The organism is Streptomyces sp. NPDC031670, assembly GCF_055580545.1.
Genome location: NZ_JBVILC010000010.1, coordinates 1 through 109568, shown reverse-complemented (window position 1 = coordinate 109568; position 109568 = coordinate 1). Strand labels below are relative to the sequence as shown.

Here is a 109568-nt window from a genome sequence, read left to right as displayed (position 1 = left end):
CCAGCCTCCACCTCCTGGCGGCGGACACCCGGGCGGCCTGCTCCTCCTTGAGGTGGCCGGAGTAGCCGGCGAGGGCGCGGGCGGCGTCGCTGTCGTAGGCCTGCGGCCCGGCGGCGGCCTTGCTGCCGCGCCCGCCGCCGTGGACGTTCCCGGTGGCGCACCCGCCGGCGAGCGCGGCGACGAGGAGTCCGGCGAGAACGAAGGGGGCTTTCGTCAGGGCGCGCCCATTTTCTTCCTTTTGTCGTACAAGCTGCATGCCGCCGCATCCTGTCAGTGCGGGGCGGTATACCGCAGACGACACCCGCCACCGGGCGCACGCCGTCCCCCGCCTGGCCCACAATGGGGCGGATGAACGACCTCGACGCCTTCCGCGCCCTGCTCACCCCCGAGGGCACGGGCCTGCTGGACTCGCTGCGCGACCACGACCCGGCCCAGGAGCTGGCGGTGGCGACCCGGCTGCGCCGCAGCCATGCCCCGGAGCTGGTCTCGGCCGCCCTCGGCCAGGCGCGGCTGCGGCAGCGCGCGGTGGCGAAGTTCGGCGCGGACGACGCGTACCGGATGTTCTTCACGCCCAACGGCGTCGAGCAGTCCACGCGTGCGTCGGTGGCCGCCTACCGGGCCCGTGTCTTCGCCGCCCAGGGGGTCCGCGGCGTGGCCGACCTGTGCTGCGGCATCGGCGGGGACGCGCTGGCCCTCGCCCGCGCGGGCATCTCCGTCCTCGCGGTGGACCGCGACGAGCTGACGGCCGAGGTGGCCCGCGCGAACGCGGCGGCGCTGGGCCTGACGGAGCTGATCGAGGTGCGGTGCGCGGATGTGACGGAGGTGGACACCTCGGGGTGGGACGCGGTGTTCGTGGACCCGGCGCGGCGCGGCGGACGCGGGCGCGTCTTCGACCCGGAGGCCTACTCGCCGCCGCTGTCCTGGGCGGTCGGCGCGGCCCTGAAGGCACCGCTCGCCGCCCTGAAGATCGCCCCCGGCATCCCGCACGAGTCGCTCCCGCCGCAGGCCGAGGCGGAGTGGATCTCGGACGGGGGCGATGTGAAGGAGGCGGTGCTCTGGTTCGGGCAGGCGCACGCCCCCCAGCACACCCGCACCCCGGGCGCGGTCCGCGCCACGCTCCTGCCCGCCGAGGCCACGCTCCGGGCCTCCGCCCCGCTCCCGCCGCCCCCGGTCGGCCCCGTGGGGCGCTACCTCCACGAGCCGGACGGCGCCGTCATCCGGGCCCATCTGGTGGCCGACATCGTGGCGGCGTGCGACGGCCGCCTCATCGACGAGACCATCGCGTACGTGACGAGCGACGAGCCGTACGAGTCCCCGTTCACCACCGCGTACGAGATCACCGACGAGCTGCCCTTCAACATGAAGAAGCTGAAGGCCCTGCTGCGGGAGCGCGAGGTGGGTGTCCTGACGGTCAAGAAGCGCGGCTCGGCGGTCGAACCGGAGGAGCTGCGCCGCAAGATGAAGCTACGGGGGCGCGCCTTCGCGACGGTGTTCCTGACGCGGGTGGCGGGGGCGCCGACGATGCTGATCGGGCATCCGGCCGCCCGGTGAAAACCCGGACCGAGCCGCTGCGCGACCCTCGTCACGTCACCTGCCCACGCAACTGCCGAGCTGTGGGACGTCGTTGTTAAGGTCAAGATCAGGGAAACAGGGGGGGTGGGAGAGATGGGCGGACCGGGAGGGCCGCGGCCCGATCTGGGCGTGCCCGAGGACGACGGTCTGACGAAGCTGGCGAACGACCTCGACGAGATGCGGCGCCACCTCGACGGACAGGTGCGGCGGATGGACGGGATCGTCGACCGGATCGAGGCGCGCTGGCGCGGCCCGGCCGGCTCGGCCTACCGCGATCTCCACCGGGGCGCCGCCAAGGACGCGGTGCGCATCCGCGAGGTGCTCGGGGTCATCGAGGAGGCGGTCCGCCTCAGCCGGGACGGCTTCAGCGAGCAGGACATGGAGGTCCTCGCCCGGATGCGGGAGATCCAGGACCACGTCGATGTCGCCCGCGAGGCCGACGCGCTCCAGGCGCCCGGGCCGGGCCCCCGCAGCAGCATCAGCGATCTCTGACAGCACGCCGCACCGCCGGCCATTCGGGGGAATGGATACCAGATGCCCGACGACGACCTCATAGCCGTCGACTTCGCCGCCCTACGCGAACTCGCGGGCGAGCTCGAGGACATCCTCAAGCAGCTCAACGAGAAGCTGGGCGCGCTCTACGACCGTACCGAGAAGACCGTACTGACCTGGGACGGCAAGGCCCGCGAGGCGTTCGTGGACGAACTCGACCGCTGGGACCGCGACATGCGGGACCTCCAGGCCCGCCAGGCCTGGCTCCACGAGGTCGTCACCACCGGCCATGCCAACTACGCGGCGGCCCACCGGGCCGTGCTGCGCGGCTGGGGAGCCGCCTGATGTCGACCCCCGCCCCGCCGCCCGCGAACGGCGCCATCGACGTCAAGCCCATGGACCTGCACCGGGTCTCGGGCGGAGTGGCGAGCCAGCAGGCCCCGTTCGACCGGGCCGCCAAGGACCTGCTGCCCGCGCTGGGCAAGTACCCCGACGCGGGCGGGTACGGCACCGCGCCCCAGGCCTTCGCGGCGGCGTACGTCAAGGTGGGCAACCGCTTCCTGGAGGTATGGGCCAAGGCCGTGGAGAGCGTGGGTGGCGTCGCCGTCGGCCTCACCACGACCGCCAACAACTACGCGAAGGCCGACGCCGCCGCCCACCCCGGCGGCCCGCCCGCCGTGACGCAGCCACTGCCGCACGTCATCGACAAGGCGCCCGACTACGGCCGGGTGCCCGATCTGAAGTGGGGGGACGACGACGGGGGCGACGACTTCATCCGTTCGCTGCTGGAGGGGGTGCCGGGGCCCATCCGCGATGTGCTGCGCCCGATCGTCAAGCACGCCTACCGGATGGGCAAGGTCGCGGACGTCTATCCGTTCCCGCAGCAGCACTACCTCAACGCGCTCTCCAAGTCCTGGATGTCGATGACCATGAGCCTCTCCGTCACGGAGAGCGCGCTTACCGGCCTGATCGGGTCGATCACCCAGCAGAGCAACAGCGAGTGGCACGACGCCATGCGGCAGTTCTGCAGCTCGTTGTGGGGGACCAAGGCCTGGGGCCAGTCCACGGCCGGGTACGAGTGGAAGCACGATTCGGCGGCGTCGCAGACCGCCACGCACCCCGTGATGACGGTGCTCTTCGACACCGCGCAGAAGGTCAGCGATCTGCTGTACCACTTCGCCGAGGCCGCCGTGTACGTGAACCACGAGGTGCACGAGGTCTATATGCAGGCGGTGCGCGACGCGATCCCGAAGATCGACGTCAATCTCAAGGACGGTGTCGACGTCAAGGACGTCGTGGGCGTGTTCAAGGGGGCCGTCAAGGGGATCGCCAAGGGAGCGGTGCAGCTCGGCGAGGGCATCGTCCTGGAGATGGACACGGGCAAGCTCAATTCCATCGTCGACACCTACAACAGCAAGGTCAACGCGCTGACGCCGCAGCTCAACGCGCTGATGGCGGCGTTGGACGAGGCGCATCTGAGCGCACCGACCTTCCGCGCCGAAGAGGCCCGGGCCGAGGCCTTCGGCGCCCGCGCCCTGAAGTCGTTCAAGGACGAACACCACTTCACCGTTCCGGGCGAGGACCCGAAGAACATCTACTACCCGGTCGATCTGGCGAGCCAGGAGGGCATCCGCGGCAGCCATCCGATCGACCGCCACGTCGGCATGACCGACGACCAGCTCGCCCAGCGGCTGCGGGACCAGGGCAACGCGCCCGCCGCGTCCTCCTTCAAGGATCTGGCGTCGGCACAGAAATTCACCCAGGCCGCGCTGAACGACCACGACAACGCGATCCGGATCGACCAATGGCTCCAGGGCATCGAAAGAAGGAAGAGAAACAACCCGAATTGGGATCCCAGCAACTCGTCGATCCAACCGGCCATCAAGTACACGTTCACCGAGGAAACCGGACGCACCATTACCCGCGCCGACTATGATGCCCACGGCATGGGCGCCGCCGCCTCCGGGACGAAGTCGGTGCAGGTGGCGCTGAAGTACAAGGAGGGGATTGACCCTCCGTTCGTCGTCATCACCTCCATGCCCATCCCCTAGCAGCGAAGGCAGCAGTCACGTGCAGTCGTACACGGCGGGCCTGTTCACCGCCGGCCCGGTCGCGCACCTCCTCGACCTGGCCCTCCGGGTGCAGGCGTCGCGGGGCACCCTGTCCCTGGACGACGAGGTCCGGCGCTATGGCCGGCTGGTCGCCGTCCCGGGCGCGCCGCACCGCGAGTGCCCCCTGCGCACCGGGGCGGCGCTGCTCGACCTCCTCGGGGACCTGCTGGAGCGAAAGGCGCTCGACGGCGCTCCGCAGGAGTTCCTGGAAAAGCTCTCGACGGCCGCCGAAGGCACCGATCCCGCGGAATACCTGCATACGCTCGCGGGAATCGTCCGCATTCTGGACCGGGACCTCCCACCGGAGTACGGGGAACTTCCCATGAACTCCTGGGAAGCCGGCCTCGCGTTCCCGTATCTCGCCGGATTCACCGCGTTGCTGACCGACGACCTGGAATCCGCCACGGTCGCGGACGCGGTACGGACGTTCATCGCGACGGAACACCCCTTCTGCCCGGAATCCCTGGCGCCGTGGGCCGCCGAGGCACATCGCGCCCTGGTGCTCTTCCCCGACGCCGACGCCATGCGGCACAACCTGTCGCACACCATCCCGTGGATCTCCGCGGACGCGCTGCGCGAGCTGCTTGCGACCGTGGACGACCACATGGCACGGGAGCACCGATGAGTACCGGGAAGAGCGTGCCGGTCCGGAACCGTTCCGCCACCTACCCCGACCGGGAGACCGCCCAATGGGCGACCCAGCACGTGGTCACCGCCAATGAACAGGTCGTCCACCGCTGGCTGGCCCGCTCCACCCGGCAGCGGCTCACCATCGAGGCCGCCTGGCCCTCCCGGGCCGAGCCCGTGGGGCGCGTACTGCTCCAGGCGATGATGCTCGCCGGCCGCGAGCCGGTGGACGTCCGCGCCGCCCGGGTGATCCTCAAGCGCAGCGAGGCGAGCCCGCACGGGTTCGCCGTCCACGCAACCTTTCCCGTCTACCTCTGACCCCCTCCCGTTCGACCGACGAAGGCGCGCCGATGTCCCTCAAGCCGCTCGACCACGACCGCCGGTACGGCGAGCTGGACCAGGTCGTCCGCGCCTACCTCGGGCAGCGCGCCGACGACACCGCCGACCGCCCGAGCCAGGCCCTGGAGGCCTATCTTCGCCACACCTGGCACACCAGGCCCTGGGCGCTGGCCACCGCCGAGGCGCAGCTGCGCGAGTACGCCGCGAACCCGCCGGGACGGCTCCGGCAGCGCCTGGGCGAGTTCTACCCCGTGCCGGACGTCGGCCTGGCCGACTCCGAGATCCAGCAGTGGCTGCTCACCCTCGCCGACCACATCCGGGCCGGCGTCGAGTCCGGCGAGGTCCCGCCCCCCGACGCGCCGCGCACCCACTGGGAGTGGCATGCCCGCTTCCCCGAGCTGGGCCAGCTCCTGGGCGGCTGGTTCTCCCAGGACATGCCCGACGAGTTCGCCGACCACGAAGCCGCCCTCCGGGACTACGAGGCCACCACCGACCCCTCGGTGGTCGCCCGGGTGGCCGGTGAGGCCGCCGAACTCCTCGCCCTGCGCCTGGACGACGGCGACTACGCCCGAGCGCTGGCCGAACTCGGCATGGAGGTCGACCCGCCCGCCCCGTACGGCCCCGCGGCCTGGCTCGCCGCGCTCGCGGGCCGGGCGGCTACGCCAGGTCCGTGAGCTCCTCCGCGAACACCTGCGACAGCGGCTGCGGGCCCACGTACTGCTGGCAGTTGCAGCGGCCCGACTCGAAGCGGACCGGGTGCTTGGTCTCGTCCCAGGCGACCGGGACCTCGACGCGCTCGTGGCACAGGCCCTGTTTGTCGTGCTTGGCGAGGTGGTGGGTGCAGCCGCAGACGGGCTCCGGGGGACGGTTGGCCGCCTCCAGGGCGAGCCGCTCCTGGCGGGCCGCCTCCAGGCGTTCCAGCCGGCGCTCGTGGCGGGTGCGCAGCGCCGTGCGGCCCGTGTCGGCGGCCCAGCCGAAGCCTCCCATCCAGAAGACTATGAGGACCCACCAGTACCATTCCATCGTTGCCGCCTTCCCCCTGAAACCGTGCGACGTGCGTACGCGCGTTCAGGATAGGTGCGCGGGGGGCGAGAGCCGTAGAGCCCAGCGGCGGTGGGACAGCGCCTTGTTGACCGCGATCAGTCCGGTGAGCCAGCACACCAGGCCCAGCCCCATCCCCAGCACCACCACGCCGTAGGTGTCGTCGCCCGGCCGGGCCCCCGCCGGGACCGCGACGCACACGAACAGGCCGACCGCGCACATCAGCCCGCCCGGCAGCAGCCACGCCAGGCTCAGTCCGGGCGCGCGCAGCCCGGCGTCGGTCGCGGGCCGGCGGTCCAACGCGGCCCACTGCTCCAGCAGTCGGCGGATCCGGATGTCCTTGCGCAGGCCCGCCACGAGCGCCACGCCCGTCGGCACCAGCGCGCCGAGCCCGATCACCAGGCAGACCGCCCCGTACAGCACCGACAGCACGTCCAGCGTCTCGGTGAACGCGATGACCGCCGTCCCCACGAACGTCCAGCCGGTGGCGAGCAGCACCGCCCAGCCCCAGTGGGCCGCGATCCGCCCCGGCCCCAAGTGCCGTGCCACCAGGTCGTCGAGGACGGCCGCCCGATCCCTGAGCAGCGCGTCCCGGTCGGGCCAGGTACGTATCCCCACCGGGGGCGGGGGCGGCGGCAAGGGCGTACGGAACGGCATGGACATGAGGTTACCGGCGCCTCCAAGGGGCCCTGCGGCCCGCTCGGTTGCCCCGCCGGGCCGGGCCCGCCCCGGGAGGCCCGCCCACTCGGCGCGGCGCTCAGTCGCCCTCGTACGCCCGTCGCAGCCCGGCCACGTCCAGTTTCTTCATCTTCATCATGGCCCCGATCGCCCGGTCCACGGCCTGCCGGTCCTCGCCCGACAGGATCTCGCGCAGGGCGCGCGGCACGATCTGCCAGGACAGGCCGTACTTGTCCTTCAGCCAGCCGCAGGGGCCCTCCTCGCCGCCGTCGGCGGTCAGCCTGGTCCAGAGCTCGTCGACCTCCTCCTGGGACGCGCAGTCGACGGAGAGCGAGATGGACTCGTTGAAGGAGAAGTCCTGCTTGCCGCCGTTGAGCGCGGTGTACTGCTGGCCGGCCAGTTCGAACACGACGGTCATCACCTTGCCGGCCTGGCCGGGAAAGGCCTCCGTGTAGCGCGTGGTCTCGACGACGCGGGAGGTGCCGCCGAAGACGGAGACGTAGAACCGCGCGGCCTCCTCGGCCTGGTCGTCGAACCACAGGAACGTCGTGATCTTCTGTACGGACTGCTCGGAGTGCGCGGAGTGCTCGGACATGGCTGCTGCCTCCCTCTCGGCCGGACCGGCCGGCGGATACCGGCGGCTCGGGAAGGTAGACCGGCCCCCTCCGCGAAACTCATCGGCCGCCATGAGAGCCCCGGCCTCAGCCCTCCGCGCGCGCCCGCAGCAGCTCCCGCTCGCGCGCGTTGCGCGTCAGCTCCGCGGCGCGCGCGAACTCCGCGCGCGCCTCCTGGGTACGCCCGAGGCGCTCCAGCAGATCGCCCCGGACGCTCGGCAGCAGGTGGTAGCCGCGCAGCGCCGGACCGGCGGCGAGCGCGTCCACGAGCGCCAGGCCCGCCTCGGGACCCTCGGCCATGGAGACCGCGACCGCCCGGTTCAGCTCCACCACCGGCGAGGGGGCGATCGCCGCGAGCGCGCGGTAGAGCGCGGCGATCGCCGCCCAGTCGGTCTCCTCGTACGAGGCGGCCTGCGCGTGGCAGGCGGCGATGGCGGCCTGGAGGGCGTACGGGCCGGGGGCGCCGCCGAGTTCACCCGCGCGGGTCAGCGCCGCGAAGCCGCGCCGGATCAGCAGCCGGTTCCAGCGGGAGCGGTTCTGGTCGGCGAGCAGTACCGGCGCACCCGTGGCGTCGGTGCGGGTGCCCGTCCGCGAGGCCTGGATCTCCAGGAGCGCGGCCAGCGCGTGCACCTCGGGCTCCTCCGGCACGAGAGCGGCCAGCACCCGTACGAGCCGCAGCGCGTCCTCGCACAGCGCCGGGCGCACCAGGTCGTCACCGGCCGTCGCCGCGTACCCCTCGTTGAAGACGAGGTAGATCACCTCCAGTACGGAGGCGAGCCGCTGGGCGCGCTCGGGGCCGTGCGGCACCTCGAACGGCACCCCCGCCTTCGCCAGCGTCCGCTTGGCCCGGGAGATCCGCTGGGCGACGGTCGCCTCCTGGGCGAGGAAGGCGCGGGCGATCTCGTCGGTGGTCAGCCCGCCGAGCAGGCGCAGCGTCAGGGCGATGCGCGCCTCGGTGGAGAGCACCGGATGACAGGCGGTGAAGATCAGCCGGAGCAGGTCGTCGTCGATCGTGTCCGGCTCCTCGGCCGCCGCGAACTCCGGCTGGGCGACCGCCTCGTCGAGGTCCCGGCCCATCTCGGCGAGCTTGCGCGCGTAACTCTCGCGGCGGCGCACCAGGTCGACGGCCCGGTGCCTGGCGGTGGCCGTGAGCCAGGCGCCCGGGTTGTCCGGGACTCCTGTCTCCGGCCACCGCTCCAGGGCGGCGACCAGCGCGTCCTGCGCCAGCTCCTCGGCGATGCCGACATCGCGCACGATCCGTGTGACGGCGGCGATGACGCGCGGGGCCTCGATCCGGAAGACGGCCTCGACGGCGTCCTTTTCTGTGCTCACGGGCAGTCATGAGAACACCCGCGCGGCCCGGCGGCAATCGCCGTCCGCGAGCACGCCGGCGCCGGTCGGGCGGTCAGCCCTCGAAGATCTCGCGGATCTCGGAGGTGACCGTCCAGTGCTCCTCGTGGATCGTCAGGAACCGCTTGGCCCACTCGATCGCCTCGGCCATGTCCTTGCACTGCATGAGCGCGTAGCCGCCGACGACCTCCTTGGACTCGGTGAACGGCCCGTCGGTCGTCGAGAGCTTCCCGCCCGACCAGGTGACCCTGGTGCCCTGGGCGGTCGGGGTGAGCCCGGCGGTGTCGAGCAGGACGCCCGCCTTGGTCATCTCCTCGATCAGGGCGCCCATCCGCTGCATGAGCTCGGCGCTGGGGCCCTCGGCGGGGGCGTCGGCCTCGTTGATACGGACCATCGACAGGTAGCGCGGCACGGTGTGCTCCTCGGTACGTCCGGACCGGGGTCCGGAGGGTGGCTGCGGGGTTGTTCCCCGCCTCTCACCCTTACGTCGAACGGCCCGGCCCCGATTCGACACGGCCCGACGGATTTCTCGGAACTTTTCTTCGGACTGTCCTCAGACGTAGTCCTCCAGGCGCGCCACCGCGAAGCCCTGCTCCTGGATGTGGCGCAGCATGTTCGCCGTCATCTCGGTCATCGTGTGGCCCTTGAGCTCACTCTTCCCCCGGAAGTGGGCCAGGATGATGTCACCGGGATGCAGCTTCTTGTCGCCGCGCTGGTACTGCATGTTCTGTATCTGCATCGACTCGCGCCACAGCACGATCGACTGGATGCCGCACGCCTTGGCCGCCGTCCGCGTCGCCTCGTTCCAGTTGCCGTAGGGCGGCCGGAAGAGCCGGGGCGCTCGGCCGTACTCCTTGCCCAGCTTCTCCTGCTGCCCGCATATCTGGTGCTGCTGCTGGGCGGCGGACTCGGTCCGCATGTTGGGGTGGGTGAGCGTGTGGTTCTGGATCGCGTTGCCGAGCTGCTGGAGCGGCTTGAAGTAGCCCTTGTCGGCGCTGATGGCCGCGTCGGTGAGGAACATCGTGAAGGGGATCTTCAGCTCCCGCATCATCTCGACGAACTTGGGGTCCTTCTCGGCCCCGTCGTCGAACGTCACGAAGACGATCTTCTCCTTGGTGGGGATGTCGCTGATCACCGGGACCTCGCCGGGCTTCGCCCGCACCGGCTTGCGCGCGGGCGGCGCGGGCGCCTCGGGCAGCGGCTTCAGACCCCACTTGCGGTACGCCGTCACGCTCGCGGCCCCGTCCTGGGCGCCGCCCGGGGCCGGGGGCGAGGCCGACGCGGAGGGCTCGGCGGGCGTGCCGCCGCTCTGGTGCGGGCCGCCCCCGGAGCCGCCGTCCGAGGAGGAGCAGCCGGTGGCCAGCAGCACCCCGGACAGAACCAGACCCGCCGCCGCCACGCTCTTCTTACCCACTGTGAACCAACCGTCCGAACTGCCGACCGATACGCCCTCTGCGTACTGGTCGATGCAGATTTCAGGCCGGAGGTTCCACGCCGAGTGACTCGAAGCGCCAGCGGTGGACCGCCCTGGTCACCAACTCCCCGTCCGGCTCCGGCAGTTCGGGCAGCTCCGCGTCGTACGCCGCGTCCCACCAGGTGATCACCAGAACCCGGTCCCCGGGCGCCGCGAAGACCTCGCGGCGCACCGGCGCGTACGGCAGCGGCTGGGCCCGGGCCCAGGCGAGGAGCTCCCCGCCCCGGCCCTCGGCGGCCCGCGCCTCCCACATCAGCGCGACCGTCACGGGTACAGGTTCTCCTTGCTGACCTCGTGCACATGGTCGTGGTCGTGCGCGTGGCCCTGGGTGCCCGGCACATGAGGGTCCGTCACCGGAAGCGAGGAGTCCGCCGACAGGTCGAGGTCCGAGGCGGGCCGGTTGCGCGCCACCATCTCGGCGCCGAGCGCCGCCACCATGGCGCCGTTGTCCGTGCACAGCCCCGGGCGCGGCACCCGCAGCCGGATGCCGGCCTTCTCGCACCGCTCCTGGGCGAGCGCGCGCAGCCGCGAGTTGGCCGCGACGCCGCCGCCGATCATCAGATGGTCCACGCCCTCGTCCTTGCAGGCCCGGACGGCCTTGCGGGTCAGGACGTCGACCACGGCCTCCTGGAAGGAGGCGGCCACGTCCCGGACCGGCACCTCCTCGCCCGCGTTGCGCTTGGCCTCGATCCAGCGGGCCACAGCCGTCTTCAGCCCCGAGAAGGAGAAGTCGTACGCCGGGTCGCGCGAACCGCTCAGACCGCGCGGGAACGCGATCGCCCGCGGGTCGCCCTCCTTGGCGAGCCGGTCGATCACCGGGCCGCCGGGAAAGCCCAGGTCGAGCACGCGCGCGATCTTGTCGAAGGCCTCGCCCGCGGCATCGTCGATCGTCGCGCCCATGGGGCGTACGTCCGCGGTGATGTCGGGCGCCAGCAGCAGCGAGGAGTGGCCGCCGCTGACCAGCAGCGCCATCGTGGGTTCGGGCAGCGGCCCGTGCTCCAGCTGGTCCACGCAGATGTGCGAGGCCAGATGGTTCACCCCGTACAGCGGCTTGTTCAGCGCGTACGCGTACGCCTTGGCGGCCGAGACGCCCACGAGCAGCGCGCCCGCCAGGCCCGGCCCGGCCGTCACCGCGATGCCGTCGAGGTCCCGGGCGGAGATCCCGGCCGTCTTCAGGGCGCGCTCGATGGTGGGGACCATCGCCTCCAGGTGCGCGCGCGAGGCGATCTCGGGCACCACACCGCCGTACCGGGCGTGGGTGTCCACGCTGGACGCGACGGCGTCGGCGAGCAGCGTCGTGCCGCGCACGATGCCGACGCCCGTCTCGTCGCAGGAGGTCTCGATGCCGAGTACCAGCGGTTCGTCAGCCATCAGTCAGTCTCTTCTGTTTCTCGGTCGTGTTCCTGGACGATCAGGCGCATCACGAGCGCGTCCACGTTGCCCGGCTGGTAGTAGCCCCGCCGGAATCCGATGGGTTCGAAGCCGAAGCGCTCGTAGAGCTTCTGGGCCCGTGTGTTGTCGACCCGCACTTCGAGCAGGACCTCGTCGCACTCGAAGGCGGTGGCGTGCTTGAGCAGGTCGGTCAGGAGCCGGGCGCCCAGGCCCGTGCCCCACTGGTCGCGGGCCGCGGCGATGGTCTGGACGTCACCGAGGCCGCCGGCGGCTGCGAGGCCCGCGTAGCCGACGAGCCGGCCCGAACCGTCCTCGGCGACCACATAGCGGCGGGTGGCGCCCGGTCCCCTGGCGTGCGCGAGCTCCGACCAGAACATCCCCGCCGACCAGGCGTCCTCGGGGAACAGGTCGTGTTCGAGCGCGAGCACCGGTTCTATGTCCCACCAGCGCATCTCGCGGAGCACCACGCTCACCGCGGGGTGACCACCTTGTAGTTCTTGGGCACCTGGGCGTCCGGGCGGCGCAGATACAGCGGCGTGGGCGGCAGGAACCCGGCGCCCGCCGCGAGCCGCTCGGCCGCCAGCGCCGCGAGCGCCGCCGCCGACTGGTGCTCGGGCCCGCGCGCGTCGGCGAACACCTCGGGGTAGAGCAGCGCGCCCGCGCCGACCGCCGGCACCCCGGCGACCTGCTCGGCGATGTCGGCGGGCCGGTCCACGGACGGCTCGCCCGCACGGGTGCGGAAGTCGTCGTAGCGGGCCCAGTAGACCTCCTTGCGGCGCGCGTCGGTGGCCACCACGAACGGCTCCTCGATACCGGAGGCGTAGGCGAGGCCGTCGAGCGTGCACAGGCCGTGGACCGGGACGCCGAGCACGGAGCCGAAGGTGGCGGCCGTCACCAGACCGACGCGCAGTCCGGTGTACGGGCCGGGGCCGGTCCCGACGACCAGGTCCGTGACGGCGTCGAGCTTGAGTCCGGCGTCCGCGAGCACCTGGTGGACGGCGGGCAGCAGCAGCTCCCCGTGGCGGCGGGCGTCCACCCGGCTGGTCTCGGCGACGACGTCGGTGCCGTCGTGCAGGGCGACGGTCACGGCGGGAGTGGCGGTATCAACGGCGAGCAAGAGCACGCGAACAGCCTACGGCCACGGCGCCGGAGGCACGGCGTCCCGTCCCTGCCGCCACCGGCTGCTACCGTCAGCCGCAGATATGACCGCAGGCTTGTACGCCTTGCGGCCGGTACGGACGAAAGGGGCGAGCCAGGTGGCAAGGAGCAGCTCGGGATTTGTGGCCGGGCTCACCGCGGCGGCGCTCGCGGTGGTCGGCTTCCTCGCCTATCAGGCGTCGGCCAACGCCCCGGCCAAGGCCGATCTGGCGGCCCCCGGGACCACCGTCTCGCCGGCCCCGAGCTCCTCGGCGGCGGTGCCGCCCGCGGGGAGGACGCCCGCGAAGAACCCGGCGGCGCTGCCGCCGAACTCGGGCGTCGGCCCGCGTGTCGTCTACTCGCTGGGTGCCAAGCGCGTCTGGCTGGTGGGCACCAAGACCCTCAAGGGCCTGCCGCCCAAGTCCTTCGAGGTCATGCCGTCGGCGGTCAGCCCGAAGCCCGGCAACTACGCGGTGACCTCGCGCGCGGCCTCCGTCCCGGGCTCGGACGGCGTGCCGATCGAGCACGTGGTGCGGTTCGCCACCGTCGACTCCGTGACCATCGGCTTCAGCGCGGCGGTCGACGGGAAGCTGACCAGCCCCGCCCCGGGCAAACGCACCGGCGGCATCCGGATGAAGCGCGAGGACGGCAACGCGCTGTGGACCTTCGCCACGATCGGCTCGAAGATCGTCGTGGTGCCGTAACCGCAGCTACGGGGCCCGCCGACGTACCGCGAGAAACACCCGAACGAGTGATACGGGTACGGGTCAGGCGGCGTCGCGGCGCTCGCCGCTCTCCTCGGTCGGCTCCGGCGGACCGTCGTCCGGCCCGGCCGCGTCCGTCCCGGTCCGCTCCGGCGGCGTGGAGACGGCGTTCGCCGCCGCGCAGGAGGCCAGCAGATCGTTCATGGACACACCCTGCGTGCGCCGCGGCTGCGCTGCGCGCTCCGACACGGTCATGGCGGCCTCCCGGCTTCTGGAGAAGGCGTGGTTAGGTAGACCTAACCAGGTCTCTCCTCCCATGTGACCACGGGCGGCGGGACCCGCGCAACATTTTGCCGACGGCTTGTCGGAACGTACGTCCGCCACGCGCCCCGCCACACCCCCGGCGACTACAGGGCGTCGATCCCGGCGCCCGACCACCGGGTACCCAGACCCGTCACGGTCACCACCCTCCGGTCGTCGTCGGTCTCGCCGACCACCCGGTCGATGACCACGTGCAGCCGGTCGTCGGAGAGCTCCTCCACCTTGCCGTCGCCCCACTCCACGACCACCACGGAGTCGGGCAGCGAGACATCGAGGTCGAGGTCCTCCATCTCGTCCAGACCGCCCCCGAGCCGGTACGCGTCCACGTGCACCAGGGCCGGGCCGCCGGTCGGCGAGGGGTGGACACGGGCGATCACGAAGGTCGGGGAGGTCACCGCGCCGCGCACGCCCAGGCCCTCGCCCAGGCCGCGCGCCAGCGTCGTCTTGCCCGCGCCGAGCTCACCGGTGAGCAGGACGAGATCGCCGGGGCGGAGCAGTTTGGCGATACGGCGGCCCAACTCCTGCATCTCGGCGGGCGAGTCGAGGGTGAGCCGGGTCATGGCCTCAGTGGCCTGGGTGTGCGGTGCTTCCATACGTGCCAACGTTAGTCGCCTCCGGCACCGCGCCGATGCGCACCAGGAGGTCCGCCAGCCGGTCGGTGACCGTCTCGGGGTGCTCCAGCATCACCAGATGCCCGCCGTCGGGCACGATGACCAGCTCGGCGTCGGGCAGCAGGTCCGCGATGGACTCGCTGTGCGAGCTGGGCGTGACCAGGTCGCGGTCGCCCGCCAGGACGAGCGCGGGCACCTCGGCGAAGACCTGGAGCGCCGCCTCCTTGTCGTGGTCGTCGAAGGCCGGGTAGAACTCCGCCACCACGTCGATCGGCGTCCCCTCGATCATCCGCTCGGCGAACCGGGCCACCGCCGGGTCCACGTCCCGGGAGGAGAACGAGTACCGCTTGATCATCCCGGCGAAGAGGTCGGCCGTGGCCCGCCGCCCCCGCTCCACCAGCTCCGCCTGCGAGCCGAGCGCCCTGAGCACCCCGGGCAGGACGCGGCGCACCACGTTGACCCCGGCCACCGGCAGGCCGTAGCTGACCTCGCCCATCCGGCCGGAGGAGGTGCCGACGAAGGCGACGCCGACGACCCGGTCGCGGATCAGCTCCGGGTACTGGTCGGCGAGCGCCATCACCGTCATCCCGCCCATCGAGTGCCCCACGAGCACCAGCGGCCCCTCGGGAGCCGCCGCGTCCAGGACCGCCTTGAGGTCGCGGCCCAGCTGGTCGATGGTGACGGGCCTGCCCTGCGCCTGGCCCTCGCCGCGCGCCGAGCGGCCGTGGCTGCGCTGGTCCCAGTACACGGTCCGCACGACCCCGCGCAGCGCCGCCCGCTGGAAGTGCCAGGCGTCCTGGCTCAGACAGAAGCCGTGCGAGAAGACCACGGTGACGGGCGCGGGCGCCTTGCGGCCGAACAGCCGCCGCTTGCGCGCCCCGTTGGCCTTGGCGGACGGCTCGGCCTCGTCGAGCTCGTAGTAGAGCGCGGTGCCGTCGTCGGCGTAGGCGCGCCCCGGTGTGCCGCGCAGCGCGCCGTACGGGCCCGTCGCGTCCAGCGCCAGCCGTGCCTTCTTGCGCATCCCGCGCCCGACGGTGAGCCGCTCGACCGCGACCCCGGCGGCGGCGCCCGCCGCCACCACGCCTATCGCGGCGCCGGCCAGACCCGCCCGGCGCCAGCTGCCCGCAGCCGCCCGCACCGCGTCCCCCGTGCTGGTCTCGCTCACCGTGCCGCTCCTTGTGGTCCAGGTCCCTGTCGTCGCCCCCCGCGGATCCGGCCGCCGGGGGTTCAGCCGTGCGAACTCTCGTTCAGATAGACGCGGGGTACCCGCGAACCGATCCGGGTGACGATCTCGTACGCGATGGTGTCCGCCGCCCGCGCCCAGTCCTCGGCGCTGGGCTCGCCCCGGTCCCCGGGCCCGAACAGCACCGCCTCCGCGCCCGCCTCCACGGTGTCCCCGTCGAGGTCGACCACGAACTGGTCCATGGCGACCCGTCCCGCCACCGTCCGCACCTTTCCGCCGAGCAGCACGGGCCCGCGGCCGGAGGCGTGCCGGGGGATGCCGTCCGCGTACCCGAGCGGAACCAGCGCGAGGCTGGTCTCCTCCCTGGTGACGTAGTGGTGTCCGTAGCTGACGCCGTGCCCCGCCGGGACCTGCTTGGCCAGCGCGACGGACGCGGCGAGCGTCATCACCGGCCGCAGCCCGAAGTCGCCCGGGGCACCGAGCTCGGGCGCGGGGCTGACGCCGTACATGGCGATACCGGTCCGTACCAGGTCGAAGTGGGACTCCGGGAGGGTGAGGGTCGCCGGGGAGTTGGCGATGTGCCGCACCTCGGGCTCGATACCCGCCTTCTCGGCGTACCCGACCAGTTCGCGGAAGAGGGTGAGCTGGGCGGCGATGGAGGGGTGGCCGGGCTCGTCGGCGCAGGCGAAGTGCGACCAGAGGCCGGTGACGCGGACCTCCGGGGCGGCCAGAGCCGCCTGGACCAGCTCGGGCCAGTCGGCGGGCTGGCAGCCGTTGCGTCCGAGCCCGGTGTCGGCCTTGAGCTGGATCCGGGCGACCCGGCCGGCCGCGCGGGCGGCCTCGGTGACCTCCCGCAGCGCCCACATCCCGCTCACCGACACATCGATGTCGGCCTCGACCGCCTCGCGCCAGGGGCCGCCGGGCGTCCACAGCCAGCACAGCATGCGCCCGTCGATCCCGGCCGCCCGCAGCGCCAGCGCCTCCTGCGGGGTGGCGGTGCCGACCCAGGCGGCGCCCGCCTCGATCGCGGCGCGGGCGCAGGGCAGCGCGCCGTGCCCGTACGCGTCCGCCTTCACGACGGCCATGAGCTGCGCGCCGGGGGTACGGGCGCGCAGCGCACGGACGTTGGCGCGCAGGGCGGCCAGATCGATCTCGGCGCGGGCTCGGGTGTGCACGGTCTGCGTCATCGCGGTCATCGCGCCAAGTCTCTCAGAGCTCCGCCCCCGCCTCAGGCGCCGGGCCGGTGCCCCCAGATGTGGACCGGGTCACCCTTGCGCAGCACGCCCCACAGCCGCTTGGCGTCCGAGTACGTCAGATTGACGCATCCGCGTGAGCCGACGGTGGAGTAGATGTTGTCGTAGATCGCGTGGAACGCCTGTCCCCCGCTGAAGAACTGGGCGTACGGCATGGGCGCGTTGTAGATGGTGGACCAGTGGTTCTTGTGTCGCCAGTAGACGGGGTAGGTGCCGGTACGGGTGGCGAGACCGGGCCGTCCGCTGCGGATCGCCACGGGCCCGAAGACGACTTTCGCGCTCCCCGTGCCCGTGCCCTTGCCCTTGCCCTTGCCCTTGCCCTGCACCCACATGATCTGCCGGTCGAGGTCGACGCAGGCGGTCCGGGCCGCGCGGGCCGGGCAGCGGCCGGCGGCGTCGGGGCGGGCCCGGGCGGTGAGCAGCCGCATGGTGCCCCAGGTGGCGGGCCCGGCGAAGCCGGTGTCGGGACGGATGCCGTGGGTGGTCTGGAAGCCGCGGATCGCGGCGCAGTCGGCGGCGGACTGCTTCCCGTCGACGGCCAGCCCCAGCCACCGCTCGACCTGGCGCTGATACGGCCCGGCCTGCCGGCTGCACGCGGTGGAGCCGACCTCGTCGCGGGGCACGTACTCGACGAGCCGCTCCACCCCGACGCCCGGCGCGACTGGCTCGACGGCGTCCTCGGCGGCGGTGGGCTGGTACACGAGCGGCGGCAGCGCCTGGTCCGGGGTGTCCATGGGGTACTCGGGCTGCCCCGGGGCCCGCGGCTCACCGGGCACGAGGGACCCGAGGGCGACGGTCTCGGGGGCGGGAGCGGCCTCGGGGGCAGGGGCCTCCGGGGCGGCCGGACCGACGGGGCCGGCGGCGGGCCCCGGGCGCGGGGGGATGGGGTAGGTGGCGGCGCAGAGGGTGAAGGTGAGGGCGGCGGTGAGGGCGAGGGTGAGGTGCAGGGGGAGGCGTTTGGGGCGACGGGTGGGGGTGAGGGGGTGGGGGTGGCGTTGGGGGGTCATGGGGTTCATGGGGTCAGGGAAGCGGGGGGAGGTGGGGGTTGGGGGGTGGCGCGCGGGCGGACGGGGCGTGTTTCCCCCACCCCGCCCCTTCCCGGGGCCTGTGAACGGAGGACCCGGCGGGACCCACGCACCCCCCTCAGGGGCGCGGGGAACTGCGCGACCGGCCCACGTCAGCCCGCAGACAACCACCGGCCTCCCAGCGGGCCCACTCGACACCGAGCGGCACGCAACCCCCTCAGGGGCGCGGGGAACTGCGCGAGCAACCCCCACCGGCCCGCACACAAAAACCCACCACCACTCCCAGTGGCACCGCACAGCCGGATTCGGAAGGGTGTAACCCATGCGTATTGCCTACCGCGTCGAGACCGTACGGGCCGCCGAGCAGGAGCTCATGGCCCGGCTGCCCCCCGGCACCCTCATGCAGCGCGCCGCCGCCGGCCTGGCCGCCGCCTGCGCGGGGATGCTCGGGCGGGTGTACGGCTCCCGCGTCGTCGTCCTCGCCGGCAGCGGCGCCAACGGCGGGGACGCCCTGTACGCCGGAGCCCGTCTGGCCCGGCGCGGCGCGGGCGTCACCGCCGTGCTGCTCGCCCCCGACCGCGCCCACCCCGACGGGCTCGCCGCGTTCCTGCGCGCCGGAGGCCGCGTCACCGACGACCCGTACGACGTACTGGCCGGCGCCGACCTCGTCCTCGACGGGATCACCGGCATCGGCGGCCACGGCGGGCTGCGCCCCGACGCCGTCCCGATCGCCCGCGCCGCCCGCGGCTCCGACGCCCTCGTCGTCGCGGTCGACCTGCCCAGCGGGATCGAGGCGGACACCGGGGAGGTCCTGGGGGAGGCCCTGCGCGCGGACGCGACGGTCACGTTCGGCGCGTACAAACCGGGGATGCTGATCGACCCGGCGTACGCGTACACCGGCGCCGTCCGCCTCGTCGACATCGGCCTCGGCCCCCACCTCCCCTCCGTCCCGGACTGCGAGGCGCTGCAACACGCCGATGTGGCGCAGCTGCTGCCCGCGCCGACGGGTGAGAGCGACAAGTACCGGCGCGGGGTCGTCGGCGTGGTCGCCGGGTCCGCGCGCTACCCCGGCGCGGCCGTGCTCGCGGTGGCGGGCGCGCTGCACGGCGGTGCGGGGGCCGTACGGTACGTCGGGCACGCCGCCGACGCCGTCATCGCCCGCTTCCCCGAGACGCTGGTCTCGGCGGGGCCCCCGGCCAAGGCGGGCCGCGTCCAGGCCTGGGTGGTCGGCCCCGGCCTCGGGGACGGCCCCGGGGTGGAGGAAGTGCTGGCCTCCGATGTTCCGGTCCTGGTGGACGCGGACGGGCTGCGGGGTCTGGACGCGGGAGCGGTACGGGCGAGGTCCGCGCCGACGCTGCTCACCCCGCACGCCGGGGAGGCGGCGGCGCTGCTCGGGGTGGGCCGGGCGGAGGTGGAGGGGGCGCGGCTGCGCTCCGTACGCGCACTGGCGGACCGGTACGGCGCGACCGTCCTCCTCAAGGGCTCGACCACGCTCGTCGCGGACCCGGACGGCCGCGCCCCGGTCCGCGTCAACCCGACGGGCACACCCTGGCTCGCCACGGCGGGCAGCGGCGACGTCCTCTCCGGCCTGGCGGGCTCGCTGCTGGCCGCGGGCCTGGAGACCCGGGACGCGGCATCGGTGGCGGCCTACCTCCACGGCCTGGCGGCGCGCCGCGCGGCAGAGGGGGCACCGGTGCGGGCGTCCGAGGTGGCGGAGGCCCTGACGGAGGCGTGGGGGGACGTACAGGGCTGAATCCGGCCCGGTCTTTGTCTGCGGGTGTGGTGGGGGCCGGTCGCGCAGTTCCCCGCGCCCCTGAGGGGGTTGCCTGCGGCCCGGCATCGAGTGGGCCTCCTCGGGGCCCGGTGCCTGTCCGCAGGCCGACGAGGGCTGAGCGCGCAGTTCCCCGCGCCCCTGAGGGGTTTGCCTGGGCCCGGGGCGAAACGGCATCCCCAGCGCCCGTGTCCGTCCGCAGGCCCCCGCGCCCCTGAGTAGCCGCCCCCTCCGCGCCGGAGGAGCACAGCCGCCTTCAGGGGCGCGGGGAACTGCGCGACCAGCCCCCACCCACCCGCAGACAAAGGGGGACAGCGCTGCCCGCACCCCAGGGGCGCGGGGAACTGCGCGACCAGCCCACGTCGGCCCGCAGACAAAGAACCACCCAGGGCCGCAGGGAACCGCGCGAGCAGCCGCACCGGGCCGCAGGGCCGCACGGCCGCAGACCCCCGACCGCCCGGGACGGCCCCGCACCCTCACCCCTCCGCGATCACCACCGCCGACGCCACCCCCGCGTCATGGCTCAACGACACATGCCACCCCCGCACCCCCAGCGCCTCCGCCCGGGCCGCCACGCTCCCCCGTACCCGCAGCCGCGGCTGGCCGCTCTCCTCCACGTACACCTCCGCGTCCGTCCAGCTCAGGCCGGCCGGGGCGCCCAGGGCCTTCGCCAGGGCCTCCTTCGCCGCGAAGCGGACCGCCAGGGACGCCGTGCCCCGGCGCTCCCCGCTCGGCAGCAGCAGCTCCTCCTCCACGAACAGGCGGTCGAGCAGCCCCGGCGTGCGCCGCAGCGACTCGCCGAAACGTTCGACCTCGGCCACGTCGATCCCCACCCCGATGATCATTCGACCGTTACCGACTTCGCGAGGTTGCGCGGCTGGTCCACCTCGTTGCCGCGCGCCGTGGCCAGCTCGCAGGCGAAGACCTGGAGCGGGACCGTGGCGACCAGCGGCTGGAGCAGCGTGGGCGTGGCGGGGATGCGGATCAGATGGTCCGCGTACGGCACCACCGTCTCGTCGCCGACCTCCGCGATCACGATCGTCCGCGCCCCCCGCGCCCTGATCTCCTGGATGTTCGACACGATCTTGTCGTGCAGCACCGAACGGCCCCGCGGCGACGGCACGACCACCACCACCGGCAGATCCGGCTCGATCAGCGCGATCGGCCCGTGTTTCAGCTCGCCCGCCGCGAACCCCTCCGCGTGCATATAGGCGAGCTCCTTGAGCTTGAGCGCGCCCTCCAGCGCCACCGGATAGCCCACATGGCGGCCCAGGAACAGCACGGTGTTCTTCGCCGCCAGCGACCGCGCCAGCTCCCGCACCGGCTCCATCGTCTCCAGCACCTGGTCGACGTCGCGCGCGATCGACGCCAGGTCCCGGATCACCGCCCGGATCTCGTCGCCCCACTTCGTCCCGCGCACCTGCCCCAGGTACAGGGCGACCAGGTAGCAGGCGACCAGCTGGGTCAGGAACGCCTTCGTGGACGCGACGGCGACCTCCGGGCCCGCGTGCGTGTACAGCACCGCGTCGGACTCGCGCGGGATCGTCGACCCGTTGGTGTTGCAGATGGCCAGCACCTTCGCGCCCTGCTCGCGCGCGTGCCGCAGCGCCATCAGGGTGTCCATGGTCTCGCCGGACTGCGAGATCGCGATCACCAGCGTGCGCCGGTCGAGGATCGGGTCGCGGTAGCGGAACTCGCTGGCGAGCTCCGTCTCGCAGGGGATCCGCGTCCAGTGCTCGATCGCCAGCTTGGCGATCATCCCCGCGTGGTACGCCGTACCGCACGCGACGATCACGACCTTGTCGACCTCGCGCAGCTCCGCCGCCGGGATACGGACCTCGTCCAGCGTCAGCGAACCCGCGGCGTCGATCCGGCCGAGCAGCGTATCGGCCACGGCCTTGGGCTGCTCGGCGATCTCCTTGAGCATGAAGTAGTCATAGCCCCCCTTCTCCGCGGCCGACGCGTCCCAGTCCACGTGGTACGACCGCACCTGTGCGGGAGCCCCGTCGAAGTCGGTGACCGACACACCGTCCCGCCGCAGCTCCACGACCTGGTCCTGGCCCAGCTCGATCGCGGACCGCGTGTGGGCGATGAACGCGGCCACGTCCGAGGCGAGGAAGGACTCGCCCTCTCCAACGCCCACCACCAGCGGGGAGTTCCGCCGCGCCCCGACCACCACGTCCGGCTCGTCGGCGTGCACCGCGACCAGCGTGAACGCCCCGTCGAGCCGCCTGCACACCTGCCGCATCGCCTCGGCCAGGTCCTCCGTGGAGGAGTACGCCTCGGCCAGCAGATGCGCGACGACCTCGGTGTCCGTCTCGGAGGCCAGCGCGTGGCCGCGCTCCTCCAGCTCCGCCCGCAGCGCCGCGAAGTTCTCGATGATCCCGTTGTGGACGACCGCGACCCGGCCCGCGTTGTCGAGGTGCGGGTGGGCGTTGGCGTCGGTCGGCCCGCCGTGGGTGGCCCAGCGGGTGTGCCCGATACCGGTGGAGCCGCTCGGCAGCGGCCGGTCCACCAGGGCTTTCTCCAGGTTGACGAGCTTGCCGGCCTTCTTGGCCGCGGCCAGCCCGCCGTCGGCGAGGACGGCGACCCCGGCCGAGTCGTAGCCCCGGTATTCGAGCCGCTTCAGCCCGGCGATGACAACATCGAGCGCTGACTGCGCTCCCACGTACCCGACGATTCCGCACATGGCGGCAGCCTACGACCGCACGGCCGCGAATCGGGCCCACTCCCGCGGCCCGCCCCGGCGGTGCGCCGCGTGACCCACCCCACCCCCCACATCGAGCCGCCAGCCACGACAATGGGCCTGTGATCACTTCGCCGCCACGCAGCGCCCAACGCCGGGCGGACTCGACTCCCTACGTCGACCTGACCCGCAGCGAGTGGAGCGCGCTGCGGGACAAGTCGCCCCTTCCGCTGACCGCCGAGGAGCTGGAACGACTGCGCGGCCTCGGTGACGTCATCGACCTCGACGAGGTACGGGACGTCTATCTGCCGCTGTCCCAGCTGCTCAACCTCTACGTGCAGGCCACCTCCGAGCTGCGCGGCGCCCTCAACACCTTCCTGGGCGGGTCCGGCAACGGCCACAGCGCCCAGCGCGGCACCCCGTTCGTCATAGGAGTGGCCGGGTCGGTCGCCGTCGGCAAGTCCACGGTGGCCCGCCTGCTCCAGGCGATGCTGGCCCGCTGGCCGGAGCACCCGCGCGTGGAGCGGGTCACCACCGACGGCTTCCTCTATCCGATGGCCGAGCTCCAGCGGCGCGGCCTGATGTCGCGCAAGGGGTTCCCCGAGTCGTACGACCGGCGCGCGCTGACCCGCTTCGTCGCCGACATCAAGGCGGGCAAGGACGAGGTCACCGCGCCCGTCTACTCCCACCTGATCTACGACCGGGTGCCCGGCGAGCTGCTCACCGTGCGCCGCCCGGACATCCTCATCGTGGAGGGCCTCAACGTCCTCCAGCCGGCCCTGCCCGGCCAGGACGGCCGCACCCGGGTCGGTCTCGCCGACTACTTCGACTTCAGCGTCTACGTGGACGCCCGGGCCGAGGACATCGAGACCTGGTACCTGAACCGTTTCCGCAAGCTGCGCGAGACGGCGTTCCAGGACCCGTCCTCGTACTTCCGCAAGTACACGCAGGTCTCCGAGGAGGAGGCGCTCGACTACGCGCGCACCGCCTGGCGGACCATCAACCGGCCCAACCTGGTGGAGAACGTGGCCCCGACCCGCGGGCGCGCCACCCTGGTCGTGCGCAAGGGTCCCGACCACAAGGTCCAGAAGCTGTCCCTGCGCAAGCTCTGACGCCCGGACGGCTGGCAGAAGAACGAGCGGGCCCGCCGGGAACTTCCCCGGCGGGCCCGCTCGTTGAGCGCGTGTGCGTACGAAGGTACGCGTCCGGTCCTAGCCCAGGGCCGACTTCACGACGTCCGCCAGGCGGCCCGCCACCGACCGCGCCTGGTCGATGTCGGCGGCCTCGACCATCACGCGCACCAGCGGCTCGGTGCCCGAGGGGCGCAGCAGCACCCGGCCGGTGGAGCCCAGCTCGCGCTCGGCCTCGGTGACCGCGGCGGTCAGCTCGGCCGAGGTGGCGACCCGGGACTTGTCGACGTCCGGCACGTTGACCAGGACCTGCGGCAGTCGCTCCATGACGCCCGCGAGGTCGGCCAGGGTGCGGCCGGTCGCGGCGACGCGGGCCGCCAGCATCAGACCGGTGAGGGTGCCGTCGCCGGTGGTCGCGTGGTCGAGGATGATCACGTGGCCGGACTGCTCGCCGCCCAGCGCGTAGCCGTGCTCCTTCATCGACTCCAGCACATAGCGGTCGCCGACGCCCGTCTGGACCAGCTGGAGGCCCTCGCGCTCCATGGCGATCTTGAAGCCGAGGTTGGACATCACCGTGCCCACGACCGCGTCGCCGCGCAGGGTGCCCGCCTCGCGCATGGCGAGCGCGAGCACGGCGAGGATCTGGTCGCCGTCGACCTCGTTGCCCTGCGCGTCCACCGCCAGGCAGCGGTCCGCGTCACCGTCGTGCGCGATGCCGAGGTCGGCGCCGTGCTCGACGACCGCCGCCTTCAGCAGGTCGAGGTGGGTCGAGCCGCAGCCGTCGTTGATGTTGAGCCCGTCCGGCTCGGCACCGATCGTGACGACCTCGGCCCCGGCCCGGGTGAACGCCTCGGGCGAGACCCGGGCGGCGGCGCCGTGCGCCTCGTCCAGGACGACCTTCAGACCGTCGAGGCGGTTGGGCAGCACGCCGATGAGGTGGGCGACGTACTTGTCGAAGCCCTCCTTGTACGCGCGGACGCGGCCGACGCCGGCGCCGGTCGGGCGCTGCCACGGCTCGCCCGTGCGGTGCTGGTCGTAGACGCGCTCGATCCGGTCCTCCAGCTCGTCGGCGAGCTTGTGGCCGCCGCGCGCGAAGAACTTGATGCCGTTGTCGGGCATGGCGTTGTGGCTGGCGGAGAGCATCACACCGAGGTCCGCGCCGAGCGCGCCGGTGAGATATGCCACGGCCGGGGTCGGCAGCACGCCGACGCGCAGCACGTCGACGCCGGCGCTGGCGAGGCCTGCGACGACCGCGGCCTCCAGGAACTCCCCGGAAGCGCGGGGGTCGCGCCCGACCACCGCGGTGGGCCGGTGGCCCGCGAAGGTACCCGCCTCGGCCAGTACGTGAGCCGCCGCGACCGAGAGCCCGAGCGCGAGCTCAGCCGTCAGATCGGCGTTGGCCACGCCGCGTACACCGTCCGTGCCGAAGAGTCGTCCCACTGCTGTCCTCCATTGAGATCCACCGGCGCCGCACCCGGGCGCCCCACCACTGGTGTCAAAAACAACGCCGCCCCGGCAGCACCAGGAGTGCTGCCGGGGCGGACGAGAGCCGTACAGGCGGCAGGCGCGATTTAGCGCTTGCTGTACTGCGGGGCCTTGCGGGCCTTCTTGAGACCGGCCTTCTTGCGCTCGACCGCGCGGTCGTCGCGGGAGAGGAAGCCGGCCTTCTTCAGCGCCGGGCGGTTGTTCTCGACGTCCGCCTCGTTCAGCGCACGGGCCACGCCGAGGCGCAGGGCGCCGGCCTGGCCGGACACGCCGCCACCCGAGATACGGGCGATGACGTCGTAGCGGTTGTCGAGCTCGAGCACCTTGAAGGGCTCGTTGACTTCCTGCTGGTGGACCTTGTTCGGGAAGTAGTCCTCGAGCGTACGCCCGTTGATCTTCCACTTGCCGGTGCCCGGGACGATCCGGACGCGGGCGATGGCGTTCTTGCGACGGCCCAGGCCGGCGGCCGGCTGCGGGTCGCCGAAGCGGGACGCCAGGGACTCGGTGGTGTACTCGCCCTCGACGGGGACCTCGGACTCGAAGGTGGTGACCTCCGCGTAGGTCTCTTCGCCCTCGACGGGGGTCTCGACAGTGGTCTCGGCCACGATGCTCCTCAGATTCTTTTCTGTCTTAGGGGGTGTGGTGGCCGGAACTACTGCGCGACCTGGGTGATCTCGAACGGCACCGGCTGCTGGGCAGCGTGGGGGTGCTGGTCGCCCGAGTAGACCTTCAGCTTCGAGAGCATCTGACGGCCCAGGGAGTTCTTGGGGATCATGCCCCGGATGGCCTTCTCGACGGCCTTCTCCGGGTTGTTCGCCAGGAGGTCGTCGTAGCGCACGGAGCGGAGACCGCCCGGGTAGCCGGAGTGGCGGTAGGCCAGCTTCTGCTCGCGCTTGTTGCCGGACAGGTGAACCTTGTCGGCGTTGATGATGATGACGAAGTCACCCATGTCCATGTGGGGCGCATAGACGGGCTTGTGCTTGCCCCGGAGGAGGTTCGCAGCGGTCGTCGCGAGACGGCCCAGGACGACGTCCTGGGCGTCAATGACGTGCCACTGGCGAGTGATGTCGCCGGGCTTGGGGCTGTACGTACGCACGGTCGTAGCCTTCGCTTCTTCAGTGGATGGGGTCCAGACACATTGCACCCTGAAGCGATCATGCAGCTTGGGCTCACAGTGCCGGGGACGCTGCCCGTATGCGAGCCACTGGTAACTGCTCCAGAGAACCTACGTAATGGCCCCTCGCGTGAGAACGACCAAGCCAATACGCATAACGAACCAGAAGGATACCCACGGCCCCCCTCACGGGTCAAAACCGCCCCGGTCCGGCGACGGCGAAGCCGAGCCTTCAAGGGGCGCGGGGAACTGCGCGACCGGCCCACCACGGCCCGCGGGCGAAAGAGGCGCACCGCGGGGGGCCCGGGGGCGCAGCACCCCGGAAAACCCCTACCGCACCCGCTCCACCCGCCGCTCGTCCCACACCGGCTCCGCCGTCTCCCGCACCACCCCGTCCGACCCGAACACCAGGTACCGGTCGAAGGCCCGGGCGAACCAGCGGTCGTGGGTGACGGCCACCACCGTCCCCTCGTACGCCTCCAGCCCGTCCTGGAGCGCCTCCGCCGACTCCAGGTCGAGGTTGTCCGTCGGCTCGTCCAGGAGCAGCGCGGTCGTCCCGGCCAACTCCAGCAGGAGGATCTGGAAGCGTGCCTGCTGCCCGCCGGAGAGCCTCTCGAAGGCCTGGTCCCCCTGGCGCTCCAGCTCGTACCGGCGCAGCACCGACATCGCCCCGCCCCGGTCCTTGGCGTGCTCCGTCCACAGGATGTCGACGAGGGTGCGGCCGAGCAGCTCGGGATGCGCGTGCGTCTGCGCGAAGTGGCCGGGCACCACCCGCGCCCCCAGCTTCCACAGCCCCGTGTGGGCCACCGAGGCGTCCCCCGCGAGGAGGCGCAGGAAGTGGGACTTCCCCGAGCCGTTCGACCCCAGCACCGCCACCCGCTCGCCGTAGAAGATCTCCAGCGAGAACGGCTTCATCAGTCCGGTCAGCTCAAGGTTCTCGCAGGTCACGGCCCGTATCCCGGTACGGCCACCGCGCAGCCGCATGGTGATCTCCTGCTCGCGCGGCGGCTCCGGCGGCGGCCCGGCCTCCTCGAACTTCCTCAGCCGCGTCTGGGCCGCCGCGTACCGCGAGGCCAGCTCGTGGCTGACCGAGGCCGCCTGCCGCAGCGAGACCACCAGCTTCTTCAGCTGGGTGTGCTTCTCCTCCCAGCGCCGCTTGAGCTCCTCGAAGCGGGCGAACCGCTCCTTGCGGGCGGCGTGGAAGGTGTCGAAGCCGCCGCCGTGCACCCATACGTCGGAGCCGTCGACCCCCGGCTCCACCGCGATGATCTTCTGGGCGGCGCGGGAGAGCAGCTCCCGGTCGTGCGAGATGAACAGCACCGTCTTGCGGGTGGCCCGCAGCTGGTCCTCCAGCCACCGCTTGCCGGGTACGTCCAGATAGTTGTCCGGCTCGTCGAGCAGCAGCACCTCGTCGGAGCCGCGCAGCAGCGCCTCCAGCACGAGCCGCTTCTGCTCACCGCCGGAGAGCGTGCGCACCTCGCGGAACTGGGCCTTGTCGTAGGGGACGCCGAGCGCGGCCGTCGTGCAGACGTCCCACAGGGTCTCCGCCTCGTACCCCCGCACGTCCGCCCAGTCCGAGAGCGCCTGCGCGTACCTCATCTGCGCGGACTCGTCGTCCACCGTCATGATCAGGTGCTCGGCCTCGTCCACGGCCTTCGCCGCCGCCCGGATCCTGGGCTGCGCGACCGACACCAGCAGGTCCCGTACGGTCGTGTCGTCCCGCACCGAGCCCACGAACTGCGGCATCACACCGAGCCCGCCGCCCACGGAGACGGTCCCGCCGTGCGGCTGGAGCTCGCCGGAGATCATCCGCAGCAGGGTCGTCTTGCCGGCGCCGTTCGCCCCGACCAGGGCCACCACCGCACCCTCCCCCACCCGGAACGACGCGTCGGCGAGCAGGACCCGCCCGTCCGGCAGGTAGTACTCCAGGTGTGCGGCCTCTACATGTCCCATACGCGGATTGTCGCCCACCCCGTACTCGCGCTCACAATCGAATTAGGATGCGCGCCATGAGCTTTGGGCAAGGGGGTCCCGCATGGGGCCCGGGGGACAACGGCACACCGGACTGGGCGGCGCTCGCCGACGAGGCCGCCGCGCGCGGGCGCAAGAAGCGCTGGCTGCTGATCGGCGGCGGCGCGCTGGCCACGGCGGCGGTGGTGGCGATCGTCGCCACGGCCATCGTGAGCACCGGTGGTTCCAAGGACGGTGCCGACGGGAAGTCCCCCAGCGAGCTGCCCTCCGCCCAGACCCTGCCCAGCGGCACCGCCGAGCCGCAGCCGTCGTTCTCCTCGGTGGCCCCGCCGCCCCCGCCCAACCCGCACGACTTCATATCCAGCGCCAAGAAGGACAAGGCGCCGCTGAGCGCCGACACGCTCTTCCCGGGCAAGACGCTGAAGATGGGCGACCGCACCTACACCAAGGGCGCCACCGCCCGCACCACGGACTGCGCCGCCGCCACCCGCGGCTCGCTCGGCTCGGTCCTCACGGCCAACGGCTGCGACCAGGTCATCCGGGCCACCTACGTCCGGGACGGCGTCGCCGTGACGATCGGCGTGGCCACCTTCGAGACCGAGGCGAAGGCGCTGCGCGCCAAGCAGCAGGCGGGCATCGGCCTCGCCCCGCTCGCGGGCTCCGGGGTCCCGGGCTTCTGCGACGGCGGCCACGCCGTCTGCCGCAACACGTCCAACTCCTACGGCCGGTACGCCTACTTCGGCATCAGCGGCTACACCGACGGCAGAAGCGTCACCAAGGGCGACAAGAACGCCTTCGCCCCGGGTGACGACCTGGCCGAGTTCACCTTCCGTCAGATCGTCGCCCGGGGCGAGCAGCAGGCCCAGGCGGCGGCGACGGCTCCGCCGGCCTAGGCGTTCGTCCGCGAGCCGTCCGTGGCCGAGCCGAGCTCTCCGGCTACGGCCGACTGCCCAGGGGACGCGGGGAAGAACCCCGGGCTCAGCAGCACCCCGCCGCCGGCAGCGTCCGCATGTTGCGCGCCTCGCGGCTGCGGGCGGCCAGCAGCTCGTCGGCGGGGTAGCCGACCTCCTCCAGGGTCAGCCCGTGCGGCTTGACCACGTGCACGGACGAGTCCCGTACCGCCGCGGCCAGCACCTTCCCCGGCCACTCCACACCCCGGTGTCCGTCCCCCACGTACAGCAGCGCGCCCACCAGCGAGCGCACCATGTTGTGGCAGAAGGCGTCGGCGCGGACGGTCGCGGTGACGATCCCGTCCTCGCCCCGCACCCAGGAGAGCTCCTGGAGGGTGCGGATGGTGGTGGCGCCCTCGCGCTTCTTGCAGTACGCGGCGAAGTCGTGCTCGCCGAGCAGCGCGGCCGAGGCGGCGTTCATCGCCTCCACGTCCAGCTCCCAGTCGTGCCACAGCACATGGCCGCGCAGCAGCGGGTCGACCCCGCCGGGGTTGTCGGTCACCCGGTAGGCGTACCGCCGCCAGATCGCGGAGAAGCGCGCGTTGAAGCCGCTGGGGGCCTCGGCCACCCGCCAGATCCGCACGTCGTGCGCCAGCCGCCCCGCGAGCCGCCGCAGCAGCTTCTCGCGGTGCTCGGCCCAGACCTCCTCCGGCAGGTCGACGTGGGCCACCTGCCCGCGCGCGTGGACGCCCGCGTCGGTACGCCCGGCGACGGTCAGGTCGTACGTCCGGGACGAGCGCGTCACCGTCCGCAGCGCGTTCTCGATCTCGCCCTGGACGGTCCGCCGGCCGCTGGGCTGCTTGGCCCAGCCGGAGAAGTCCTTGCCGTCGTAGCTCAAGTCCAGCCGCACCCGGACCAGGCCGGGCTCCACCTCATCACTCACGAACAGAATCCTCTCAGAGCGGCCAGAAAACGGAACGGGCCCGTCCCCCAGGGGGAACGGACCCGTCCGTCGGTCTGCGGAACGCTTACGCGTCCTTCGACTCCTCCGCCGGAGCGGCGTCCTCGGCCTCGGTCGCCTCGGCGCCCTTGGCCTCGTCGGCCTCCTTGACGGCACGCTTGGTGGCGGCCTCGGCCTCGGCGACGGTCGCCTTCTTGGCGATCTCGCCCTCGACCAGCTCGATCACGGCCATCGGCGCGTTGTCACCACGGCGGTTGCCGATCTTGGTGATACGGGTGTAACCACCCGGACGCTCCGAGTAGCGCGGCGCGATCTCGGTGAAGAGGGTGTGGACGATGCCCTTGTCGGTGATCGTCTGCAGCACCAGGCGACGGTTGTGGATGTCGCCCTTCTTCGCCTTGGTGATCAGGCGCTCGGCGACCGGACGCAGGCGGCGGGCCTTGGCCTCGGTCGTGGTGATGCGGCCGTGCTCGAACAGCGACTTCGCCAGGTTGGCGAGGAGCAGCTTCTCGTGCGCGGCGGAACCGCCGAGGCGGGCACCCTTCGCGGGACGCGGCATGGTGTTTCTCCTTGGGGTCTGCCCCGGCCGTATCAGGTACCGAGGTCAGTATCCGAGCAGGCGGTCGCCAGTCGGAGATCCAGGCCCCCGAAGGGGCCTGGAAGGGGCGCGGGGCGGTGTCGATATGCGACTCCGTCGCGTGGGCGCGACCGGCCACAGCCGGTCCGCAGACGCAGTACGGCCTCCCCGCGGAGCGCTTAGTACTGCTCGGTCTCCACGAACCCGGCGTCCGCGTCGTCATCGGCGCCGAAGGCGTCCGCGGCGGCGGTCGGGTCGAATCCGGGCGGCGAGTCCTTCAGGGCGAGGCCCATACCGGCCAGCTTCGCCTTGACCTCGTCGATCGACTTCGCACCGAAGTTGCGGATGTCGAGCAGGTCGGCCTCGGAGCGCGCCACGAGCTCACCCACGGAGTGGATGCCCTCGCGCTTGAGGCAGTTGTACGACCGAACGGTGAGCTCCAGCTCCTCGATCGGCAGGGCGAGATCGGCGGCCAGGGCGGCGTCCGTCGGGGACGGGCCCATGTCGATGCCCTCGGCGTCGATGTTGAGCTCGCGCGCCAGACCGAACAGCTCGACCAGGGTCTTGCCGGCCGACGCCATGGCGTCACGCGGACGCATGGCCTGCTTGGTCTCGACGTCGACGATCAGCTTGTCGAAGTCGGTGCGCTGCTCGACACGGGTCGCCTCGACCTTGTACGTGACCTTGAGCACCGGGGAGTAGATGGAGTCGACCGGGATACGGCCGATCTCCTGGCCCAGCTGCTTGTTCTGCACGGCGGAGACGTAGCCGCGACCGCGCTCGACGGTCAGCTCCATCTCCAGCTTGCCCTTGCCGTTGAGCGTGGCGAGGACGAGGTCCGGGTTGTGCACCTCGACACCGGCCGGGGGCGCGATGTCGGCGGCGGTGACCAGGCCCGGGCCCTGCTTGCGCAGGTACATCACGACCGGCTCGTCGTGCTCCGAGGAGACGACCAGCTGCTTGATGTTGAGGATGAGGTCGGTCACGTCCTCCTTGACGCCCGGCACGGTGGTGAACTCGTGCAGAACGCCGTCGATCCGGATGCTGGTGACAGCGGCGCCCGGGATCGAGGAGAGGAGGGTGCGGCGGAGCGAGTTGCCGAGGGTGTAGCCGAAGCCCGGCTCCAGCGGCTCGATCACGAACCGCGAGCGGTACTCGTCGACGACCTCTTCGGTCAGCGAAGGACGCTGAGCGATAAGCATGTGTGTTCCTTCAGTCGGGGGCGCCCACTATTTGACGCCCGACAGGTACTACAAGGGTACGGGCGACAGCACCCCACGAGGGGGTTCTGCCGCCCGAGAACCTCAGTCCAGCAACCGTGCGTCAGACGCGGCGGCGCTTGGGCGGACGGCAGCCGTTGTGCGGCGTCGGGGTGACGTCCTGGATCGAGCCGACCTCGAGGCCGGTGGCCTGGAGGGAGCGGATCGCGGTCTCACGGCCGGAGCCGGGACCCTTGACGAAGACGTCGACCTTGCGCATGCCGTGCTCCTGCGCGCGGCGGGCGGCCGACTCGGCGGCCATCTGCGCGGCGAACGGAGTCGACTTGCGGGAGCCCTTGAAGCCGACGTGGCCGGCGGACGCCCAGGAGATCACGTTGCCCGAGGGGTCCGTGATCGAGACGATCGTGTTGTTGAACGTGCTCTTGATGTGCGCGTGGCCGTGAGCGACGTTCTTCTTTTCCTTGCGGCGCACCTTCTTGGCAGCGCCCTGACGACCCTTGGGGGGCATCTATATCTCCTACGGGAGGTGGTCGGTCCTACAGCGAAGACCGCTGAGTAAGCGTCCGGCTGAGGACTACTTCTTGCCCGGCTTCTTCTTGCCGGCGATCGCGCGACGCGGGCCCTTGCGGGTACGGGCGTTCGTGCTGGTGCGCTGGCCGTGGACCGGAAGGCCACGACGGTGACGCAGACCCTGGTAGCAGCCGATCTCGACCTTGCGGCGGATGTCGGCCTGGATCTCGCGGCGGAGGTCACCCTCGGTGCGGAGGTTGGCGTCCACGTACTCGCGGATCTTGACCAGGTCCTCTTCGGCCAGGTCACGAACGCGGGTGTTCGGGTTCACACCGGTGGCCGCCAGGATTTCCTGGGACCGGGTGCGACCGACACCGAAGACGTAGGTGAGTGCGATCTCCACGCGCTTTTCGCGCGGGATGTCAACACCGGAAACGCGTGCCATTCAATGGCTCCTGTGTGTTCGGGGGTCTTCCGCAGAACCACTCCCGACCGCCGTACTAGGTACGGATCGGGTCCCCGGCCCCCGCCGGAGGTGTCGCCGACCCTGTCTGGGCTGGGCGGGCTCTGCGTATGTACGTTTACGTGCGTCGCGCGAAGAACTGCGTAAAGGCAGGTCGGTCGGCGTGCGTCAGCCCTGGCGCTGCTTGTGGCGCAGGTTGTCGCAGATGACCATGACCCGGCCGTGACGGCGGATCACCTTGCACTTGTCGCAGATCTTCTTGACGCTCGGCTTGACCTTCATGGGATTCAGGTTCTCCGGGTCGTGAGATCTACTTGTACCGGTAGACGATCCGGCCACGCGTCAGGTCGTACGGAGAGAGCTCCACCACGACCCGGTCATCGGGGAGGATACGGATGTAGTGCATCCGCATCTTGCCGCTGATGTGCGCGAGGACTTTGTGACCGTTCTGGAGCTCCACCTTGAACATGGCGTTCGGGAGGGACTCGATCACGGTGCCCTCGATTTCGATGGCACCTTGCTTCTTGGCCACGCTTCGCCTTTCGAATCGGCTACCTTGATCGACTCCCGCGATCGTGTGCGGACACACTGATACACGAGAGCCGACGCATCAGTCTACGTCAGGGCACCCGAAAAGACGAATCAGGGAAGTTTGCCCTCTAGCGTAGATCGTTAAGCGGACAACCCGGGGCGGGTCGGACCGCCGCTCAGCCCAGCGGGTCCGGCGCCGTGGTGACGCCGTACTCCGCCAGCTTCGCCCTGCCGCAGGCCCATCCTCGACGCCGCTCTCGCGGGCTCGGCGCCGGGGCGCCTCACGGGCTTCGAGCGGCTGCGCCGGCCTCCGACCGGCGTTCGACGCTCCGGTCCCGACAGGCGGCAGCGCCCCGCCGCTCAGCCCAGCGGGTCCGGCGCCGTGGTGACGCCGTACTCCGCCAGCTTCGCCCTGCCGCAGTCCGGGGCCGTCAGCACGATCGGGCCCGCCTCGGTCAGCGCCACCGAGTGCTCCCAGTGCGAGGACCAGGTGCCGTCCGTGGTGATGACCGTCCAGTCGTCCTCCAGGACCTCCGTGCGCGGGGTGCCGAGCGACACCATCGGCTCGATGGCCAGGCAGAAGCCGGGGACCAGCTTCGGGTTGTGGCGGCCGAGCAGGCGCCGCTTGTCCACGTAGTTCAGGAGGTGGGGGTCCATGTGCATCTCGGAGCCGATGCCGTGGCCGCCATACTCCTCGATGATCCCGTACTTGCCCTTCGGCGGACGCGGCTGGCGGCGGATGTAGCTCTCGATCGCCCGGGAGACGTCCACCAGGCGGTTGCCCTTCTTCACCGCCGCGATCCCGGCCCACATCGACTCCTCGGTGACCCGCGAGAGCTCGATCAGCTCCGGGGCGTGACCGGAGCCGACGAAGGCGGTGAAGGCCGCGTCGCCGTGCCAGCCGTCGACGATCGCGCCCGCGTCGATGGAGATGACGTCGCCGTCCTTCAGGACGGTCTTCTCGTCCGGGATGCCGTGGACGACGACCTCGTTGACCGAGGTGCAGATGGTGGCGGGGAAGCCGCCGTACCCCAGGAAGTTCGACTTGGCGCCGTGCTCGGCGATCACCTTGCGGGCGACCTCGTCCAGGTCCCTCGTCGTGGCGCCGGGCACCGCGGCCTCACGGGTCGCCGCGTGGATGGCGGCGACGACCAGCCCCGCCTCGCGCATCTTCGCGATCTGCTCGGGGGTCTTGATCTCCACCATGGCGGCTGACGCCTTTCTGAGTACGGATACGGGGATACGTCAACGATACGGCCCGCCGGACCCGCACACGGCGACGGCCGCGGCACCCCCTGAGGGGCACCGCGGCCGTGAACCGCGTACGGAGAAACGTCAGGCCGTCTTCTCGGCCTTCAGAGCGTGCATCGCGCGCTCCGTGACCTCGTCGACCTTGCCGAGCGCCGAGATCGTCACGACCAGGCCCTGGGCCCGGTAGTAGTCGATGATCGGCTCGGTCTCGTTGTGGTAGACCTCAAGACGCTTGCGGACGGTGGCCTCGGTGTCGTCACCACGCTGGTACAGCTCGCCGCCGCAGATGTCGCAGACACCCTCGGTCTTCGGCGCGTTGTAGGCGACGTGGAAGACGTGCGCGGAGTCGGTGCGGCAGATGCGCCGGCCGGCGATCCGCTTCACGACCTCGTCCTCGGGCACTTCGAGGTCCAGGACGGCGTCGAGCCGCACGCCGTCCGTCTTGAGCGCCTCGTCGAGGGCCTCGGCCTGCACCACGTTGCGCGGGAAGCCGTCGAGCAGGAAACCGCTCTGCGCGTCCGGCTGCGCCATACGGTCCTTGGCCATCCCGATGGTGACCTCGTCGGGCACCAGATTGCCCGCGTCCATGTACGCCTTGGCCTGCTTGCCCAGGTCCGTGCCCTGGCTGATGTTGGCACGGAAGAGGTCGCCCGTGGAGATGTGCGGGATCCCGAGGTTCTTGGCGAGGAACGCGGCCTGCGTTCCCTTGCCGGCACCGGGCGGCCCGACGAGGACGATTCGCATCAGCGGAGGAACCCTTCGTAATTGCGCTGCTGGAGCTGGCTCTCGATCTGCTTCACGGTCTCCAGACCCACACCCACGATGATGAGGATGCTTGTCCCGCCCAGCGGGAAGCTCTGGTTGGCCCCGAAGATCACCAACGCCATCGTCGGTACGAGCGCGATCAGTCCCAGATACAGCGACCCCGGCCAGGTGATCCGGTTGAGCACGTAGCTCAGGTACTCAGCAGTAGGTCGACCAGCCCGGATGCCCGGGATGAAGCCACCATACTTCTTCATGTTGTCGGCGACTTCCTCGGGGTTGAACGAAATCGCCACATAGAAGAAGGCGAAGAACACGATCAACAGGAAGTAGCTGATGATGTAGTAGGGGTGGTCGCCCTTGACGAAGTTGTCCTTGATCCAGGTGGCCCAGCCCGCGGTCGAGTTGGAGAACTGCACGACCAGTGCGGGAATGTAGAGCAGCGAGGACGCGAAGATGACGGGAATCACACCCGCCTGGTTGACCTTCAGCGGAATGTAGGTCGAGGTGCCGCCGTAGGAACGGCGGCCGATCATGCGCTTCGCGTACTGCACCGGAATACGGCGCTGGGCCTGCTCGACGAAGACCACCAGGGCGACCATGACCAGGCCGACCAGGATGACGGTGCCGAACTCGATCCAGCCCTGGGCCAGGTGCCCCTGCTTCTTGATGGCCCACAGCGACGTGGGAAAGCTGGAGGCGATCGAGATGAACATCAGGATCGACATGCCGTTGCCGATGCCGCGGTCGGTGATGAGCTCACCGAGCCACATGACGGCGGCGGTGCCGGCGGTCATGGTGATGACCATCGTGATGGTGGTGAAGATCGACCGGTTGGGCACGATCTCGCTGGCGACCTGGCAGCCGCTGAACAGCGCACCCGAGCGGGCCGTGGCCACCAGGCCGGTGCCCTGGAGGATCGCCAGGGCGACCGTCAGGTAACGCGTGTACTGCGTGATCTTGGCCGTGCCTGCCTGGCCCTCCTTCTTGAGGGCTTCCAGGCGCGGGATCACCACGGTCAGCAGCTGCAGGATGATGCTCGCCGTGATGTACGGCATGATGCCCAGCGCGAAGATCGTGATCTGCAGCAGCGCGCCGCCGCTGAACATGTTCACCAGGCCGAAGAGGCTGTTGCCCTGCTGGGCCTGGTCGACACAGATCTGGACGTTCTTGTAGCTCACACCGGGGATCGGGACGTGCGTCCCCATCCGGTAGAGCACGATGATGCCGAGCGTGAAGAGCAGCTTCTTGCGCAGGTCAGGCGTCTTGAACGCCTGGGCGAACGCGGTGAGCACGGTGCCTCCTGCGACCCCCGCGCCAGGTGCGCAAGAGGTGACGGTCTTGAGGATCGACGAATACGAATGAGTCAGAGGAACCGGACGGCATACCGCACGGAAACTTAGACAGTGCACGCCACCTTACCGGCGACCCTGCCCCCCTAGGAACGACCAACCGGGGATGCCCCATATGAGAGGGCATCCCCGGTCGGATGTTCAGGCCAACGAGCTGTCTCAGACGAGCTCGGTGACGGTGCCGCCGGCGGCGGCAATCTTCTCCTTGGCGGAGCCGGAGACGGCGTCGACCGTCACCTGCAGCGCCACGGAGATCTCGCCCTGGCCCAGGACCTTGACGAGGCTGTTCTTGCGCACGGCACCCTTGGCGACCAGGTCGGCAACGGTGACTTCGCCACCCTCGGGGTAGAGGGCGCCGAGCTTGTCCAGGTTCACGACCTGGTACTCGGTGCGGAACGGGTTCTTGAAGCCCTTCAGCTTCGGAAGACGCATGTGGAGGGGCATCTGGCCACCCTCGAAGCGCTCCGGAACCTGGTAACGGGCCTTCGTACCCTTGGTACCACGGCCGGCCGTCTTACCCTTCGACGCCTCACCACGACCCACACGGGTCTTGGCGGTCTTGGCGCCCGGGGCGGGACGGAGGTCGTGGGCCTTCAGCGGCTTGTTCTCCGCCATGTCAGTCGACCTCCTCAACCGTCACGAGGTGGCGGACGGTGTGCACCATGCCGCGGAACTCGGGACGGTCCTCCTTGACAACCACGTCGTTCAGGCGCTTGAGCCCGAGCGAACGCAGGGTGTCGCGGTGGTTCTGCTTGCTGCCGATGTACGACTTCGTCTGCGTGATCTTGAGACGGGCCATTACGCACCCGCCCCGGCACGCGCACGAAGCAGAGCCGCGGGGGCGACGTCCTCGAGGGGCAGACCGCGGCGGGCCGCGATCTCCTCGGGACGCTGCAGGCCCTTGAGGGCCGCCACGGTCGCGTGCACGATGTTGATCGCGTTGGAGGAGCCGAGCGACTTCGACAGGATGTCGTGAACGCCGGCGCACTCCAGGACGGCGCGCACCGGGCCACCGGCGATAACACCGGTACCGGGGGACGCCGGCTTCAGCAGCACGACGCCCGCGGCACGCTCACCCGTGATGGGGTGCGGGATGGTGCCCTGGATGCGGGGAACCTTGAAGAAGTTCTTCTTGGCTTCCTCGACACCCTTGGCGATGGCCGCGGGAACTTCCTTGGCCTTGCCGTAACCGACACCTACGGTGCCGTCACCGTCGCCCACCACGACCAGCGCGGTGAAGCTGAAGCGGCGACCACCCTTGACAACCTTGGCAACGCGGTTGATCGCGACAACGCGCTCAACGTAGGCGGTCTTCTCGGCGGCAGCGCCACCGTCGCGACCCTTCCGGTCCCGCCGCTCGCCGCCACCGGCACCGCTTCCGCGGCGCTGGGGTCCAGCCATTGGATTTACCTCTCTCTGTTACGTCCGTTAGTCCCGGAACCGGGGCTTAGAACTTCAGCCCGGCTTCGCGGGCGGCGTCAGCCAGAGCGGCAATGCGCCCGGCGTACCTGTTGCCACCACGGTCGAACACGACGGCTTCGACACCGGCGGCCTTGGCGCGCTCGGCGACCAGGGCCCCGACCGACTTGGCCTGCGCGGACTTGTCGCCCTCGCCACCACGGATCGACGCGTCCAGGTTCGACGCCGACGCCAGGGTGTGACCCTTGATGTCGTCGATGACCTGAGCGGTGATGCCGCGGTTGGAACGCGTCACGACGAGGCGCGGACGCTCCGCCGTACCCGACACGTGCTTGCGGATGCGGACGTGGCGGCGCGCCTTGGCCGCACGCTTGTAAGCGTCGCCCTTGGCGATCTTCACACCGTATGCCATGGCTTACTTACCAGCCTTTCCGACCTTGCGGCGGATGACCTCGCCGGCGTACTTGACGCCCTTGGCCTTGTACGGGTCGGGCTTCCGCAGCTTGCGGATGTTCGCCGCGACCTCGCCGACCTTCTGCTTGTCGATGCCCTCGACCGAGAACTTCGTGGGCGTCTCGACCTTGAAGGTGATGCCTTCGGGGGCCTCGATGGTGATCGGGTGGCTGTATCCGAGCGCGAACTCCAGGTTGGAGCCCTTCGCCTGGACGCGGTAACCGACACCGCTGATCTCGAGCGCCTTGACGTATCCCTGGGTCACGCCGGTGATCATGTTCGCCACCAGCGTGCGGGACAGGCCGTGCAGGGCCTTGTTCTGACGCTCGTCGTTGGGACGGGTGACGTTGAGAACGCCGTCCTCGCCCTTAACAATCTCGATCGGCGCGGCAACGGTGTGCGTGAGGGTGCCCTTGGGGCCCTTCACGTTGACCGTACGGCCGTCGATGGTGACGTCCACACCAGCGGGAACCGGAATGGGGAGCTTGCCGATACGCGACATGAGCTTTCCTTCCTTTCCCGACTACCAGACGTAGGCGAGGACTTCCCCACCCACGCCCTTCTTGCCTGCCTGCTGACCGGTCAGGAGACCGTGGGACGTGGAGATGATCGCCACGCCCAGGCCACCGAGGACCTTCGGCAGGTTGGTGGACTTCGCGTACACACGCAGACCCGGCTTCGAGATCCGCTTGATGCCGGCGATGGAACGCTCGCGGTTCGGGCCGAACTTCAGCTCGAGGACGAGGTTCTTGCCGACCTCGGCGTCCTCGACCTTCCAGCCGGTGATGAAGCCCTCCTGCTGGAGGATCTCCGCGATGTGCGACTTGATCTTGCTGTGCGGCATCACGACGGTGTCGTGGTACGCCGAGTTAGCGTTACGCAGACGAGTGAGCATGTCTGCGATGGGGTCAGTCATGGTCATGAATTGGCCTTCGGCCTCTCTCGCCGGGGTTTCCTGTATGCGCCATCCCTCTCCCCACTCATGGGCGGGACGGGTGCGGTGCGGGGACCTACGGCGTAGTAAGTCGTCTGGGCGGCGGACGCCCAACCCTCCTAGCCTAAGCCATGGAGGGAGGGGCCTCCGCCCACCCTTTACTTACCGAGAGACTCCGGAAAAACCCGAATTACGGGGTTTACCAGGAGCTCTTGGTCACGCCCGGCAGCTCGCCACGGTGAGCCATCTCACGAAGGCAGACGCGGCACAGGCCGAACTTGCGGTACACGGAGTGCGGCCGGCCACAACGCTGGCAGCGGGTGTACGCGCGCACAGCGAACTTGGGCTTACGGGCAGCCTTCGCGATGAGAGCCTTCTTCGCCATCTCGCTTACGCCTCCTTGAACGGGAAGCCGAGGTGACGGAGGAGCGCGCGGCCCTCTTCGTCGTTGGTCGCCGTGGTGACCACGGTGATGTCCATACCCCGGGTACGGTCGATCTTGTCCTGGTCGATCTCGTGGAACATGACCTGCTCCGTGAGACCGAAGGTGTAGTTGCCACGGCCGTCGAACTGCTTCGGCGACAGACCACGGAAGTCACGGATACGCGGCAGCGCGAGCGACAGCGTACGGTCCAGGAACTCCCACATGCGGTCACCACGGAGGGTGACGTGGCAGCCGATCGGCTGACCCTCGCGCAGCTTGAACTGCGCGATGGACTTCCGGGCCTTCGTCACGGCCGGCTTCTGGCCGGTGATCGTGGTCAGGTCGCGGATGGCGCCGTCGATCAGCTTGGAGTCGCGGGCGGCGTCGCCCACACCCATGTTGACGACGACCTTGACGAGGCCGGGGATCTGCATGACGTTCTCGTACGAGAACTCCTCACGCAGCTTGCCCGCGATCTCCTCGCGGTACTTCGTCTTGAGACGCGGAGTGGTGGTGGTAGCCATCAGATGTCCTCACCCGTCCGCTTGGCAACGCGAACCTTGTTGCCCTCGTCGTCGAAGCGGTAACCGACACGCGTGACGACCTTGTTGCCGTCCTTCTCCACGACGAGCTGAACGTTGCTCACGTGGATCGGGGCCTCGGTGGTCACGATGCCGCCGGTCTGCGAACCGCGAGCAGTCTGGCCGGCCTTCGTGTGCTTCTTGACCCGGTTGACACCCTCGACCAGGACGCGGTCCTCGCGGGGGAAGGCCGCGATGACCTTGCCCTGCTTGCCCTTGTCCTTACCGGTGATGACCTGAACCAGGTCGCCCTTCTTGATCTTCATGCTTACAGCACCTCCGGCGCGAGCGAGATGATCTTCATGAACTTCTTCTCGCGCAGCTCCCGGCCCACCGGGCCGAAGATGCGGGTGCCGCGGGGGTCGCCATCGTTCTTGAGGATGACGGCCGCGTTCTCGTCGAAGCGGATGTACGAGCCGTCCTGACGACGACGCTCCTTGACGGTGCGCACGACGACAGCCTTGACGACGTCGCCCTTCTTCACGTTGCCACCGGGGATCGCGTCCTTGACGGTGGCGACAATGACGTCACCGATGCCCGCGTAGCGGCGACCGGAGCCACCGAGAACACGGATGCAAAGGATCTCCTTGGCACCAGTGTTGTCGGCGACACGCAGTCGCGACTCCTGCTGGATCACGTCTATCTCCTGATCGTCTGCCGGTTCCCGGCCGGGGCCTGATCTCTCAAGCCCCGACCGAGCCTGGCGGAACTGATCCTGAGCGAAAGCTCAGGAAATTACTTGGCCTTCTCGAGGATCTCGACGATGCGCCAGCGCTTGGTCGCCGACAGCGGACGCGTCTCCATGATGAGGACGCGGTCGCCGACGCCGGCAGCGTTCTGCTCGTCGTGCGCCTTGAGCTTGTTCGTACGGCGGATGACCTTGCCGTACAGCGCGTGCTTCACGCGGTCCTCGACAGCGACGACGACGGTCTTGTCCATCTTGTCGCTGACGACCAGACCCTCACGGGTCTTGCGGAAACCGCGCGCTTCAGTCGTCTCAGTCACATTCTTCTCGCTCATCAGGCGCTCTCCACCGTCTCGATGCCCAGCTCGCGCTCGCGCATCAGGGTGTAGATCCGGGCGATGTCCTTACGGACGGACTTGAGCCGGCCGTGGTTCTCGAGCTGGCCGGTCGCCGCCTGGAAGCGGAGGTTGAACAGCTCTTCCTTGGCCTCGCTGAGCTTGGCAACAAGCTCCTCGTTGCCCAGTTCGCGCAGCTCGGACGCCTTGGTACCGGCCGACATCACGACTCACCTGCCTCGCGCCGAACGATCCGGCACTTCATCGGAAGCTTGTGAGCAGCGCGGGTGAGCGCCTCACGAGCAATCTTCTCGTTCGGGTAGGACAGCTCGAACATCACCCGGCCCGGGTGAACGTTCGCGACCCACCACTCGGGGGAACCCTTACCGGAACCCATGCGGGTCTCGGCGGGCTTCTTCGTGAGCGGGCGGTCCGGGTAGATGTTGATCCAGACCTTGCCGCCACGCTTGATGTGGCGGGTCATCGCGATACGAGCCGCCTCGATCTGGCGGTTGGTCACGTAAGCCGGCGTGAGGGCCTGAATGCCGTACTCGCCGAACGCAACCGTCGTACCACCCTTGGCCATACCGCGGCGCTTGGGGTGGTGCTGCTTGCGGTGCTTGACCCTACGGGGGATCAGCATGTCGGTCAGGCCTCCGTTCCGGTGCTCTCAGCCGGAGCGGCGGCGGCGGGAGCCTCGGCCTTGGGGGCCTCGGCAGCCGGCGCAGCCTGCTGCGGCTTGCGGCCGCGACCGCCACGCTCGCCGCCACGACCACCGCGGCCACCGGCCGGACGGTCGTTGGCGCCACCACGGGCCGGGCGGTTACCCGCACGGGCCGCTGCGTTCTCGGCGCGGACCTCGGCGATGTTCTTGACATCGCCCTTGTAGATCCAGACCTTCACGCCGATGCGGCCGAAGGTCGTCTTGGCCTCGAAGAAGCCGTAGTCCACGTTCGCGCGGAGCGTGTGCAGGGGCACACGGCCCTCGCGGTAGAACTCCGAGCGGGACATCTCGGCGCCGCCGAGACGGCCACCGCACTGGATCTTGATGCCCTTGGCGCCGGCCTTCATCGTGCCCTGCATGCTCTTGCGCATGGCACGACGGAAGGAGACGCGGGAGGAGAGCTGCTCGGCGACGGCCTGCGCGACCAGCTGAGCGTCCATCTCGGGGTTCTTGACCTCGAGGATGTTCAGCTGGACCTGCTTGCCCGTGAGCTTCTCGAGGTCGCCGCGGATGCGGTCGGCCTCGGCGCCACGGCGGCCGATGACGATGCCCGGACGAGCGGTGTGGATGTCCACACGCACGCGGTCACGGGTGCGCTCGATCTCCACCTTCGAGATGCCGGCGCGCTCCATGCCGGACGTCATCATCCGACGGATGGCGACGTCTTCCTTGACGTAGTCCTTGTACAGCTTGTCGGCGTACCACCGGGACTTGAAGTCCGTGGTAATGCCGAGCCGGAACCCGTGCGGGTTTACCTTCTGGCCCATTACCGGGTTCCTTCCTTGCTGCTGACGACCACGGTGATGTGGCTGGTCCGCTTACGGATCCGGTAGGCACGGCCCTGAGCACGCGGACGGAACCGCTTCAGGGTCGGGCCCTCGTCCACGTACGCCTCGCTGATGACCAGCGAAGAGGCGTCGGTGTGGTCGTAGTTGTGTGCAGCGTTGGCAATGGCGCTGTCCAGCACCTTGCCAACCGGCACGCTCGCGGCCTGCGGGGCGAAACGCAGGACCGCCTGAGCCTCCGTGGCATCCATGCCACGGATGAGGTCCACCACGCGGCGGGCCTTCATGGGCGTGACGCGGATGTACCGCGCCTGGGCCCTGGCTTCCATGGTTGTCCCTTCGGTGTAAGTCATAGTCGTTCCACCCCGCGTTAGCGGCGCTTCGACTTCCGGTCGTCCTTGACGTGGCCGCGGAAGGTGCGAGTCGGCGAGAACTCACCGAGCTTGTGGCCGACCATCGACTCGGTGACGAACACCGGGACGTGGGTCTTGCCGTTGTGCACCGCGATCGTGTGGCCCAGCATGCTGGGGATGATCATCGAGCGACGGGACCAGGTCTTGATGACGTTCTTGGTGCCTGCCTCGTTCTGTACGTCCACCTTCTTGATGAGGTGTCCGTCGACGAAGGGCCCCTTCTTGAGACTGCGCGGCATCTAAACCCGCTCCTAGCGCTTCTTGTTCGTCTTGCGGCGGCGGACGATGTACTTGCTCGATGCCTTCTTCGGCGAGCGAGTACGACCCTCCTTCTGACCCCACGGCGAGACCGGGTGGCGACCACCGGAGGTCTTGCCCTCACCACCACCGTGCGGGTGGTCAACCGGGTTCATCGCGACACCGCGGACGGTCGGGCGAACGCCCTTCCAGCGCATACGGCCGGCCTTGCCCCAGTTGATGTTCGACTGCTCGGCGTTGCCGACCTCGCCGATGGTGGCGCGGCAGCGGACGTCGACCAGACGGATCTCGCCGGACGGCATACGAAGGTGGGCCATCGTGCCCTCCTTCGCCAGCAGCTGCACGGAGGCACCCGCGGAACGGGCGAACTTCGCGCCGCCGCCGGGCCGCAGCTCGATGGCGTGGATGGTCGTACCGACCGGGATGTTGCGCAGCGCCAGGTTGTTACCGGGCTTGATGTCGGCGGCCGGGCCGTTCTCGACACGGTCGCCCTGGCTCAGGCCACGGGGGGCGATGATGTAGCGCTTCTCGCCGTCCGCGTAGTGCAGGAGCGCGATGCGCGCGGTGCGGTTGGGGTCGTACTCGATGTGAGCGACCTTCGCCGGCACGCCGTCCTTGTCGTGACGACGGAAGTCGATCACTCGGTAGGCGCGCTTGTGGCCACCGCCCTGGTGGCGGACGGTCACACGACCGGTGTTGTTACGGCCGCCCTTGCTGTGCAGGGGGCGGACCAGCGACTTCTCCGGCGTGGACCGCGTGATCTCGACAAAGTCGGCGACGCTGGAGCCACGACGGCCCGGAGTCGTCGGCTTGTACTTGCGGATACCCATTTCTCAGTCCTCGTCCGATATTCGGACCAGGGCGCTCCGTTAGGAGGCCTGGCCGAAGATGTCGATACGGTCGCCCTCAGCGAGGGTCACGATGGCGCGCTTCGTGTCGGCGCGCTTGCCGAAACCGGTCTTGGTGCGCTTGCGCTTACCCTGACGGTTGATCGTGTTGACCCCGGTGACCTTGACCGAGAAGACCGCCTCGACGGCCTGCTTGATCTGGGTCTTGTTGGCGCCGGGCGCGACGATGAACGTGTACTTGTTCTCGTCCAGCAGCGCGTAGCTCTTCTCGGAGACGACCGGCTTGATCAGCAGGTCGCGCGGGTCCGTGAAGGTCTTGCTGGTAACGGTCGCCGACATCAGGCGTCGCTCCCTTCGGTCTCAGCGGTCTGGGGGCCAGACACGAAGGACTCGAAGGCGGCCTGGGTGAAGACCACGTCGTCGGAGACGATCACGTCGTACGTGTTCAGCTGGCCCGGCTCCAGGATGTGCACCTGGGGCAGGTTGCGGGCGGACAGCCACGCGGCCTCGTCGGCGCGGTCGACGACCAGGAGCAGGTTCTTGCGCTCCGAGATCTTGCCGAACAGCGTCTTGGCGGCCTTGGTGGAAACCGCACCGTCGACCACGCCGGTGACGACGTGGATACGGCTGTGGCGCGCCCGGTCCGAGAGGGCACCGCGCAGGGCGGCGGCCTTCATCTTCTTCGGGGTGCGCTGCGAGTAGTCACGCGGCTGCGGGCCGTGGACGACGCCACCGCCGGCGAACTGCGGCGCGCGGGTCGAACCCTGACGGGCGCGGCCGGTGCCCTTCTGGCGGTAAGGCTTCTTGCCACCACCACGGACTTCACCGCGGGTCTTGGTCTTGTGCGTGCCCTGGCGGGCAGCCGCGAGCTGAGCGACGACGACCTGGTGGATCAGCGGAACGCTGGTCTTGGCGTCGAAGATCTCCGCGGGGAGCTCGACGGTCCCGGCCTTGTCGCCCGCAGGCGAAAGGATGTCAATGGTGCTCATCGGTTCCTCAAACCCCCTTGGCCGCGGTGCGGACCAGGACGAGGCCACCGTTGGGGCCGGGGACGGCGCCCTTGATGAGCAGCAGACCCTTCTCGGCGTCAACGGCGTGGACGGTCAGGTTCTGGGTGGTCACACGCTCGTTGCCCATGCGACCCGCCATGCGGAGGCCCTTGAACACACGGCCAGGGGTGGCGCAGCCACCGATGGAACCGGGCGAGCGGTGCTTGCGCTGGGTACCGTGACCGGCGCCCAGGCCCTTGAAGTTGTGACGCTTCATGACACCGGCGAAGCCCTTGCCCTTGCTCTTGCCCGTGACGTCGACCTTGACGCCGGACTCGAACACCTCGGCAGTGATCTCCTGGCCCAGCGTGTACTCGCTGGCGTCAGGGGTGCGGAGCTCCACCAGGTGGCGGCGCGGGGTCACGTCGGCCTTGGCGAAGTGGCCCTTGAGGGGCTTGTTCACCTTGCGCGGGTCGATCTCGCCGAAGGCGATCTGGACCGACTCGTAGCCGTCGACGTCGTTGGTGCGAACCTGCGTCACGACGCACGGCCCGGCCTTGACGACGGTGACCGGAACAACGCGGTTGTTCTCGTCCCACACCTGCGTCATGCCGAGCTTCTCGCCCAGGACGCCCTTGATGTTCTTGCTCATCTCGGCCCGTCCCTTCAGAGCTTGATCTCGATGTCGACACCGGCCGGGAGGTCGAGGCGCATCAGCGAGTCAACCGTCTTCGGCGTGGGGTCGAGGATGTCGATGAGGCGCTTGTGCGTGCGCATCTCGAAGTGCTCGCGAGAGTCCTTGTACTTGTGCGGCGACTTGATGACGCAGTACACGTTCTTCTCAGTGGGCAGCGGCACCGGGCCCGCGACCGACGCACCAGTGCGCGTCACCGTCTCGACGATCTTCTTCGCCGAGGAGTCGATGACCTCGTGGTCGTAGGCCTTGAGCCGGATGCGGATCTTCTGTCCCGCCATGGCTACCTAGTAGTCCTTTGTCTCGTAACGCTCTGGAACCCGGGGGTTCTCCTGGCCTCCGCCTCCGACCCACGCGGTCGGGCGTGTCGCACTCCCTCTACGCAGAAATCCCATACAGGATTTCCCAACCAAGGGGATGCGGGCCGTGGACCTCGCGAACGGGGGCAGAACACCCACCGGGCGCCTGGCTGGAGCCCCGCTGACACTTCCCGGAAGATTCCCGTACGTCCGCCTCAGCGCTGCCGCAGGCGACAGATGGGGCGACGAGTACTGTGGGACTCGCTTCCGGTCCTCCCGGCGGGAGGCGCGCAGCATCGGCACTCAACCGAGCAACCCCGACAGTCTGCCACACCCGGCCGGGCCCTGGCCAATCGAGCCGAGGATCGTACCCCACGTCACATGGGGTGAGCACTGGGCGGGGCGGTGCGCACCCGGCGCATCCAGGACCCCGGTGCCGCCCCGAGCCGGATCAGTCCGGTCCTCCCAGCCCACTCCCGGTACAACCGTCCTGGGTGTTCACGTCAGCGGTACCGAAGGACATGCAGCTTCCAGGCGTCAGGGAGGCCCGCGACAGGCGCCCCGGGGTCCTGTCCGTCGAGGAGCCGGACACCCTTCTCCTCGCGCGTCGCGTTCAGCGCGAGGCCGGTGGTCTCGCGGCCTCTCCGGTCACGCCGCCGCACCCACACCAGCGCACGGCCGCCCGGCGGCAGATTCTGCAAGGCGTCGAGCGCGGACTCCCACCCTTCATGCTCCGCGGCGTCCAGGACGGGTCCGAGCGAGCGCAGCACACCTGGCAGCCACGCCGCGTCGCCCGGATCCTGCGGCAGGGGCAGGCCGCCCGTTCCAGGGGTTTCGCCCTGATTCCAGCGGGCCAGCCATTCCCATGGGCCCGCATGGGGAAGACAGAACGGGGCCTCCGTGCTCTTGGGGACGACAATCGCCGCATCGACCATGCCGTAACGCCAGTCGCCCCCGGACAGGTACCGCTTCGTATTGCAGGAGAACAGCCATCCGCGCGCCATTTCATCGGAAAGGCCCGGGTTTACCAGTTCAACCTCGTCACCGTAAGTGGTGCGCAGCCATGCGCGCGCCTTTTCCAGCGCGCCGCGGAAGTCGATCGCCCGGCGGTCCGGACCAGCCTCGACAGGTGCCGGCGCCGGAGCAAGAGGCAGATAGTGCGCGAACATCAGGGATCGGATGCCCTGGGTCTCCAGGCGCGCGAGACCCCCGGCCTGAGCGTCGAGGACAACCACATTGCCTTGGTTGTTGTGCACAAAGAGCACATGGCCGCTGGCTTCGTGTCCACCCAGCTCACGACGGACCCAGACGACGCCGCGCGTCCCCTCCCCCGCACGCTTCGCAGCGGAGATCACGCTGTCCCAGTCCGGACATTCCGTCTGCCCGGCCTGCGGGAAGTGGCGCCGGATCAGCAGCTGCCACCAACCCGGTGCCTCGTGCGCCGGAGACCACGGCAGGGGGGTTGCGACCGCACCGTTCATTCGCGCGTCGAGCGAGACCACACATCCACGGACATTGAGCTTCCGGGCCTGCGACGTGAGCGTGTACCGCGTCGATGAGCGACCGAAGGCGGCGATGTCCTCCATCGGTTGACCGCAGGCCGGGTGGAACGGCGGCCTGCCGTCCTTCGGCACGACGACCGAAGCCGCCAGCATGGGCGTCTCGGGGTAACCCGGCTGCCGCAGAGACCTGCAGGGGAGGACCCAGACATGGGAATCCTCGAAAACCGGGTGCCGGTCAGCGAGTCCGACGAGCCCTCCATAGGTCTGGTCGAGCCATGCAAGTGCCGACCGGTCGGGAGACACACTCACGGATTTCCAGCCTCCTGCGGATTGGAGAACGTGTTGATCAGAGCTGCTCGACGTATTCCCGTACGGGAATATGAGACGGCGGGAAGTGGGGCCGAGATCCATCCTTGGGTACGATCACTACACGCACGAAGGGCGCACGAGAAAGGTCTTGGGTGTCGATGTACTCCTGAGAGTCGAATGACACAGCCCAAGCCTTGTCGTATTCCGTGCTTTCCTCCGGCAGCATCACCAGTGTGTACTGGCTGCCGATCGGCGTGGCCGAAAGAAATTCCAGCGCGGCAGCGACCGCCGCCTCCTTGGCAGTCAAGACCGACTCTCCCATCGATTCCATTAAAACGCTGACGCCGGGATTCAGGGGTTTCTGTAGGGAATATGACTGATCGACACCCCCGGCTCAAGCCGCGCCAGATAGCCCGTTTGTCCGTCCAGAAATACTACGCCGCCCGGCGTATTCACCGCGTTGAATACGTGGGCACTGCGGTCCGGTCGCCCTATGTAAACGATGCTCCTCGCACCTACTCCACGCTCCTTCAAATCCCTGATCAACTCGTCATAGCTGTCCACCCCGTCATAGACGCCCGGACCGCGATCTCTTATCCCCAGCGCCTCCGGCGGTGGATGGTCAGGAAATTCCCTCGGAGCAGCGGAAACCTCGATGCCGTCAAGGCGCTTATCCACCGCCACCACATTGTGGGAGCAGTTTTGCAGATATCCGGGCTCTCCCGTGTTGTTGACGTCCCGAAGCCAAGGATATTGGTTGTCGATGAACTCCTCCGCCAGATGCGCCGGAACCGAGTCTGCGTGGATGGCCTTCTCGGTGATGCCGGGTGCCTCCCTGGCAAGACCGCTCCAGTCCTTCGGCGCGGCGGCCTCGGGACGGAGAGCCCCCTCGCCGGGGCGGGCAAGAGCACCGGCAGCCCCCTCCGCACTGTCCTTCGCTCCTGCCCGCACCACCCCCTTGAGCAGCCCCCCGCCCTCTCCTCCCAGCAGCTCCGGCACCATCCGCCCCCCGAACTCGCTCGGGTCCTTCTTGGCCGACTCCCACATGTCGTCGAACGTGCGGTCCGGTTGAGCCGCGGCCGAGGCCAGGCCCGCGAGGGTCATGTTGAGGTGCTTGTAGTAGTCGGCGGGGTGAGTGAGGTTGTACGGATCCAGCGGGTCGACGCCACGGACGAAGTCGAGCAGGCCGGCGGTGCCCTTGGCGACGCCCCCGCCGACGTGCGCCAGCTCGATGCCGCTGCCCACGACCGAGTCCGTGAGGTCGGCCGTGGCGCGGCTGAGCGCCGGGGGCTTCTTCGGGGCGTGCGCCAGGGCGGCCGTCACCGCGGCCCTGGCCTCCTCCGCCGCCTCGTCCCGCTGGCGGCGGGCGTCCCGCAGGATCTCGGCGGCGCGCTCCCGCTGCGCCTTGCCGGGGTCGCTGAAGGGCGCGGGACGCGGGCCCGGGTCCTGCGCCGCCTCCAGCTTGGCGTTGTACGCCTCGGCCGCCTTGTTGTAGTCGTCGCGGGCCGCCTCGGAGGCCTTCCTGCCTTCCTTGTAGAGCGCGACGGCCTCCATGGCCCTGCCCTGTGCCCAGTCGACCGAGGTGGCGTACGCGTCCAGCGCCGCAGCCGCCTTCTCGCAGGCGTCCGCCGCGTGCAGCCAGCTCACCGGGTGGGTGGCGAACTTGGCGCGGAACGCGTCACCCGCCTCGCCCTTCCAGTGGGACGAGTCCAGGGCCTTCATGCCCTGGCCGACACGTTCGAAGGCACCCCGGAAGGTGCTGAGGTGCCGCGCGGTGCCACGGATCGTGCCCGGATCGCCGTGGACCAGCTCGTCGGCCTCTTCGGTCTGGCCGAGCTGCTGCTCGGCGACGTCCGCGCCCAGGCCGGACGCGAAGTCGTCACCCCAGTCCTCGACGGTGTCGGCGATCCCGTCGGCTCCGATGTATTCGAGCCCGTCCCCCAACGCGTGGGCGGTCCAGTCGACGCCCTCGCCGACCTTCTTCTTGACCCGGTCGAGCCCGTGTTCGACCTTGTCGAGGCCCGAGTTGGCCAGTTTCCCCCAGTCCGGCATCAGTCCCGCTTCCCGTGCGCGCGGTCGATGACCTCCTGGTCGGGGTCGAGGGCCCGCCGGGACACCTCGTCCAGGTTCGCGCGCGTCCGCTCGTCGACGACACCGAGGTCGGTCATCCGGTCCATCACGCCCGCCTGTACGTCGTACCCGGTGTTGTCCCAGGTCCGTTCGACGTCCGCCTGCGCCCGCCGGAACGAGTCGGCGCTGTAGTCCGCGCCGTCGAACCACCCCTGCGTCAACACGTCGCCCATGCTCTTCCTGGCGACCTCGTCCTCGCTGAGGTGGGGATTGCCGTTGACGGAGTTGACGACCACCTTGAAGGTGTCGCCCACGTAGTGCTCCTGCTCGTAGATCAGGCCCGCCGACAGACCCACGGAGTGCGCGAAGCCGTTGCCCTCCTGGACGAGGGCGCGCACACCCCACTCCCAGCGGTCGCAGAACGCCTTGAACTCGGCCGTCAGCCCGGCGTGGCCGAGCTCCAGGCCGGACAGGGCCAGTCCGGCGAAGCCCCGGCCCAGTGAGCCCTGGCCCACCATCCCGATGTCCTTGAGCTCACCGAGCGTCCTGTTGATGCCGTCGGTGATCGCCGCGAGCGCGGCCTTCGGAGCCGCGAGGTCCGGGGTGTCGCCGCTCATGCCGACACCACGGCGCTGTCCGGCACGATCCCGGCGACCGGCGGGAACAGGGTGCCGTGCTCACTGCCGACGTCGAGGGCGACCCCGGCGGGCACCCCGAGTGCGGGCACCAGCACGTCCAACAGCCGTGCTCCCAGCACCCGTTGGTACGCCCACTCCCGCGCACCCTCCCCCCGCCCGACCGCGAACCGCGCGAGCGCGGCCTCGTCGGAGAAGGCACAGATCCACCGCACCCCACCCCGGTCCGCGGTCCAGCACCCCCCGTCGAGGAGCGGCACGAGGACGGCGGTACGCCGGAACGCCCCCAGCGTTTTCGCGAACTCCGCTATGTCTGCACCCACGGGGAAACGGTACTGAGGGCACTCGGACCGGGACATGAGTACCCCTACTCAGAGGCCGGCCGAGAACGCGCCGAACACCGAGACACCCACCCACAAGGGTGAACGTCCCCGCACGGCCGGTCGCATGACCATGTGGCGCCCTAACCTCGGCGCGATACGACCGCGGCGACGGCCGACGGACACGCGACGGCCCACAACGGCGAACCGCCGCAGGGCCTGGGCAAGCGCCCGGCCTCACACCTGTGGAGGAATCTGATGGCCGCCGACCTCTCCTTCTTCAAGTCCCCCATCTCGGAGGAGATCCGGGACGAGGGCCGTACGGAAGGACGCGTCCAGGGCATCGCCGAGAGCCGCGCCGAAGACATCCTGCATCTGCTGGACCGCCGCGGAGTCGAGGTCCCCGCCGAGGCCCGCGAGCGCATCTCCGGCTGCGGCGACCTCGACGCCCTCAGCCGCTGGTTCGACCGCGCCATCACCGCCGTCGCCATTGAGGAGATCTTCGCGGAGGAGTGAGCCGAGCAGCCCAGGTCAGGCCAGCCCAGGCCAGGCCAGCCCAGACCCGACGTGATCGGAGCTACCGGGCCCGCAAGGTGAATACGGAATGGCGACCAAGAGGAATTCGGGAAAACAATTCCCCTCTGATCCACATCCATCCGTATTAACATTTCCCCCGAGCAACCCCGCCCCCCTTCCCCCCGTCTAATCCGGCGACCAAAGACCGGAAGAAATGGACGGGAACGGGGAACGCGCGTGTTCGGAGCATTCAAGGGGCGGGGGCCCAGCAGGCGTGCCGTGCTCGGGGGTGCCGCCGTCGTCGGCGCGGCGGGGCTCGTCGGCGCGTGTTCCGTGCCCGACAGCCACCGGCACCCCCACGACACCCCCACCGCCGCCCCCGGCCAGCCCGTCTCCGCCGGGCGGGGTGCCGTGCTCCTGCAGATCGTGGCGCACCCCGACGACGACCTGTACTTCATGAACCCGGACACCCAGCACGCCCTCGACGGCGGGGCCAGGGTCGTCAGCGTGTATCTCACCGGTGGCGAGGCCAACGGGGACAACCGGATCGTCAGCGATCCCGCCGACCGGGGCCACGACAAGGCCGCCTACTCCTCCGCCCGCCACCAGGGCCTCCGCCAGGCCTACGCCTCGCTGCTCGGGCTGCCGCTCTTCACGCCGTGGGAGAAGTCCGTACGGGAGCTGCGCGGCGGGCACCGCGCCGAGGTCGACACGCTCACCCACAACGGGCGCCACGTCGAGCTCGTGTTCGTGAACACCGCCATGCACACCCTGCGCGGCGGCCGGATGGGGCTGCCCAGCCTCTGGGAGGACCGGGCGCTCTCCCTGCCCGTCGTCATCGCCGAGGGCTCCCCGCTGACGGCGGCGGCCCCGTACACGTACGACGGACTCGTGGAGGTCGTCGCCGGGCTGCTCGACACGTACGCGCCCACCCTCGTCCAGACCCTGGACCCCGACCCCGACATCCAGCACAGCACCGAGAAGGCCCGGCAGCACGACAGCGAGCAGCCGGGGTACGCCGACCACGCCGATCACACCGCCGCCGCCTCCTTCGCCTGGGCGGGGATGGTGCGGTACGTCGCCCGGGCGACCCGGCACGGCCGGGCGGTCCCGGGGTTCGCCGTCACCTCGTACCGCGCGTACTACAACCGGCACTGGCCCAAGAACCTGCCGCCCGCCGTCCTCGCCGAGAAGGCCGCGCACCTGCGGCCCTACGGCGGCGCCCCCGACTGGCGGTGCGGCAACCCGGGCGGCTGCGGGGACTACAACGTCGGCGGGAACCGGCCGCTGACCAACTGGAAGGGGTGGGTGCGCTCCACCCACTACCGCTACCCCGGGCCCCGGCCGGTCGTCGGCGACGAACCCGACGGGCGGCTCACCGCCTACGGGGTGCTGGGGCTGCGCGCCGTGCGGTGGCGGGAGACCGCGCCCGGCAGCGGCCGGTTCGGTACCCCCGAGGACCTCGGCGGCGGGCCGCTCGCGCCCGTGCTCGGCGGTGCCGTCCTGAAGGACGGGCGCCAGTTGCTCTTCGGGCTGCGGTTCGCCTCGACAGCCGGACGCGCCGGCGCCAACACCCGCGAGATCGTGCTTCTGGAACAGGCCGCGCCCGGCGGCGCCTTCCGTGCCTGGCAGGGGCTCGGCAACCCCGAGGCCGGCGGCGACCGGGGGCGCCGCATCGGCTCCCCCGTCGCCGTCACCGCCCCGGACGGCCGCGTCCACCTGTTCGTACGCGACGCCGACAAGGGGATCAGTACACGGGTGCGGGAGGCGGACGGGACGTGGGGGCCGTGGCGCGCGCTCGGCGGGGAGACCGTGCAGGACGGCCTCGGCGTCACCGTGGACGCCCGGGGGTGCGTGCACGTCTTCGCGCCCGGGTACGACTTCGTGCACCACTGGACGCAGAGTTCGCCGGGCGCGCCCCTCGCCCCGGTGAAGGGGCCCCTGCTGCCGCTCGCCGTCGACGCTCCCGCGGCCGTGGCCCTGCCCGGCGGCGGCGTACAGCTGCTCTACCGGACCCTCACCGACCCCCGGAAGACCAAGGGCAAGGGGCTCGCCCCGGCCGACCCCCGGCTCGTCTCCGTCCGCGCGGACGGGACCGCCCGTACCGCGCCCCCGAAGCCCTTCGACGGGTACGGGCCGGTCAGCGCGCTCCTGTCGGCCAAGGACGGCGGACTCGTCGTGCTCGGCAAGGACGTGAAGGGCCGGGTGCAGGCGCTCGTCGGCGGCGCGCCCCGAACCCGTACCGAGGGCGCCGTCCCGGTCGGTGCCCCGGCCCTGCACCTCAGCGCCCGCGGGCCCGTCGCCGTGGGCCTGGGCGTGGACGGAAGACCGTGGGTCTGGTCCCTGGGGTCCCCGTCCCCGCCGGTCCGCGCGGTGGGCTGAGCCCCTCAGGGGCGCGGGGCCGTGACATGCGCGGTTCCGCCGGATGGGCGCGGGTGACCCGGCGCGGCCCGCGACCGGAAAACGAAGAAGGGGCCCCGCACCTCTCGGTGCGGGGCCCCTTCCCCGTTACTGCGAGCTACGCGAGCTCACCAGGTCAGAACACGAATTACTTCGTGATCTTGACGACCTGGCCGGCGCCCACGGTCCGGCCACCCTCACGGATGGCGAACTTGAGGCCCTCCTCCATGGCGACCGGCTGGATCAGCGCGACCGTCATGGCGGTGTTGTCGCCCGGCATGACCATCTCGGTGCCCTCGGGGAGGGTCACGACGCCGGTCACGTCCGTGGTACGGAAGTAGAACTGCGGGCGGTAGTTGTTGAAGAACGGGGTGTGACGGCCACCCTCGTCCTTCGACAGGATGTACGCCTGCGCCTCGAACTCCGTGTGCGGGGTGACCGAGCCCGGCTTGATGATGACCTGGCCGCGCTCGACGTCCTCGCGCTTGATGCCACGGAGGAGCAGACCGACGTTCTCACCGGCCTGGCCCTCGTCGAGCAGCTTGCGGAACATCTCGATGCCGGTGACCGTGGTGGTGGTCTTCTCGGTCTTGATGCCGATGATGTCGACGGTCTCGTTGACCTTGAGGACACCACGCTCGATACGACCGGTGACGACGGTGCCACGACCGGTGATCGTGAAGACGTCCTCGATCGGCATCAGGAACGGCTTGTCGACGTCACGCTCGGGCTGCGGGATGGACTCGTCGACGGCCTTCATCAGGTCGAGGACGGTCTGGCCCCACTCGGCGTCGCCCTCAAGGGCCTTGAGCGCCGAGACCTTGACGACCGGCAGGTCGTCGCCCGGGAACTCGTACTCGGAGAGGAGCTCACGGACCTCGAGCTCGACGAGCTCCAGGATCTCCTCGTCGTCCACCATGTCGGCCTTGTTCAGGGCGACGACGATGTACGGAACGCCGACCTGGCGGGCCAGGAGCACGTGCTCCTTGGTCTGCGGCATCGGGCCGTCGGTGGCGGCGACCACGAGGATGGCGCCGTCCATCTGCGCCGCACCCGTGATCATGTTCTTGATGTAGTCCGCGTGACCCGGGCAGTCGACGTGCGCGTAGTGACGCGACTCCGTCTGGTACTCGACGTGCGCGATCGAGATGGTGATACCGCGCTGGCGCTCCTCGGGAGCCTTGTCGATCTGGTCGAAGGCCGAGGCCTCGTTCAGGTCCGGGTACGCGTCATGCAGCACCTTGGTAATGGCGGCCGTGAGGGTCGTCTTACCGTGGTCGATGTGACCGATGGTGCCGATGTTGACGTGCGGCTTAGTCCGCTCGAACTTCGCCTTCGCCACTGGGTCCTCCTGTGGAGTGGTTCTGTACGCCTTGCTTCATCGGCGCCAGGTGATCTTTGCTGGGATGCCGGGTCCGGGGGCATTCGCCGCAATACTCTCGCACTGCGGCGAATGCCCCGCCGGACTTCCGGTGACAAGCCTAAAGCGGGTGGACTCCGAAGAGTTACTCGCCCTTGGCCTTCGCGATGATCTCCTCGGCGACGTTCCGCGGAACCTCGGCGTAGGAGTCGAACTGCATCGAGTAGCTTGCGCGACCCGAGGTCTTGCTGCGGAGGTCTCCGACGTAGCCGAACATCTCCGAGAGGGGCACGAGGCCCTTCACGACGCGAGCGCCGCTGCGCTCCTCCATGGCCTGGATCTGGCCACGGCGGGAGTTGATGTCACCGATGACTTCACCCATGTAGTCCTCGGGCGTGGTGACCTCGACGGACATCATCGGCTCAAGGAGCACCGGGGAAGCCTTGCGCGCGGCCTCCTTGAAGGCCTGCGAGCCGGCGATCTTGAACGCGAGCTCGGAGGAGTCGACCTCGTGGTAGCCACCGTCGAGAAGGATGACGCGGACGCCAGTCATCTCGTAGCCGGCCAGGATGCCGAACTGCATGGCCTCCTGCGCACCCGCGTCCACCGACGGGATGTACTCCCGGGGGATGCGGCCACCGGTGACCTTGTTCACGAACTCGTACGACGCCTCGCCGCCCTCGATGGGCTCGATCGCGATCTGCACCTTCGCGAACTGACCGGTACCACCGGTCTGCTTCTTGTGGGTGTAGTCGTGACGCTCGACGGCCTTGCGGATCGTCTCGCGGTACGCGACCTGCGGCTTGCCGACGTTCGCCTCGACCTTGAACTCGCGACGCATACGGTCGACGAGGACGTCGAGGTGGAGCTCGCCCATACCACCGATGATGGTCTGGCCGGTCTCCTCGTCCGAGTGCACCTGGAAGGAGGGGTCCTCCTCCGCGAGACGCTGGATGGCGACACCCAGCTTCTCCTGGTCACCCTTGGACTTGGGCTCGATGGCGACCTGAATGACCGGCGCCGGGAAGTCCATGGACTCCAGGATCACCGGGTTCTTCTCGTCGCACAGCGTCTCACCGGTGGTGGTCTGCTTCAGGCCCATGACGGCGACGATGTCGCCGGCGCCCACCGCGTCGATCTCCTCACGCTTGTTCGCGTGCATACGGTAGATCTTGCCGATGCGCTCCTTCTTGCCCTTGACGGAGTTCAGCACCGAGGTGCCGGCCTCCAGGCGACCGGAGTAGATCCGGATGAAGGTGAGCTTGCCGAGGTGCGGGTCGCTCGCGATCTTGAACGCGAGCGCGGCGAGCGGCTCGTCGTCCGAGGGCTTGCGCTTCACGACGACCTCGGCGTCCTTGACGTCGTGGCCCTCGATGGCCTCGACGTCCAGGGGCGACGGCAGGTAGCGCACGACCGCGTCGAGCAGGGGCTGAACACCCTTGTTCTTGAACGCGGTGCCGCAGAAGACGGGGGTGACCGTGGTCTCCCCGCCCTTGCCGGACGCGATGGTGATACGACGGACCGCGGCGTACAGCTGCTCCTCGGTGGGCTCGACGCCCTCGAGGAAGAGCTCCATGATCTCTTCGTCGTTCTCCGCGACGGTCTCGACCAGCTTGCCGCGCCACTCCTCAGCGGCCTCGGTGTGCGTGGCCGGGATGTCGACGACGTCGTACATCTCGCCCTTGGTCGCTTCCGCGGACCAGACCAGGGCCTTCATGCGGACCAGGTCCACAACGCCCTTGAAGTCGGCCTCGGCACCGATGGGGAGCTGCATGACGATCGGGGTCGCGCCGAGGCGGTCCACGATCATGTCGACACAGCGGTGGAACTCGGCGCCGGTGCGGTCGAGCTTGTTGACGAAGCAGATGCGCGGCACGCCGTAACGGTCGGCCTGGCGCCACACCGTCTCGGACTGCGGCTCCACACCGGCGACACCGTCGAACACGGTGACGGCACCGTCGAGGACGCGGAGCGAACGCTCCACCTCGACCGTGAAGTCCACGTGACCCGGGGTGTCGATGATGTTGATGGTGTGGTCGACGTCCTCGAGCGGCCAGTGGCAGGTCGTCGCGGCGGACGTGATGGTGATGCCGCGCTCCTGCTCCTGCTCCATCCAGTCCATCGTGGCAGCGCCGTCGTGGACTTCACCGATCTTGTACGAGACGCCGGTGTAGAACAGGATCCGCTCAGTGGTGGTCGTCTTGCCCGCGTCGATGTGGGCCATGATCCCAATGTTGCGGACCTTGGCCAGGTCAAGCGAAGTGGTGGCCATAAGGCTCAGTCTTCTCTCGGTCTCGATGTGGGTTGCGACTACCAGCGGTAGTGCGCGAAGGCCTTGTTGGACTCGGCCATCTTGTGCGTGTCCTCACGCTTCTTGACGGCCGCACCGAGGCCGTTCGAAGCGTCGAGAAGCTCGTTCATCAGGCGCTCGGTCATGGTCTTCTCGCGGCGGGCGCGGGAGTAACCCACGACCCAGCGCAGCGCGAGGGTCGCGGCGCGGCCGGGCTTGACCTCGATCGGCACCTGGTAGGTCGCGCCACCGACACGGCGGGACTTGACCTCAAGGGACGGCTTGACGTTCTCCAGCGCGCGCTTCAGCGTGATGACCGGGTCGGCGCCGGTCTTCTCGCGGAGGCCTTCCATGGCGCCGTAGACGATGCGCTCGGCGGTGGAGCGCTTGCCGTCCAGCAGGATCTTGTTGATCAGCGACGTGACAAGAGGAGACTGGTAGACCGGGTCGATGATGACCGGGCGCTTCGGGGCGGGGCCCTTACGAGGCATTCTTACTTCTCCTTCTTGGCGCCGTAGCGGCTGCGGGCCTGCTTGCGGTTCTTGACAGCCTGCGTGTCAAGCGCACCGCGGATGATCTTGTAACGAACACCCGGCAGGTCCTTCACACGGCCACCACGCACGAGCACGATCGAGTGCTCCTGCAGGTTGTGTCCCTCACCCGGGATGTAAGCAGTGACCTCGATGCCGGAGGTCAGACGCACACGCGCGACCTTCCGCAGCGCCGAGTTCGGCTTCTTCGGGGTGGTGGTGAACACACGCGTGCAGACACCACGACGCTGGGGCGAAGCCTCAAGCGCGGGCGTCTTCGTCTTCTCGACCTTGTCCTGCCGGCCCTTCCGGACCAGCTGCTGGATCGTAGGCACTACTTCTCCGGTTTCTGTGTGCCGTTGGTGAAACTAACCTGGAACATCGCCGACCCACGCGGTCGGGTGTGTCGAATACTGCGGGCTTCCGCCGTGGGCACGGAGAAAGCGCAGATTGCGGTGGCCGTATCTGGCTCGTCCTGCGGACGTAGGCACGCAGGGGAGCCCAGGCACACCCCAGGCACAAGGTCTGAGCGTACCTACCTCATCGACTTGGGTCAAAACAAATACCCACACGCGGGACACCCCGCGGGCCCACTGAGACGCGTCTCACCCCGGCTCCTCCTCCGGACGGCGGGCGCCGCCCCTGTCGCGCTCGCGGCGGGGCGCGGCCAGCGGCGGGATCGTGGGCGCCTTGGAGCGCGGACTCTTGCGTACGAGTCCGGGCCGCGCGGGTTCCGGCTCGGGCGTGGCGGGGCCGGGCTCGGCGGGCGGCTCGCGCCGCAGGGGTATGACCTCGCCCTCACCCTGCCCCTGGCGGCGCCCGGCGCGGCGTAAGGAGCGGGCACGGGCGGCCGAGGCGGTCTCGTCCAGGGCCCGCTGGTACTGGGCCGCCGCGTCCCGCCAGCCGGCCGCGTACGCGCGCACCTCGCGCTCCTCGACCTCGGCGCGCAGCAGGACGACGAGCTCCTCGGCGGTGTGGCGTTCGAGCTGGACCCCGAGGGCGGCGAGCAGCCCCGGCAGGTCATGAGCGGCCACGGGCAGTCCCACGGCCCCCTCGGACGGCTCATAGGAGCGCGGCCGGCCCTCGACCTCCCGCCCGGCCCCGCCGGACCGGGAGATCCCGTCGCTCTCAGCCATGCACGGCTCTCTCTCGCGTCCATGGGAAGTAGGACAGGCCGTGCCAGCTTACTGTCCGCACCCGAGGAGCCACCCTGACGAGTCAGGAACTCGGGGGGCCTCGCGGGGGCGGGGCCGGGCTCACCGGACGTCAGGGCCGGTGTTCGCCTTGTTTGCCTGCGGACCGTGCTGGGCCGGGCCCCGAAGGGGCGCGGGGAACTGCGCGAGCAACCCCCACCGGCCCGCAGCCGAACGACAACAACGCGCCTAGCGCGACTCCACGGACCCGGCACCGGCCCCCGCGTCCGGCAGGAACTGCCCCGCCACCCTGATGAACATCGCCCGCTGCTCGGGCGGCACCCCGAGCCCCACGGCCGCCTCCTCCAGCGTGAGCGAACGCCCCGCCGCCGCCCCCCGCCCGGCCGGCAGCGGGAGGTCCTCCTCCGTGAGCCGTCCGGACCGGATCAGCATCTCCCGCACCGGCACCTCCAGCACATGTGCGAGCCGCCGCGTCGTCTCCAGGTCCGGCATGCTCTGGCGCTGCAGCAGCCGGGTGACGGCAGCCCGGTGCACCCCCGCCTCGTCGGCGAGGCGCGACCGGCCGCCACCACGCGGGCCGTCGATGTCGAAGCCGCGCCTACGGATCAGGTCCTCGATCCAGGCCGCGAACCGGTCAAGCTCGCTGCTGGTCATGTGATCGCCTCCCTCCGAAGCGAGGACCAGACTATCGCGCTTGCGCGCAAGGAATTAATGACTGGCCCGGCCAGCGCTGTAAGGATTTTGTGGCGGGATTCCGGGGCTTGCCGCTCTCATCCCTATTTGCGCGCACGCTCGCACGCGACCAGCGTGCGCCCCCGCAACTCCACCGCGACTCCCCCGACACGCCACCGACGCGCCCACGCCACGGTCCCGCAGAAGCCCGTCACCCCGGCGTGACCTCCCCCTCTCCCCCACGCACCGGCATCCGTACGACCCGCACCCCACCACCGGAGGCGCCGGAGCCACCGGAGCCGCCGGAGCCGCCCGAGCCACCCCCGGACATACTCGCCACCGCCTCCCGCCACCCACTGGAGAACCCCCGCGCCTCCCCGTCGATCGCGATCCGCGCCCCCACCTTCGCCACGACCGCCCCGAGCGTGCGGCCGACATCGGCGGTGTACGTACCGGACTCACCCGCCTCGGCCGCCACCTCCACCGCGGCCACCACCACGTCCACCAACCGCTCCTGGGCGCTCATCCCCATCGGCCGCACCGCCTTTCGAATATGCGTTCGACAAGCGCCACCCACGATACGCCGAAGGGCGCCCACCCCGTGTGAAACGGAGTGGGCGCCCTTCAGCAGACGTACGCCTTACTGGTTGTACGGACCGTAGTCGTAGTCCTCCAGCGGAACGGCCTGGCCGGAGCCCGTGCCGAACGGCGAGTAGTCGATGTCGTCGTAGCCGACGGCCGAGTACATCGCGGCCTTGGCCTCCTCGGTCGGCTCCACCCGGATGTTGCGGTAGCGGGACAGACCCGTACCGGCCGGGATGAGCTTACCGATGATGACGTTCTCCTTGAGGCCGATGAGGCTGTCGGACTTGGCGTTGATCGCCGCATCCGTCAGGACTCGGGTCGTCTCCTGGAAGGAGGCGGCCGACAGCCAGGACTCCGTCGCCAGCGAGGCCTTGGTGATACCCATCAGCTGCGGACGGCCGGAGGCGGGGTGACCGCCCTCGGTGACCACACGACGGTTCTCGGTCTCGAACTTCGAGCGCTCGACGAGCTCGCCCGGCAGCAGCTCCGCGTCGCCGGACTCGATGATCGTCACACGGCGCAGCATCTGCCGGATGATGATCTCGATGTGCTTGTCGTGGATCGACACGCCCTGCGAGTTGTAGACCTTCTGGACCTCGCCGACCAGGTGGACCTGGACCGCGCGCTGACCGAGGATCCGCAGCACGTCGTGCGGGTTGGTGGCACCCACGGTGAGCTTCTGGCCCACCTCGACGTGGTCGCCCTCGCCCACGAGCAGACGGGCACGCTTGGAGATCGGGAACGCCGTCTCGTCGCTGCCGTCGTCCGGGGTGACGACGATCTTCTTGGTCTTCTCCGTCTCCTCGATCCGGATGCGGCCGGCCGCCTCCGAGATCGGGGCGACACCCTTGGGCGTACGAGCCTCGAAGAGCTCGACGACACGGGGCAGACCCTGGGTGATGTCGTCACCGGCCACACCACCGGTGTGGAAGGTACGCATCGTCAGCTGGGTACCGGGCTCACCGATGGACTGGGCGGCGATGATGCCGACCGCCTCACCGATGTCGACCAGCTTGCCGGTGGCCAGCGAGCGGCCGTAGCAGAAGGCACAGGTGCCGACGGCCGACTCACAGGTCAGGACCGAGCGGGTCTTGACCTCCTCGACGCCCGCGTTGACCAGCGCGTCGATGAGCACGTCACCGAGGTCCACGTTGGCCGGCGCGATGACCTTGCCGTCGACGACGACGTCCTCGGCGAGCATCCGGGCGTAGACCGAGGTCTCGACGTCCTCCGTCTTGCGGAGCACACCGTCCTCGCCCTTGACCGCGATCTTCAGCTTCAGGCCGCGGTCGGTGCCGCAGTCCTCCTCGCGGATGATCACGTCCTGCGAGACGTCCACCAGACGACGGGTCAGGTAACCCGAGTCGGCGGTACGCAGGGCGGTGTCCGCCAGACCCTTACGGGCACCGTGCGTGGAGATGAAGTACTCCAGAACGGTGAGGCCCTCACGGAAGGACGCCTTGATCGGACGCGGGATGGTCTCGTTCTTCGCGTTCGACACCAGACCACGCATACCCGCGATCTGACGCATCTGCATCATGTTTCCTCGGGCACCCGAGTCAACCATCATGAAGATGGGGTTCGTCTTCGGGAAGTTCGCGTTCATCGCCTCGGCAACCTCGTTGGTCGCCTTGGTCCAGATCGCGATGAGCTCCTGCGTGCGCTCGTCCTTGGTGATCAGACCGCGCTCGTACTGCTTCTGGACCTTCTCGTCCTGCGCCTCGTAGCCCGCGACGATCGCCTTCTTGGCCTCGGGGACCACGACGTCGGAGATGGCCACGGTGACACCGGAACGGGTCGCCCAGTAGAAGCCGGCCGCCTTCAGGTTGTCGAGCGTCGCCGCCACGATGACCTTGGGGTAGCGCTCGGCCAGGTCGTTGACGATCTCGGAGAGCTGCTTCTTGCCCACCGAGTAGTCGACGAACGGGTAGTCCTCGGGCAGCAGCTCGTTGAAGAGCGCGCGGCCCAGGGAGGTGCGCAGCCGGAACGAGTCGCCCTGCTGCCAGGTCGTCTCGCCGTCCTCGTCCACCGGCGGGGTCCAGCCGCGGGGCGGGACGGTGCCGATCGGGAAGCGGATGTCGATCTTCGCCTGGAGCGAGAGCTCCCGGGCGTCGAACGCCATGATCGCCTCGGCGGTCGAGTTGAAGGCGCGGCCCTCACCCTTGACCTGGCGCTCCTCCTCGTCCGTGGTGAGGAAGAACAGACCCAGGACCATGTCCTGCGTCGGCATCGTCACCGGCCGGCCGTCGGCCGGCTTGAGGATGTTGTTCGAGGACAGCATCAGGATGCGGGCCTCGGCCTGCGCCTCCGCGGAGAGCGGCAGGTGGACGGCCATCTGGTCACCGTCGAAGTCCGCGTTGAACGCGGTGCAGACGAGCGGGTGGATCTGGATGGCCTTGCCCTCGACCAGCTGGGGCTCGAAGGCCTGGATGCCGAGGCGGTGCAGCGTGGGCGCACGGTTCAGCAGGACCGGGTGCTCGGCGATGACCTCTTCGAGGACGTCGTAGACCACCGTGCGACCGCGCTCGACCATCCGCTTGGCGCTCTTGATGTTCTGCGCGTGGTTCAGGTCCACCAGGCGCTTCATCACGAACGGCTTGAAGAGCTCCAGCGCCATGGCCTTGGGCAGGCCGCACTGGTGCAGCTTCAGCTGCGGACCGACGACGATCACGGAACGCGCGGAGTAGTCCACACGCTTACCGAGCAGGTTCTGACGGAATCGACCCTGCTTGCCCTTCAGCATGTCGCTGAGGGACTTCAGCGGACGGTTGCCGGGGCCCGTGACCGGGCGACCGCGACGGCCGTTGTCGAAGAGGGCGTCGACCGCCTCCTGGAGCATCCGCTTCTCGTTGTTCACGATGATCTCGGGGGCACCGAGGTCGAGCAGACGCTTCAGACGGTTGTTGCGGTTGATCACGCGGCGGTACAGGTCGTTCAGGTCGGAGGTCGCGAAGCGGCCACCGTCCAGCTGCACCATCGGACGCAGGTCCGGCGGGATGACCGGCACGCAGTCCAGCACCATGCCCTTGGGGCTGTTGCTGGTCTGCAGGAACGCGGAGACGACCTTGAGGCGCTTGAGCGCACGGGTCTTCTTCTGGCCCTTGCCGGTGCGGATGATCTCGCGGAGGCGCTCGGCCTCCTCGTCGAGGTCGAAGGTCTCCAGGCGCTTCTGCAGGGCAGCGGCACCCATCGAGCCGTCGAAGTACGTGCCGAAGCGGTCACGCAGCTCGCGGTAGAGCAGCTCGTCGCCCTCGAGGTCCTGGACCTTGAGGTTCTTGAAGCGCGACCAGACCTCGTCCAGACGGTCGATCTCGCGCTGCGCACGGTCGCGCAGCTGCTTCATCTCGCGCTCGGCACCCTCGCGCACCTTGCGGCGCACGTCGGCCTTGGCACCCTCGGCCTCCAGCTCGGCGAGGTCCGTCTCGAGCTTCTTGGCGCGGGCTTCGAGGTCGGCGTCGCGGCGGTTCTCGATCTGCTGGCGCTCGACGGAGACATGCGCCTCCAGCGACGGCAGGTCGCGCGTACGGCGCTCCTCGTCCACGAACGTGATCATGTACGCGGCGAAGTAGATGACCTTCTCGAGGTCCTTCGGCGCGAGGTCGAGCAGGTAGCCAAGGCGCGAGGGGACGCCCTTGAAGTACCAGATGTGGGTCACGGGAGCGGCAAGCTCGATGTGGCCCATCCGCTCACGGCGCACCTTGGCGCGCGTGACCTCGACGCCACAGCGCTCGCAGATGATGCCCTTGAAGCGGACGCGCTTGTACTTGCCGCAGTAGCACTCCCAGTCCCGGGTCGGACCGAAGATCTTCTCGCAGAAGAGTCCGTCCTTTTCGGGCTTGAGGGTGCGGTAGTTGATGGTCTCCGGCTTCTTGACCTCACCGTGGGACCACTGACGGATGTCGTCAGCAGTGGCGAGGCCGATCCGCAGCTCGTCGAAGAAGTTGACGTCGAGCACTTGTCGTCAATCCCTCTTTCGGGGTCGATTCTTCAAGATGGTCTGAGGGGGGTCCGGATGGGGGTCCCACCCAGGCCCGGGGGGCCTAGGGGGAGACCGGGGCTTCTTGCGAAGCCCCGGTCAGACCCGTCAGACCTCTTCGACGCTGCTCGGCTCGCGCCGGGACAGGTCGATACCGAGCTCCTCCGCAGCGCGGAAGACGTCCTCGTCCGTGTCGCGCATCTCGATGGACATACCGTCCGAGGACAGCACCTCCACGTTGAGGCAGAGCGACTGCATTTCCTTGATGAGCACCTTGAAGGACTCGGGAATGCCGGGCTCGGGAATGTTCTCGCCCTTGACGATGGCCTCGTAGACCTTCACACGGCCGGTCACGTCGTCGGACTTGATGGTCAGCAGCTCCTGGAGGGCGTAGGCGGCGCCGTAAGCCTCCAGCGCCCACACCTCCATCTCACCGAATCGCTGGCCACCGAACTGGGCCTTACCACCCAGCGGCTGCTGGGTGATCATCGAGTACGGACCGGTCGAGCGAGCGTGCAGCTTGTCGTCGACCAGGTGGTGCAGCTTCAGGATGTACATGTACCCGATCGAGATCGGGTCCGGGAACGGCTCACCGGAGCGGCCGTCGAACAGGTTGGCCTTACCGGACGGCTGCACCAGGCGGTCGCCGTCGCGGTTGGGGATCGTGGCCTCGAAGAGACCGGCGATCTCGTCCTCACGGGCACCGTCGAAGACCGGGGTCGCGACGTTGGTGCCGGGGGCGACCTGGTCGGCGCCGATGACCTGCAGGCGCTGGGCCCAGTCGTCGGCGAGACCGGAGACGTCCCAGCCGCGGCTGGCGAGCCAGCCGAGGTGGATCTCCAGGACCTGTCCCGGGTTCATTCGGGACGGGACACCCAGGGGGTTGAGGATGATGTCGACCGGGGTGCCGTCCTCCAGGAACGGCATGTCCTCGATCGGCAGGATCTTCGAGATGACGCCCTTGTTGCCGTGACGGCCGGCGAGCTTGTCACCGTCGGTGATCTTGCGCTTCTGCGCCACGTACACGCGCACCAGCTGGTTCACACCGGGGGGAAGCTCGTCGCCCTCCTCGCGGTCGAAGACGCGGACGCCGATGACCTTGCCGGTCTCGCCGTGCGGCACCTTCAGCGAGGTGTCACGGACCTCACGGGCCTTCTCACCGAAGATCGCGCGGAGCAGGCGCTCCTCCGGCGTCAGCTCGGTCTCACCCTTGGGCGTGACCTTGCCGACGAGGATGTCGCCGGCGACGACCTCGGCACCGATACGGATGATGCCGCGCTCGTCGAGGTCGGCGAGGACCTCCTCGGAGACGTTCGGGATGTCCCGGGTGATCTCCTCCGGGCCGAGCTTGGTGTCACGGGCGTCGACCTCGTGCTCCTCGATGTGGATCGAGGAGAGGACGTCGTCCTGCACGAGGCGCTGCGACAGGATGATCGCGTCCTCGTAGTTGTGACCCTCCCACGGCATGAACGCCACGAGCAGGTTCTTGCCCAGCGCCATCTCGCCGTTCTCGGTCGCCGGACCGTCGGCGAGGACCTGGCCCTCGATGACGCGGGCGCCCTCGTCCACGACAACCTTCTGGTTGACCGAGGTGCCCTGGTTCGAGCGGGAGAACTTGTGCAGGCGGTACGTGGTGTACGTGCCGTCGTCGTTGGCGATGGTGATGTAGTCCGCGGAAACCTCCTGGACCACACCGTCCTTCTCCGCCTTGAGCACGTCGCCGGCGTCGGTGGCGCAGCGGTACTCCATGCCGGTGCCGACGAGCGGCGCCTCGCTCTTGATGAGCGGGACGGCCTGACGCATCATGTTCGCGCCCATGAGGGCACGGTTGGCGTCGTCGTGCTCCAGGAAGGGGATCATCGCGGTCGCGACCGACACCATCTGGCGCGGCGAGACGTCGATGTAGTCCACCTCGGCCGGCGGCACGTAGTCGACCTCGCCGCCACGGCGGCGGACCAGGACGCGGGCCTCGGTGAGCTGGAGCTCGTCGTTGAGCGCGGCGTTGGCCTGGGCGATGACGAAGCGGTCTTCCTCGTCGGCCGTGATGTAGTCGACCTCGTCGGTGACCTGGCCGTCGACGACCTTGCGGTACGGCGTCTCGATGAAGCCGAACGCGTTGACGCGGCCGTACGAGGCGAGCGAGCCGATCAGACCGATGTTCGGGCCTTCGGGGGTCTCGATCGGGCACATGCGGCCGTAGTGCGACGGGTGCACGTCACGGACCTCGAAGCCGGCCCGCTCACGGGAGAGACCACCCGGGCCAAGAGCCGACAGACGGCGCTTGTGGGTGAGACCCGACAGCGGGTTGTTCTGGTCCATGAACTGCGACAGCTGGCTGGTGCCGAAGAACTCCTTGATGGAGGCGACGACCGGCCGGATGTTGATCAGGGTCTGCGGCGTGATCGCCTCGACGTCCTGGGTGGTCATGCGCTCACGCACGACGCGCTCCATACGCGCCAGACCCGTACGGACCTGGTTCTGGATGAGCTCGCCGACGTTGCGCAGACGACGGTTGCCGAAGTGGTCGATGTCGTCGGTCTCGACGACGATGTTCCGACCCGACTCGCCGACCGTCTCGGTCTCGCCCGCGTGCAGCTTGACCAGGTACTTGATGGTCGCGATGACGTCGTCCGTGGTGAGGACGCCGGCGTCCAGCGGCTCGTCCGCGCCGAGCTTCTTGTTCACCTTGTAGCGGCCGACCTTCGCGAGGTCGTAGCGCTTGGGGTTGAAGTAGAGGTTCTCGAGCAGCGTCTGAGCGGCCTCGCGCGTCGGCGGCTCGCCCGGGCGCAGCTTGCGGTAGATGTCGAGCAGCGCGTCGTCCTGGCCCTGGGTGTGGTCCTTCTCCAGGGTGGCGCGCATCGACTCGTACTCGCCGAACTCCTCCAGGATCTGCTCGGTGGTCCAGCCGAGAGCCTTCAGGAGGACGGTGACGGACTGCTTGCGCTTGCGGTCGATGCGGACACCGACCATGTCGCGCTTGTCGATCTCCATCTCGAGCCAGGCACCCCGGGACGGGATGATCTTGGCCGTGTAGATGTCCTTGTCGGACGTCTTGTCGATGTTGGAGTCGAAGTAGACACCCGGCGAGCGGACGAGCTGCGACACCACGACACGCTCGGTGCCGTTGATGACGAAGGTGCCCTTGTTGGTCATGAGCGGGAAGTCGCCCATGAAGACCGTCTGGGACTTGATCTCGCCGGTCTCGTTGTTGGTGAACTCGGCGGTGACGAAGAGCGGGGCCGCGAACGTGAAGTCGCGCTCCTTGCACTCGTCGATCGAGTTCTTCGGGGGCTCGAAACGGTGGTCGCGGAAGGTCAGCGACATCGACCCGCTGAAGTCCTCGATCGGGGAGATCTCCTCGAAGATCTCCTCCAGACCGGACTTCGTGGGGACGTCCTGTCCGTTCTCGAGAGCGGCCTCGACGCGAGCCTTCCACGCGGCGTTTCCGAGCAGCCAGTCAAAGCTCTCGGTTTGCAGCGCAAGGAGGTTCGGAACCTCGAGGGGCTCCTTGATCTTTGCAAAGGAGATGCGCAGCGGGGCGGTGCTGGCGCCGTTGTTCGTATTGGCGGTCGAGGCGTTGCGCGAGGCGGCCAAGAGGGGGTCCTTCCGAGGGCTCGGACTCACTACGCGCGTACCGGTCCCACGAGGGCACAGAGAGAGACGTTTCCTGATTGAGGCTGAAAGGCCAGGTCAGGGCAGTTCAATCAACGATGCTCAAGCGAGGGCATGCCCCTGGTGACGGGCAGGGGGCAGCTAACAGGCAGCGCAAAGGGTCAGTGTAGCCACTCGGCCCACTGATGTCCAGGGCGGAATTTTCGCGACCCTCATTGTTCTTCTCAGTACCTCGGCCGGCCACGCGCCGTGAGGCGCACATCGATACTGCCCTCTTCGCCGTCGATCCATGCCTCGGATCCGGATCGTTGTGACGACGCGTCCTGAGAATTGCGCGCTGCGTGCGGTTCGTCAAGACCCCTCAGCTCAGCGGAGATCGCTCCGTTACTGCTCGTGCGGCCACGAGGCGTACCGGGGGCGTACGGCGATGATCACCATACTCCCTGTCGCCCCCCGTGCAAGGCAGCCGTCACGGCGACGCCCGGGTACGCCGAAGGGCGACCACCCGAATGGATGATCGCCCTTTGGTGTGTGCGCGTTACAGGCCCCTGGGGGGCATCACGCGCGGTGAGTCAGAGGACTCGTGAGGTCACTTGACCTCAACGGCCGCACCGGCAGCCTTGAGGGACTCGGCAGCCTTCTCGGCGGCCTCCTTGTTGACCTTCTCGAGGACCGGCTTCGGGGTGCCGTCGACGAGGTCCTTGGCCTCCTTCAGACCCAGCGAGGTCAGCTCACGCACGACCTTGATGACCTGGATCTTCTTCTCGCCGGCACCGGTGAGGATGACGTCGAACTCGTCCTTCTCCTCCTCGGCCTCGGCAACGGCGCCCGGGCCGGCGGGGCCGGCAACGGCGACCGCGGCGGCGGCGGTGACGTCGAACTTCTCCTCGAAGGCCTTCACGAACTCGGAGAGCTCGATGAGGGTCATCTCCTCGAACTGGGCGAGGAGGTCGTCCTGAGAGAGCTTCGCCATGATGGGCGATCCTTCCACTAATTCGGCAGGTGCCGGTTGTATATAGAGGCGGGCGTAACGGCCCGCTACGACCCACGCACTAGGCGGCGTGGATCACTGCGCGAGCCGAATTACTCGGCACCGCCCTGCTCGGCGAGCTTGACGCGAAGCGCTTCCGCAGTGCGGACGAACTTCGACGGCAGCGCCTGGAAGAGCGAGGCAGCCTGGGACTGCTTGCCCTTGAACGCGCCGGCCAGCTTGCTGAGCAGAACCTCGCGGGACTCGAGGTCCGCAAGCTTCTTGATCTCATCGGCGGACAGCGCCTTGCCATCAAGGACACCGCCCTTGATGATCAGGTTCGGGTTCTCCTTGGCGAAGTCACGCAGACCCTTGGCCGACTCCACCGGGTCACCGGTGATGAAGGCGGCACCCGTCGGACCAGTGAACTGGTCGTCGAGCGAGGTGATCCCGGCGTTGTTCGCCGCGATCTTGGTCAGCGTGTTCTTCACCACGGCGTACTGGGCGTTCTCACCGAGCGAACGGCGCAGCGTCTTGAGCTGCGCCACGGTGAGACCCCGGTACTCGGTCAGCACGACGGCGTTCGAGCTGCGGAACTTGTCCTCGAGCTCGGCTACGTCGGCAGCCTTGTCGGGCCTTGCCATGAGCGTCGGCCTCCTTCCGGGTGATGAGGACCGCTCAGAAGGGACCGCGACATAAAAAACGCCCCGGCGCAAGTGCACGGGGCGTAGCTCCACCGGACAGAGTCCGGGAACTTTCCACAGTCACCTGCGCGGGTCGTCCGCATGCAACGGAACCTTCGGCCACCGCCCCCTCTTACGAAGGCACGGCAACGACCAGCGGTCTTTGGCTTCTGTGGAAGCGTACGCGACGGGTGGCGGATCGAGCAAATCCGCCCGTACGGGACCGTCAGGCGCCGCCGAGACCGCCGGTCCCACCGGCCTTCGCCCGGTCGCCCAGGCCCTTCAGCATCTCCAGCAGGTCCGTGGTCTCGCTCGCGGGCGGGGCCGTGACCTGGGCCCTGGTGCCGTAGTCCGAGTAGTGCGCGGCGGTGGTGACCTTGCCCTGGGGGCTGTCCATGGCGACGTCCATCCGGACCGGGTAGCCGTCCGCGTTGACCCAGACCTCGGTGTCGTACCCCTTGACGCCGGTCTTCTTCATATTGGTCAGGAGCTGCTCGCGGTCCTTGGGGGACAGGTTGTCGAGCATCTTGTTGTTCTTCATCATCTCGTCGATGGTGAGCGTGCCCTTGTAGTGCTCGGACGAGACGCCGTCGACCCGCTCCGCGCCCAGGTGCTTCAGGTTCGGCGAGTCCAGGAGCAGGGCGAGCTGCTGGGCCGGGTCCTGGTTCATGTTCTCCATGCCGGCGGTCATCTGCTTGACCAGCTGCTCCTGGCCGGCCTGCTTGGCCAGCGAGGTCAGGTCGAACTTGACCCAGCGCTTGCCGCCGAACTCCTTGGCCGACTCGCCCATGGCGCCCATGTCCATGTACATGACGTTGTCGACCCAGAGCATGCGGGTCTTCTCGGCGGCGCCCCCCATGCCCTTGGTCACCGAGGACGTCACGGTGAGGTCCATCGCCGTGGGGTTCCAGGCCATGACACCGCTGGTCTCGGTCCGGCCCCCGTCCTCCCCCATGGACGCGGGGGCCGTCATGGTCATCCGGACCTTGGCGGACTTGGCCGCGGCGGTCTTCTTGTACGCCGCCGCGAGCACCTGCGAGGCGGCGTCACGGGACTGCGGGGCGACGGCGGCCTTCTTGGCGCCCGTGGCGCCGTCGGCCTTGTCGTCGCCGCCACAGCCCGCTGCCCCGGCCACCACCACGGCCGCCGTCGCCATCGACAGCGCCGCGCGCGTCCATCCGGACCTGGTCATGTTCCCCACCCCTTGAAGCCCCGTGCCATGAGTCCCGCCGACGGCCGTCGAACACCGTCGAACGGGCAGATCTTCTGCACCGTAACCCAAGGGCCGTGACAGATGAGACGGATTATGTCTGCCGTGGCGTGCGTTACGAAGGCTGGCCGGACGGCTTGGGCTTGATCATCGAGGTGAAGTCCACGGTGTCGGAGGCCGCCGGGGCCTCGGCGGAGACCTTGACGCCGTAGTCCGCGTAGTACGCCGTGCTGTTCACCTCGCCGTTCTTCGTCGCGGCGCGCTCGGTCTTCTTCACCAGCAGGTCGTTCTTGTCCACCCAGATGTCGACCGTGTCGGTGGTGATGCCGCTCTGGTTCATCTGCGCCTTGAAGCCGTCCAGCGTCTTCGCGTCCAGGCCCGAGTTGCCGCCGACGAGCTTGGCCACGTCGACCGTGCCCGAGTAGTGCGTGGCCTGGACACCGCGGACGTCCTCGGAGCCGACCTTCTTCACGTCACCCGAGGCCAGCAGCGCCTTCACGCTCTGCTGGGGCGTCGAGTTCTGCATCTGGTCCTTCATGACGGCGCCGGCCGGGCCCATCAGCCTGGCCATGTCGTCGTACCCGTAGCGGATCCAGTGCTTGCCGCCGAGGCTCTTGGCGAACTGGGGACCCATGTCGGCGTAGTAGGCGTCGCGCAGATAGCGGGCGTCGATGCTGTCGGCGCCCATCTGCTTCATGGTCTGCGCCTGGGCGCCCTGGGTGTACTTCAGCCGCATGACGCCGGTCATGCCGTCGCCCCAGGCCAGGCTGCCCTTGCCCTCCAGGCCCATCACGGCGCCCATGGACATCGTCATCTCGACCTTGGCGGAGCCCGCCCCGTCCGTCTTCTTCTGGACCGCCTGGAGGGCCGCCACCGGGCTGAAGTCCGAGCCGCCCTTGTGTCCCTGGGCCGGCGCGCTCTTGTCCCCGCTGTCGGACCCGCCGCAGGCGGCGACGCCCACCAGGGCCGCGGCGACCGCGACCAGCGAGATACCCGTACGCCGAACGGAACTGGTGCTCATGCGTTCCCCCTCGAAAACTCATTCCCTTACCCCTCGACGGTAGCGCAGGGGTCGGACAACACCCCTACCCTCCGGGGCCGTTGGGACGCGGTTGCGACAAAAAGCCGGGCCCCGCACCTCCGGAGAGGTGCGGGGCCCGGCTCTGGATCAGCCGATGCGAGCCGAGGCTCGGGCCGGTCAGACCGCCGCCGGGTCCTCCTCGACGAGGAGGTTGCGGGTGCGGTTGGAGTCGACCGGGATACCGGGGCCCATCGTGGTGGCGATGGTGGCCTTCTTGATGTACCGGCCCTTGGCGGCGGACGGCTTCAGACGGAGGATCTCCTCCAGCGCGGCGCCGTAGTTCTCCACCAGCTTGGTGTCGTCGAAGGACACCTTGCCGATGATGAAGTGCAGGTTCGAGTGCTTGTCGACGCGGAACTCGATCTTGCCGCCCTTGATCTCCTCGACCGCCTTGGCGACGTCGGGGGTGACCGTGCCGGTCTTCGGGTTCGGCATCAGACCACGCGGGCCGAGCACGCGGCCGAGGCGGCCGACCTTGCCCATGAGGTCCGGGGTGGAGACGACGGCGTCGAAGTCCAGACGGCCCTTGGCGACCTCGTCGATGAGCTCGTCCGAGCCCACGATGTCGGCGCCCGCGGCACGCGCGGCCTCGGCACGGTCACCGGTCGCGAAGACCAGGACCCGGGCGGTCTTACCGGTGCCGTGCGGGAGGTTCACGGTGCCACGGACCATCTGGTCGGCCTTGCGCGGGTCGACACCCAGGCGGAAGGCGACCTCGACGGTGCCGTCGAACTTGGTCGCGGAGGTCTCCTTGGCGAGACGGACGGCCTCGAGCGGGGCGTAGAGCTTGTCCGCGTCGATCTTGGCGTCCGCAGCGCGGAGAGTCTTGCTGCGCTTCACTTCTGCTCCTGTGTGCAGTAACACCATGCGGTTGACGCCGCGTGGTGGTCATGGAGTCGTGGTACGGACCAGCGCTTGGCCCTACCACTGAGGTCAAACGGGGTGGGCTGAGATCAGCCCTCGACCGTGATGCCCATGGAACGGGCGGTGCCAGCGATGATCTTGGACGCGGCGTCCAGGTCGTTGGCGTTCAGGTCGGCGAGCTTCGTCGTGGCGATCTCGCGGACCTGGGCCTGCGTGATCTTCGCGACCTTGGTCTTGTGCGGCTCGCCGGAGCCCTTCTCGACACCCGCGGCCTTGAGGATCATCTTCGCGGCCGGCGGAGTCTTGGTGATGAAGGTGAAGGAACGGTCCTCGTAGACCGTGATCTCCACCGGGATCACCCAGCCACGCTGCGACTCGGTCGCCGCGTTGTAGGCCTTGCAGAACTCCATGATGTTGACGCCGTGCTGGCCGAGCGCGGGGCCGACCGGCGGGGCCGGGTTCGCCGCACCGGCGTTGATCTGGAGCTTGATAAGCCCCGTGACCTTCTTCTTCTTGGGAGGCATTGCTCTCTCCGGGTCCTAGTGAGAGTGAACCGCCTGGCATCCGATCATCCGGATGGAGGCATACCGCACAACGATAACGGGTATCTGTGTGCGGCTAAAAACCGAGCAGGTCAGACAGGCTTTGAGAGCCCGTCTGACCTGTTCGGAAGACGTGTGGTCCGGAAGAACTAGTTCTTCTGGATCTGGTCGAAGCTGAGCTCGACCGGGGTCTCGCGGCCGAAGATCTCGACGAGACCCTTGACCTTCTTCGAGTCGGCGTTGATCTCGTTGATCGTGGCCTGGAGCGTGGCGAACGGGCCGTCGGTGACGGTGACCGAGTCGCCGACCTCGAAGTCGAGCACCTGGACCTCGACCTTGCGGGCCGGAGCCGGCTTGCCCTCGGCCTCGGCGGCCTCACGGGCGGCCTTCTCCTCGGCCTCCGGGGCGAGCATCTTGACGATCTCGTCCAGGGTCAGCGGGTACGGGTCGTAGGCGTTGCCCACGAAGCCGGTGACGCCCGGGGTGTTGCGGACGACGCCCCAGGACTCGTTCGTCAGATCCATGCGGACGAGAACGTAACCGGGCAGCTTGTTCTGCCGGACGTTCTTGCGCTCGCCGTTCTTGATCTGGACGATCTCTTCCTCGGGCACCTCGGCCTGGTAGATGAACTCCTCGACGTTCAGCGAGACGGCACGCTGCTCCAGGTTGGCCTTCACGCGCTTCTCGTAGCCCGCGTAGGTGTGGATCACGTACCACTCGCCGGGCAGGCCGCGCAGCTCCTGGCGCAGGGCCTCGACCGGGTCGACGGGCGCGGCGGGCTCCTCGGGAGCCTCCTCGGCGCTCTCGTCGCTCTCGGCGTCCTCGTCCTCGGCGCCCTCGGAGGCCTCGGCGTCCTCGTCCTCGGACTCCGCGGCTTCCAGCTCGTCCTCGTCCTCGACGTGGAGCGCCGCCTGCTCGGCCGCCTCGCCCGCCTCGGCGTCGGCAGCCTCGACCTCGTCGGCGTCCTCGGCGTCCGCCGCCTCGACGATGTCGAGCTGGTCCTCCACGGACTCCGCCGACTCGATGGCGTCGTTCAGGTTCGGGTCAGACACGTGGCTGCTTCTTCCTGGCTACAGATGGGTGGAACAATGCGAAAAAGGCGCCGGGTGGGCGCCCTTACGCAGCGGATCAGCCGAAGACGTACTTGACGACGTGCTGGAATCCGGTGTCGATCACGGTCACGATGCCGATCATGATCACGACGAACACGATCACCACGGTGGTGTACGTCGACAGCTGGTTGCGCGACGGCCAGACCACCTTGCGCAGCTCGGCGACGACCTGGCGGTAGAAGAGCGCGAGACGGCCCAGGGGGCCCTTCTTGCCGCGCTTACCGCCCTTGCGGGACTTCTTCTTGGAGTCCTGGTCCGCAGAGGCCTCGTCCTGGGCATCAGGCATGTCGATGGAGCCCACGGCGTCCGTCACGCTTCTCACCTGATTCCGGGTCGTGGCCGTGCCGCGCCCGGTGGAGCCGCACGGCGGTGCATAGAAGTACGTACATGCGCACACATCCTGGCGAAGGTGTGTGTAGCAGGGCCGGAGGGACTTGAACCCCCAACCGCTGGTTTTGGAGACCAGTGCTCTACCAATTGAGCTACGACCCTTTGTGGTTCCCCCAACCTACCGCATCCGCCCGAGTGCACCGAGTGCCCGGAGTGGATCGGTTGGTGGAGGCCAACGACAGGTGAGTGTACGTGGTCCTGCGCCCGGCGTCGAACAGATACCTCCCGACGGCTCGGCGCGGATGCCCCGAACGGCCTGTGCAACTGCCCCGTCCGGTCCCTGAAACCGGTGTGCCCGGGGCGCGGCGGGTCTGGGACGATGGCCGGTATGAGCGCTGCAACTTCTCCGACCGAGCGCCGGGTGTCCGCGCGCATCGGCGCGATCTCCGAGTCCGCGACCCTCGCCGTCGACGCCAAGGCCAAGGCCCTCAAGGCCGCCGGGCGCCCGGTGATCGGCTTCGGCGCCGGTGAGCCCGACTTCCCGACCCCGGACTACATCGTCGAGGCCGCCGCGGCGGCCTGCCGCGACCCGAAGTACCACCGCTACACGCCGGCCGGCGGCCTGCCCGAGCTCAAGAGGGCCATCGCCGAGAAGACCCTGCGCGACTCCGGCTACGAGGTGGACCCCTCGCAGATCCTGGTGACCAACGGCGGCAAGCAGGCGATCTACGAGGCCTTCGCGGCGATCCTGGACCCGGGCGACGAGGTCATCGTCCCGGCGCCGTACTGGACCACCTACCCGGAGTCGATCCGTCTCGCGGGCGGTGTCCCGGTCGAGGTCGTCGCCGACGAGACCACCGGCTACCGGGTCTCGGTGGAGCAGCTGGAGGCCGCTCGTACGAAGAAGACCAAGGTCGTCCTCTTCGTCTCCCCGTCCAACCCCACCGGCTCGGTCTACACCGAGGCCGAGACCGAGGCCATCGGCCGCTGGGCCGTCGAGCACGGCCTGTGGGTGATGACCGACGAGATCTACGAGCACCTGGTCTACGGGGACGCGGTCTCCGTGTCGCTGCCGGCGCTCCTGCCCGAGCTGCGCGACAAGTGCGTCGTGGTCAACGGCGTCGCCAAGACGTACGCGATGACCGGCTGGCGGGTCGGGTGGATCGTCGGCCCCCAGGACGTCATCAAGGCCGCGACCAACCTCCAGTCGCACGCCACCTCCAACGTCGCCAACGTCTCCCAGGTGGCGGCGCTCGCCGCGGTCTCCGGCGACCTCGACGCGGTCGCCGAGATGCGCGAGGCCTTCGACCGCCGCCGCCAGACCATGGTGCGGATGCTCAGCGAGATCGACGGAGTGGTCTGCCCGACGCCCGAGGGCGCGTTCTACGCGTACCCCTCGGTGAAGGGCCTGCTCGGCAAGGAGATCCGCGGCAGGCGCCCGCAGTCCTCCGTCGAGCTCGCCGACCTCATCCTGGAGGAGGCCGAGGTCGCGGTCGTCCCGGGCGAGGCCTTCGGCACCCCGGGCTATCTGCGCCTGTCCTACGCGCTGGGCGACGAGGACCTCGTCGAGGGCGTCTCGCGGATCCAGAAGCTGCTGGCGGAGGCGCGCGACTGAGGCGTTCCGCCCGGAGCGCCGCCCGGAACGGACCACCGACTCATGTGAGTCGGTGGTCCGTTCCCGCGTTCGGGCAAGGTCCCGATCGGGGAAAGGGGCTGTCGGATGCCGGTGGCGTGCGGCAAGATCCTTCAATGGAGCGCGTTCGTGATGTACGAGACCTGCCGAAAGCCCATCTGCACCTGCACTTCACGGGGTCGATGCGCCCCACGACGCTGCTGGAGCTCGCCGACAAGTACGGCGTGCACCTGCCCGACGCGCTGACGGGCGGCGAGCCGCCGAAGCTGCGGGCCACCGACGAGCGCGGCTGGTTCCGCTTCCAGCGCCTGTACGACATCGCGCGCTCCTGTCTGCGCGCCCCCGAGGACATCCAGCGGCTGGTGCGCGAGGCCGCCGAGGAGGACGTCCGGGACGGCTCGGGCTGGCTGGAGATCCAGGTCGACCCGACCAGTTACGCGCCGATGCTGGGCGGCCTCATCCCGGCCCTGGAGATCATCCTGGACGCGGTCGAGACGGCCGCGCGCGAGACCGGGCTCGGGATGCGGGTCCTGGTCGCGGCGAACCGGATGAAGCACCCGCTGGACGCCCGCACCCTGGCCCGCCTCGCCGTGCGGTACGGCGACCGGGGCGTGGTCGGCTTCGGCCTCTCCAACGACGAGCGCCGGGGCATGGCGCGCGACTTCGACCGCGCCTTCGCGATCGCCCGGGAGGGCGGGCTGCTGGCGGCGCCGCACGGCGGCGAGCTGGCCGGCCCCGCGTCCGTACGGGACTGCCTGGACGATCTGCACGCCACCCGCATCGGTCACGGGGTGCGCGCCGCCGAGGACCCCCGGCTGCTGCGGCGGCTGGCCGAGCGCGGCATCACCTGTGAGGTCTGCCCCGCCTCCAACGTCGCCCTGGGCGTCTACGAGAAGCCCGAGGACGTCCCCCTGCGCACGCTGTACGAGGCGGGCGTACCGCTGGCGCTCGGCGCCGACGACCCGCTCCTGTTCGGCTCCCGCCTCGCCGCGCAGTACGAGTTCGCCCGCCTCCACCACGGCTTCACCGACAGCGAACTGGCGGAGCTGGCACGGCAGTCGGTACGGGGCTCGGCCGCGCCGGCCGCGGTGAAGTCGCAGTTGATCGCCGGAGTGGATTCCTGGCTGGCCTCCTGACACCTTGGGCACCCTTGGCGGAGGAACGACCATCCACCAGGGGAGGGTGACGCAGATGAAGCTCACGGTTTTCGGTGCCACGGGCAGGATCGGCACGGAGGTGGTCCGCCAGGCGCTGGCCGCCGGACACCAGGTCACCGCGGTGGTACGGGACCCGGGCCGGTTCACGACGACGGGTACGGGCCTGGAGGTCGTCCGGGGTGATCTCTCCGACCCCGAGTCCCTGCGGCCGGCGGTGACGGGCCGGGACGCGGTGCTCTCGGGACTGGGCGCGAACAAGCGGGCGGACGCGGCGGCGGGCGTCACGGCACGGCTGACCCGCTCGATCGTGCAGGCGATGGACGCGGAGGGCACTCGCCGGCTGCTGGTGGTGAGCGCGGGCCCGGTGGGGCCGGAGGCGCCCGACGACCCGTTCCTGGACCGCCTCACCCTGACGATCGTCTCCCGCGTCCTGAAGGACGTCTACGAGGACCTGCGCCGCACCGAGGCCGAACTGTCCGCCTCCGCCCTGGACTGGACCGCGGTACGCCCGGTCCGCCTGGTCAACAAGCCGCGGACGGGCACGTACCGCACCGCCGTCGGGGCGACCCCGCGCAGCGCCCGCAGCATCGGGCGGGCGGACGTGGCGGACGCGATGCTGCGGATGATCACCGACCAGGCGACGGTGAAGCAAGGCGTCTGCGTGGCCTACTGACCCCGGCCGGGGTCAGATCTCGGCGTTGACGGTCACCGGCTCGTTGACGAGGGTCACGCCGAAGGCCCGCTCCACGCCCGCGACGACCTCGCGCGCGAGGGCGAGCAGGTCCTCGGTGGTGGCGCCGCCGCGGTTGGTGAGGGCGAGGGTGTGCTTGGTGGAGATCCGGGCGGGCCCCGAGCCGTACCCCTTGGTGAATCCGGCCTTGTCGATGAGCCAGGCGGCGGAGGTCTTGGTCAGCCCGTCCCCGAGGTCCCAGGCGGGCGGCGAGACGTCGTCCCCGAGGCGCGCGGCGACCTTCTCCAGGAACGCCCGGTACTCGCCCTCCGCCAGGATCGGATTGGTGAAGAAGGACCCGGCGGACCAGGTGTCGTGGTCCTCGGCGTCCAGCACCATGCCCTTGCCGGCCCGCAGCTTCAGGACGGTCTCGCGCGCGGTGGCGGCGGGGACGCGGTCGCCGGGCTCGACGCCGAGGGCGCGGGCGGTCTCGGCGTACTTGATGGGCGCGGAGAGCCCGCCGGCGTCCTCCAGCTCGAAGCGGACGCGCAGGACGACGTACCGGTCGGGGTGGGCCTTGAACCGGCTGTGGCGGTAGGAGAAGTCGCACTCGGCGGCGGTCAGGACCACGGTGCGCCGCTCGGCCCGGTCGTACGCGACGACCTCGCGGATGGTGGAGGAGACCTCCTGGCCGTACGCGCCCACGTTCTGGATCGGGGTGGCTCCGGCGGATCCGGGGATCCCGGCCAGGCACTCGATCCCGGCGAGCCCGGCGGCCACGGTCCGGGCCACGACGTCGCTCCAGACCTCCCCGGCGGCCACGTCGAGCCGCGTCCCCTCCAGCCGGAACCCGGTGGTGGCGATCCGCAGGGCGGTCCCGGCGAACCCCTTGTCCCCGATGACGAGGTTGCTGCCCCCACCGATGACGAGCAGCGGCACCCGCGCCTCGTCGGCTTCCCGGACGACGGAGATGACGTCGTCATCACTACCGGCCACCACGAGCCGCGAGGCCGGCCCACCGAGCCGGAAGGTGGTGAGGGGGGCGAGGGGGGCGTCGTGAAGTACCTGCACGAAGTCCAGCGTACGGGTCCCCGCGGCGCGTCTTGCCCGGGGTCCGTCTGCGGGCCGGCGGGTTGCCCACGGCGGTGTTCTGCCCGGGGGTTCGTCGGCGGGTGCGTGGGCGGCTGCTCGCGCAGTTCCCCGCGCCCCCTATTGGCCGGGGGTTCGTCTGCGGGCCGGTGGGTGGTTGCTCGCGCAGTTCCCCGCGCCCCTGATCCGCCCGGGGGCGTCTGCGGGCCGGTGGTGGGCTGGTCGCGCAGTTCCCCGCGCCCCTTCCGGGGCCGGTCGTTGTCTGCGGGGTGTCTGTGGCTGAGCGCGCAGTTCCCCGCGCCCCTAGGCAGTTAGGGGCGCGGGGAACTGCGCGAGCAACCCAGCACGGTCCGCAGACGAAAACAGCGGGGTGCGGGGGCCGCAGGCCCCGCGAAGGGGGTCCAGGGGCGCAGCCCCATGCGGGGTGCGGGGGCCGCAGACCCCGCCGAGGGGGACGGGGGTGCAGCCCCCCAGGAAGAGCCCGCCCGCCCCCGGAGGGTTCAGGGAAGGGGCGGGGTGGGGGAATCCTCCCCGCCCCGCCCCACCCTCACCCCACCAACACCTCCCCCCGAACCTCCCCCACAGAATCCGCCCCCGCACCCGCACCCACACCGGACCCCGCACCGGAATCGGCCCCAGCCCCCCGCCCCGGCAGACACACCGCACTGACCGCCGCCACAGCCACCACCCCCGCACCGACCCACAGCGCCGGCTGCAGCCCGTCCACGAAGGCCGACGGCGACCCGTAGCCGCCCTGCGCCGAGAACACCGCCGCCAGGATCGCGACGCCCAGCGCCCCGCCGACCTCCCGCAGCGCGTTGTTCGCCCCGGACGCGATCCCCTGCTCGGCCGGCCGCACGCTCGACATCACCAGGTTCGCGGCCGGCGCGAAGTACAGCGCCATCCCGATCCCGCTGACCGTCATGGCCGGCAGCTGCGTCCCGTACGACACGTCCGGCGACATGATCAGCGCGAACCAGCCGAGCCCGACCGCCTGGAGCGCCAGCCCCACCGCCACCACCGGCCGTCCCCCGATCCGGTCGGAGAGGATGCCCGCGACCGGCGCGACCAGGAGCGGCATCGCGGTCCACGGCAGCATCCGCAGCCCCGCCTCGGTGGGCGAGTAACCCAGTACGCCCTGGAGGAACTGGCTGAGCAGGAAGATCGAGCCGAACATCCCCACGTACATCAGCAGGCTGGACAGGTTGATCGCCGCGAAGGCCCGGCTCCGGAACAGCCGCATCGGCAGCAGCGGAGCCGCGCTGACGATCCCGTGCCACACAAACGCGCCCAGCAGGGCAGCGCCTCCCACCAGCCCGGTCAGTACGGTCGGGCTGCTCCAGCCGTCCAGGTTGCCGCGGATCAGGCTGTAGACGATCCCGAAGAGGCCGCCGCTGGCGAGCACCGTGCCGCGGATGTCGAGCCGCGCCCCGCTCCCGTACGACTCGGCGAGCCGCAGCCGCGCCAGCGGCAGCACCGCCACCCCGAGCGGAACGTTCAGCCAGAAGATCCACTGCCAGGAGAAGTGCTCGGTCAGCGCCCCGCCGATCAGCGGCCCGCTGGCCACGGCGAGGCCGTTGACCGCGCCCCAGATCCCGTACGCCAGCCCCCGCTTCGCCACCGGCACGGCCGCCGTGAGCAGCGTGAGCGTCAGCGGCATCATGATCGCCGCGCCGACGCCCTGGACCGCCCGCGCGGCGACCAGCCCGTCGATCCCGGGTGCGAGGGCCGCCGCGGCGGACGCCCCGGTGAAGATCGTCAGCCCGACGAGGAAGAGTTTGCGGCGCCCGAACCGGTCCCCCAGCGCCGCTCCGAACATCAGCAGGACGGCGAAGGTGAGGGTGTACGCGCTCACCGTCCACTCCAGGTCGTCCAGCGCCCCGCCCAGGTCCTCGCGGATCGACGGCAGGGCCGTGGTGACGACGAGGTTGTCGAGCGCCGCCATGAACCCGGCGATGCTGGTGATCACCAGCGCCCAGACCGCTCCCCCGCGCCGGCCGGCCGCCTCCCCCGTCTTCTGCTCGGGCCCCCGCGCGGCCCCCTGCTCGTGCTGCTGCTCGGGTATGTCCCGCTGCTCGGACATCGCTTCCCCGCTTCCCGTGTTCGGTTCCGTTGGTTAGTTATCAGTTACTAACTTTCGAGCCCATACGTGTGCGCCGCTCTCCGCCAGGAGGTCCGCCGGACCGCCCGACAGGGAGGTGAGGCTACTTCTCCAGCCGTCCCTTGACCCGCGCGCTGGGGTAGATCTCCTCCCACACCCGGTGCTCGGGAGGAAACCCCATCGCCACCAGCGTGTTGATCAACATCCCGTACGCCAGGAACGTCGTGGTCTCCTTGTAGCCCTCCAGCGGAACGCTCACCGCGTCCCAGAGCTCCATCCACTCGCGCCGGACGGCCTCACCGAAGGTGTGGTCCCCCGCCGCCTCGGCCGCCGCGACCGCCACGTACACCTGCATCTGCATGAGCAGCCGCTCGGGCTCCTCCGCGATGACCCTGGTGTACGCGTTCGCCATCGCGTGCACCGCCTCCTCGCCGATCAGCCCCTGCGAGGCGTCGGCGAACATGCGCACGGTGTCCTCCATGCAGCGGCGTGTCGCCGCGAGGAAGATGGCCGGCTTGTTCGGGAAGAGGCGGAAGAGGTACGGCTGCGAGACTCCCACGCGCTTGGCGATCGCCTCGGTGGACGTCCCGTAGTAGCCGCGGTGAGCGAACTCGCTCACCGCCGCCCGTACGACGCTCTCGCGCCGCTCCTCCGCGCTCATCCTGACCATGTATAGAAAGTTAGTGGCCCATAACTAACTTCGTCAAGCGGTACGACGGACGGCGCCCGATCGACGGCGCCCGGAAACGGCGAACGGCCGCCGGGGCGCTCGCGCTCCCGGCGGCCGTTCATCCGCTCTCCCGCTCCCCCGCGGGGCGCGTCACGCCAGCGCGACCACCGCGCGCGACATCCCGAGCACCTTCTGACCGGCGCTCGTCGCCGTCAGATCGACCCGGACCGTCCGCGCCTCGTCGTCCAGCTTCGCCGCGACCTTGGCGCTCACCTCGATCAGCGCGCCCGTCGCGTCGTTGGGCACGACGACCGGCTTGGTGAAGCGCACCCCGTACTCGACGACCGCCGCCGGGTCGCCCACCCAGTCGGTGACCACCCGGATCGCCGAGGCCATGGTGAACATGCCGTGCGCGATCACGTCCGGCAGCCCGACCTCCTTGGCGAACTTCTCGTTCCAGTGGATCGGGTTGAAGTCGCCCGAGGCGCCCGCGTACTGCACGAGTGTGGCGCGACTCACGGGGAAGGACTGCGCCGGCAGCTCGGTGCCGGTCTCCACGTCCTCGTAACGGATCTTGGCGCTCATCGTCACTCCCCCTCGGCCGCGCGGGCCACGAGCTTGGTGAAGGCGGTCACGACGTGCTCGCCCGTCTCGTCGTGGACCTCGCCGCGGACGTCCAGGATGTCGTTGCCCGCCATGGACCTGACCGCCTCGATGGTGGAGGTGACCGTGAGCCGGTCCCCCGCCCGCACCGGGCGCGTGTACGCGAACTTCTGGTCGCCGTGCACGACCCGGCTGTAGTCCAGGCCCAGCTGCGGGTCCTGGATCACGACGCCGGCCGCCTTGAACGTGATGGCGAACACAAAGGTCGGCGGTGCGATCACATCCGGGTGCCCGAGCGCCTTGGCGGCCTCCGGGTCGAGGTACGCGGGGTTGGTGTCCCCCACGGCCTCGGCGAATTCACGGATCTTCTCCCGGCCGACCTCGTACGGCGCGGTGGGCGGATAGGTCCGCCCCACGAAGGACTGGTCGAGCGCCATGGGCTCGCAACCTCCTGCTGAGTGGTCTGCTGTGATCTGGGCAACGCGTGCGACGGGGTACGACGAGAGGCCGCCCCCCGGAACAGGGAACGGCCTCTCGTACGAGCCTGAGTGCTAAACCCGTGATTAGCGGGTCTCGCGGTGCGCGGTGTGCGAGTTGCAGCGCGGGCAGTGCTTCTTCATCTCAAGACGGTCCGGGTTGTTACGCCGGTTCTTCTTGGTGATGTAGTTCCGCTCCTTGCACTCCACGCAGGCCAGCGTGATCTTCGGGCGGACGTCGGTGGCAGCCACGTGAGTGCTCCTTGGACGGACGGTTAGACGGATGAACGCATAAAAGAGTAGCCGATCGGGAGACCGACCCCACAATCGGCTACTGGTGCTACTTTGAGTAGCGGTGACCGGACTTGAACCGGTGACACAGCGATTATGAGCCGCTTGCTCTACCGACTGAGCTACACCGCTTTGATGATCCGGTCCCCGCTTGTGGGCGGGGACCCTCTCACCAGAGCCCCAATACGGAATCGAACCGTAGACCTTCTCCTTACCATGGAGACGCTCTACCGACTGAGCTATTGGGGCGAGCGATGAAGACATTACACGGTCGGCCGCCGATCGCCCAAATCCGTTTCCCCGGGCCGTCACGGAGCCGTCGGAGGGCCCTCGCCGGGCGGCTCCCCCGGGGGCCCGTGGGGGTCCGGAGGCCGGTGGGACGCGCTCGTCCGCCTCCTCCGCACGGCCCGCCCCAGGAGTCCCGTACGCCACTCGTGGCCACACCGGTACGACTATTGCGCTCCTCCTCGATGCGCGCGGAGCTCGCCCCTAGGCTCTGCTCACGCTGCGTGATCTTGCCCTGAAGGCCCGCCGGGGCCCCGAGGACCACCTGGAGCGCGATGTCCGACAGCCAGCAGCAGCCGGCCCACTCGTCCGGCGCCGGGGACGGCCCCGCCGAGGCCGCCGCCACGCTCCTGCTGTCCGGCGCCCGGCTCGCCGACGGCCGGACCGTGGACGTCCGGCTCGGCGGCGGCCGTATCGAGGCCGTCGGGACCGCGGGCAGCCTCGCCGCGCACTTCTCCAAGGTCGACCTGAACGGCTTCCTGCTGCTCCCGGCGCCCGCCGAGCCGCACGCGCACAGCGACACGGCGCTGACCGCCTTCGGCCCCGAGGGCCCGGTCTCGTACGCCGCCGAGGACGTCCAGCGGCGCGCCACCGAGGCCGCCCTGCTCCAGCTCGGCCACGGCGCGACGGCGCTGCGCTCGCATGTGCGGATCGACGACGTACGGGGGCTGGGGCCGCTGGAGGCCGTCCTCCAGGCCCGCCGCTCGCTGCGCGGGCTCACGGAGCTGAACGTGGTGGCGGTGCCCCGGCTGCTGACCGGCGTCGCGGGCGCGGACGGACTCGCGATGCTGCGGGACGCGGCGAAGATGGGCGCGTCGGTGGTCGGCGGCTGCCCGGACCTCGACCCGGACCCGGCCGGGTACACCGAGGCGATCCTGGAGATCGCCGCCGAGCACGGCTGCGCGGTCGACCTCCACACGGACGGCGACGACCCGGCGCGCCTAGCCCGCCTCGCGGCGATGACCGCCGGGCTGCGCCCGGGCGCGGCGATCGGCCCCTGCGCGGGTCTTTCGCGGCTCCCCCACGAGGCGGCCGGACGGGCGGCGGACCAGCTCGCGGCGGCGGGCGTCGCGGTCATCTGCCTGCCGCAGGGCGGCTGCGGCATGACGGAACGCCAGGGAACGGCCCGTCAGGGCATGCCCCCGGTACGGCTGCTGCGGGCGGCCGGGGTCCCGGTGGCGGCGGGCAGCGGCGCGCTGCGCGATCTGGCCAACCCGGTGGGCCGGGGCGACCCGTTGGAGGCCGCTTACCTCCTCGCCTCCCAGGCGGGCCTGCGCCCCGAGGACGCCTACGGCGCGGTGAGCACGGCCGCCCGCGAGGCGATGGGGCTGGCCGAGGTCCGCGTGGAGGCGGGCTTCCCGGCGGAGCTCCTGGCCGTACGCGGCGAGCGCGTCGCGGGCGTGCTGTCCCTGGCGTACAGCCGCATCGTGATCCACCGCGGCCGGGTGGTGGCCCGGACGAGCGCGGTACGGGAGTACTGCGACTCGGCGGCTGCGGTGGCGCTGGACCTGCCGCGGCAGTCGCGGATGGACGGCGGGTAGGGGCGCGGGGCGGAGTGGGGGCGCGGGACGCGTGGTGCGGGGCGCGGGGGCCGCTGCCGGCGGTCGTCGGGCGGGGGCGGGTTCCCGGCGGACCCCCCGAAGGGGCGTGCGGGGACGCGCCGGGCGGCGCGCGGGCGTACGGTCGTGAACATGCGCATTGTCATCGCAGGAGGTCATGGTCAGATCGCGCTGCGGCTCGAACGGCTGCTGTCGGCGCGCGGGGACGAGGTCGCGGGCATCATCCGCAAGCCGGAACAGGCGGACGATCTGCGGCAGGCAGGCGCCGAGCCGGTCGTACTCGACCTGGAGTCGGCGTCCGTCGACGAGGTCGCGGCCGTCCTGGCGGGCGCGGACGCCGCGGTCTTCGCGGCGGGCGCGGGCCCGGGCAGCGACGCGGCCCGCAAGGAGACGGTGGACCGGGCGGCGGCGGTCCTGTTCGCCGACGCGGCGGAGCGGGCGGGCGTGCGCCGCTACCTGGTCGTCTCGTCGATGGGCGCGGACCCGCGCCACGAGGGCGACGAGGTCTTCGACGCGTATCTGCGGGCCAAGGGCTCGGCCGACGAGGCGGTACGGGCCCGGCCCGGCCTGGACTGGACGATCCTGCGCCCCGGCATGCTGACGAACGACGCCGGGACGGGTCTGATCACCCTGGCCGCGTCGACGGGCCGAGGCCCGATCCCCCGGGACGACGTGGCCGCGCTCCTGGCCGAACTGATCGACACCCCGGCGACGGCGGGTCTGACGCTGGAGGCGATCAGCGGGACGGTACCGGTGATGGTGGCGGTGAAGGACGTGGCGGGGAACTGACCCGCGCCACCCGGTTCCGCCGTGCCGCCGCACCCCTCCCCACCACGTACCACGCCCGGAGGCGCGGGCCCGCCGTTGCCCTCCCGTGCCCTTTCCAGTCGCCCTTTCCAGGGCGCGCCCGCGCCTACCGGCGCACCCTGGTCTGCTGCTGGTACTCACCGTGGACCTTGACGATTTCCCGGAACAGCTCCGGAAGATCGGAAAGGTCGAGGTTTCTGGGATTGGTGGCATAACTGATCAGGCCGAGCAGCCGGTGCAGGATGTCGGCTTCCTGTTGCTGGCGCTCCCAGGCGGGATCGGCGGCCGGCTTCTCGCTCTTGTGCGGGGCGGCGCGAAAGCGCTCGTCCTCGGCGAGGCAGTCCCGCAGCGCCTTCGGCCATACGAGCCGCATGGGCTTTCCCTGGTCCTGCGGCCCGCGCTCGCGGGAGCCCTCCAGCGCGTTGAGTATGCGGGCCTCGTGGGAACGGTCGACGCGCGCCTGAAGCCCCTCGACGGCGGCGAGCCGGGCGGCCAGCCCCCGGATCAACTCCCCGTGGCGCAGGGCCCAGTCCCGCTCGGCGCGCCGGCTGCGCTGCTCGCGTACGGACTCGACGCGTTCGTTCTGCGTACGGGGCAGCGTGCCGTCGGCACGCTGGGCGCGCGTCAGCTGGAGGTGCCGGCGCTCCGCCGACTGACGGCCACTCAGTTCGAGTGCGTCGGCGATGCGTTCCCAGGTGATCCGTTTGGTACGGGCCAGCGAGATCAGCCGGAGCTCATCGCTTTCCAGCTTGTCCCGGAGCATACGGATGACCATGAGGGTGGCGAGGATGTCCGTTTCCTCGACATCGGGCTGAATGATTCCGCGGGCCCGCTGGCAGATCCGGTCGTAGGCGCGGGCGACTTCCAGCAGGGTGGGCTCGGATCCCGAACTCCCGGGCCGGGAATGCCGTCGCACTCCGCCCGGGGATTCCAGTAACCGCCCCCAGGCCCGGTCCCGGTTGTACTCCGCTTCGGGATATTGCGCGCGACGCGCGGCGCGTGTCGTCTTCATGACGACTCCCCCTGTCGTCCTTCGGACGACGCGTTCGTCGCAGAGTCGTGTTCGGTCGCGCACAGTCGCGAGGTGCCCGAGGTGTCCGGGGACCCTTCGAGCAGACCTTCGGCAGCGGGCCCTCCCGTCTGCCGGACCAGGCGGGGCCTGCGACGCCACGTGGACCGCAGCACCCCGACGGCGACCGCGGTGACCGCGAACATCACCTCAGCTATGTAGTGGGCACCGGCATCCTTGATGACTGAACTCAACATGGCTGAATTCGTGCACGTCACCGACGTGCACTCGCCTCCTCACGGTAGTGGCGGTGCCGTCACACGCCACGCCGGCCCGCGTGCGGATGGCCTATCCCCATCCCCAACGCGCCCTGCGCGGCACGGTACGTCAGGTATCAGTTACAGCCCGACGTCGGAGGAAAGTCTGCCGCTCCTGAATCACGCGAACGCCCGCCACCGGACTCACCTCTCCAATCGCCACCCTTCGCCATGGCCACATAAGGCACATTCCACCAATACAAGCCCCGAACGCCCCCACAGAAATGTCGTCCGCGAGAGGCGGAGCTCGGGCGGGGCGGGGGTGGGGGCGGGGTGGGGGGCGGTGCGGGGACGGGTGTTGCGGTGCGGGGACAGGTGCTGCGGTTCGGGTGCCGGTGCGGCGGAGCTCACAACGGTGGGCAGCTCGGGGGCAATCGAAGGATCGCGCGCACGGACAACGAGAAGACCCCCGTTGATTCTGCGTTTCCGCAGTTCAACGGGGGTCTCACATCGCGTGGCGGCGCCAGGATTCGAACCTGGGTAGGCTAAGCCGACGGATTTACAGTCCGCTCCCATTGGCCACTCGGGCACACCGCCATGGGATGTCGCCGGCGGGATGGCCGCTTTTCGGCGGTGCTCCCTGGCAACGACGTAAACGATACCTGATGACCGGGGGTGCTCCGCCACCCGGTTGATCAGCGCTTCGCACGGGTGCGGGTGGCTAGGCTTTGGGGCAGCGGTTCGGCAGCCAGGCCGTACCCCCACGCACCGATACAAGGAGCCACAGGACATGGCCGACTCCAGTTTCGACATCGTCTCGAAGGTCGAGCGGCAGGAGGTCGACAACGCCCTCAACCAGGCGGCGAAGGAGATCTCGCAGCGCTACGACTTCAAGAACGTGGGCGCGTCGATCTCTTGGTCCGGCGAGAAGATCCTGATGGAGGCCAACTCCGAGGACCGCGTCAACGCCATCCTCGATGTCTTCCAGACCAAGCTGGTCAAGCGCGGGATCTCGCTCAAGGCGCTGGACGCCGGTGAGCCGCAGCTCTCCGGCAAGGAGTACAAGATCTTCGCCTCCATCGAGGAAGGCATCTCCCAGGACAACGCCAAGAAGGTCGCCAAGGTCATCCGCGACGAGGGCCCCAAGGGCGTCAAGGCGCAGGTGCAGGGCGACGAGCTGCGGGTCTCCTCCAAGAGCCGGGACGACCTCCAGGCCGTTCAGGCACTGCTCAAGGGCAAGGACTTCGACTTCGCGCTGCAGTTCGTGAACTACCGCTGACCCTCGGACGCACTGTCCGATTCCCGCCAGCGCGGGCCGGACGGGGGTCGCAGACTCGATCTCGTACGCAAGGAACTCGTACGCGAAGACTCGTACGCGAGGAAAGGAACGTGCGATGACGGTCTACGCGACCCTCGACAGCCCGCTGGGGGAACTGCTTCTGGTCGGCGAGGAGTCCGCCACCGCGAAGGGCGGGACCGCGCTGGTCTCGCTCTCCATGCCCGGCCAGAAGGGCGCCGCCGTCGTCCGGGACGGCTGGCGGCGGGCGCCGGAGGCCTTCGCGGAGATCGTCCGCCAGCTGCGGGCCTACTTCGACGGTGACCTCACCCGCTTCGACGTCGAGTACGCCCCCGGCGCCGGCACCGACTTCCAGCGGCGGGTCTGGGCGGAGCTGGACTCCATTCCGTACGGGGCCACCACCTCGTACGGGGAGATCGCCCGCCGCATCGGCGCCTCCCCGGTGATGGTGCGCGCCGTCGGCACCGCCATCGGCCGCAACCCCGCCCTGGTCGTACGCCCCTGCCACCGTGTCATCGGCTCCGACGGCACTCTGAAGGGGTACGCGGCCGGCCTGGACCGCAAGGAGCACCTGCTGGGGCTGGAGGGCGCCCTGGGAGGAGTTTCGGCAGCTCCGGCAACTCCGGCGGCGGCTCCGGTAGTGCCCGTGGCGTCGGGGGCTGTGCAGCCGGCCTCCGCCGGTACCTCCCCATGAGTGACGCCCTTTTCCCCCGCCCCCGTACCGTCGTCGCCCCCGGCGCCGTGCACGTACCGGGGTGGCTTCCGCCCGAACGGCAGCGGGAGCTGGTGGCCGCCTGCCGGGCGTGGGCGCGGGGGCCCGTCCCCATCCGGCACACCACGCTGCCGGGTGGGGGTGTCATGTCCGTGCAGACCGTCTGCGTCGGCTGGCACTGGCAGCCCTACCGGTACACCCGCACCGCCGACGACGTGAACGGCCACCCCGTCGCCCCCTTCCCCGACTGGCTCGCCGCACTGGGGCGCGCCGCCGTGGCCGACGCCTACGGTGACCCCGCCGCCGGGGACGGCTACTCCCCCGACACCGCGCTGATCAACTTCTACGACGGCGACGCGCGCATGGGGATGCACCAGGACAAGGACGAGCGGTCCGGCGCACCCGTGGTCTCCCTCAGCATCGGCGACAGCTGCCTCTTCCGCTTCGGCAACACCGAGGACCGGGGCCGCCCCTACACCGATGTCGAGCTGGCCTCGGGCGATCTCTTCGTCTTCGGCGGCCCCTCGCGCTTCGCCTACCACGGCGTCCCGAAGGTCCTGCCCGGCACGGGCGACCCGGCGACGACCGGCCTGGCCGGCGGCCGGCTCAATCTGACCCTCCGTGAGACCGGACTGAAGGGCTGACCGGCGCCGGAGGGTTCCCGGTCGAGGGCCCAGGGCCGAAGGCCGAGCGACCGAAGCGGTGCCGACCGGCGGGGGCTGACCGGCGACGGCCGGCCGCCTCAGTGGCGGTCGCGCGAGTTGCCGAAGAATATGCGGTAGGCGATCAGCAGCACGAGTGAGCCGCCGATCGCCGCCGCCCAGGTGGCACCGTCGTAGAAGTGGTGGGCGACGGGGCGGTCCAGCCAGCGTGCCGAGATCCAGCCGCCGACGAACGCCCCCGCTATCCCTATGACCGTCGTGCCGATCAGACCGCCCGGATCCCGTCCGGGGAGGAGGACCTTGGCGATGACTCCGGCGAGCAGGCCGAGGAGGATCCAGCTGACGATGCTCATGTCCTGAACCTGCCTTCGTGCGGTGCCGACCCCTTGAGGGGTCGTCCATGTCGTGTGTCTGCGGGGTCGTATGTCTGTGGGGTCGTCCCGGAAGACGCGACCGCCACCGAGTGCGGTTGCGCCGGTGGCTAGGGTGCGGCGCATGACACAGGAACTGCGCCGCACGCTCGGCGTCTTCGACGCCGTGGTCATCGGGCTCGGCTCGATGGTCGGCGCCGGGATCTTCGCCGCCCTCGCTCCCGCCGCCCACGCGGCCGGGACCGGGCTGCTGGCCGCGCTGGCGCTGGCCGCGGCCGTCGCGTACTGCAACGCCATGGCCTCGGCACGCCTCGCTGCCCGCTATCCCGCCTCGGGGGGCACCTATGTGTACGGGCGGGAGCGGCTGGGGCCGTTCTGGGGCTATCTGGCGGGCTGGGGGTTCGTCGTCGGCAAGACCTCCTCGTGTGCGGCGATGGCGCTGACCGTGGGCGCCTATGTCTGGCCGGGACAGGCCCACTGGGTGGCGGTCGGGGCCGTCGTGGCGCTGACCGCCGTCAACTACGGGGGCGTGCAGAAGTCGGCGTGGCTGACGCGGGCGATCGTGGCTCTGGTGCTCGCGGTCCTCGCAGGGGTGGTGGCGACCTGCCTGGGGTCGTCCGCAGCCGGGCATCCGGACGTCGGGCTGTCCGGGGGCCGGGCGGGGCTGCTCCAGGCGGCGGGGCTGCTGTTCTTCGCGTTCGCCGGGTACGCCCGGATCGCCACGCTCGGTGAGGAGGTGCGTGATCCGGCCCGGACGATCCCGCGCGCCGTTCCCCTGGCGCTGGGCATCGCGCTGGTCGTCTACGTCTGCGTCGCGGTCGCTGTCCTTTCGGTCCTGGGCGCGGACGGGCTGGGGCGGGCCACGGCGCCCCTCGCCGACGCGGTGCGGTCGGCGGGCGCGCCGGCGCTGGTGCCGGTGGTGCGGGCCGGGGCGGCGGTCGCCGCGCTGGGGTCCCTGCTCGCGCTGGTGCTGGGTGTCTCGCGCACGGTCCTCGCGATGGCCAGGGACGGTCATCTGCCGGGCACACTGGCCGCCGTCCACCCCCGGTTCCAGGTGCCGCACCGGGCCGAGATCGCGGTGGGCGCCGTCGTGGCGGTGCTGGCGGCGACGGCCGATCTGCGCGGGGCGATCGGCTTCTCGTCGTTCGGCGTGCTCGTCTATTACGCGATCGCCAACGCGTCGGCCTGGACGCTCGGTCCGGGCCGCGGCGGGCGGCTGCTCGCGGCCTGCGGACTGGCCGGTTGCCTGCTGCTCGCCTTCGCGCTGCCGCCGTCGTCGGTGGCGGCGGGAAGCGCGGTGCTGGCAGTGGGGGCGGTCGCCTACGCCGTGCGGGCGCGCCCGCGGCTGCGCTGAGGCGGCGTGCGGTCGTCGGCCGGGGCGGGCGGAGGTGCCCGCACGGCCCTTGGACGGCGGGCCCGGCCGATCAGAGCGACGGGGCGGTGGCCCGGGTGCCGGCGTCGGCACCCGCGAACCGCTCCTCACACGCCGGGCCGCGGCGGCTCCACGCCTCCGGTCCCGGTCCCCCGCGCAGCCGCGCCGCACGCCTCATATTCGGCCGTGGAGACCGGCCGCGAAACTCTGGGACACCTTCTCGTTCTCGGTCATGGCCCCATGGTGGCCCAGGCCGCCGACAATCGGGCCAGAGCCCGCCTGACCTGCCCTTTTCCCTGTGGATAACTTTTTTCGCCGGTACGGCTACCGGTAGAACGGCTGGTCCGTCGGCACGATCTGCTTGCCCAGCGGGAGCAGCGAGACCGGGATCAGCTTGAAGTTCGCGATGCCCAGCGGGATTCCGATGATCGTGACGCACAGCACGAAGCCCGTGACGATATGGCCGAGCGCCAACCACCAGCCCGCCAGGACCAGCCAGAGCACATTGCCGATGCAGGAGGCGGCACCCGCGTCCCGCCGGTCCACGACCGTGTACCCGAACGGCCAGAGCGCGTACAGGCCGATGCGGAAGGCCGCCAGGCCGAACGGGATGCCGATGATCGTGACGCACAGCAGGACGCCTGCGAGCAGATAGCCCAGAAACATCCAGAATCCGCACAGGACCAGCCAAATGACGTTCAGGATTGTCTTCACGGGCGGCGACCTGCCATCTGTTCGAGTCGGGCGATGCGCTCCGCCATCGGCGGATGTGTCGAGAACATCTTGGAGACCCCCTGCCCCGGGCGGAAGGGGTTGGCGATCATCATGTGGCTCGCCGTCTCGATACGCGGCTCGGGCGGCAGCGGCAGCTGCTTCGTGCCCGCGTCGAGCTTGCGCAGGGCGCTGGCGAGGGCCAGCGGGTCGCCGGTCAGCTGGGCGCCGGAGGCGTCCGCCTCGTACTCCCGCGAGCGGCTGATCGCCAGCTGGATGACGGACGCCGCGAGCGGGCCCAGGATCATGATCAGCAGCATGCCGAAGATGCCCGGGCCGTCGTCGTCGTTGGACCGGCCCACCGGGATCAGCCAGGCGAAGTTGACCAGGAACATGATCACGGAGGCGAGGGCTCCGGCGACCGACGAGATCAGGATGTCCCGGTTGTACACATGGCTGAGCTCATGGCCGATCACTCCGCGCAGCTCGCGCTCGTCGAGGATCTGGAGGATCCCCTCCGTGCAGCACACCGCCGCGTTGCGCGGGTTGCGGCCGGTCGCGAAGGCGTTGGGCGCCTGGGTCGGCGAGATGTACAGGCGCGGCATCGGCTGACGCGCGGCCGTCGAGAGCTCACGGACCATCCGGTACAGCTCGGGAGCCTCGAACTCGCTGACCGGGCGGGCGCGCATGGCCCGCAGGGCCATCTTGTCGCTGTTCCAGTACGCGTAGGCGTTGGTGCCCAGCGCCACGAGCAGCGCGACGACCAGCCCCGTACGCCCGAAGAAACTGCCGATGACGATGAGGAGCGCGGACAGTCCTCCGAGAAGGACGGCGGTCCTCAGTCCGTTGTGCCGGCGGTGCACGGTACGCCCTCCAAGTGGTGCGGCAGGGGAACCCTTTGCCTGATGGTCCTTCCACTTTCCAGTGGACGCTCCCGTACTGGTCAACGCCAGACGAGGACCGCTGGTTCCCTTGTGCTCGCCCCAGGGCGCCGTACTCCGTCCGGGTGGATCAGCGCGGCCCGGGCAATCCGGCCAGCTCCAGCGCCTTCGGGTCGGGCTCCAGCTCGCTGGTGCAGTGCGAGCAGCGGGAGGCGATGCCCGGGATCTGGCTGTAGCAGCGGGGGCAGTCGCGCATGGCGGCCTTGATGTCGACGGGCTTGTCGCGGTCGAACCGTGCCTGCACCTTCATCATCGGGACGACGACGAGGAAGTAGAGCACCGCGGCGGTGATCAGGAAGGCGATGGCCGCGCTGATGAACTTCCCGTAGGGGAAGTCGACGCCCTCGACCTTGAACCTCGCGGCGGTGAAGTCACCCGTCGACCGGGTGGCGAGGCCGATGAGCGGGGTGATGAAGGCGGTGCTGAAGCCGGTGACGACGGCGGTGAACGCCGAGCCGACGGCCAGACCGACGGCCATCGTCACGATGTTCCCGCGAAGGATGAAGTCCTTGAACCCGCTCAGCACTGCTCTGGCTCCTACTCGTCTACGGCTGCCCGGCCGGCCTTCCGCCGTACGGGCACGCGTGCGCACGCGTACGCGCGTATGACACTGCCCTGTCCGGGCCCCCAAGTTCAAACCCGCTGCGCGAACCGGGGGCCGTGAAGGGCGGACGGGCAGGCGGCCGACCGCTCAGAAGAGGCTGATGGACGCGAAGTGCAGGGCCACCTGGGGCATGCCCGAGAGGCCGACGCCGATGAGCGCGGTGAGCGCGATGGCGGCGGCGATGGGGACCGGGACACGGGGACGTGCCACGGTCACTCCCGCGGCACCAGCGCCGGAACCCGCCGCTCCGGCCGGTTCGCCTCCGGCCGCCCCGGTCACCGCGGTGGCCGCCACCACGGCCTCGGCCTTCTTGGGAGAGGCCTCGGCCTCCTCCGGCGCGCGGAACAGTACGGCGGTCCACCGCAGGTAGTAGTACAGGGCGATCACGACGTTGAGCGCCATGACGACCGCCAGCCAGCCCAGGCCCGCGTCGACCGCCGCCGAGAAGACCGTCACCTTGGCGAACAGGCCGATGATGCCCGGCGGCAGGCCCGCCAGGCAGAGCAGGAAGAAGCCGAGCGCGAGCGCCGCGAAGGGACGCTCGGCGTACAGACCGCGGTAGTCGGCGATACGGTTCAGCGGCCGGGTACGGGCGACCAGCGCGGCCACCGCGAAGGCTCCGAAATTCACCACCGCGTACATCAGGGCGTACGCCACGGTCGCGCCCACCTGGGCGTCACTGGAGTAGCCCGCGGCGGCGATCGGCACCAGCAGATAGCCGGCCTGGCCGACGGAGGACCAGGCGAGCAGCCGGATCGCGCTGTACGCGCGCGTGGCCGACTGCCGCAGCGCGCCCACGTTGCCGACGGTCATGGTCAGCGCGGCGACGACGGCGAGCGCCGGACCCCACACGTCCGCGTACGCCGGGAAGGCGATGACGGCCACCAGGATGAGGCCGGAGAAACCCACGGCCTTGCCGACGACCGAGAGGTACGCGGCGACCGGCAGGGGCGCCCCCACGTAGGTGTCGGGGACCCAGAAGTGGAAGGGGACGGCGGCCGTCTTGAAGGCGAAGCCCACCAGGGTGAGCACGACGCCGGTCTGGGCGACGGTGTCCAGCTGGTAGGGCACATCGGCCAGGCGGTCGGCGAGCTGGGTGAGGTGCAGGGTGCCGGTCGCCGCGTACACGAAGCTGACGCCGAGCAGCATCACCGCGGTCGCGGTCACCGAGGAGAGGAAGAACTTGAGGGCCGACTCCGAGGACAACCGGTTGCCCCGCTTGAGGCCGACGAGCGCGAAGGCCGGCAGCGAGGCGACTTCCAGGGCGACGACCAGCGTGGCCAGGTCGCGCGAGGCGGGCAGCAGGGCCGCGCCGGCGGCCGAGGAGAGCAGCAGGAACCAGAACTCGCCGGCGGGCAGCTTCTCCCCGCTCTCGGTGAGGTCCGTCATCGACAGCAGCGCGGTGAGCAGCGCGCCGCCGAGCACCAGGAACTGGATGACCAGCGTGAAGCGGTCGACGGTGTAGCTGCACGCCTCGGGGCTGGCGGTGAGGCAGAAGGTCGAGCGCGGCGACCTGTGGAGCGGGATGAGGAGGAGCAGGGCGGCGCCGAGCCCGGCGATCGCGATGCCGCCGAGCAGCGGCTTGCGCTCCCGCGGCAGGAAGAGGTCGGCGACCAGCACGATCAGCGCGGCGGACGCGGTGATCACCGGCGGGGAGATCGCGAGCCAGTCGACGGACTGGACGACGCTTGCGGCGCCGGTGACGGATGCGGCGCTTGCGGCGGCCACGGTCACGACTTGCCTCCTGCGAGGAGCTTGTGGACGGCCGGATCGGTGAGGCCGAGGAGGACCGCGGGCCAGAGGCCGGCGAGGACGGTGAGGGCGACGAGCGGGCTCCAGGAGGCGGCTTCGTACCCCTGGACGTCCACGAGCCGCAGCTCCTGGCGGTCTTCCGGCGCTCCCATGCAGATACGGCGGACGACGACGAGCAGATACGCGGCGGTGAGCAGCGTGCCGAACGCCGCGATCGCCATGAAGGTGAGGAAGGCGGGGCGGCTGAGTCCGTCGGCGGGGTGGAACGCGCCGAACATGGCCAGCATCTCGCCCCAGAACCCGGCGAGGCCCGGCAGTCCGAGCGAGGCGACCGCCGCGAAGGCCAGCAGTCCGCCCAGACGCGGGGCCCGGCCGTAGAGCGCGGCGCCGGTCGCACCCGAGAGGGTGTCCAGGTCGGCCGTGCCGTGCCGGTCCTTCAGGGCGCCGACGAGGAAGAAGAGCAGGCCGGTGATGAGGCCGTGGGCGATGTTGGCGAAGAGGGCGCCGTTGACGCCGGTGGGCGTCATGCTCGCGATGCCGAGGAGCACGAAGCCCATGTGGCCGACCGAGGAGTACGCGATGAGGCGCTTCAGGTCGCCCTTGTTCCCGCGCTTGGCCAGGGCGAGGCAGGCCAGCGAGCCGTAGATGATCCCGGCGACGGCGAAGGCGGCCAGATACGGGGCGAACCGGTGCATTCCATCGGGGGCGATGGGAAGCACGATCCGGACGAACCCGTACGTACCCATCTTCAGCAGCACACCGGCCAGGAGCACCGAACCGACGGTCGGCGCGGCCGTGTGCGCATCCGGCAGCCAGCTGTGCAGCGGCCACATCGGGGTCTTCACCGCGAGCCCGATCCCGATCGCCAAAACGGCGATGACCTGCACCGATGTGGTCATCCCCCGGCCGTTGTCAGTGGCGAGTGCCACCATGTCGAAGGTGCCGGTCTTCAGCCCGATCAGCAGCAGGCCGAGCAGCATGACCACGGATCCGAGCAGGGTGTAGAGGATGAACTTCCAGGCGGCCGGCTGCCGTTGGTCGCCGCCCCAGCGGGCGATCAGGAAGTACATCGGGATGAGGACCATCTCGAAGGCCAGGAAGAAGAGCAGCAGGTCGAGGACGGCGAAGGTGGCGAGGGTGCCGGACTCCAGCACGAGCAGCAGAGCGACGAAAGCCTGCGGGGACGGGCCCGCGGGCATCTTGAAGTAGCTGTACAGCGCGCAGAGGAAGGTCAGCAGCGCGGTCAGGACGAGAAGGGGGAGCGAGATGCCGTCGATGCCGAGGTGGATGCGCACGTTCAGCGTGGGAATCCACTTGATGTCCGTGGTGGCCTGCATCGTCGACGCGTGGTCGCGGTCGAAGCCGAGCGCCAGGACGATCGTCGCGAGCAGGATCGCGCCGGTGACCGTCACGCCGTGGCGGAGCACGGCCTGGCCGGGCGACTTCCCCTTCAGTCCGGGCGGGGCGGGCAGCAGCGCCGCCACCGCGCCGACGAGCGGGCCGACCACGATGAACGCGAGAAGGAACTGCATCACGGACGCGCTGATATCAATCACGGCTCACGATCCGGCGTTGGCGTTGGCAAGGACGACGGCGACGAGCGCCAGGACGGCGGAGCCCGCGAGCAGTGCGCTGAGGTAGGTCTGCACATTGCCGGTCTGGGCCTTGCGGACGGCCCGGCCCAGCCAGCGCGGCACGGCGCCCGCGCCCTGTACGTAGGTGTCGACGACCTCGCGGTCCAGGAAGCGGACCAGGGAGGCGGCGGCGAGCACGGGGCGGACGAACAGCGTCCGGTAGACCGCGTCCAGGTGGAAGCCGGTGACCGCGTGGCGGTGCAGCGGGCCGAGCAGGAGCCGGCCCGGGTCGGCCGGGTCCTGCGCCGAGGCGATGTCGCCGTAGGCCGGTTCGTGGCTGGCGATGGCCTCCTCCTCGACCAGGCCTCCGTCCGCCTCCGGGTGGGCGGCGACCGCGCCGATCGGGGTGCGCGCGGCCAGGGCGCTGGTGTGCCGCCAGGTGGCGTAGGTGACGAGTCCGCCGACCAGGGCGACACCGGTCGAGAGCACCGAGGTCGTCAGGGCCGGGGTGAGCGCGTGGCCGTCGAACCAGTCGTCGAGGTAGCCGGTGGTCAGACCGAAGGCGAGCGAGGGGACCGCGAGCACCCACAGGACGGCGTTCATGGCGAGGGGCTGACGGCCGTGGTCGGGGGCGGGGACGCCCTTGCCGCGGAAGGCCATCAGCCACAGGCGGGTGGCGTACGCGGCGGTCAGCAGGGCGGTGAGCAGCCCGGCGATCAGCACGACCCAGCCGGCGCCCTGCGGGGCGATGGCGCTGTCGCCGACGGCGGTGTGCTCGGCGGCCGACAGGACGGCTTCCTTGGAGAAGAAGCCGGCGAAGGGAGGGATCGCGGAGAGCGCGAGCAGGGCGACGGTCATCGTCCAGTACGCGTCGGGGATGCGCTGGGCGAGGCCGTCCATGCGGGACATGGCGGACAGCGAGTTGGTGCCGGCCGCGTGGATGATCACGCCGGCCGCGAGGAACAGCAGCGCCTTGAAGGCGCCGTGCGACAGGAGGTGGAAGACGGCCGCACCGCGGTCGCCGACGGCCAGGGCACCGGACATGTAGCCGAGCTGGCCGATCGTCGAGTAGGCGAGGACGCGCTTGATGTCGTCCTGGGCGAGGGCGGCCAGGGCCGAGCCGACCATCGTGACCGCGGCCATCACGGCGAGCACGGTCAGCGCCGCCGCCGAGGCGGCGAAGACCGGGAGGAGCCGGGCCACGAAGTAGACACCGGCGGCGACCATCGTCGCGGCGTGGATCAGCGCGGAGACGGGAGTCGGGCCCGCCATCGCGTCGGGCAGCCAGGTGTGCAGCGGGAACTGCGCGGACTTGCCCGCCACCCCGGCGAGGAGCAGCAGGGCGATCAGCGTGGGGTGGTCGATCCCGCCGGTGAGGGCGGCCTGGACGACCCCGGTGATCCGGAACGTACCGGCGTCGGTGGCCAGTGCGAACAGACCGATCAGGAAGGGGACGTCACCGAGCTTGGTGACCAGGAAGGCCTTCAGTGAGGCGGCTCGGGCCTCGGGGGTCTCCCAGTAGTGGCCGACCAGGAAGTACGAGCAGATGCCCATGATCTCCCAGCCGACCAGCAGCACCATCAGGTCGCCGGAGTAGACGACGAGCAGCATCGCGGAGGTGAAGAGGGAGACGAGAGCGGCGTACGAGGGGTAGCGCGGGTCGTCGCGCAGGTACCCGGTCGAGTAGAGCTGCACGCAGGTCGCCACCAGGCCGACCAGCACGGCGACCAGCACGGCGAAGCCGTCGAGGTGCAGGGCGAGGTCGATGGGGACGGATCCGGTCGGGGTGAGCCGGCGGGAGGCGTCGATCGACTTGCCGCCGCCCTGGTCCACGGCGACGACGACGGCGAGGACGAACGCGGCCAGCGTGGGCAGCACGGCCAGGGGGCGTACGTAACCGGGGGCGGTGCGGCCGAGCAGGAGGCCGGCGCCCGCGCCCAGGAACGGAAGGAGGGGGACGAGGACGGCGAGGGTCGTGGTGGTCACGCGGCGGCCTCAGCCTTCTGTGCCGGGGCGGCGGGGTCGTCGGGGCCCGAGCCCTCGGCGGTGTCGCGGAGCTTGTCGATGTCCGCGGTGCCCCGGTTGCGGTACACCGCCAGGACGATCGCCAGGCCGATGCCGATCTCGGCGGCGGCGATGGCGATGGTGAACAGGGTCAGCGCCTGTCCGGCGTGGAGGCTGTCGCGCAGCCACACGTCGAAGGCGACCAGGTTGAGGTTGACGGCGTTGAGCATCAGCTCGACGGACATCAGGACGAGGATCGCGTTGCGGCGCGCGAGCACTCCGTACACACCGGTGCAGAACAGGAGGATCGCGAGCACGGCCGGATAGATCAGGTGCATCAGCGCTGCTCCTTGTCTCTGGGGGCGCCCCCGGGGCCGTCGCTCGCGTCGCCGTTCCTGCGGGACAGGACGATCGCGCCGACCAGGGCGGCGAGGAGGAGGACGGAGAGCGCTTCGAACGGCAGTACCCAGTGGCGGAACAGGATCGAGCCGGAGACCTTCGTCGAGCCCTGGCCGGGGCCGTCGAGGTTGATCCAGGTCGTCCGGAAGGCGTCCACGACGACCCAGAGGAGGGAGCCGGCGGCGGCCAGGGCGACGAGGAGGGCGGCCCACCGGTTGCCGGAGTCGGCGTCCGGGGAGCGGCCGATCGGCGCCCTGGTGAGCATCAGTCCGAACAGAAGGAGGACGACGACGGAACCGACGTAGATCAGTACCTGCACCCAGGCGATGAACTCCGCGGTGAGCAGGAGGTACTCGACGGCGATGCCACCGAGGGCGACGACCAGCCAGAGGGCGGCGTGCACCAGCTGCTTGGTCGTGACCGTGAGGATGGCGGCGCCGAAGGTGACCAGGCCGACGAGGAGGAAGGCGATCTCGACGCCGGTCGGGGAGAGGAAGCTGTGGTGCACCGGGTGGTGACCGCTGGCGAGGAGCATCATGCCGGGCCCTCCTCGGCGTCGGGGGTGGCCGGGGTGCCGGGCGTGGCAGGGGTGCCGGGCGTGCCCGGGGTGGCCTCGGCGGCTGCCGCGGCCTGTGCTGCCTCCGCCGCTTCCGCGGCCTGGGCTGCCTCCGCCGCCGCGAGCTTCTCGGCCGCCTTGCGGGCCGCCGCGATCTCCTTGGGCTCCTCCGCCGCCGGGTCGAGGGCGGGCGGGGCCGGGACGGTCCACATCCAGTCGCGGAGCTTGTCGCGCTCGTGGGTGAGTTCGTGGATGTCCGTCTCCGCGTACTCGAACTCGGGCGACCAGAACAGCGCGTCGAAAGGACACACCTCGATGCAGATACCGCAGTACATGCAGAGGGAGAAGTCGATGGCGAAGCGGTCGAGGACGTTGCGGCTGCGCTCGCGGCCTCCGGGAGCGGCGGCCGGGATCGTCTCCTTGTGGGAGTCGATGTAGATGCACCAGTCGGGGCACTCACGGGCGCAGAGCATGCAGACCGTGCAGTTCTCCTCGAACAGGCCGATCACTCCGCGGCTGCGGGGTGGGAGTTCGGGCTGGGCGTCCGGGTACTGCGCGGTGACCGTTTTCCTGGTCATCGTGCGGAGGGTCACGGCGAGGCCCTTGGCCAGGCCGGAACCCGGGATACGGGGCCGGGCGGGCGGGAGCGGCGCAGCCATCAGTTGATCGCCACCTTCACGATGCCGGTGAGCGCGATCTGCGCGAGAGCGAGCGGGATGAGCGTGGTCCAGGCCAGCTTCTGGAGCTGGTCCTCGCGGAGCCGGGGATAGCTGACGCGGAGCCAGATGACGACGAAGGCGAGGAGCGCGGTCTTGAGGAGCGTCCACACCCAGCCGAGCCCGTCCGCGCCGAAGGGGCCGTGCCAGCCGCCCAGGAACAGGACGGTGGTGAGGCCGCACAGGACGACGATCCCGGCGTACTCGGCGAGGAGGAAGAGGGCGAAGCGCAGCCCCGTGTACTCGGTGTACGCGCCGAAGATGATCTCGGAGTCGGCGACGGGCATGTCGAAGGGCGGGCGCTGGAGTTCGGCGAGGCCGGCGGTGAAGAAGACCAGGGCGCCGACGATCTGCCAGGGCAGCCACCACCACTCGAAGGCGTTGAGGATGCCGGGGAGGGAGACGGTGCCGGCCGCCATCGCCACGGAGGCGGCGGCGAGCAGCATCGGCAGCTCGTACGCGAGGAGCTGGGCGGCGGTGCGCAGTCCGCCGAGGAGGGAGAACTTGTTCGCCGAGGCCCAGCCGGCCATCAGCGAGCCGAGTACGCCGACGCCCATGACGGCGAGGACGAAGAAGATGCCCGCGTCGACCACCTGGCCGACGGCGCCCTCGCCCGGGCCGATGGGGATCGCGACCAGGACGAGGAGGTACGGGAGCAGGGCGACGGCGGGGGCGAGCTGGAAGACGCGGCGGTCGGCGTCGGCCGGGACCACGTCCTCCTTCTGCGCGAACTTCACGCCGTCCGCGACGAGCTGGGCCCAGCCGTGGAAGCCGCCGGCGTACATCGGGCCGAGGCGGCCCTGCATATGGGCCATGACCTTGTGCTCGGTCTGCCCGATGACGAGGGGCAGGACGAGGAACACGGCGAAGACGACGAGGAGCCGGAGGGCGACGTCGAGTGCGTCGTTCACGCGGGTTCGCCTCCGGCGGGGGTGTCGGGGTCGGTGTCCGGGTCGGTGTCGGGGCCGGGCTCCGGTTCGGGACCGGGTTCCGGTTCAGGGCGGGGCTGCGGCTGCGGCTCCGGCTTCGGCTTCGGCTCGGCCGGGGGTGTCGGGGCTGTGCGCTCTGGCTTGGCCGGGGTCTCGGGCGCGGCCGAGGTCTTCGGCGCCGCCACGGACTCCGGCGCCGCCGGGGTCTCCGGCGCCGCCACGGGCCCGGACGCGGCCGGGGTCTTCGGCGTGTCGTCGAACGCTGGGCGTGGGTTGTTCCACGGCGCGTCCGTGCTGCGGGTGCGCGGCGGGGAGGTGCCCTCGGGGCGGGCGGAGGGCTGGGCCTGCGAGGCCGAGCCCTGGGACGCGCTGCCCGTACGGCGGGGGCGTGCGGCCGGGGTCTCCGGGGCCGGGGCGCCCGCCTCCGGGGCCTCCGTCGCCGGGGGCGTCTGCGACGCCGAGCCCTGGGACGCGCTGCGGGCGCGGCGCGGGCGTGTGGCCGGGGCCTCCGGGGCCGGGGCGCCCGTCTCCGGGGCCTCCGTCGCCGGGGGTGTCTGCGACGCCGAGCCCTGGGACGCGCTGCGGGCGCGGCGCGGGGGCGGAGCCGCGCCCTCGGCCGTCGCGGGGGCGGGGGCCTGGGACGCGGAGCCCTCCGTGACCGTACGGGTGCGGCGGACCGGGCGGTCGCCGGCGGCGCGCGGGGTGCGGGCCGGGGCGGGCGGGAGCTGGCCCTTCAGGGGGCCCCACTCGTTCGGGTCGGGGACGCCCGGCGGCAGCATCTGGCGGCGCTTGGGGCCGCCGTGCTCCGACTCGCCCGGCTCCTTCGCACCCGGCCACGCCTTGGCGACCCGCGCCGCGAGGACGAAGTCCTTGCGCAGGGGGTGGCCCTCGAAGCCCTCGGGGAGGAGGAGGGGGACCAGGTTGGGGTGGCCCTCGAAGACGACGCCGAACATCTCGTGGGTCTCGCGCTCGTGCCAGGCGGCGCCCGCGTACACGTTCACGGCCGAGGCCAGGACGGGGGCGGTGTGCGGCACGGTCGTACGGACGAGGAGGCGGCGTACCCGGCGGTCCGCGAGGGAGACCACGTGCGCGCAGACGCGGAAGCCGGTGCCGGGCTCGTCGACGGCGCTGAGCCAGTCGAAGTACGTGCAGCCCAGCGTGGTGCGGGCGGTCTCCAGCGCGGCGGTCCAGGAGTCGGCGGGGACGTCCACGGTGAGCAGGCCGTACGCCTCCTCGGCGGTGGCGTCCTCGCCGAAGATCTCCGTGACGGCGTCGGGCAGACGGTCGTACGCGGTGGTGGTCACTGCGCGGCCCCCGGCTCCGGCGTGTCACCCTCGGAAGCCCCACCGGCCCCACCGGCCCCGGCAGTCCCGGCAGCCTCGCCGGTGGAACCCGGCCCTGCCGCACCCCGAGTCCCCGAAGCCTCCGGAGTCCCAGAAGCCTCCGGAGTCCCAGGAGCCTCCGGCGCCCTCACCAGCCCGCTGGTCAGCTGGGCCGGGGACGCCTGCGTGGCGTAGCGCTCGCTCAGGGACTCGCGGGCGATCTTCTCCTGGAGCTTGAGGATGCCCTGGAGGAGCGCCTCGGGACGCGGCGGGCAGCCGGGGACGTACACGTCGACCGGGATGATCTGGTCGACGCCCTTCGTCACCGAGTACGAGTCCCAGTACGGGCCGCCGCAGTTGGAGCAGGCGCCGAAGGAGATCACGTACTTCGGCTCGGGCATCTGCTCGTACAGCCGCTTCACCGCGGGGGCCATCTTGTCCGTCACCGTGCCGGAGACGATCATGAGGTCGGCCTGGCGCGGGCCCGGCGCGAAGGGGATCACGCCGAGCCGGATGAAGTCGTGGCGGGCCATCGAGGCCGCGATGAACTCGATGGCGCAGCAGGCGAGTCCGAAGTTGAACACCCAGAGGCTGTAACGGCGGCCCCAGTTGAGGACCACCTTCATCGGCTCGGGTGCCAGGCGGGAGAGCACGCCCAGACGCTGGCCCCGCACGGCCGACGCCCCGGCGGGCGCCGCCACGGGCACCGGGGCGCCGTTCTCGGCCACGGTCGGCGTGGGCAGGAACCGGGGGTCCGGAGTCGTCACGTCCATTCGAGGACGCCCTTCTTCCATGCGTAGAGCAGTCCCACGGCCAGGAAGCCGAGGAAGATGAACATCTCGACCAGCGTGGCCGCGCCGAACCCGGGGGCGGCGAAGACCGTCGCCCACGGGAAGAGGAAGATCGAGTCGACGGCGAAGATCACGTACAGGAAGGCATAGACGTAGTAGCGCACTTGGGTGTGCGCCCAGCCCTCGCCGACGGGGTCCACTCCGCATTCGTATGTGAGCAGCTTCTCCGGCGTCGGGACCACCGGCCGCAGCAGACGTCCGGCCCCGAAGGCCACCGCGACGAAGAGCACGCCGACGACGGCGAGCAGTCCGACGACCGAATAGCTGTGGAAGTAGTCCGCGGACAGCTGGCGTACGGTCGGTTCCGGCACGTCCGCCCCTCGCTCCCTGACCTCGTTGCAGTCTGTTCGACGATCTGTACGCACGGGAGTCTAGGCCCTGCTAAGGACGGCGTAAGCAGGTGTCTCACGCAGGTTGCACACCTGATGCGCGGGCGGCGGCGTCCAAAAGCGCGCCTCCCCCCTGTCCGGAAGACGTCAGAAGACGTCGGAAGGCGCCTGGAAGACGTCGGAAGACCCGGAAGGCGATCGGGAAGACGATCGGGGAGGCCGCCACCGCCCCCACAGCGCCGGGGGTGGGGTTTTCCCCCGGCAGAACCGGCGTACGGACCCCATGGCGCCCGGCCGCCCCGCCCGGCAGGCTTGCTTCATGACCAGCACCTTCCAGTACGGCAAGCCCCACAACGAGCCGCAGCACGAGCGGTACGACGAGCGGTACGACGAGCCGCGCCACGAGCCGTACGAGGACGAGAGGCTTCCGCCCGCGCGGTTCGCCTACGACCGGCAGACGTGGAAGGAGATCGCGCATCTCCTCACCAATCTGCCGATGGCGCTCATCGGCTTCGTCTACGTGGTCGTGCTGGTCTTCACCGGCGCCGGGCTCTCGATCACCGTGATCGGCCTGCCGCTGCTCGCGGTCGGTCTGGTCGGCGCGCGCCAGCTGGGCAAGCTGGAACGCGTGCGGGCGCGCGCGCTGCTCGGCGTACGGATCGAGGAACCCACACCGATCCCGGGGCGGGCGCTGCGTCGGGGGGCGCGCGGCGGGGCCATGCGCTGGCTGTGGACGAGCCTGAAGGACCCGGTGGGCTGGCGGAACGTGCTGTACGAGTTCATCCGGCTGCCCTGGGGCGTGCTGACCTTCGCCGTGACGACGGTCAGCCTGTTCGTGGCGTGGCCGGTCCTCGGGTTCGTCGCCCGGGTGCTCACCAACGCCGACCGGGTGATGGTGCGGGGGCTGCTGTCGCCCTCGGACGAGCTGGAGAAGCGGATCGCCGAACTGGAGTCGGACCGCGGAGTCGTCGTGGACACGGCGGCGGCGGATCTGCGCCGCATCGAACGCGATCTGCACGACGGCGCCCAGGCCCGGCTGGTGGCCCTCGCCATGGGGCTCGGCCTCGCCAAGGAGAAGCTCCTGGAGGGCCAGGCCGACGAGACGGTGGCGGCGATGGTCGACGAGGCGCACGGCGAGGTCAAGCTCGCCCTCCAGGAGCTGCGCGACCTGGCCCGGGGCATCCACCCCGCGGTCCTCACTGACCGCGGCCTGGACGCCGCCCTGTCCTCGGTCGCCTCCCGGTGCACCGTGCCGGTGCGGGTGACCGTGGACGTACGGGAGCGGCCCGCGGCGGCGATCGAGGGCATCGCGTACTTCACGGTCTCCGAGCTGCTCCAGAACGTCAGCAAGCACAGCGGCGCGCGCACGGCCTCGGTGGAGGTGTGGCGGTCGGGCGACCGGCTCCTCATCCAGGTCGAGGACGACGGGCGCGGGGGCGCGCGGCTCGACGGCGGTACGGGCATGGCGGGGCTGGCCGAGCGGCTGGGCGCGGTGGACGGGCTGTTCGTCCTCGACTCCCCCGCCGGCGGGCCGACGATCGTCACGGCGGAGCTGCCGTGGCGGGCCCGGGGGCCCAAGGAGTAGAGGAGCGGGGCCGGGGCCCAAGGAGTGGAGGAGCGGGGCCGGGGCCCAAGGAGTGGAGGAGTGCGGGGCCGGGGCCCGAGCAGTAGCCGTGCGGGAGCCGGCGTCCGGAGGTCCGGGCGCCGGTTTTCGTCTGCGGACTCGTGGGGCACGCGCGCGTGGCCGTGAGCCGGGGTAGGGAAAACCCCCCGTCGGAGACGGTGACCCGCTCCATGGTCCCCCGCGGCCGTGGCCAGCAGACTCGTACCAACGAGAACGCGGCCCCACGACACACGCAACGCGTGCCACCAGGGAAACCGCGTACAGCGGTGAGACGGAACGGATGGACCGATGGTCATGGAGACGGAGTACGGGCGGCGGCCTGCACGGCAGCACTTCCTTCCGCCGGCGCTGCGCGCGCCGCTGGAGGCCCGGACGTTCCGTGAGTTCGGCTATCTGCTGCTCAGCCTGCCGATCAGCATCGTCATGTTCACCTGGGGCATCGTGATGCTCTCGCTGAGCGCCGGGCTGCTGGTGACGTTCCTCGGCATCCCGCTGCTCGCGGTCGGGCTGATCGTCTGCCGGGCCTTCGGTGCCATGGAGCGGAGCCGGGCGCGGATGCTGCTCGGCGTGGAGGTGCCCGCACCGCAGCCCGTACGGGCGAAGAGCGGGATGGCGTGGGTCGGGACGGTCCTCAAGAGCGGGGTGTCCTGGCGCCACCTGCTGTACTCGGTGCTGCACTTCCCCTGGGCGGTCTTCGCCTTCGTCGTCTCGCTGACCCTGTGGGTGAACGGGTGGGCGCTGGTGACGTACCCGCTGTGGCAGTGGGTGTTCCCGACGTACGTCGGACAGGACGGCATCCAGCTGTACGGCGACGGTACGCACGACTTCTACCTGGACTCGCCGTTCGAGCTCACCCTGACCGTGCTGGTCGGGCTGGTCCTCACCCTGACCGTGCCGTGGATCATCCGGGGCTTCGCGTACGTGGACCGGGGCCTGCTCTTCGGGCTGCTCGGGCCGTCGCGGCTGGAGGAGCGGGTGGTGGAGCTGGAGTCCGACCGGGGTGTGGTGGTGGACACCTCGGCGGCGGACCTGCGGCGCATCGAGCGGGATCTGCACGACGGGGCGCAGGCGCGGCTGGTCGCCCTGGCGATGGATCTCGGGCTGGCGAAGGAGAAGCTGACCGAGGACCCGCGGGCGGCGGCGCGGATGGTGGACTCGGCGCACGGTGAGGTGAAGGTCGCGCTCCAGGAGCTGCGCGACCTGGCGCGGGGCATCCACCCGGCGGTCCTGACCGACCGTGGCCTGGACGCCGCCCTGTCCTCGGTCGCCTCCCGGTGCACGGTGCCGGTGCAGGTCGAGGTGGATCTGCCGGGGCGGCCCGTACCGGCGATCGAGGGGATCGCGTACTTCACGGTCTCCGAGCTGCTCCAGAACGTGAGCAAGCACAGTGGGGCGAGCCGGGCGGGTGTCGATGTGTGGCTCGCCCAGGACCGGCTGATGGTGCAGGTCACGGACAACGGGCGGGGCGGGGCGTCGGTGGCCGGCGGGTCCGGGCTCGCGGGGCTGGCGGAGCGGTTGGACGCGGTGGACGGGATTCTGGTGGTGGATTCGCCGCGGGGCGGGCCTACGGCGGTGACGGCGGAGCTGCCGTGGCGGGCGTAGCCCGTGGTGGCCCCTCCGGGGCCGGGGGTGGGGGCGGTTTTCCGGGGGCGGCGCCCCCGCGCCCCCGGGCGGGGCTGCGCCCCCGGGCCCCATCCGTGGGCGCCTCGCGCTTTTCGCTCCGCGTCCGTCTGCGGGCCGGTGGTGAGCCGGTCGCGCGGTTCCCCGCGCCCCTGTGGGGGCCGCCGCAGCCCGAGAATCCCATCCCCTACCGCGCCCCCGGCCATCCGGGGGCGCGCACCGTCCCGCCCCCGGATTCCCCCCGGTCCGATCCGGATGCTGGGATGCTGGACGTGCGCACCGCCGGCCGGCGGGCGCGAGCGAGCACAACCTAGCCGGGGGGCTGCAGATCGTGGAGGACAGAGTGCGGGTCGTCATCGCCGAGGATTCGGTACTGCTTCGGGAGGGACTGACCCGCCTGCTGACCGACCGGGGGCACGATGTCGTCGCCGGGGTCGGCGACGCAGACGCGCTGGTCAAGACCGTCGGCGAGCTCGCCGACCAGGGGGCGCTGCCGGACGTGGTCGTCGCGGACGTACGGATGCCGCCGACCCACACCGACGAGGGCGTACGCGCCGCGGTGCTGCTGCGCAAGCTCTACCCCGACATCGGGGTGCTGGTGCTGTCGCAGTACGTGGAGGAGCAGTACGCCACCGAACTGCTGGCCGGTTCCAGCCGGGGCGTCGGCTATCTGCTCAAGGACCGCGTCGCCGAGGTCCGGGAGTTCGTGGACGCCGTCGTCAGGGTCGCCCGGGGCGGTACCGCCCTCGACCCCGAGGTGGTGGCCCAGCTGCTCGGCCGCAGCCGCAAGCAGGACGTCCTGGCCGGGCTCACGCCCCGCGAGCGCGAGGTCCTCGGCCTGATGGCCGAGGGGCGTACGAACAACGCGATCGCGAAACAGCTGGTCGTGAGCGACGGCGCGGTCGAGAAGCACGTGAGCAACATTTTCCTGAAGCTGGGCCTCTCCCCCAGTGACGGCGACCACCGCCGGGTACTCGCGGTGCTGACCTATCTCAATTCCTGAACACCTGACACCCTGTCAGCCAAATGGGCGGGGCGGGCGGGGTGACGGGGGCCTACAACAGAAGAACGAGCGAGGGGCGTCTCAGCAGACGGAGCCGGGGGGCGACTGAAATATGACAAACCGGGGCATTGGACCATCTCACAAGGGCGTACCAGGATGCGCTGCATCCAGGGAAGGCGACCCTTACCGACGTAGGGTGGACTTTGGAGCGACCGGTTCTCCGGGCGCGCCCGAGCAGCCCGTCCCAGGGAGGTCCAGTTCAGTGACCAGCCAGGTCAGTACGTCAGCCGAGCAGGCGGACGGGGCCGAAGAGGCCGTCGTCGGCGAGCAGCGCAAACCCGTGGGCCGCAAAGAGGTCAAGCGCCTGGATCGGGTGGTCATTCGTTTTGCGGGTGATTCGGGTGATGGTATGCAGCTCACGGGTGACCGGTTCACGTCGGAGACTGCCTC

At 70.2% G+C, this 109568-nt stretch carries 121 protein-coding genes, 4 tRNA genes and 1 pseudogene (1 of these 126 running past the window's edge); 26 read left to right on the top strand and 100 right to left on the bottom strand.

Features of this window, described 5'->3' with window-relative positions; genetic code table 11:
- Positions 1 to 256, bottom strand: the start of a protein-coding gene (locus tag ACZ5ID_RS20405) for a polysaccharide deacetylase family protein (RefSeq protein ID WP_468899676.1). 677 nt of this gene lie to the left of the window's left edge; the window shows 256 of its 933 coding nt (coding positions 1–256); its start codon is at positions 254 to 256; its stop codon lies beyond the left edge, outside the window.
- Between the two features lie 92 nt (positions 257 to 348).
- On the opposite strand from ACZ5ID_RS20405, the gene ACZ5ID_RS20400 reads away from it, so the two are divergent.
- From ACZ5ID_RS20400 to ACZ5ID_RS20370, 7 genes are all read left to right on the top strand, one after another.
- Positions 349 to 1551 (top strand): THUMP-like domain-containing protein, encoded by a 1203-nt coding sequence (locus ACZ5ID_RS20400; RefSeq protein ID WP_468899673.1) that lies wholly within the window; start codon positions 349 to 351, stop codon positions 1549 to 1551.
- Between the two features lie 114 nt (positions 1552 to 1665).
- The gene (locus ACZ5ID_RS20395) at positions 1666 to 2064 is read left to right on the top strand and encodes a WXG100 family type VII secretion target (RefSeq protein WP_468899671.1); all 399 of its coding nucleotides are present in this window, start codon (positions 1666 to 1668) and stop codon (positions 2062 to 2064) included.
- Positions 2065 to 2106: 42 nt separating this feature from the next.
- Positions 2107 to 2409, top strand: coding sequence for a WXG100 family type VII secretion target (locus tag ACZ5ID_RS20390; protein WP_468899668.1), 303 nt, complete (start codon positions 2107 to 2109; stop codon positions 2407 to 2409).
- Positions 2409 to 4115 (top strand): RNase A-like domain-containing protein, encoded by a 1707-nt coding sequence (locus ACZ5ID_RS20385; protein ID WP_468899665.1) that lies wholly within the window; start codon positions 2409 to 2411, stop codon positions 4113 to 4115. Before ACZ5ID_RS20390 ends, ACZ5ID_RS20385 begins: the two co-directional genes overlap by 1 nt.
- 19 nt (positions 4116 to 4134) lie before the next feature.
- Positions 4135 to 4800 (top strand): hypothetical protein, encoded by a 666-nt coding sequence (locus ACZ5ID_RS20380; RefSeq protein ID WP_468899663.1) that lies wholly within the window; start codon positions 4135 to 4137, stop codon positions 4798 to 4800.
- Positions 4797 to 5120 (top strand): RNase A-like domain-containing protein, encoded by a 324-nt coding sequence (locus tag ACZ5ID_RS20375; RefSeq protein ID WP_468899660.1) that lies wholly within the window; start codon positions 4797 to 4799, stop codon positions 5118 to 5120. Before ACZ5ID_RS20380 ends, ACZ5ID_RS20375 begins: the two co-directional genes overlap by 4 nt.
- 32 nt (positions 5121 to 5152) lie before the next feature.
- Complete coding sequence (locus ACZ5ID_RS20370) at positions 5153 to 5815, top strand: contact-dependent growth inhibition system immunity protein (protein WP_468899657.1); 663 nt, start codon at positions 5153 to 5155, stop codon at positions 5813 to 5815.
- Here the strand turns inward: ACZ5ID_RS20370 and ACZ5ID_RS20365 are convergent.
- From ACZ5ID_RS20365 to tsaB, 10 genes are all read right to left on the bottom strand, one after another.
- Positions 5799 to 6164 carry a hypothetical protein gene (locus tag ACZ5ID_RS20365; protein WP_468899654.1) on the bottom strand — a complete coding sequence of 122 codons (366 nt, stop codon included), beginning with the start codon at positions 6162 to 6164 and terminating at the stop codon, positions 5799 to 5801. The genes ACZ5ID_RS20370 and ACZ5ID_RS20365 overlap by 17 nt on opposite strands.
- 45 nt (positions 6165 to 6209) lie before the next feature.
- Positions 6210 to 6839 carry a hypothetical protein gene (locus ACZ5ID_RS20360; protein ID WP_468899652.1) on the bottom strand — a complete coding sequence of 210 codons (630 nt, stop codon included), beginning with the start codon at positions 6837 to 6839 and terminating at the stop codon, positions 6210 to 6212.
- A 100-nt stretch (positions 6840 to 6939) separates the two neighbouring features.
- Positions 6940 to 7455: a VOC family protein gene (locus tag ACZ5ID_RS20355; RefSeq protein ID WP_468899649.1), complete on the bottom strand. Its 516-nt coding sequence runs from the start codon at positions 7453 to 7455 to the stop codon at positions 6940 to 6942.
- A gap of 106 nt (positions 7456 to 7561) precedes the next feature.
- Positions 7562 to 8806, bottom strand: a complete 1245-nt coding sequence (locus ACZ5ID_RS20350) for an RNA polymerase sigma factor (RefSeq protein ID WP_468899646.1) — start codon at positions 8804 to 8806, stop codon at positions 7562 to 7564.
- A gap of 73 nt (positions 8807 to 8879) precedes the next feature.
- Positions 8880 to 9236 carry a YciI family protein gene (locus ACZ5ID_RS20345; RefSeq protein ID WP_358834208.1) on the bottom strand — a complete coding sequence of 119 codons (357 nt, stop codon included), beginning with the start codon at positions 9234 to 9236 and terminating at the stop codon, positions 8880 to 8882.
- Positions 9237 to 9377: 141 nt separating this feature from the next.
- The gene (locus ACZ5ID_RS20340) at positions 9378 to 10238 is read right to left on the bottom strand and encodes a polysaccharide deacetylase family protein (protein ID WP_468899643.1); all 861 of its coding nucleotides are present in this window, start codon (positions 10236 to 10238) and stop codon (positions 9378 to 9380) included.
- Between the two features lie 61 nt (positions 10239 to 10299).
- Entirely contained in the window at positions 10300 to 10566 is a 267-nt protein-coding gene (locus ACZ5ID_RS20335) for a hypothetical protein (protein WP_468899640.1), read from the bottom strand.
- Positions 10563 to 11669, bottom strand: a complete 1107-nt coding sequence (tsaD, locus tag ACZ5ID_RS20330; protein ID WP_468899637.1) for a tRNA (adenosine(37)-N6)-threonylcarbamoyltransferase complex transferase subunit TsaD — start codon at positions 11667 to 11669, stop codon at positions 10563 to 10565. Before tsaD ends, ACZ5ID_RS20335 begins: the two co-directional genes overlap by 4 nt.
- On the bottom strand, positions 11669 to 12142 hold the full coding sequence (rimI, locus tag ACZ5ID_RS20325; protein WP_406553665.1) for a ribosomal protein S18-alanine N-acetyltransferase: 474 nt from the start codon (positions 12140 to 12142) through the stop codon (positions 11669 to 11671). The genes tsaD and rimI overlap by 1 nt, the downstream gene beginning before the upstream one ends.
- A gap of 17 nt (positions 12143 to 12159) precedes the next feature.
- Entirely contained in the window at positions 12160 to 12813 is a 654-nt protein-coding gene (tsaB, locus tag ACZ5ID_RS20320; RefSeq protein WP_468899634.1) for a tRNA (adenosine(37)-N6)-threonylcarbamoyltransferase complex dimerization subunit type 1 TsaB, read from the bottom strand.
- Between the two features lie 133 nt (positions 12814 to 12946).
- Here tsaB and ACZ5ID_RS20315 point away from each other — a divergent pair, with 133 nt between their 5' ends.
- Positions 12947 to 13531, top strand: a complete 585-nt coding sequence (locus tag ACZ5ID_RS20315) for a hypothetical protein (RefSeq protein WP_468899631.1) — start codon at positions 12947 to 12949, stop codon at positions 13529 to 13531.
- 63 nt (positions 13532 to 13594) lie between these two features.
- Here ACZ5ID_RS20315 and ACZ5ID_RS20310 read toward each other — a convergent pair whose 3' ends face one another.
- The 5 genes from ACZ5ID_RS20310 to ACZ5ID_RS20290 all read right to left on the bottom strand — a co-directional run bounded on the left by ACZ5ID_RS20310 (position 13595) and on the right by ACZ5ID_RS20290 (position 17915).
- A complete protein-coding gene (locus tag ACZ5ID_RS20310) occupies positions 13595 to 13786 on the bottom strand; it encodes a hypothetical protein (RefSeq protein ID WP_468899628.1) in 192 nt (63 codons plus the stop codon).
- 152 nt (positions 13787 to 13938) lie between these two features.
- Positions 13939 to 14445 (bottom strand): tRNA (adenosine(37)-N6)-threonylcarbamoyltransferase complex ATPase subunit type 1 TsaE, encoded by a 507-nt coding sequence (tsaE, locus tag ACZ5ID_RS20305; RefSeq protein WP_468899625.1) that lies wholly within the window; start codon positions 14443 to 14445, stop codon positions 13939 to 13941.
- Positions 14417 to 15628 carry an alpha/beta fold hydrolase gene (locus ACZ5ID_RS20300; protein ID WP_468899622.1) on the bottom strand — a complete coding sequence of 404 codons (1212 nt, stop codon included), beginning with the start codon at positions 15626 to 15628 and terminating at the stop codon, positions 14417 to 14419. Before ACZ5ID_RS20300 ends, tsaE begins: the two co-directional genes overlap by 29 nt.
- A 62-nt stretch (positions 15629 to 15690) precedes the next feature.
- A complete protein-coding gene (gene alr / locus ACZ5ID_RS20295) occupies positions 15691 to 16833 on the bottom strand; it encodes an alanine racemase (RefSeq protein ID WP_468899979.1) in 1143 nt (380 codons plus the stop codon).
- A 41-nt stretch (positions 16834 to 16874) separates the two neighbouring features.
- The gene (locus ACZ5ID_RS20290) at positions 16875 to 17915 is read right to left on the bottom strand and encodes a L,D-transpeptidase family protein (RefSeq protein ID WP_468899619.1); all 1041 of its coding nucleotides are present in this window, start codon (positions 17913 to 17915) and stop codon (positions 16875 to 16877) included.
- 331 nt (positions 17916 to 18246) lie between these two features.
- Between ACZ5ID_RS20290 and ACZ5ID_RS20285 the strand changes: the two genes are divergently transcribed.
- On the top strand, positions 18247 to 19677 hold the full coding sequence (locus ACZ5ID_RS20285; protein WP_468899616.1) for an NAD(P)H-hydrate dehydratase: 1431 nt from the start codon (positions 18247 to 18249) through the stop codon (positions 19675 to 19677).
- Between the two features lie 494 nt (positions 19678 to 20171).
- On the opposite strand, the gene ACZ5ID_RS20280 is transcribed toward ACZ5ID_RS20285, so the two are convergent.
- A complete protein-coding gene (locus ACZ5ID_RS20280; RefSeq protein WP_468899613.1) occupies positions 20172 to 20540 on the bottom strand; it encodes a holo-ACP synthase in 369 nt (122 codons plus the stop codon).
- Positions 20537 to 22384 carry a glutamine--fructose-6-phosphate transaminase (isomerizing) gene (gene glmS, locus ACZ5ID_RS20275; protein ID WP_468899610.1) on the bottom strand — a complete coding sequence of 616 codons (1848 nt, stop codon included), beginning with the start codon at positions 22382 to 22384 and terminating at the stop codon, positions 20537 to 20539. The genes ACZ5ID_RS20280 and glmS overlap by 4 nt, the downstream gene beginning before the upstream one ends.
- 119 nt (positions 22385 to 22503) lie before the next feature.
- On the opposite strand from glmS, the gene coaA reads away from it, so the two are divergent.
- On the top strand, positions 22504 to 23493 hold the full coding sequence (gene coaA / locus ACZ5ID_RS20270) for a type I pantothenate kinase (RefSeq protein ID WP_406551839.1): 990 nt from the start codon (positions 22504 to 22506) through the stop codon (positions 23491 to 23493).
- A 99-nt stretch (positions 23494 to 23592) separates the two neighbouring features.
- Here the strand turns inward: coaA and glmM are convergent, their stop codons facing one another.
- The 4 genes from glmM to ACZ5ID_RS20250 all read right to left on the bottom strand — a co-directional run bounded on the left by glmM (position 23593) and on the right by ACZ5ID_RS20250 (position 28063).
- The gene (gene glmM, locus ACZ5ID_RS20265) at positions 23593 to 24951 is read right to left on the bottom strand and encodes a phosphoglucosamine mutase (protein WP_468899606.1); all 1359 of its coding nucleotides are present in this window, start codon (positions 24949 to 24951) and stop codon (positions 23593 to 23595) included.
- Between the two features lie 131 nt (positions 24952 to 25082).
- Entirely contained in the window at positions 25083 to 25601 is a 519-nt protein-coding gene (rpsI, locus tag ACZ5ID_RS20260) for a 30S ribosomal protein S9 (protein WP_358836279.1), read from the bottom strand.
- A gap of 47 nt (positions 25602 to 25648) precedes the next feature.
- Positions 25649 to 26092, bottom strand: coding sequence for a 50S ribosomal protein L13 (rplM, locus tag ACZ5ID_RS20255; RefSeq protein ID WP_101389615.1), 444 nt, complete (start codon positions 26090 to 26092; stop codon positions 25649 to 25651).
- Between the two features lie 348 nt (positions 26093 to 26440).
- A complete protein-coding gene (locus tag ACZ5ID_RS20250; RefSeq protein ID WP_468899602.1) occupies positions 26441 to 28063 on the bottom strand; it encodes an ABC-F family ATP-binding cassette domain-containing protein in 1623 nt (540 codons plus the stop codon).
- A 56-nt stretch (positions 28064 to 28119) separates the two neighbouring features.
- Between ACZ5ID_RS20250 and ACZ5ID_RS20245 the strand changes: the two genes are divergently transcribed.
- Positions 28120 to 28974 carry a hypothetical protein gene (locus ACZ5ID_RS20245; protein WP_468899599.1) on the top strand — a complete coding sequence of 285 codons (855 nt, stop codon included), beginning with the start codon at positions 28120 to 28122 and terminating at the stop codon, positions 28972 to 28974.
- Between the two features lie 85 nt (positions 28975 to 29059).
- Here ACZ5ID_RS20245 and truA read toward each other — a convergent pair whose 3' ends face one another.
- The 36 genes from truA to ACZ5ID_RS20065 all read right to left on the bottom strand — a co-directional run bounded on the left by truA (position 29060) and on the right by ACZ5ID_RS20065 (position 51278).
- On the bottom strand, positions 29060 to 29914 hold the full coding sequence (gene truA / locus ACZ5ID_RS20240; RefSeq protein WP_468899596.1) for a tRNA pseudouridine(38-40) synthase TruA: 855 nt from the start codon (positions 29912 to 29914) through the stop codon (positions 29060 to 29062).
- Between the two features lie 85 nt (positions 29915 to 29999).
- Complete coding sequence (gene rplQ / locus ACZ5ID_RS20235; RefSeq protein WP_406551844.1) at positions 30000 to 30491, bottom strand: 50S ribosomal protein L17; 492 nt, start codon at positions 30489 to 30491, stop codon at positions 30000 to 30002.
- A gap of 197 nt (positions 30492 to 30688) precedes the next feature.
- Positions 30689 to 31711, bottom strand: coding sequence for a DNA-directed RNA polymerase subunit alpha (locus ACZ5ID_RS20230; RefSeq protein ID WP_010473911.1), 1023 nt, complete (start codon positions 31709 to 31711; stop codon positions 30689 to 30691).
- Positions 31712 to 31832: 121 nt separating this feature from the next.
- Positions 31833 to 32237, bottom strand: a complete 405-nt coding sequence (gene rpsK, locus ACZ5ID_RS20225; protein ID WP_003956432.1) for a 30S ribosomal protein S11 — start codon at positions 32235 to 32237, stop codon at positions 31833 to 31835.
- Between the two features lie 66 nt (positions 32238 to 32303).
- The gene (rpsM, locus tag ACZ5ID_RS20220; protein WP_406551845.1) at positions 32304 to 32684 is read right to left on the bottom strand and encodes a 30S ribosomal protein S13; all 381 of its coding nucleotides are present in this window, start codon (positions 32682 to 32684) and stop codon (positions 32304 to 32306) included.
- Between the two features lie 186 nt (positions 32685 to 32870).
- Positions 32871 to 32984, bottom strand: coding sequence for a 50S ribosomal protein L36 (rpmJ, locus tag ACZ5ID_RS20215; protein ID WP_003956441.1), 114 nt, complete (start codon positions 32982 to 32984; stop codon positions 32871 to 32873).
- Between the two features lie 28 nt (positions 32985 to 33012).
- Positions 33013 to 33234 carry a translation initiation factor IF-1 gene (infA, locus tag ACZ5ID_RS20210; protein WP_003956442.1) on the bottom strand — a complete coding sequence of 74 codons (222 nt, stop codon included), beginning with the start codon at positions 33232 to 33234 and terminating at the stop codon, positions 33013 to 33015.
- A 359-nt stretch (positions 33235 to 33593) separates the two neighbouring features.
- Positions 33594 to 34439: a type I methionyl aminopeptidase gene (map, locus tag ACZ5ID_RS20205; RefSeq protein ID WP_468899591.1), complete on the bottom strand. Its 846-nt coding sequence runs from the start codon at positions 34437 to 34439 to the stop codon at positions 33594 to 33596.
- 129 nt (positions 34440 to 34568) lie between these two features.
- Positions 34569 to 35228 carry an adenylate kinase gene (locus ACZ5ID_RS20200; protein WP_406551847.1) on the bottom strand — a complete coding sequence of 220 codons (660 nt, stop codon included), beginning with the start codon at positions 35226 to 35228 and terminating at the stop codon, positions 34569 to 34571.
- Positions 35228 to 36541 (bottom strand): preprotein translocase subunit SecY, encoded by a 1314-nt coding sequence (gene secY / locus ACZ5ID_RS20195; protein ID WP_358835986.1) that lies wholly within the window; start codon positions 36539 to 36541, stop codon positions 35228 to 35230. Before secY ends, ACZ5ID_RS20200 begins: the two co-directional genes overlap by 1 nt.
- A gap of 216 nt (positions 36542 to 36757) precedes the next feature.
- Positions 36758 to 37213: a 50S ribosomal protein L15 gene (gene rplO, locus ACZ5ID_RS20190; RefSeq protein ID WP_358835985.1), complete on the bottom strand. Its 456-nt coding sequence runs from the start codon at positions 37211 to 37213 to the stop codon at positions 36758 to 36760.
- A gap of 1 nt (position 37214) precedes the next feature.
- Positions 37215 to 37397: a 50S ribosomal protein L30 gene (gene rpmD / locus ACZ5ID_RS20185; RefSeq protein ID WP_005313525.1), complete on the bottom strand. Its 183-nt coding sequence runs from the start codon at positions 37395 to 37397 to the stop codon at positions 37215 to 37217.
- Positions 37397 to 37999, bottom strand: a complete 603-nt coding sequence (gene rpsE / locus ACZ5ID_RS20180; RefSeq protein ID WP_030214033.1) for a 30S ribosomal protein S5 — start codon at positions 37997 to 37999, stop codon at positions 37397 to 37399. Before rpsE ends, rpmD begins: the two co-directional genes overlap by 1 nt.
- 46 nt (positions 38000 to 38045) lie before the next feature.
- Positions 38046 to 38429, bottom strand: a complete 384-nt coding sequence (gene rplR / locus ACZ5ID_RS20175; RefSeq protein WP_067163175.1) for a 50S ribosomal protein L18 — start codon at positions 38427 to 38429, stop codon at positions 38046 to 38048.
- Between the two features lie 3 nt (positions 38430 to 38432).
- Positions 38433 to 38972, bottom strand: coding sequence for a 50S ribosomal protein L6 (gene rplF, locus ACZ5ID_RS20170; protein ID WP_468899586.1), 540 nt, complete (start codon positions 38970 to 38972; stop codon positions 38433 to 38435).
- A 21-nt stretch (positions 38973 to 38993) separates the two neighbouring features.
- On the bottom strand, positions 38994 to 39392 hold the full coding sequence (rpsH, locus tag ACZ5ID_RS20165) for a 30S ribosomal protein S8 (RefSeq protein WP_067163170.1): 399 nt from the start codon (positions 39390 to 39392) through the stop codon (positions 38994 to 38996).
- A gap of 211 nt (positions 39393 to 39603) precedes the next feature.
- Positions 39604 to 39789 (bottom strand): type Z 30S ribosomal protein S14, encoded by a 186-nt coding sequence (locus ACZ5ID_RS20160; RefSeq protein WP_004571834.1) that lies wholly within the window; start codon positions 39787 to 39789, stop codon positions 39604 to 39606.
- 5 nt (positions 39790 to 39794) lie between these two features.
- Complete coding sequence (gene rplE, locus ACZ5ID_RS20155; RefSeq protein ID WP_101389604.1) at positions 39795 to 40352, bottom strand: 50S ribosomal protein L5; 558 nt, start codon at positions 40350 to 40352, stop codon at positions 39795 to 39797.
- Positions 40352 to 40675 (bottom strand): 50S ribosomal protein L24, encoded by a 324-nt coding sequence (gene rplX / locus ACZ5ID_RS20150; RefSeq protein WP_067163164.1) that lies wholly within the window; start codon positions 40673 to 40675, stop codon positions 40352 to 40354. The genes rplE and rplX overlap by 1 nt, the downstream gene beginning before the upstream one ends.
- A 2-nt stretch (positions 40676 to 40677) precedes the next feature.
- The gene (rplN, locus tag ACZ5ID_RS20145) at positions 40678 to 41046 is read right to left on the bottom strand and encodes a 50S ribosomal protein L14 (protein WP_053727611.1); all 369 of its coding nucleotides are present in this window, start codon (positions 41044 to 41046) and stop codon (positions 40678 to 40680) included.
- Between the two features lie 98 nt (positions 41047 to 41144).
- Complete coding sequence (gene rpsQ / locus ACZ5ID_RS20140; RefSeq protein ID WP_358835981.1) at positions 41145 to 41429, bottom strand: 30S ribosomal protein S17; 285 nt, start codon at positions 41427 to 41429, stop codon at positions 41145 to 41147.
- Positions 41429 to 41653, bottom strand: a complete 225-nt coding sequence (gene rpmC / locus ACZ5ID_RS20135) for a 50S ribosomal protein L29 (protein ID WP_067163159.1) — start codon at positions 41651 to 41653, stop codon at positions 41429 to 41431. Before rpmC ends, rpsQ begins: the two co-directional genes overlap by 1 nt.
- Positions 41653 to 42072, bottom strand: coding sequence for a 50S ribosomal protein L16 (rplP, locus tag ACZ5ID_RS20130; protein ID WP_358835980.1), 420 nt, complete (start codon positions 42070 to 42072; stop codon positions 41653 to 41655). Before rplP ends, rpmC begins: the two co-directional genes overlap by 1 nt.
- Positions 42073 to 42077: 5 nt before the next feature.
- A complete protein-coding gene (rpsC, locus tag ACZ5ID_RS20125) occupies positions 42078 to 42920 on the bottom strand; it encodes a 30S ribosomal protein S3 (RefSeq protein WP_358835979.1) in 843 nt (280 codons plus the stop codon).
- Positions 42920 to 43267 carry a 50S ribosomal protein L22 gene (gene rplV / locus ACZ5ID_RS20120; RefSeq protein WP_004571827.1) on the bottom strand — a complete coding sequence of 116 codons (348 nt, stop codon included), beginning with the start codon at positions 43265 to 43267 and terminating at the stop codon, positions 42920 to 42922. The genes rpsC and rplV overlap by 1 nt, the downstream gene beginning before the upstream one ends.
- 41 nt (positions 43268 to 43308) lie before the next feature.
- Complete coding sequence (gene rpsS, locus ACZ5ID_RS20115; RefSeq protein WP_067163154.1) at positions 43309 to 43590, bottom strand: 30S ribosomal protein S19; 282 nt, start codon at positions 43588 to 43590, stop codon at positions 43309 to 43311.
- Positions 43591 to 43602: 12 nt separating this feature from the next.
- Positions 43603 to 44439, bottom strand: a complete 837-nt coding sequence (gene rplB / locus ACZ5ID_RS20110) for a 50S ribosomal protein L2 (protein ID WP_344074965.1) — start codon at positions 44437 to 44439, stop codon at positions 43603 to 43605.
- A 39-nt stretch (positions 44440 to 44478) separates the two neighbouring features.
- Positions 44479 to 44799 (bottom strand): 50S ribosomal protein L23, encoded by a 321-nt coding sequence (gene rplW, locus ACZ5ID_RS20105; RefSeq protein WP_358835988.1) that lies wholly within the window; start codon positions 44797 to 44799, stop codon positions 44479 to 44481.
- On the bottom strand, positions 44796 to 45446 hold the full coding sequence (gene rplD, locus ACZ5ID_RS20100) for a 50S ribosomal protein L4 (protein WP_067163149.1): 651 nt from the start codon (positions 45444 to 45446) through the stop codon (positions 44796 to 44798). Before rplD ends, rplW begins: the two co-directional genes overlap by 4 nt.
- 7 nt (positions 45447 to 45453) lie before the next feature.
- Complete coding sequence (rplC, locus tag ACZ5ID_RS20095) at positions 45454 to 46098, bottom strand: 50S ribosomal protein L3 (protein WP_067163147.1); 645 nt, start codon at positions 46096 to 46098, stop codon at positions 45454 to 45456.
- Between the two features lie 14 nt (positions 46099 to 46112).
- Positions 46113 to 46421, bottom strand: a complete 309-nt coding sequence (gene rpsJ / locus ACZ5ID_RS20090) for a 30S ribosomal protein S10 (protein WP_003948644.1) — start codon at positions 46419 to 46421, stop codon at positions 46113 to 46115.
- A 521-nt stretch (positions 46422 to 46942) separates the two neighbouring features.
- Positions 46943 to 48250 (bottom strand): YrhB domain-containing protein, encoded by a 1308-nt coding sequence (locus ACZ5ID_RS20085; RefSeq protein WP_468899578.1) that lies wholly within the window; start codon positions 48248 to 48250, stop codon positions 46943 to 46945.
- A 37-nt stretch (positions 48251 to 48287) separates the two neighbouring features.
- Entirely contained in the window at positions 48288 to 48557 is a 270-nt protein-coding gene (locus ACZ5ID_RS20080; RefSeq protein WP_468899575.1) for a YrhB domain-containing protein, read from the bottom strand.
- Between the two features lie 44 nt (positions 48558 to 48601).
- Entirely contained in the window at positions 48602 to 50302 is a 1701-nt protein-coding gene (locus ACZ5ID_RS20075; RefSeq protein ID WP_468899572.1) for a putative T7SS-secreted protein, read from the bottom strand.
- The gene (locus ACZ5ID_RS20070) at positions 50302 to 50937 is read right to left on the bottom strand and encodes a hypothetical protein (RefSeq protein ID WP_468899569.1); all 636 of its coding nucleotides are present in this window, start codon (positions 50935 to 50937) and stop codon (positions 50302 to 50304) included. The genes ACZ5ID_RS20075 and ACZ5ID_RS20070 overlap by 1 nt, the downstream gene beginning before the upstream one ends.
- Positions 50934 to 51278, bottom strand: a complete 345-nt coding sequence (locus ACZ5ID_RS20065) for an SseB family protein (RefSeq protein ID WP_468899566.1) — start codon at positions 51276 to 51278, stop codon at positions 50934 to 50936. Before ACZ5ID_RS20065 ends, ACZ5ID_RS20070 begins: the two co-directional genes overlap by 4 nt.
- Before the next feature lie 255 nt (positions 51279 to 51533).
- On the opposite strand from ACZ5ID_RS20065, the gene ACZ5ID_RS20060 reads away from it, so the two are divergent.
- Together ACZ5ID_RS20060 and ACZ5ID_RS20055 are read left to right on the top strand one after the other, a co-directional pair.
- Positions 51534 to 51791, top strand: coding sequence for a hypothetical protein (locus ACZ5ID_RS20060; RefSeq protein ID WP_468899563.1), 258 nt, complete (start codon positions 51534 to 51536; stop codon positions 51789 to 51791).
- 237 nt (positions 51792 to 52028) lie between these two features.
- Positions 52029 to 54173 (top strand): PIG-L family deacetylase, encoded by a 2145-nt coding sequence (locus ACZ5ID_RS20055; RefSeq protein ID WP_468899561.1) that lies wholly within the window; start codon positions 52029 to 52031, stop codon positions 54171 to 54173.
- 166 nt (positions 54174 to 54339) lie between these two features.
- On the opposite strand, the gene tuf is transcribed toward ACZ5ID_RS20055, so the two are convergent.
- From tuf to ACZ5ID_RS19965, 18 genes are all read right to left on the bottom strand, one after another.
- Entirely contained in the window at positions 54340 to 55533 is a 1194-nt protein-coding gene (gene tuf, locus ACZ5ID_RS20050) for an elongation factor Tu (protein WP_101389597.1), read from the bottom strand.
- Between the two features lie 163 nt (positions 55534 to 55696).
- Positions 55697 to 57823 (bottom strand): elongation factor G, encoded by a 2127-nt coding sequence (gene fusA, locus ACZ5ID_RS20045; protein WP_468899558.1) that lies wholly within the window; start codon positions 57821 to 57823, stop codon positions 55697 to 55699.
- Between the two features lie 38 nt (positions 57824 to 57861).
- On the bottom strand, positions 57862 to 58332 hold the full coding sequence (gene rpsG, locus ACZ5ID_RS20040) for a 30S ribosomal protein S7 (RefSeq protein WP_406555431.1): 471 nt from the start codon (positions 58330 to 58332) through the stop codon (positions 57862 to 57864).
- 2 nt (positions 58333 to 58334) lie between these two features.
- Complete coding sequence (gene rpsL / locus ACZ5ID_RS20035; RefSeq protein WP_007265893.1) at positions 58335 to 58706, bottom strand: 30S ribosomal protein S12; 372 nt, start codon at positions 58704 to 58706, stop codon at positions 58335 to 58337.
- 270 nt (positions 58707 to 58976) lie between these two features.
- Positions 58977 to 59507 carry a hypothetical protein gene (locus tag ACZ5ID_RS20030; RefSeq protein ID WP_468899554.1) on the bottom strand — a complete coding sequence of 177 codons (531 nt, stop codon included), beginning with the start codon at positions 59505 to 59507 and terminating at the stop codon, positions 58977 to 58979.
- A gap of 246 nt (positions 59508 to 59753) precedes the next feature.
- Complete coding sequence (locus ACZ5ID_RS20025) at positions 59754 to 60179, bottom strand: helix-turn-helix domain-containing protein (protein WP_468899552.1); 426 nt, start codon at positions 60177 to 60179, stop codon at positions 59754 to 59756.
- Positions 60180 to 60408: 229 nt separating this feature from the next.
- Positions 60409 to 60729 (bottom strand): hypothetical protein, encoded by a 321-nt coding sequence (locus ACZ5ID_RS20020; RefSeq protein WP_468899549.1) that lies wholly within the window; start codon positions 60727 to 60729, stop codon positions 60409 to 60411.
- 108 nt (positions 60730 to 60837) lie between these two features.
- Entirely contained in the window at positions 60838 to 64737 is a 3900-nt protein-coding gene (locus tag ACZ5ID_RS20015; RefSeq protein ID WP_365107175.1) for a DNA-directed RNA polymerase subunit beta', read from the bottom strand.
- 129 nt (positions 64738 to 64866) lie between these two features.
- Positions 64867 to 68352 (bottom strand): DNA-directed RNA polymerase subunit beta, encoded by a 3486-nt coding sequence (gene rpoB / locus ACZ5ID_RS20010; RefSeq protein WP_406552442.1) that lies wholly within the window; start codon positions 68350 to 68352, stop codon positions 64867 to 64869.
- Between the two features lie 607 nt (positions 68353 to 68959).
- On the bottom strand, positions 68960 to 69343 hold the full coding sequence (gene rplL, locus ACZ5ID_RS20005; protein ID WP_406552441.1) for a 50S ribosomal protein L7/L12: 384 nt from the start codon (positions 69341 to 69343) through the stop codon (positions 68960 to 68962).
- Between the two features lie 110 nt (positions 69344 to 69453).
- Positions 69454 to 69984, bottom strand: coding sequence for a 50S ribosomal protein L10 (gene rplJ / locus ACZ5ID_RS20000; RefSeq protein ID WP_358833573.1), 531 nt, complete (start codon positions 69982 to 69984; stop codon positions 69454 to 69456).
- A gap of 265 nt (positions 69985 to 70249) precedes the next feature.
- A complete protein-coding gene (locus ACZ5ID_RS19995; protein ID WP_468899545.1) occupies positions 70250 to 71215 on the bottom strand; it encodes an SCO4651 family lipoprotein in 966 nt (321 codons plus the stop codon).
- A 133-nt stretch (positions 71216 to 71348) separates the two neighbouring features.
- The gene (locus tag ACZ5ID_RS19990; protein ID WP_468899542.1) at positions 71349 to 72254 is read right to left on the bottom strand and encodes an SCO4651 family lipoprotein; all 906 of its coding nucleotides are present in this window, start codon (positions 72252 to 72254) and stop codon (positions 71349 to 71351) included.
- 177 nt (positions 72255 to 72431) lie between these two features.
- Entirely contained in the window at positions 72432 to 73154 is a 723-nt protein-coding gene (rplA, locus tag ACZ5ID_RS19985) for a 50S ribosomal protein L1 (RefSeq protein WP_358833576.1), read from the bottom strand.
- Between the two features lie 113 nt (positions 73155 to 73267).
- Entirely contained in the window at positions 73268 to 73702 is a 435-nt protein-coding gene (gene rplK, locus ACZ5ID_RS19980) for a 50S ribosomal protein L11 (protein WP_267055802.1), read from the bottom strand.
- 167 nt (positions 73703 to 73869) lie between these two features.
- Positions 73870 to 74772 (bottom strand): transcription termination/antitermination protein NusG, encoded by a 903-nt coding sequence (gene nusG, locus ACZ5ID_RS19975; RefSeq protein WP_468899537.1) that lies wholly within the window; start codon positions 74770 to 74772, stop codon positions 73870 to 73872.
- Positions 74773 to 74848: 76 nt separating this feature from the next.
- Positions 74849 to 75145, bottom strand: coding sequence for a preprotein translocase subunit SecE (secE, locus tag ACZ5ID_RS19970; protein ID WP_358833578.1), 297 nt, complete (start codon positions 75143 to 75145; stop codon positions 74849 to 74851).
- 106 nt (positions 75146 to 75251) lie between these two features.
- A tRNA-Trp gene (locus tag ACZ5ID_RS19965) sits at positions 75252 to 75324 on the bottom strand.
- A 226-nt stretch (positions 75325 to 75550) separates the two neighbouring features.
- On the opposite strand from ACZ5ID_RS19965, the gene ACZ5ID_RS19960 reads away from it, so the two are divergent.
- The 3 genes from ACZ5ID_RS19960 to ACZ5ID_RS19950 all read left to right on the top strand — a co-directional run bounded on the left by ACZ5ID_RS19960 (position 75551) and on the right by ACZ5ID_RS19950 (position 78625).
- Complete coding sequence (locus tag ACZ5ID_RS19960; RefSeq protein WP_406552436.1) at positions 75551 to 76777, top strand: pyridoxal phosphate-dependent aminotransferase; 1227 nt, start codon at positions 75551 to 75553, stop codon at positions 76775 to 76777.
- A gap of 134 nt (positions 76778 to 76911) precedes the next feature.
- Entirely contained in the window at positions 76912 to 77931 is a 1020-nt protein-coding gene (locus tag ACZ5ID_RS19955) for an adenosine deaminase (protein WP_468899533.1), read from the top strand.
- Positions 77932 to 77986: 55 nt separating this feature from the next.
- On the top strand, positions 77987 to 78625 hold the full coding sequence (locus ACZ5ID_RS19950; protein WP_468899530.1) for an NAD(P)-dependent oxidoreductase: 639 nt from the start codon (positions 77987 to 77989) through the stop codon (positions 78623 to 78625).
- A 12-nt stretch (positions 78626 to 78637) separates the two neighbouring features.
- On the opposite strand, the gene ACZ5ID_RS19945 is transcribed toward ACZ5ID_RS19950, so the two are convergent.
- From ACZ5ID_RS19945 to ACZ5ID_RS19910, 8 genes are all read right to left on the bottom strand, one after another.
- Positions 78638 to 79693 carry a UDP-N-acetylmuramate dehydrogenase gene (locus ACZ5ID_RS19945; protein WP_468899528.1) on the bottom strand — a complete coding sequence of 352 codons (1056 nt, stop codon included), beginning with the start codon at positions 79691 to 79693 and terminating at the stop codon, positions 78638 to 78640.
- A 565-nt stretch (positions 79694 to 80258) separates the two neighbouring features.
- Positions 80259 to 81794 (bottom strand): MFS transporter, encoded by a 1536-nt coding sequence (locus ACZ5ID_RS19940; RefSeq protein WP_468899525.1) that lies wholly within the window; start codon positions 81792 to 81794, stop codon positions 80259 to 80261.
- A 121-nt stretch (positions 81795 to 81915) separates the two neighbouring features.
- A complete protein-coding gene (locus ACZ5ID_RS19935) occupies positions 81916 to 82482 on the bottom strand; it encodes a TetR/AcrR family transcriptional regulator (RefSeq protein ID WP_468899523.1) in 567 nt (188 codons plus the stop codon).
- Between the two features lie 150 nt (positions 82483 to 82632).
- Complete coding sequence (locus tag ACZ5ID_RS19930) at positions 82633 to 83067, bottom strand: MaoC family dehydratase (protein ID WP_468899520.1); 435 nt, start codon at positions 83065 to 83067, stop codon at positions 82633 to 82635.
- Positions 83068 to 83069: 2 nt separating this feature from the next.
- Positions 83070 to 83522, bottom strand: a complete 453-nt coding sequence (locus tag ACZ5ID_RS19925; RefSeq protein ID WP_468899518.1) for an FAS1-like dehydratase domain-containing protein — start codon at positions 83520 to 83522, stop codon at positions 83070 to 83072.
- 126 nt (positions 83523 to 83648) lie between these two features.
- Complete coding sequence (gene rpmG / locus ACZ5ID_RS19920; protein WP_003956487.1) at positions 83649 to 83813, bottom strand: 50S ribosomal protein L33; 165 nt, start codon at positions 83811 to 83813, stop codon at positions 83649 to 83651.
- A 98-nt stretch (positions 83814 to 83911) separates the two neighbouring features.
- Positions 83912 to 83984: transfer RNA gene (locus ACZ5ID_RS19915), tRNA-Met, on the bottom strand.
- 44 nt (positions 83985 to 84028) lie between these two features.
- Positions 84029 to 84101: transfer RNA gene (locus ACZ5ID_RS19910), tRNA-Thr, on the bottom strand.
- A 311-nt stretch (positions 84102 to 84412) separates the two neighbouring features.
- Here ACZ5ID_RS19910 and ACZ5ID_RS19905 point away from each other — a divergent pair.
- Positions 84413 to 85678 (top strand): amidohydrolase family protein, encoded by a 1266-nt coding sequence (locus ACZ5ID_RS19905; protein WP_468899515.1) that lies wholly within the window; start codon positions 84413 to 84415, stop codon positions 85676 to 85678.
- Between the two features lie 150 nt (positions 85679 to 85828).
- The gene (locus tag ACZ5ID_RS19900) at positions 85829 to 86485 is read left to right on the top strand and encodes an SDR family oxidoreductase (protein WP_358836033.1); all 657 of its coding nucleotides are present in this window, start codon (positions 85829 to 85831) and stop codon (positions 86483 to 86485) included.
- A gap of 124 nt (positions 86486 to 86609) precedes the next feature.
- On the opposite strand, the gene ACZ5ID_RS19895 is transcribed toward ACZ5ID_RS19900, so the two are convergent.
- Positions 86610 to 87515, bottom strand: coding sequence for a hypothetical protein (locus tag ACZ5ID_RS19895; RefSeq protein ID WP_468899512.1), 906 nt, complete (start codon positions 87513 to 87515; stop codon positions 86610 to 86612).
- Positions 87516 to 88284: 769 nt separating this feature from the next.
- Positions 88285 to 88366, bottom strand: a tRNA-Tyr gene (locus tag ACZ5ID_RS19890).
- A gap of 193 nt (positions 88367 to 88559) precedes the next feature.
- Here ACZ5ID_RS19890 and ACZ5ID_RS19885 point away from each other — a divergent pair.
- The 3 genes and pseudogenes from ACZ5ID_RS19885 to ACZ5ID_RS19875 all read left to right on the top strand — a co-directional run bounded on the left by ACZ5ID_RS19885 (position 88560) and on the right by ACZ5ID_RS19875 (position 90422).
- Entirely contained in the window at positions 88560 to 89048 is a 489-nt protein-coding gene (locus ACZ5ID_RS19885; RefSeq protein WP_406553970.1) for a YajQ family cyclic di-GMP-binding protein, read from the top strand.
- A gap of 115 nt (positions 89049 to 89163) precedes the next feature.
- Positions 89164 to 89661 (top strand): annotated as a pseudogene (locus ACZ5ID_RS19880) (methylated-DNA--[protein]-cysteine S-methyltransferase); the annotation flags it as partial.
- 95 nt (positions 89662 to 89756) lie between these two features.
- Complete coding sequence (locus tag ACZ5ID_RS19875) at positions 89757 to 90422, top strand: alpha-ketoglutarate-dependent dioxygenase AlkB family protein (protein WP_468899509.1); 666 nt, start codon at positions 89757 to 89759, stop codon at positions 90420 to 90422.
- 98 nt (positions 90423 to 90520) lie between these two features.
- Here ACZ5ID_RS19875 and ACZ5ID_RS19870 read toward each other — a convergent pair whose 3' ends face one another.
- Positions 90521 to 90793: a GlsB/YeaQ/YmgE family stress response membrane protein gene (locus ACZ5ID_RS19870; protein ID WP_468899506.1), complete on the bottom strand. Its 273-nt coding sequence runs from the start codon at positions 90791 to 90793 to the stop codon at positions 90521 to 90523.
- 142 nt (positions 90794 to 90935) lie between these two features.
- On the opposite strand from ACZ5ID_RS19870, the gene ACZ5ID_RS19865 reads away from it, so the two are divergent.
- Positions 90936 to 92165, top strand: a complete 1230-nt coding sequence (locus ACZ5ID_RS19865) for an APC family permease (RefSeq protein WP_468899504.1) — start codon at positions 90936 to 90938, stop codon at positions 92163 to 92165.
- Between the two features lie 342 nt (positions 92166 to 92507).
- On the opposite strand, the gene ACZ5ID_RS19860 is transcribed toward ACZ5ID_RS19865, so the two are convergent.
- The 13 genes from ACZ5ID_RS19860 to ACZ5ID_RS19800 all read right to left on the bottom strand — a co-directional run bounded on the left by ACZ5ID_RS19860 (position 92508) and on the right by ACZ5ID_RS19800 (position 104853).
- The gene (locus tag ACZ5ID_RS19860) at positions 92508 to 92897 is read right to left on the bottom strand and encodes a YccF domain-containing protein (RefSeq protein ID WP_468899501.1); all 390 of its coding nucleotides are present in this window, start codon (positions 92895 to 92897) and stop codon (positions 92508 to 92510) included.
- Entirely contained in the window at positions 92894 to 93757 is an 864-nt protein-coding gene (gene htpX, locus ACZ5ID_RS19855; RefSeq protein ID WP_468899498.1) for a zinc metalloprotease HtpX, read from the bottom strand. Before htpX ends, ACZ5ID_RS19860 begins: the two co-directional genes overlap by 4 nt.
- A gap of 148 nt (positions 93758 to 93905) precedes the next feature.
- Positions 93906 to 94361 carry a large conductance mechanosensitive channel protein MscL gene (locus ACZ5ID_RS19850; protein WP_468899495.1) on the bottom strand — a complete coding sequence of 152 codons (456 nt, stop codon included), beginning with the start codon at positions 94359 to 94361 and terminating at the stop codon, positions 93906 to 93908.
- 165 nt (positions 94362 to 94526) lie between these two features.
- A complete protein-coding gene (locus ACZ5ID_RS19845; RefSeq protein ID WP_468899492.1) occupies positions 94527 to 96173 on the bottom strand; it encodes an NADH-quinone oxidoreductase subunit N in 1647 nt (548 codons plus the stop codon).
- Positions 96170 to 97723, bottom strand: a complete 1554-nt coding sequence (locus tag ACZ5ID_RS19840) for an NADH-quinone oxidoreductase subunit M (protein WP_468899977.1) — start codon at positions 97721 to 97723, stop codon at positions 96170 to 96172. The genes ACZ5ID_RS19845 and ACZ5ID_RS19840 overlap by 4 nt, the downstream gene beginning before the upstream one ends.
- Positions 97724 to 97750: 27 nt before the next feature.
- A complete protein-coding gene (locus ACZ5ID_RS19835; protein ID WP_468899489.1) occupies positions 97751 to 99751 on the bottom strand; it encodes an NADH-quinone oxidoreductase subunit 5 family protein in 2001 nt (666 codons plus the stop codon).
- Entirely contained in the window at positions 99748 to 100107 is a 360-nt protein-coding gene (gene nuoK, locus ACZ5ID_RS19830; RefSeq protein ID WP_406553961.1) for an NADH-quinone oxidoreductase subunit NuoK, read from the bottom strand. Before nuoK ends, ACZ5ID_RS19835 begins: the two co-directional genes overlap by 4 nt.
- Positions 100107 to 100706: an NADH-quinone oxidoreductase subunit J family protein gene (locus ACZ5ID_RS19825; RefSeq protein WP_468899486.1), complete on the bottom strand. Its 600-nt coding sequence runs from the start codon at positions 100704 to 100706 to the stop codon at positions 100107 to 100109. The genes nuoK and ACZ5ID_RS19825 overlap by 1 nt, the downstream gene beginning before the upstream one ends.
- The gene (locus ACZ5ID_RS19820; protein WP_468899482.1) at positions 100703 to 101383 is read right to left on the bottom strand and encodes a NuoI/complex I 23 kDa subunit family protein; all 681 of its coding nucleotides are present in this window, start codon (positions 101381 to 101383) and stop codon (positions 100703 to 100705) included. Before ACZ5ID_RS19820 ends, ACZ5ID_RS19825 begins: the two co-directional genes overlap by 4 nt.
- A complete protein-coding gene (locus ACZ5ID_RS19815) occupies positions 101383 to 102351 on the bottom strand; it encodes a complex I subunit 1/NuoH family protein (RefSeq protein ID WP_406557373.1) in 969 nt (322 codons plus the stop codon). Before ACZ5ID_RS19815 ends, ACZ5ID_RS19820 begins: the two co-directional genes overlap by 1 nt.
- Positions 102348 to 103673, bottom strand: coding sequence for an NADH-quinone oxidoreductase subunit C (locus tag ACZ5ID_RS19810; RefSeq protein WP_468899479.1), 1326 nt, complete (start codon positions 103671 to 103673; stop codon positions 102348 to 102350). The genes ACZ5ID_RS19815 and ACZ5ID_RS19810 overlap by 4 nt, the downstream gene beginning before the upstream one ends.
- Positions 103670 to 104464, bottom strand: a complete 795-nt coding sequence (locus tag ACZ5ID_RS19805) for an NADH-quinone oxidoreductase subunit B (RefSeq protein WP_468899476.1) — start codon at positions 104462 to 104464, stop codon at positions 103670 to 103672. The genes ACZ5ID_RS19810 and ACZ5ID_RS19805 overlap by 4 nt, the downstream gene beginning before the upstream one ends.
- Positions 104455 to 104853, bottom strand: a complete 399-nt coding sequence (locus tag ACZ5ID_RS19800) for an NADH-quinone oxidoreductase subunit A (protein WP_190092168.1) — start codon at positions 104851 to 104853, stop codon at positions 104455 to 104457. Before ACZ5ID_RS19800 ends, ACZ5ID_RS19805 begins: the two co-directional genes overlap by 10 nt.
- Positions 104854 to 105190: 337 nt before the next feature.
- On the opposite strand from ACZ5ID_RS19800, the gene ACZ5ID_RS19795 reads away from it, so the two are divergent.
- The 4 genes from ACZ5ID_RS19795 to ACZ5ID_RS19780 all read left to right on the top strand — a co-directional run.
- On the top strand, positions 105191 to 106456 hold the full coding sequence (locus ACZ5ID_RS19795; RefSeq protein WP_468899473.1) for a sensor histidine kinase: 1266 nt from the start codon (positions 105191 to 105193) through the stop codon (positions 106454 to 106456).
- A 333-nt stretch (positions 106457 to 106789) separates the two neighbouring features.
- Positions 106790 to 108097 carry a sensor histidine kinase gene (locus ACZ5ID_RS19790; RefSeq protein WP_468899974.1) on the top strand — a complete coding sequence of 436 codons (1308 nt, stop codon included), beginning with the start codon at positions 106790 to 106792 and terminating at the stop codon, positions 108095 to 108097.
- A gap of 361 nt (positions 108098 to 108458) precedes the next feature.
- Positions 108459 to 109118 carry a response regulator transcription factor gene (locus tag ACZ5ID_RS19785; RefSeq protein ID WP_468899972.1) on the top strand — a complete coding sequence of 220 codons (660 nt, stop codon included), beginning with the start codon at positions 108459 to 108461 and terminating at the stop codon, positions 109116 to 109118.
- Positions 109119 to 109380: 262 nt separating this feature from the next.
- Positions 109381 to 109568 (top strand): hypothetical protein (locus ACZ5ID_RS19780; RefSeq protein WP_468899470.1); only part of this gene is annotated, 188 nt, incomplete at its 3' end.

What these genes read in the sequence shown, in the direction of transcription:
- rplJ (WP_358833573.1), bottom strand. Translation starts at nt 69,984, where the DNA reads ATGGCAAGGCCCGACAAGGCTGCCGACGTAGCCGAGCTCGAGGACAAG.
- rpmD (WP_005313525.1), bottom strand. Translation starts at nt 37,397, where the DNA reads ATGGCCCGTCTCAAGATCACGCAGACGAAGTCGTACATCGGCAGCAAG.
- rplK (WP_267055802.1), bottom strand. Translation starts at nt 73,702, where the DNA reads ATGCCTCCCAAGAAGAAGAAGGTCACGGGGCTTATCAAGCTCCAGATC.
- ACZ5ID_RS20365 (WP_468899654.1), bottom strand. Translation starts at nt 6,164, where the DNA reads ATGGAATGGTACTGGTGGGTCCTCATAGTCTTCTGGATGGGAGGCTTC.
- rplO (WP_358835985.1), bottom strand. Translation starts at nt 37,213, where the DNA reads ATGGCGGAGAACAAGCCGCTGAAGGCCCACGACCTCCGTCCCGCCCCG.
- ACZ5ID_RS20385 (WP_468899665.1), top strand. Translation starts at nt 2,409, where the DNA reads ATGTCGACCCCCGCCCCGCCGCCCGCGAACGGCGCCATCGACGTCAAG.
- ACZ5ID_RS20025 (WP_468899552.1), bottom strand. Translation starts at nt 60,179, where the DNA reads ATGACCAGCAGCGAGCTTGACCGGTTCGCGGCCTGGATCGAGGACCTG.
- ACZ5ID_RS20200 (WP_406551847.1), bottom strand. Translation starts at nt 35,228, where the DNA reads ATGCGAATCGTCCTCGTCGGGCCGCCCGGTGCCGGCAAGGGAACGCAG.
- ACZ5ID_RS19900 (WP_358836033.1), top strand. Translation starts at nt 85,829, where the DNA reads ATGCGCATTGTCATCGCAGGAGGTCATGGTCAGATCGCGCTGCGGCTC.
- ACZ5ID_RS19885 (WP_406553970.1), top strand. Translation starts at nt 88,560, where the DNA reads ATGGCCGACTCCAGTTTCGACATCGTCTCGAAGGTCGAGCGGCAGGAG.
- ACZ5ID_RS19840 (WP_468899977.1), bottom strand. Translation starts at nt 97,723, where the DNA reads ATGCAGTTCCTTCTCGCGTTCATCGTGGTCGGCCCGCTCGTCGGCGCG.
- ACZ5ID_RS19805 (WP_468899476.1), bottom strand. Translation starts at nt 104,464, where the DNA reads ATGGACGTGACGACTCCGGACCCCCGGTTCCTGCCCACGCCGACCGTG.
- ACZ5ID_RS20360 (WP_468899652.1), bottom strand. Translation starts at nt 6,839, where the DNA reads ATGCCGTTCCGTACGCCCTTGCCGCCGCCCCCGCCCCCGGTGGGGATA.
- ACZ5ID_RS20160 (WP_004571834.1), bottom strand. Translation starts at nt 39,789, where the DNA reads ATGGCGAAGAAGGCTCTCATCGCGAAGGCTGCCCGTAAGCCCAAGTTC.
- rplF (WP_468899586.1), bottom strand. Translation starts at nt 38,972, where the DNA reads ATGTCGCGTATCGGCAAGCTCCCCATTCCGGTTCCCGCTGGTGTGGAC.
- ACZ5ID_RS19950 (WP_468899530.1), top strand. Translation starts at nt 77,987, where the DNA reads ATGAAGCTCACGGTTTTCGGTGCCACGGGCAGGATCGGCACGGAGGTG.
- ACZ5ID_RS19820 (WP_468899482.1), bottom strand. Translation starts at nt 101,383, where the DNA reads ATGGCTGCGCCGCTCCCGCCCGCCCGGCCCCGTATCCCGGGTTCCGGC.
- ACZ5ID_RS19875 (WP_468899509.1), top strand. Translation starts at nt 89,757, where the DNA reads ATGAGTGACGCCCTTTTCCCCCGCCCCCGTACCGTCGTCGCCCCCGGC.
- ACZ5ID_RS20250 (WP_468899602.1), bottom strand. Translation starts at nt 28,063, where the DNA reads ATGGGACATGTAGAGGCCGCACACCTGGAGTACTACCTGCCGGACGGG.
- rpmJ (WP_003956441.1), bottom strand. Translation starts at nt 32,984, where the DNA reads ATGAAGGTCAAGCCGAGCGTCAAGAAGATCTGCGACAAGTGCAAGGTG.
- ACZ5ID_RS19960 (WP_406552436.1), top strand. Translation starts at nt 75,551, where the DNA reads ATGAGCGCTGCAACTTCTCCGACCGAGCGCCGGGTGTCCGCGCGCATC.
- ACZ5ID_RS20030 (WP_468899554.1), bottom strand. Translation starts at nt 59,507, where the DNA reads ATGGCTGAGAGCGACGGGATCTCCCGGTCCGGCGGGGCCGGGCGGGAG.
- rplV (WP_004571827.1), bottom strand. Translation starts at nt 43,267, where the DNA reads ATGGAAGCCAGGGCCCAGGCGCGGTACATCCGCGTCACGCCCATGAAG.
- ACZ5ID_RS20370 (WP_468899657.1), top strand. Translation starts at nt 5,153, where the DNA reads ATGTCCCTCAAGCCGCTCGACCACGACCGCCGGTACGGCGAGCTGGAC.
- ACZ5ID_RS19905 (WP_468899515.1), top strand. Translation starts at nt 84,413, where the DNA reads ATGTCCGACAGCCAGCAGCAGCCGGCCCACTCGTCCGGCGCCGGGGAC.
- nuoK (WP_406553961.1), bottom strand. Translation starts at nt 100,107, where the DNA reads ATGCACCTGATCTATCCGGCCGTGCTCGCGATCCTCCTGTTCTGCACC.
- rpsS (WP_067163154.1), bottom strand. Translation starts at nt 43,590, where the DNA reads ATGCCGCGCAGTCTCAAGAAGGGGCCCTTCGTCGACGGACACCTCATC.
- ACZ5ID_RS19930 (WP_468899520.1), bottom strand. Translation starts at nt 83,067, where the DNA reads ATGAGCGCCAAGATCCGTTACGAGGACGTGGAGACCGGCACCGAGCTG.
- ACZ5ID_RS20285 (WP_468899616.1), top strand. Translation starts at nt 18,247, where the DNA reads ATGCGTATTGCCTACCGCGTCGAGACCGTACGGGCCGCCGAGCAGGAG.
- ACZ5ID_RS20395 (WP_468899671.1), top strand. Translation starts at nt 1,666, where the DNA reads ATGGGCGGACCGGGAGGGCCGCGGCCCGATCTGGGCGTGCCCGAGGAC.
- ACZ5ID_RS19925 (WP_468899518.1), bottom strand. Translation starts at nt 83,522, where the DNA reads ATGGCGCTCGACCAGTCCTTCGTGGGGCGGACCTATCCGCCCACCGCG.
- ACZ5ID_RS19870 (WP_468899506.1), bottom strand. Translation starts at nt 90,793, where the DNA reads ATGAGCATCGTCAGCTGGATCCTCCTCGGCCTGCTCGCCGGAGTCATC.
- ACZ5ID_RS19990 (WP_468899542.1), bottom strand. Translation starts at nt 72,254, where the DNA reads ATGAGCACCAGTTCCGTTCGGCGTACGGGTATCTCGCTGGTCGCGGTC.
- ACZ5ID_RS20075 (WP_468899572.1), bottom strand. Translation starts at nt 50,302, where the DNA reads ATGCCGGACTGGGGGAAACTGGCCAACTCGGGCCTCGACAAGGTCGAA.
- fusA (WP_468899558.1), bottom strand. Translation starts at nt 57,823, where the DNA reads ATGGCCACCACTTCGCTTGACCTGGCCAAGGTCCGCAACATTGGGATC.
- glmS (WP_468899610.1), bottom strand. Translation starts at nt 22,384, where the DNA reads ATGTGCGGAATCGTCGGGTACGTGGGAGCGCAGTCAGCGCTCGATGTT.
- ACZ5ID_RS19825 (WP_468899486.1), bottom strand. Translation starts at nt 100,706, where the DNA reads ATGATGCTCCTCGCCAGCGGTCACCACCCGGTGCACCACAGCTTCCTC.
- ACZ5ID_RS20375 (WP_468899660.1), top strand. Translation starts at nt 4,797, where the DNA reads ATGAGTACCGGGAAGAGCGTGCCGGTCCGGAACCGTTCCGCCACCTAC.
- ACZ5ID_RS19935 (WP_468899523.1), bottom strand. Translation starts at nt 82,482, where the DNA reads ATGGTCAGGATGAGCGCGGAGGAGCGGCGCGAGAGCGTCGTACGGGCG.
- ACZ5ID_RS19955 (WP_468899533.1), top strand. Translation starts at nt 76,912, where the DNA reads ATGGAGCGCGTTCGTGATGTACGAGACCTGCCGAAAGCCCATCTGCAC.
- ACZ5ID_RS19795 (WP_468899473.1), top strand. Translation starts at nt 105,191, where the DNA reads ATGACCAGCACCTTCCAGTACGGCAAGCCCCACAACGAGCCGCAGCAC.
- rplL (WP_406552441.1), bottom strand. Translation starts at nt 69,343, where the DNA reads ATGGCGAAGCTCTCTCAGGACGACCTCCTCGCCCAGTTCGAGGAGATG.
- ACZ5ID_RS20070 (WP_468899569.1), bottom strand. Translation starts at nt 50,937, where the DNA reads ATGAGCGGCGACACCCCGGACCTCGCGGCTCCGAAGGCCGCGCTCGCG.
- rplD (WP_067163149.1), bottom strand. Translation starts at nt 45,446, where the DNA reads ATGAGCACCATTGACATCCTTTCGCCTGCGGGCGACAAGGCCGGGACC.
- ACZ5ID_RS20060 (WP_468899563.1), top strand. Translation starts at nt 51,534, where the DNA reads ATGGCCGCCGACCTCTCCTTCTTCAAGTCCCCCATCTCGGAGGAGATC.
- rpsK (WP_003956432.1), bottom strand. Translation starts at nt 32,237, where the DNA reads ATGCCCCCCAAGGGTCGTCAGGGCGCTGCCAAGAAGGTGCGCCGCAAG.
- rplQ (WP_406551844.1), bottom strand. Translation starts at nt 30,491, where the DNA reads ATGCCGCGTCCCGCGAAGGGTGCCCGCCTCGGCGGTTCCGCCGCGCAC.
- rpsQ (WP_358835981.1), bottom strand. Translation starts at nt 41,429, where the DNA reads ATGAGCGAGAAGAATGTGACTGAGACGACTGAAGCGCGCGGTTTCCGC.
- ACZ5ID_RS20230 (WP_010473911.1), bottom strand. Translation starts at nt 31,711, where the DNA reads ATGCTTATCGCTCAGCGTCCTTCGCTGACCGAAGAGGTCGTCGACGAG.
- rplE (WP_101389604.1), bottom strand. Translation starts at nt 40,352, where the DNA reads ATGGCTACCACCACCACTCCGCGTCTCAAGACGAAGTACCGCGAGGAG.
- ACZ5ID_RS19790 (WP_468899974.1), top strand. Translation starts at nt 106,790, where the DNA reads ATGGAGACGGAGTACGGGCGGCGGCCTGCACGGCAGCACTTCCTTCCG.
- rplX (WP_067163164.1), bottom strand. Translation starts at nt 40,675, where the DNA reads ATGAAGATCAAGAAGGGCGACCTGGTTCAGGTCATCACCGGTAAGGAC.
- rplC (WP_067163147.1), bottom strand. Translation starts at nt 46,098, where the DNA reads ATGAGCAAGAACATCAAGGGCGTCCTGGGCGAGAAGCTCGGCATGACG.
- tsaD (WP_468899637.1), bottom strand. Translation starts at nt 11,669, where the DNA reads ATGGCTGACGAACCGCTGGTACTCGGCATCGAGACCTCCTGCGACGAG.
- rplR (WP_067163175.1), bottom strand. Translation starts at nt 38,429, where the DNA reads ATGGCATACGGTGTGAAGATCGCCAAGGGCGACGCTTACAAGCGTGCG.
- rpsH (WP_067163170.1), bottom strand. Translation starts at nt 39,392, where the DNA reads ATGACCATGACTGACCCCATCGCAGACATGCTCACTCGTCTGCGTAAC.
- rpsC (WP_358835979.1), bottom strand. Translation starts at nt 42,920, where the DNA reads ATGGGCCAGAAGGTAAACCCGCACGGGTTCCGGCTCGGCATTACCACG.
- ACZ5ID_RS20390 (WP_468899668.1), top strand. Translation starts at nt 2,107, where the DNA reads ATGCCCGACGACGACCTCATAGCCGTCGACTTCGCCGCCCTACGCGAA.
- ACZ5ID_RS20290 (WP_468899619.1), bottom strand. Translation starts at nt 17,915, where the DNA reads ATGAACCCCATGACCCCCCAACGCCACCCCCACCCCCTCACCCCCACC.
- ACZ5ID_RS20245 (WP_468899599.1), top strand. Translation starts at nt 28,120, where the DNA reads ATGAGCTTTGGGCAAGGGGGTCCCGCATGGGGCCCGGGGGACAACGGC.
- rpsE (WP_030214033.1), bottom strand. Translation starts at nt 37,999, where the DNA reads ATGGCTGGACCCCAGCGCCGCGGAAGCGGTGCCGGTGGCGGCGAGCGG.
- rplP (WP_358835980.1), bottom strand. Translation starts at nt 42,072, where the DNA reads ATGCTGATCCCCCGTAGGGTCAAGCACCGCAAGCAGCACCACCCCAAG.
- ACZ5ID_RS19865 (WP_468899504.1), top strand. Translation starts at nt 90,936, where the DNA reads ATGACACAGGAACTGCGCCGCACGCTCGGCGTCTTCGACGCCGTGGTC.
- rpmC (WP_067163159.1), bottom strand. Translation starts at nt 41,653, where the DNA reads ATGTCGGCCGGTACCAAGGCGTCCGAGCTGCGCGAACTGGGCAACGAG.
- ACZ5ID_RS20310 (WP_468899628.1), bottom strand. Translation starts at nt 13,786, where the DNA reads ATGACCGTGTCGGAGCGCGCAGCGCAGCCGCGGCGCACGCAGGGTGTG.
- ACZ5ID_RS20400 (WP_468899673.1), top strand. Translation starts at nt 349, where the DNA reads ATGAACGACCTCGACGCCTTCCGCGCCCTGCTCACCCCCGAGGGCACG.
- map (WP_468899591.1), bottom strand. Translation starts at nt 34,439, where the DNA reads ATGGTGGAGATCAAGACCCCCGAGCAGATCGCGAAGATGCGCGAGGCG.
- ACZ5ID_RS20020 (WP_468899549.1), bottom strand. Translation starts at nt 60,729, where the DNA reads ATGGGGATGAGCGCCCAGGAGCGGTTGGTGGACGTGGTGGTGGCCGCG.
- ACZ5ID_RS19895 (WP_468899512.1), bottom strand. Translation starts at nt 87,515, where the DNA reads ATGAAGACGACACGCGCCGCGCGTCGCGCGCAATATCCCGAAGCGGAG.
- rpsJ (WP_003948644.1), bottom strand. Translation starts at nt 46,421, where the DNA reads ATGGCGGGACAGAAGATCCGCATCCGGCTCAAGGCCTACGACCACGAG.
- ACZ5ID_RS20355 (WP_468899649.1), bottom strand. Translation starts at nt 7,455, where the DNA reads ATGTCCGAGCACTCCGCGCACTCCGAGCAGTCCGTACAGAAGATCACG.
- rpsG (WP_406555431.1), bottom strand. Translation starts at nt 58,332, where the DNA reads ATGCCTCGTAAGGGCCCCGCCCCGAAGCGCCCGGTCATCATCGACCCG.
- ACZ5ID_RS19995 (WP_468899545.1), bottom strand. Translation starts at nt 71,215, where the DNA reads ATGACCAGGTCCGGATGGACGCGCGCGGCGCTGTCGATGGCGACGGCG.
- rpsM (WP_406551845.1), bottom strand. Translation starts at nt 32,684, where the DNA reads ATGGCACGCGTTTCCGGTGTTGACATCCCGCGCGAAAAGCGCGTGGAG.
- rimI (WP_406553665.1), bottom strand. Translation starts at nt 12,142, where the DNA reads ATGCGCTGGTGGGACATAGAACCGGTGCTCGCGCTCGAACACGACCTG.
- alr (WP_468899979.1), bottom strand. Translation starts at nt 16,833, where the DNA reads ATGACGCAGACCGTGCACACCCGAGCCCGCGCCGAGATCGATCTGGCC.
- ACZ5ID_RS20280 (WP_468899613.1), bottom strand. Translation starts at nt 20,540, where the DNA reads ATGATCATCGGGGTGGGGATCGACGTGGCCGAGGTCGAACGTTTCGGC.
- rplB (WP_344074965.1), bottom strand. Translation starts at nt 44,439, where the DNA reads ATGGGTATCCGCAAGTACAAGCCGACGACTCCGGGCCGTCGTGGCTCC.
- ACZ5ID_RS19940 (WP_468899525.1), bottom strand. Translation starts at nt 81,794, where the DNA reads ATGTCCGAGCAGCGGGACATACCCGAGCAGCAGCACGAGCAGGGGGCC.
- tsaE (WP_468899625.1), bottom strand. Translation starts at nt 14,445, where the DNA reads ATGGAAGCACCGCACACCCAGGCCACTGAGGCCATGACCCGGCTCACC.